The organism is Micromonospora echinospora (genome assembly GCF_900091495.1).
GTDB lineage: Bacteria > Actinomycetota > Actinomycetes > Mycobacteriales > Micromonosporaceae > Micromonospora > Micromonospora echinospora.
In genome coordinates this window covers 3,848,212-3,963,554 of the sequence record NZ_LT607413.1, presented here as the reverse complement: position 1 = coordinate 3,963,554, position 115,343 = coordinate 3,848,212, and the positions used below count along the sequence as shown (strand labels likewise).

Annotated in this window: 87 protein-coding genes, 2 tRNA genes and 1 pseudogene (2 of these 90 only partly in view); 24 read left to right on the top strand and 66 right to left on the bottom strand. The window is 70.9% G+C overall.

Features of this window, described 5'->3' with window-relative positions; all coding sequences use genetic code 11:
• The 9 genes from GA0070618_RS17975 to GA0070618_RS17935 form a co-directional block, all read right to left on the bottom strand.
• Positions 1-170, bottom strand: the 5' end (the start) of a protein-coding gene (locus tag GA0070618_RS17975) for an FAD-binding protein (RefSeq protein ID WP_172900305.1). The gene continues 1,099 nt to the left of window position 1, outside the view; the window shows 170 of its 1,269 coding nt (coding positions 1-170); its start codon is at positions 168-170; its stop codon lies beyond the left edge, outside the window.
• A gap of 53 nt (positions 171-223) precedes the next feature.
• A complete protein-coding gene (locus GA0070618_RS17970; RefSeq protein ID WP_088982668.1) occupies positions 224-1,153 on the bottom strand; it encodes an LLM class F420-dependent oxidoreductase in 930 nt (309 codons plus the stop codon).
• 137 nt (positions 1,154-1,290) lie between these two features.
• Positions 1,291-3,546: a heavy metal translocating P-type ATPase gene (locus tag GA0070618_RS17965; RefSeq protein WP_088982667.1), complete on the bottom strand. Its 2,256-nt coding sequence runs from the start codon at positions 3,544-3,546 to the stop codon at positions 1,291-1,293.
• Positions 3,543-3,731: a hypothetical protein gene (locus GA0070618_RS17960; RefSeq protein ID WP_088982666.1), complete on the bottom strand. Its 189-nt coding sequence runs from the start codon at positions 3,729-3,731 to the stop codon at positions 3,543-3,545. The genes GA0070618_RS17965 and GA0070618_RS17960 overlap by 4 nt, the downstream gene beginning before the upstream one ends.
• Before the next feature lie 265 nt (positions 3,732-3,996).
• On the bottom strand, positions 3,997-4,227 hold the full coding sequence (locus GA0070618_RS17955) for a ferredoxin (RefSeq protein ID WP_088985623.1): 231 nt from the start codon (positions 4,225-4,227) through the stop codon (positions 3,997-3,999).
• 11 nt (positions 4,228-4,238) lie between these two features.
• Positions 4,239-5,444 carry a cytochrome P450 gene (locus tag GA0070618_RS17950; protein ID WP_088982665.1) on the bottom strand — a complete coding sequence of 402 codons (1,206 nt, stop codon included), beginning with the start codon at positions 5,442-5,444 and terminating at the stop codon, positions 4,239-4,241.
• A 355-nt stretch (positions 5,445-5,799) separates the two neighbouring features.
• Complete coding sequence (locus GA0070618_RS17945; RefSeq protein ID WP_088982664.1) at positions 5,800-6,633, bottom strand: ABC transporter ATP-binding protein; 834 nt, start codon at positions 6,631-6,633, stop codon at positions 5,800-5,802.
• Entirely contained in the window at positions 6,633-7,724 is a 1,092-nt protein-coding gene (locus GA0070618_RS17940) for a FecCD family ABC transporter permease (RefSeq protein ID WP_197701551.1), read from the bottom strand. The genes GA0070618_RS17945 and GA0070618_RS17940 overlap by 1 nt, the downstream gene beginning before the upstream one ends.
• Positions 7,721-8,689, bottom strand: a complete 969-nt coding sequence (locus GA0070618_RS17935) for an ABC transporter substrate-binding protein (protein ID WP_157748952.1) — start codon at positions 8,687-8,689, stop codon at positions 7,721-7,723. The genes GA0070618_RS17940 and GA0070618_RS17935 overlap by 4 nt, the downstream gene beginning before the upstream one ends.
• Before the next feature lie 333 nt (positions 8,690-9,022).
• Between GA0070618_RS17935 and GA0070618_RS17930 the strand changes: the two genes are divergently transcribed.
• From GA0070618_RS17930 to GA0070618_RS17900, 8 genes are all read left to right on the top strand, one after another.
• A complete protein-coding gene (locus GA0070618_RS17930) occupies positions 9,023-10,474 on the top strand; it encodes an MFS transporter (RefSeq protein WP_157748951.1) in 1,452 nt (483 codons plus the stop codon).
• Between the two features lie 41 nt (positions 10,475-10,515).
• Entirely contained in the window at positions 10,516-11,166 is a 651-nt protein-coding gene (locus GA0070618_RS17925; protein WP_197701550.1) for a sulfotransferase family protein, read from the top strand.
• A gap of 794 nt (positions 11,167-11,960) precedes the next feature.
• Positions 11,961-12,086 carry a hypothetical protein gene (locus tag GA0070618_RS35200; RefSeq protein WP_269148427.1) on the top strand — a complete coding sequence of 42 codons (126 nt, stop codon included), beginning with the start codon at positions 11,961-11,963 and terminating at the stop codon, positions 12,084-12,086.
• 654 nt (positions 12,087-12,740) lie between these two features.
• Positions 12,741-13,967, top strand: a complete 1,227-nt coding sequence (locus tag GA0070618_RS17920; RefSeq protein WP_088982661.1) for a cytochrome P450 family protein — start codon at positions 12,741-12,743, stop codon at positions 13,965-13,967.
• 148 nt (positions 13,968-14,115) lie between these two features.
• On the top strand, positions 14,116-15,069 hold the full coding sequence (locus GA0070618_RS17915; protein WP_088982660.1) for an L-tyrosine/L-tryptophan isonitrile synthase family protein: 954 nt from the start codon (positions 14,116-14,118) through the stop codon (positions 15,067-15,069).
• Complete coding sequence (locus GA0070618_RS17910) at positions 15,066-16,112, top strand: HAD-IIA family hydrolase (RefSeq protein ID WP_197701549.1); 1,047 nt, start codon at positions 15,066-15,068, stop codon at positions 16,110-16,112. Before GA0070618_RS17915 ends, GA0070618_RS17910 begins: the two co-directional genes overlap by 4 nt.
• Before the next feature lie 74 nt (positions 16,113-16,186).
• Positions 16,187-16,756 (top strand): copper resistance CopC family protein, encoded by a 570-nt coding sequence (locus GA0070618_RS17905; RefSeq protein WP_088982659.1) that lies wholly within the window; start codon positions 16,187-16,189, stop codon positions 16,754-16,756.
• Entirely contained in the window at positions 16,753-18,990 is a 2,238-nt protein-coding gene (locus GA0070618_RS17900) for a cytochrome c oxidase assembly protein (protein ID WP_088982658.1), read from the top strand. Before GA0070618_RS17905 ends, GA0070618_RS17900 begins: the two co-directional genes overlap by 4 nt.
• A 73-nt stretch (positions 18,991-19,063) precedes the next feature.
• Here GA0070618_RS17900 and GA0070618_RS17895 read toward each other — a convergent pair whose 3' ends face one another.
• The 11 genes from GA0070618_RS17895 to GA0070618_RS17845 form a co-directional block, all read right to left on the bottom strand.
• A complete protein-coding gene (locus GA0070618_RS17895; RefSeq protein WP_088982657.1) occupies positions 19,064-19,957 on the bottom strand; it encodes a methyltransferase domain-containing protein in 894 nt (297 codons plus the stop codon).
• 31 nt (positions 19,958-19,988) lie between these two features.
• Positions 19,989-20,582 (bottom strand): NADPH-dependent FMN reductase, encoded by a 594-nt coding sequence (locus GA0070618_RS17890; RefSeq protein WP_088982656.1) that lies wholly within the window; start codon positions 20,580-20,582, stop codon positions 19,989-19,991.
• Positions 20,579-22,336: an AMP-binding protein gene (locus tag GA0070618_RS17885; RefSeq protein ID WP_088982655.1), complete on the bottom strand. Its 1,758-nt coding sequence runs from the start codon at positions 22,334-22,336 to the stop codon at positions 20,579-20,581. The genes GA0070618_RS17890 and GA0070618_RS17885 overlap by 4 nt, the downstream gene beginning before the upstream one ends.
• A 27-nt stretch (positions 22,337-22,363) precedes the next feature.
• Positions 22,364-23,842 (bottom strand): aminotransferase class III-fold pyridoxal phosphate-dependent enzyme, encoded by a 1,479-nt coding sequence (locus GA0070618_RS17880; RefSeq protein ID WP_088982654.1) that lies wholly within the window; start codon positions 23,840-23,842, stop codon positions 22,364-22,366.
• Between the two features lie 37 nt (positions 23,843-23,879).
• Positions 23,880-25,349, bottom strand: coding sequence for an aminotransferase class III-fold pyridoxal phosphate-dependent enzyme (locus GA0070618_RS17875; RefSeq protein WP_088982653.1), 1,470 nt, complete (start codon positions 25,347-25,349; stop codon positions 23,880-23,882).
• A gap of 82 nt (positions 25,350-25,431) precedes the next feature.
• Positions 25,432-26,508, bottom strand: a complete 1,077-nt coding sequence (locus GA0070618_RS17870; protein ID WP_088982652.1) for a type III polyketide synthase — start codon at positions 26,506-26,508, stop codon at positions 25,432-25,434.
• Positions 26,505-26,981 carry an SRPBCC family protein gene (locus GA0070618_RS17865; RefSeq protein WP_088982651.1) on the bottom strand — a complete coding sequence of 159 codons (477 nt, stop codon included), beginning with the start codon at positions 26,979-26,981 and terminating at the stop codon, positions 26,505-26,507. The genes GA0070618_RS17870 and GA0070618_RS17865 overlap by 4 nt, the downstream gene beginning before the upstream one ends.
• 3 nt (positions 26,982-26,984) lie before the next feature.
• Positions 26,985-27,776 (bottom strand): bifunctional 2-polyprenyl-6-hydroxyphenol methylase/3-demethylubiquinol 3-O-methyltransferase UbiG, encoded by a 792-nt coding sequence (gene ubiG / locus GA0070618_RS17860; RefSeq protein WP_143740185.1) that lies wholly within the window; start codon positions 27,774-27,776, stop codon positions 26,985-26,987.
• A complete protein-coding gene (locus GA0070618_RS17855) occupies positions 27,776-28,474 on the bottom strand; it encodes a hypothetical protein (protein WP_088982649.1) in 699 nt (232 codons plus the stop codon). Before GA0070618_RS17855 ends, ubiG begins: the two co-directional genes overlap by 1 nt.
• A 5-nt stretch (positions 28,475-28,479) precedes the next feature.
• Positions 28,480-29,643: an acyl-CoA dehydrogenase family protein gene (locus GA0070618_RS17850; protein WP_088982648.1), complete on the bottom strand. Its 1,164-nt coding sequence runs from the start codon at positions 29,641-29,643 to the stop codon at positions 28,480-28,482.
• Positions 29,640-29,921, bottom strand: coding sequence for an acyl carrier protein (locus GA0070618_RS17845; RefSeq protein WP_088982647.1), 282 nt, complete (start codon positions 29,919-29,921; stop codon positions 29,640-29,642). The genes GA0070618_RS17850 and GA0070618_RS17845 overlap by 4 nt, the downstream gene beginning before the upstream one ends.
• A gap of 418 nt (positions 29,922-30,339) precedes the next feature.
• On the opposite strand from GA0070618_RS17845, the gene GA0070618_RS17840 reads away from it, so the two are divergent.
• Both GA0070618_RS17840 and GA0070618_RS17835 read left to right on the top strand, forming a co-directional pair.
• Positions 30,340-32,550, top strand: coding sequence for an MMPL family transporter (locus tag GA0070618_RS17840; protein ID WP_088982646.1), 2,211 nt, complete (start codon positions 30,340-30,342; stop codon positions 32,548-32,550).
• Between the two features lie 501 nt (positions 32,551-33,051).
• Complete coding sequence (locus tag GA0070618_RS17835) at positions 33,052-33,891, top strand: hypothetical protein (RefSeq protein ID WP_088982645.1); 840 nt, start codon at positions 33,052-33,054, stop codon at positions 33,889-33,891.
• On the opposite strand, the gene GA0070618_RS17830 is transcribed toward GA0070618_RS17835, so the two are convergent.
• The 4 genes from GA0070618_RS17830 to GA0070618_RS34055 form a co-directional block, all read right to left on the bottom strand.
• Positions 33,873-34,337 (bottom strand): DUF488 domain-containing protein, encoded by a 465-nt coding sequence (locus tag GA0070618_RS17830; RefSeq protein ID WP_231931354.1) that lies wholly within the window; start codon positions 34,335-34,337, stop codon positions 33,873-33,875. The two genes, GA0070618_RS17835 and GA0070618_RS17830, sit on opposite strands and share 19 nt — an antisense overlap.
• Before the next feature lie 206 nt (positions 34,338-34,543).
• Positions 34,544-34,879: a hypothetical protein gene (locus tag GA0070618_RS34720; RefSeq protein WP_231931353.1), complete on the bottom strand. Its 336-nt coding sequence runs from the start codon at positions 34,877-34,879 to the stop codon at positions 34,544-34,546.
• On the bottom strand, positions 34,855-35,760 hold the full coding sequence (locus GA0070618_RS17825) for a helix-turn-helix domain-containing protein (protein WP_231931352.1): 906 nt from the start codon (positions 35,758-35,760) through the stop codon (positions 34,855-34,857). Before GA0070618_RS17825 ends, GA0070618_RS34720 begins: the two co-directional genes overlap by 25 nt.
• Entirely contained in the window at positions 35,757-35,924 is a 168-nt protein-coding gene (locus GA0070618_RS34055) for a hypothetical protein (RefSeq protein WP_170107772.1), read from the bottom strand. The genes GA0070618_RS17825 and GA0070618_RS34055 overlap by 4 nt, the downstream gene beginning before the upstream one ends.
• Before the next feature lie 86 nt (positions 35,925-36,010).
• Between GA0070618_RS34055 and GA0070618_RS17820 the strand changes: the two genes are divergently transcribed.
• Positions 36,011-36,754 carry a helix-turn-helix domain-containing protein gene (locus tag GA0070618_RS17820; protein ID WP_231931351.1) on the top strand — a complete coding sequence of 248 codons (744 nt, stop codon included), beginning with the start codon at positions 36,011-36,013 and terminating at the stop codon, positions 36,752-36,754.
• A gap of 92 nt (positions 36,755-36,846) precedes the next feature.
• Here GA0070618_RS17820 and GA0070618_RS17815 read toward each other — a convergent pair whose 3' ends face one another.
• Complete coding sequence (locus GA0070618_RS17815) at positions 36,847-39,393, bottom strand: ABC transporter permease (protein ID WP_231931350.1); 2,547 nt, start codon at positions 39,391-39,393, stop codon at positions 36,847-36,849.
• A complete protein-coding gene (locus tag GA0070618_RS17810) occupies positions 39,390-40,139 on the bottom strand; it encodes an ABC transporter ATP-binding protein (RefSeq protein ID WP_088982644.1) in 750 nt (249 codons plus the stop codon). The genes GA0070618_RS17815 and GA0070618_RS17810 overlap by 4 nt, the downstream gene beginning before the upstream one ends.
• A gap of 143 nt (positions 40,140-40,282) precedes the next feature.
• Here GA0070618_RS17810 and GA0070618_RS17805 point away from each other — a divergent pair, with 143 nt between their 5' ends.
• Both GA0070618_RS17805 and GA0070618_RS17800 read left to right on the top strand, forming a co-directional pair.
• Positions 40,283-41,509 (top strand): sensor histidine kinase, encoded by a 1,227-nt coding sequence (locus GA0070618_RS17805; RefSeq protein ID WP_088982643.1) that lies wholly within the window; start codon positions 40,283-40,285, stop codon positions 41,507-41,509.
• Entirely contained in the window at positions 41,506-42,147 is a 642-nt protein-coding gene (locus tag GA0070618_RS17800; protein ID WP_088982642.1) for a response regulator, read from the top strand. The genes GA0070618_RS17805 and GA0070618_RS17800 overlap by 4 nt, the downstream gene beginning before the upstream one ends.
• Before the next feature lie 655 nt (positions 42,148-42,802).
• Here GA0070618_RS17800 and GA0070618_RS17795 read toward each other — a convergent pair.
• The 7 genes from GA0070618_RS17795 to GA0070618_RS17765 form a co-directional block, all read right to left on the bottom strand.
• Positions 42,803-43,309 carry a hypothetical protein gene (locus GA0070618_RS17795; RefSeq protein WP_157748950.1) on the bottom strand — a complete coding sequence of 169 codons (507 nt, stop codon included), beginning with the start codon at positions 43,307-43,309 and terminating at the stop codon, positions 42,803-42,805.
• 189 nt (positions 43,310-43,498) lie between these two features.
• The gene (locus GA0070618_RS33505; protein ID WP_143740183.1) at positions 43,499-43,711 is read right to left on the bottom strand and encodes a hypothetical protein; all 213 of its coding nucleotides are present in this window, start codon (positions 43,709-43,711) and stop codon (positions 43,499-43,501) included.
• Between the two features lie 886 nt (positions 43,712-44,597).
• On the bottom strand, positions 44,598-55,304 hold the full coding sequence (locus GA0070618_RS17785; RefSeq protein ID WP_088982639.1) for a LamG-like jellyroll fold domain-containing protein: 10,707 nt from the start codon (positions 55,302-55,304) through the stop codon (positions 44,598-44,600).
• Positions 55,305-55,519: 215 nt separating this feature from the next.
• A complete protein-coding gene (locus GA0070618_RS17780) occupies positions 55,520-55,834 on the bottom strand; it encodes a hypothetical protein (RefSeq protein WP_088982638.1) in 315 nt (104 codons plus the stop codon).
• Positions 55,835-56,603: 769 nt separating this feature from the next.
• Positions 56,604-57,335 (bottom strand): DUF7873 family protein, encoded by a 732-nt coding sequence (locus GA0070618_RS17775; RefSeq protein ID WP_088982637.1) that lies wholly within the window; start codon positions 57,333-57,335, stop codon positions 56,604-56,606.
• A 131-nt stretch (positions 57,336-57,466) separates the two neighbouring features.
• Positions 57,467-58,357: a hypothetical protein gene (locus tag GA0070618_RS17770; RefSeq protein WP_143740182.1), complete on the bottom strand. Its 891-nt coding sequence runs from the start codon at positions 58,355-58,357 to the stop codon at positions 57,467-57,469.
• A 203-nt stretch (positions 58,358-58,560) separates the two neighbouring features.
• Positions 58,561-59,190 carry a hypothetical protein gene (locus GA0070618_RS17765; protein WP_088982635.1) on the bottom strand — a complete coding sequence of 210 codons (630 nt, stop codon included), beginning with the start codon at positions 59,188-59,190 and terminating at the stop codon, positions 58,561-58,563.
• A 354-nt stretch (positions 59,191-59,544) separates the two neighbouring features.
• Here GA0070618_RS17765 and GA0070618_RS17760 point away from each other — a divergent pair, with 354 nt between their 5' ends.
• Positions 59,545-61,005 carry a multicopper oxidase family protein gene (locus GA0070618_RS17760; RefSeq protein WP_088982634.1) on the top strand — a complete coding sequence of 487 codons (1,461 nt, stop codon included), beginning with the start codon at positions 59,545-59,547 and terminating at the stop codon, positions 61,003-61,005.
• Positions 61,006-61,071: 66 nt separating this feature from the next.
• Here the strand turns inward: GA0070618_RS17760 and GA0070618_RS17755 are convergent, their stop codons facing one another.
• The 5 genes from GA0070618_RS17755 to GA0070618_RS17735 are packed head-to-tail and all read right to left on the bottom strand — an operon-like array spanning position 61,072 to position 66,728.
• Positions 61,072-62,250, bottom strand: a complete 1,179-nt coding sequence (locus tag GA0070618_RS17755) for an acyl-CoA dehydrogenase family protein (protein ID WP_088982633.1) — start codon at positions 62,248-62,250, stop codon at positions 61,072-61,074.
• Positions 62,247-63,203: an NAD(P)-dependent oxidoreductase gene (locus tag GA0070618_RS17750; protein WP_088982632.1), complete on the bottom strand. Its 957-nt coding sequence runs from the start codon at positions 63,201-63,203 to the stop codon at positions 62,247-62,249. The genes GA0070618_RS17755 and GA0070618_RS17750 overlap by 4 nt, the downstream gene beginning before the upstream one ends.
• Before the next feature lie 8 nt (positions 63,204-63,211).
• On the bottom strand, positions 63,212-64,648 hold the full coding sequence (locus tag GA0070618_RS17745; RefSeq protein ID WP_088985616.1) for an aldehyde dehydrogenase family protein: 1,437 nt from the start codon (positions 64,646-64,648) through the stop codon (positions 63,212-63,214).
• Between the two features lie 2 nt (positions 64,649-64,650).
• On the bottom strand, positions 64,651-65,685 hold the full coding sequence (locus GA0070618_RS17740) for an ABC transporter ATP-binding protein (protein ID WP_088982631.1): 1,035 nt from the start codon (positions 65,683-65,685) through the stop codon (positions 64,651-64,653).
• The gene (locus GA0070618_RS17735) at positions 65,685-66,728 is read right to left on the bottom strand and encodes an ABC transporter ATP-binding protein (RefSeq protein ID WP_088982630.1); all 1,044 of its coding nucleotides are present in this window, start codon (positions 66,726-66,728) and stop codon (positions 65,685-65,687) included. The genes GA0070618_RS17740 and GA0070618_RS17735 overlap by 1 nt, the downstream gene beginning before the upstream one ends.
• Positions 66,729-66,850: 122 nt before the next feature.
• Between GA0070618_RS17735 and GA0070618_RS17730 the strand changes: the two genes are divergently transcribed.
• From GA0070618_RS17730 to GA0070618_RS17715, 4 genes are read left to right on the top strand one after another with little or no spacing between them, the layout of a single operon-like run.
• Positions 66,851-67,381, top strand: a complete 531-nt coding sequence (locus GA0070618_RS17730; protein WP_170107770.1) for an Lrp/AsnC family transcriptional regulator — start codon at positions 66,851-66,853, stop codon at positions 67,379-67,381.
• Positions 67,382-67,401: 20 nt separating this feature from the next.
• On the top strand, positions 67,402-68,349 hold the full coding sequence (gene nikB / locus GA0070618_RS17725) for a nickel ABC transporter permease (protein WP_088982628.1): 948 nt from the start codon (positions 67,402-67,404) through the stop codon (positions 68,347-68,349).
• Positions 68,339-69,241 (top strand): ABC transporter permease, encoded by a 903-nt coding sequence (locus GA0070618_RS17720; protein WP_231931349.1) that lies wholly within the window; start codon positions 68,339-68,341, stop codon positions 69,239-69,241. Before nikB ends, GA0070618_RS17720 begins: the two co-directional genes overlap by 11 nt.
• Positions 69,242-69,266: 25 nt before the next feature.
• Positions 69,267-71,450: a thiamine pyrophosphate-dependent enzyme gene (locus GA0070618_RS17715; protein WP_414467608.1), complete on the top strand. Its 2,184-nt coding sequence runs from the start codon at positions 69,267-69,269 to the stop codon at positions 71,448-71,450.
• 325 nt (positions 71,451-71,775) lie between these two features.
• On the opposite strand, the gene GA0070618_RS17710 is transcribed toward GA0070618_RS17715, so the two are convergent.
• The 5 genes from GA0070618_RS17710 to GA0070618_RS17690 all read right to left on the bottom strand — a co-directional run bounded on the left by GA0070618_RS17710 (position 71,776) and on the right by GA0070618_RS17690 (position 76,598).
• Entirely contained in the window at positions 71,776-72,756 is a 981-nt protein-coding gene (locus GA0070618_RS17710) for a D-2-hydroxyacid dehydrogenase (RefSeq protein WP_088982626.1), read from the bottom strand.
• A complete protein-coding gene (locus tag GA0070618_RS17705) occupies positions 72,753-72,953 on the bottom strand; it encodes a tautomerase family protein (RefSeq protein WP_088982625.1) in 201 nt (66 codons plus the stop codon). The genes GA0070618_RS17710 and GA0070618_RS17705 overlap by 4 nt, the downstream gene beginning before the upstream one ends.
• 5 nt (positions 72,954-72,958) lie before the next feature.
• A complete protein-coding gene (locus tag GA0070618_RS17700) occupies positions 72,959-73,831 on the bottom strand; it encodes a tetratricopeptide repeat protein (RefSeq protein ID WP_088982624.1) in 873 nt (290 codons plus the stop codon).
• A gap of 68 nt (positions 73,832-73,899) precedes the next feature.
• On the bottom strand, positions 73,900-75,513 hold the full coding sequence (locus GA0070618_RS17695) for an ABC transporter substrate-binding protein (RefSeq protein ID WP_088982623.1): 1,614 nt from the start codon (positions 75,511-75,513) through the stop codon (positions 73,900-73,902).
• Between the two features lie 29 nt (positions 75,514-75,542).
• Positions 75,543-76,598: a dipeptidase gene (locus tag GA0070618_RS17690; protein ID WP_088982622.1), complete on the bottom strand. Its 1,056-nt coding sequence runs from the start codon at positions 76,596-76,598 to the stop codon at positions 75,543-75,545.
• A gap of 333 nt (positions 76,599-76,931) precedes the next feature.
• Here GA0070618_RS17690 and GA0070618_RS17685 point away from each other — a divergent pair, with 333 nt between their 5' ends.
• Together GA0070618_RS17685 and GA0070618_RS33500 are read left to right on the top strand one after the other, a co-directional pair.
• Positions 76,932-79,949: a CHAT domain-containing protein gene (locus GA0070618_RS17685; protein WP_088982621.1), complete on the top strand. Its 3,018-nt coding sequence runs from the start codon at positions 76,932-76,934 to the stop codon at positions 79,947-79,949.
• A gap of 113 nt (positions 79,950-80,062) precedes the next feature.
• A complete protein-coding gene (locus GA0070618_RS33500) occupies positions 80,063-80,413 on the top strand; it encodes a hypothetical protein (RefSeq protein WP_231931782.1) in 351 nt (116 codons plus the stop codon).
• Here the strand turns inward: GA0070618_RS33500 and GA0070618_RS34715 are convergent.
• Complete coding sequence (locus tag GA0070618_RS34715; protein ID WP_231931781.1) at positions 80,404-81,468, bottom strand: ArsR/SmtB family transcription factor; 1,065 nt, start codon at positions 81,466-81,468, stop codon at positions 80,404-80,406. The genes GA0070618_RS33500 and GA0070618_RS34715 overlap by 10 nt on opposite strands.
• A gap of 79 nt (positions 81,469-81,547) precedes the next feature.
• Between GA0070618_RS34715 and GA0070618_RS17670 the strand changes: the two genes are divergently transcribed.
• The gene (locus GA0070618_RS17670) at positions 81,548-82,798 is read left to right on the top strand and encodes an MFS transporter (RefSeq protein ID WP_157748949.1); all 1,251 of its coding nucleotides are present in this window, start codon (positions 81,548-81,550) and stop codon (positions 82,796-82,798) included.
• 18 nt (positions 82,799-82,816) lie between these two features.
• On the opposite strand, the gene GA0070618_RS17665 is transcribed toward GA0070618_RS17670, so the two are convergent.
• The 4 genes and pseudogenes from GA0070618_RS17665 to GA0070618_RS17650 all read right to left on the bottom strand — a co-directional run bounded on the left by GA0070618_RS17665 (position 82,817) and on the right by GA0070618_RS17650 (position 86,806).
• Entirely contained in the window at positions 82,817-84,895 is a 2,079-nt protein-coding gene (locus GA0070618_RS17665) for a helicase-associated domain-containing protein (protein ID WP_088982618.1), read from the bottom strand.
• 146 nt (positions 84,896-85,041) lie between these two features.
• Positions 85,042-85,115: transfer RNA gene (locus GA0070618_RS17660), tRNA-Ile, on the bottom strand.
• Between the two features lie 158 nt (positions 85,116-85,273).
• A pseudogene (locus GA0070618_RS17655) lies at positions 85,274-86,504 on the bottom strand (NAD(P)/FAD-dependent oxidoreductase).
• 229 nt (positions 86,505-86,733) lie between these two features.
• Positions 86,734-86,806: transfer RNA gene (locus tag GA0070618_RS17650), tRNA-Asn, on the bottom strand.
• Between the two features lie 262 nt (positions 86,807-87,068).
• Between GA0070618_RS17650 and GA0070618_RS17645 the strand changes: the two genes are divergently transcribed.
• A complete protein-coding gene (locus tag GA0070618_RS17645; RefSeq protein WP_088982617.1) occupies positions 87,069-87,479 on the top strand; it encodes a hypothetical protein in 411 nt (136 codons plus the stop codon).
• 107 nt (positions 87,480-87,586) lie between these two features.
• Here GA0070618_RS17645 and GA0070618_RS17640 read toward each other — a convergent pair whose 3' ends face one another.
• The 15 genes from GA0070618_RS17640 to GA0070618_RS17565 all read right to left on the bottom strand — a co-directional run bounded on the left by GA0070618_RS17640 (position 87,587) and on the right by GA0070618_RS17565 (position 109,861).
• Positions 87,587-88,597 carry a sugar phosphate isomerase/epimerase family protein gene (locus tag GA0070618_RS17640; protein ID WP_088982616.1) on the bottom strand — a complete coding sequence of 337 codons (1,011 nt, stop codon included), beginning with the start codon at positions 88,595-88,597 and terminating at the stop codon, positions 87,587-87,589.
• A gap of 421 nt (positions 88,598-89,018) precedes the next feature.
• On the bottom strand, positions 89,019-91,127 hold the full coding sequence (locus GA0070618_RS17635; protein ID WP_088982615.1) for a ThuA domain-containing protein: 2,109 nt from the start codon (positions 91,125-91,127) through the stop codon (positions 89,019-89,021).
• A 29-nt stretch (positions 91,128-91,156) separates the two neighbouring features.
• Positions 91,157-93,991, bottom strand: a complete 2,835-nt coding sequence (locus GA0070618_RS17630) for a PQQ-dependent sugar dehydrogenase (RefSeq protein WP_088982614.1) — start codon at positions 93,989-93,991, stop codon at positions 91,157-91,159.
• Positions 93,992-95,167: 1,176 nt separating this feature from the next.
• Positions 95,168-96,394 (bottom strand): Gfo/Idh/MocA family protein, encoded by a 1,227-nt coding sequence (locus GA0070618_RS17620; RefSeq protein WP_088982612.1) that lies wholly within the window; start codon positions 96,392-96,394, stop codon positions 95,168-95,170.
• Positions 96,395-96,414: 20 nt separating this feature from the next.
• Positions 96,415-97,467 (bottom strand): substrate-binding domain-containing protein, encoded by a 1,053-nt coding sequence (locus tag GA0070618_RS17615; RefSeq protein WP_088982611.1) that lies wholly within the window; start codon positions 97,465-97,467, stop codon positions 96,415-96,417.
• Between the two features lie 124 nt (positions 97,468-97,591).
• The gene (locus GA0070618_RS17610; protein ID WP_088982610.1) at positions 97,592-98,701 is read right to left on the bottom strand and encodes an ABC transporter permease; all 1,110 of its coding nucleotides are present in this window, start codon (positions 98,699-98,701) and stop codon (positions 97,592-97,594) included.
• 40 nt (positions 98,702-98,741) lie between these two features.
• On the bottom strand, positions 98,742-100,250 hold the full coding sequence (locus GA0070618_RS17605) for a sugar ABC transporter ATP-binding protein (RefSeq protein WP_172900396.1): 1,509 nt from the start codon (positions 100,248-100,250) through the stop codon (positions 98,742-98,744).
• A gap of 131 nt (positions 100,251-100,381) precedes the next feature.
• Entirely contained in the window at positions 100,382-101,560 is a 1,179-nt protein-coding gene (locus GA0070618_RS17600) for an ROK family transcriptional regulator (RefSeq protein WP_088985614.1), read from the bottom strand.
• Between the two features lie 269 nt (positions 101,561-101,829).
• Positions 101,830-102,987 (bottom strand): YihY/virulence factor BrkB family protein, encoded by a 1,158-nt coding sequence (locus GA0070618_RS17595; protein ID WP_088982608.1) that lies wholly within the window; start codon positions 102,985-102,987, stop codon positions 101,830-101,832.
• Between the two features lie 78 nt (positions 102,988-103,065).
• Positions 103,066-103,875, bottom strand: coding sequence for an ABC transporter permease (locus GA0070618_RS17590; RefSeq protein ID WP_088982607.1), 810 nt, complete (start codon positions 103,873-103,875; stop codon positions 103,066-103,068).
• 9 nt (positions 103,876-103,884) lie between these two features.
• Positions 103,885-104,694: an ABC transporter permease gene (locus GA0070618_RS17585; RefSeq protein WP_088982606.1), complete on the bottom strand. Its 810-nt coding sequence runs from the start codon at positions 104,692-104,694 to the stop codon at positions 103,885-103,887.
• 15 nt (positions 104,695-104,709) lie between these two features.
• Positions 104,710-105,639: an ABC transporter ATP-binding protein gene (locus GA0070618_RS17580; RefSeq protein ID WP_088982605.1), complete on the bottom strand. Its 930-nt coding sequence runs from the start codon at positions 105,637-105,639 to the stop codon at positions 104,710-104,712.
• A gap of 89 nt (positions 105,640-105,728) precedes the next feature.
• The gene (locus tag GA0070618_RS17575) at positions 105,729-106,262 is read right to left on the bottom strand and encodes a hypothetical protein (protein ID WP_088982604.1); all 534 of its coding nucleotides are present in this window, start codon (positions 106,260-106,262) and stop codon (positions 105,729-105,731) included.
• The gene (gene dnaG / locus GA0070618_RS17570) at positions 106,262-108,124 is read right to left on the bottom strand and encodes a DNA primase (protein WP_088982603.1); all 1,863 of its coding nucleotides are present in this window, start codon (positions 108,122-108,124) and stop codon (positions 106,262-106,264) included. The genes GA0070618_RS17575 and dnaG overlap by 1 nt, the downstream gene beginning before the upstream one ends.
• Positions 108,125-108,229: 105 nt before the next feature.
• The gene (locus GA0070618_RS17565; RefSeq protein ID WP_088985613.1) at positions 108,230-109,861 is read right to left on the bottom strand and encodes a BCCT family transporter; all 1,632 of its coding nucleotides are present in this window, start codon (positions 109,859-109,861) and stop codon (positions 108,230-108,232) included.
• A 126-nt stretch (positions 109,862-109,987) separates the two neighbouring features.
• Between GA0070618_RS17565 and GA0070618_RS17560 the strand changes: the two genes are divergently transcribed.
• On the top strand, positions 109,988-110,668 hold the full coding sequence (locus tag GA0070618_RS17560; RefSeq protein WP_088982602.1) for a hypothetical protein: 681 nt from the start codon (positions 109,988-109,990) through the stop codon (positions 110,666-110,668).
• Between the two features lie 47 nt (positions 110,669-110,715).
• Positions 110,716-112,593, top strand: coding sequence for a glycerophosphodiester phosphodiesterase (locus GA0070618_RS17555; protein ID WP_088982601.1), 1,878 nt, complete (start codon positions 110,716-110,718; stop codon positions 112,591-112,593).
• Positions 112,594-112,649: 56 nt separating this feature from the next.
• Here the strand turns inward: GA0070618_RS17555 and GA0070618_RS17550 are convergent, their stop codons facing one another.
• The 3 genes from GA0070618_RS17550 to GA0070618_RS17540 all read right to left on the bottom strand — a co-directional run.
• Positions 112,650-113,513: a peptidoglycan DD-metalloendopeptidase family protein gene (locus GA0070618_RS17550; protein WP_197701767.1), complete on the bottom strand. Its 864-nt coding sequence runs from the start codon at positions 113,511-113,513 to the stop codon at positions 112,650-112,652.
• A 112-nt stretch (positions 113,514-113,625) separates the two neighbouring features.
• On the bottom strand, positions 113,626-114,462 hold the full coding sequence (locus tag GA0070618_RS17545) for a siderophore-interacting protein (protein WP_088982599.1): 837 nt from the start codon (positions 114,460-114,462) through the stop codon (positions 113,626-113,628).
• A gap of 85 nt (positions 114,463-114,547) precedes the next feature.
• Positions 114,548-115,343: the 3' portion of a deoxyguanosinetriphosphate triphosphohydrolase gene (locus GA0070618_RS17540; protein ID WP_088982598.1), read on the bottom strand. 455 nt of this gene lie beyond the right edge of the window; only the last 796 of its 1,251 coding nucleotides appear in the window; its start codon lies off the right edge, out of view; it ends in the stop codon at positions 114,548-114,550.

The window sequence follows — 115,343 nt, the reverse complement described above, 5'->3', positions numbered from 1 at the left end:
AACGAGTGCCGGCTGCCCACCGCCCGGATCCGCCGGCTCGCCGCCACCAGTTCCCGCAGTTCGTCGACCGTGGTCGGACGGTGCCGGCGGGCCGCCGACCAGGTGACGTTGCCGGCCCAGTTCCGCGTGGGCACCCCGGTGTCCGGTGTGGTCCGCCCGTCGCCTGCCATGACCTCTCCCCTCGGTCGTCGGCGGTGCACCCGCGAGTCGGTGCCGATAGGGCTCAGACCTGCGGCATGACCTCGGCGGCGACCAGTTCCAGGTGGTCGAGGTCGGCCAGGTCGAGCGTCTGGAGGTAGATGCGCTGGCTGCCGACGCCCGCGTACCGGCCGATCTTGTCGACGACCTCCGCGGGCGAGCCGGCGAGCCCGTTCTCCCGCAGCTCGTCCGGGTCACGGCCGATCGCCTCGGCCCGTCGCCGGACCTCCGCGTCGTTCCGGCCGCAGCACAGCACCAGCGCGTTGGACCAGCGCAGCTCCGCCGGGTCCCGGCCGATCGCGGCGCAGGCGTCGCGGACCCGGCCGAACTGCGCGGCCGTGTCGTCGACCGGGACGAAGGGCAGGTTGAACTCGTCGGCGAAGCGGGCGGCGAGCCGGGGCGTCCGCTTCGCGCCCATCCCGCCGAGCAGGACCGGCGGTCGGGGCGACTGCACCGGCTTCGGCAGGGCCGGCGAGTCGGTGAGGGTGTAGTACTTCCCGGAGAAGTCGAAGGTCTGCCCCGCCGGGGTCTGCCAGAGGCCGGTGATGACGGCGAGTTGCTCCTCCAGCCGGTCGAACCGCTCGGCGAGCGGCGGGAACGGGATGCCGTACGCCTGGTGCTCCGCCTCGAACCAGCCGGTGCCGACACCGAACTCGATCCGGCCGCCGCTCATCGCGTCCACCTGGGCCACGGTGATGGCGAGCGGGCCGGGCAGCCGGAAGGTGGCGGCGGTCATCAGCGTGCCGAGGCGGATCCGGCTGGTCTCCCGGGCCAGGCCGGCGAGGGTCGTCCAAGCGTCGGTGGGCCCCGGTTCCCCGCTCGCCTCCCCCATCATCAGGTAGTGGTCGGAGCGGAAGAACGCGTCGTAGCCGGCGTCCTCGGCACAACGCGCCACGGCGAGCAACTGGTCGTAGCTGGCCCCCTGCTGGGGCTCGGTGAAGACGCGCAGTTCCATGAGCCGAGCATAGGGAACTTTCGTCCTGCCGGTCACCGGGGCGGTCGCCGACCGGTCCCGGCACGGCCGTCGGTCCGACGGACGCACCGGAGAGGGTCCCGGTGGGCGGGCGCCGGGACCGCGCCCGCCCACCGGCGTCACGACGGCGTCCGTGCCGGTTGGAACGTCCGCAGCCGCAGGCTGTTGGAGACGACGAAGACCGAGGAGAGCGCCATGGCGGCACCGGCGATCATCGGGTTGAGCATGCCCACCATGGCCAGCGGCAGGGCACAGATGTTGTAGGCGAACGCCCAGAAGAGGTTGCCCTTGATGACCCGGAGGGTGCCCCGGGAGAGGTGCAGGGCGTCCACCACCGCGAGCAGGTCCTCCCGGACCAGGGTCAGGTCCGACGCCTCGATGGCCACGTCGGTGCCGCTGCCCATCGCGATCCCCAGGTCGGCCTGGGCCAGCGCCGCCGCGTCGTTGACCCCGTCACCGACCATGGCGACCGTCCGTCCTTCGGCCTGCAACTCCTTGATGATCTGGACCTTCTCGGCGGGCAGCACGTCGGCGATGACGTCGTCGATGCCGACCTCCGCGGCCACCGCCCGCGCCACCTTCTCGTTGTCCCCGGTGAGCAGCACCGGCACCAGACGCAGGGCCTTCAGCTCGGCGACCGCCCGGGCGCTGGTCTCCCGTACGGTGTCGGCCACCACGAAGACGCCCCGGACGACACCGGCCCAGCCGACCAGCACCGCGGTGCGACCGGCCGCCTCGGCCGCCTGTCGGGCCTCGTCGAGCGCGGTCGGGATCTCCAGTCCGGCCTCGGTGAGCAGCCGGGACCGCCCGACGAGGGTCGGCCGGTCGGCGACGGCGCCCCGGACGCCGAGCCCGGGGAGGTCTTCGAAGTCGGTGACCGGCAGCAGTTGCCCGGGGTCGCCGGCCCCGGCCACGATCGCCCGGGCCACCGGGTGGTCCGAGGCGGACTCCAGCGACGCGGCGACCCGCAGCACCTCGTCCCGGTCGGTGTCGTCGACGACCACCTCCAGCAGGCTCATCCGGCCGGTGGTGACGGTGCCGGTCTTGTCCAGCACGACGGTGTCCACCTGGCGGCTGTTCTCCAGGATCTGCGGACCCTTGATGAGCACCCCCAGTTGGGCCCCCCGGTTCGTCCCGACCAGTAGGGCGGTGGGCGTGGCCAGGCCGAGCGCGCACGGGCAGGCGATGATCAGGACGGCCACCGCGAAGGCGAAGGACGGCGATCCCATCCCGGTGCCCAGCCAGAAGCCCAACGTCCCGACGGCGAGCCCGATCACCACCGGTACGAACACCCCGGCCACCTGGTCGGCCAGTCGTTGCACCGGGGCCTTGCCCGACTGTGCCTCCTCGACGAGCTTGGCCATCTGCGCGAGTTGCGTCTCGGCGCCGACCCGGGTGGCGCGGACCACGAGCCGCCCGCTGCGGTTGACCGTCGCCCCGGCGACCTCGTCGCCCGGCACGACCTCCACCGGCACGGACTCCCCGGTGAGCATCGACACGTCGACGGTGCCGTTGCCCTCCTCGACCACCCCGTCGGTGGCGATCTTCTCTCCGGGACGGACCACGAACCGGTGCCCGACCACCACCCGGTCGATCGGCAGCCGGACCTCCGCCCCGTTCTGCAGGACGGTCGCCTCCTTCGCGCCCATCTGGAGCAGCGCGCGCAGCGCGTCCCCGGCCCGGCGCTTGGCGCGGGCCTCGAAGTAGCGGCCGCTGAGGATGAACATGGTGACCCCGGCGGCGACCTCCAGGTAGATGCTGGCCGCCCCGTCGGTCTGCGACACGCTGAGCGAGAACTGGTGCCGCATGCCCGGGGTGCCGGCGACGCCCAGGAAGAGCGCCCAGACCGACCAGCCGAACGCGGCCAGCGTCCCCAGCGAGACGAGGGTGTCCATGGTGGCCGCGCCGTGGCGCAGGTTGACGAAGGCGGCGCGGTGCATCGGCCAGCCGCCGTACACCACGACCGGGGCGGCCAGGGTCAGCGACAGCCACTGCCAGTAGGTGAACTGCCAGGCGGGCACCATGGCCAACGCGATCACCGGTACGGAGAGCGCGATCGACACCAGCAGCCGCTTGCGCAGGTCGTCCAGCGGATCCGCCGGCGCGACGCCGCGTTCCACCTCGTCGGGCGGGGGCGGCACCTCGGCGGTGTAGCCGGCCTTCACCACGGTGGCGATGAGGTCCGCCGGGGTGACGTCGTCGGGGAACGCCACGCTGGCCTTCTCGGTCGCGTAGTTCACCGTGGCGTGGACGCCGGGCATCCGGTTGAGCTTCTTCTCGATGCGGCTCGCGCACGCCGCGCAGGTCATCCCGCCGATGACCAGGTCGATCCGGTTGGCCGCAGGGGACACGTCGGGGGGCGTGGCGACGCTCATCGCGCCACCTCCACCGGCGCGGAGGACACCCGGTCGACCTGCCCCACCGACATCATCATGTCGTGGCCCTCACCGCTCTCCGCCGGCGAGCTGATCGGGCCGATGAGCCGACCGATGATCAGCATCACCGTGAAGACCACGAGCAGGACGAGCAGGTAGGTGCCGAGTCGCCAGATCGCGTTCATGACAGATCCTCTCCGGAGCCGCCGGGTCCGACCGAGGGCCGGCGTCCGGGCCACGACCGGCCGCCCCCGTCACCGACGTCGTCCACGTCCGTGTGCGGGCTCCACCCGCCGCCGGGCGACGCGGTGGCGGCCCCTCTCCGGTCCGGACAGATATTCATGTTCCACACTCCAGCCCAGCGGGCTCCGGTGACCGGGACGTATCGCCCCTGCCACAATCCAGCCGATCCCGACGACACGGCTCCCCCGACCAATTCCCGTTATGTTCCTAATCGATTATCCGCAGCTCGGCGCCGGTCTCGGCATCACGTACGCCGATCGCGCTGACCGGACAGAGATCCGCCGCCGCGACGACCATCGGATCCCCCTCCGGGACCACCTCTTCCACCGGCTGCGACCACCCGTCCACCAACCGGAAGTGGTCGGGCGCGGTGGCCAGACACATTCCGGACCCGATACACGAGGAATCGACCTCCACCTTCCACTGCCGCTCGGTCACCGCCGGCCCCTCTACCACTCGACCGGCAGTGCCGACGGACAACGCGCGATCAGTCCGGGCTTCCACGGCACCTCGTCGGCGGGGACCGCCAACCGGAGTCCCGGAAAACGCCCGATGAGTCCCTCCAGGACGAGTTGGATCTCCAGTCTCGCGATCGACGCGCCGAGGCAGTGGTGCGCACCGTGCCCGAATCCCAGGTGGGGATTGTGCGACCGGGCCAGATCGATCTCCTCCGGATTCTCGAAGATCCGCTCGTCGCGGTCCGCCGACGCCCGCTGGAAGACCACGGTCTCGCCGGCCCGAATGGTGACCCCGGCGATCTCGACGTCCTCGGTCGCCCGCCGGGGGAAACTGCCCACCGAGCGGAGCGGAATGATCCGCAGCATCTCCTCGATGGCGCTGGGCACCAGGCGCGGGTCGTCCCGCAGTTGGGCCCAGAGTTCGGGCTGGGCCAGCAGCAGGTAGAGCACGTTCGCGATCATGCTGAGCGACGTCTCGTGGCCCGCCATGAGGATGCCGATGCCGGTGCGCAGCATCTCCGTCTCGCTGAGCCGGTCCTTCCGCTCGAACGCCTCGAGCAACGTGGTGACGAGATCCTCCCTTGGCTCCCGTCGGCGCTGCTCGGCGAGTTCGCCGAGGTACGCCTCCAGCTCGTTGCGCGACCGCTCGATTTCCTCCGGCGGCGCTCCGCTGGTGGCGACGAAGACGTCCGAGAACTGTCGGAACCGGTCCCGGTCCTCGTACGCGATCCCGAAGAGTTCGCAGATCATCGTCACCGGCACCGGAACGGCGAGGTATTCGACCGCGTCGACCGGAGCGCCGTGCTTCGCCATCGCGTCGAGTTGCTCGTGCACCACCTCCTTGATACGCGGTGCCAGGGCGTCGATCCGACGCTTGGTGAACGCGCCGGCGACGACCCGCCTGATCCGGGTGTGCTCGGGCGGGTCCATCGAGAGCAGGTTTCCCTTGCGCAGGGGCAACGGGGTCACCCGGGCGGTGTCCGGCTCGGTCGCCTGCAGCGAGCTGAAACGACGGTCGGCGAGGAACTGCTTCAACTCGGTGTAGCCCGTGATCAACCACGCCTCGCCGCCGTAGGGCATGCGGACCCGGGTGATCGGTTCGGTTCGGCGCAGCTCCGTGTATCGGGGGTGGAGATCGAGCTTGTTAACCGGCCCGAAAGGGTAGGCGGGCACTTCCGTGGTGTTGTCGGCCGTCATCGTACCCCTCTAGCAGCAATCAGCGGGATCGACCCGTGCCGACCCCGGCGGGAACGAGGACGAACGTGGATTGCCGATGGCCGGTCATCGTCGACCGGGTCGTGCGACGGAGCCTCCGGCCGTACGTCCCCAGGTACGGCAGCAACATACCAGTAACATCGATGATCATCCCAGGTTAACAACCGCGACAGAGAGATTGTCGACATTGTCATTCCAATCACGATGGACTATTTGGCGTATTGCCGGTAGCGGCGACTTTGACCCATTCTGCCGATATTTCAGATGCCCTTGTCGACGATTCTCGGCATGCTCGATCCGCCCGCCACAAGGCGGGCGTCGACTGTGGATTACGGCGTTACATCTGACTCACCCGCGACGCGTCCGACGGCTTGCAACTCCAGTGACAGGACCGGGTCGGGCAGACGCACAGCGGGCGGGTGTTCAGCAACGCCCGGCCGGTGTCGGCGTCCGTGTCGATGCGACCGTCGACCCCGAAGACCGTCCGGAGGACCTCGGGGGTGATCGTGCTCTCCGCCGCGCCGGTCGCCACCACCCGCCCCTCCTGGAGGACGACGACCGAGTCCGCGTAGGTCGCGGCGAGGTCGAGGCTGTGCAGCGCCGCCACCGTGGTCACCCCGAGACCGCGGACCAGCTCCATCAACTCCAGCTGGTGGCGGATGTCGAGATGGTTGGTCGGCTCGTCGAGCACCAGCAGTCGCGGCTCCTGCGCCAGGGCACGGGCGAGGAGGACCCGCTGCCGTTCGCCCCCGGACAGCTGCCCGACCCGGCGGTGCGCCAGGTCCACCAGGCCGGTCTGTTCGAGAGCCTCCTCCACCACCCGACGGTCGACGCTGCGGAAGCGGTCGAACGTGCCCAGGTGCGGCGAGCGCCCCAGGCAGACCGTCTCGAAGACGGTGAACTCGAACCCGGAGTGCTGCTCCTGGGCCAGCACGCCGGTGTTCCGCGCCGCCTCCGCCGCGGTCATCTTCCAGACGTCACGGCCGCCGACCAGCACCGTCCCGGCGTCGGGCCGGTACGCGCGGTAGACCGTGCGCAACAGGGAACTCTTGCCACTGCCGTTGGGCCCCACGAGCGCGGTGCACTCACCCGCACGGGTCGACAGGCTCACCTCGTCGAGGATCCTCCGGCCGCCCCGCGTCACCGACACCCCGTCGACGGACAGGTCCATCACATCTCCTCCCCCGCCAGGCCCCGGGCCCGCATCACCAGCAGGAAGAACGGCACGCCCAGGAAGGCGGTGAGGATGCCGATCGGCAGTTCCGTCGGCGAGATCAGCATCCGGGCGGCGACGTCCGACCAGATGAGGAAGAGCGCCCCCAGCGTGACGGTCACCGGCAGCATCCGTCGGTGGTCGGCCCCGACGATCATGCGGGCCAGGTGCGGCACGATCAGACCGACGAACCCGATCCCGCCGGAGACGGCGACCACCGTGCCGGTCAGGAGCGTCACCAGGACCAACAGTTGACGTCGCAGGACGCTGGCGGAGACCCCGAGCGCCGCGCACGCCTCCTCGCCGAGCACGAGGACGTTCAGCCGGCGGCTCACCAGCATGAGCAGCGCCGTGCCGACCAGCACCACCACGGCGGGAACCGCCAGCGACTCCCACCGCGCTCCGGAGAGGCCGCCGAGCAACCAGAAGATGATCTGCTGCTGGACGGCGGCGCTCTCCGAACGGGTCAGCAGGAAGGAGGTCACCCCACCGAGCAGGTGCGCGCAGGCCACCCCCACGAGCACCAGTCGCAGGGGCAGCAGGCGGCCGTGCTGTCGGGCCAGGACCAGCACCACCGCCATGGCGCCCGCCGCGCCGAGGAAGGCCGCCGTGGGCAGCGTCAGGGCGCCCAGCACGGCCAGGCCGGTGGTCAGCACGACCACCGCACCGACCGACGCGCCCGAGGAGAGTCCGAGGAGGTACGGGTCGGCGATCGGGTTGCGGACCACGCTCTGCACCACGGCGCCGGAGAGCGCGAGTCCCGCGCCGACCACCGCACCGAGCAGCACCCGGGGGAACCGGATCCGCCAGACGATCAGATCCGAGGTCAACGTGCTGTCGCCACCACCGGTCAGGTGGTGCAGGAGGATCCGGCCCACCTCGTCGGGGGGCACCCGGACCGGCCCGATCCCGGTCGCCGCGACCAGCGACACCAGCAGCATCACGAGCAGTCCGCCGAGCACCACGGCGTACGGCACGCGGTCCGGGCGCCGGGGGATCCGCCGCTTGTCCTCGGTGCCGGGGACGGCGCGGGCCTCCGCGACCGTCACGGCTGCCCCGCCCACAACCCGGCCGCGAGCTGTTCCAGACCGTCGAGGTTCAGTGGTGTGGGAAAGGAGACCAGGAACTGCGAGGTGCCGACGACGCGCCCCTGCTTGACCGCGCTCGTGTTGGCCAGCAGCGGGTTCGCCTTGACCTGCCGCAGCAGTTCGTCGCCCTTCACCTTGGCGAACGGGTAGTCACTGATCACCCAGATGACCTGCGGGTCCCGTTTGAGCACCTCCTCCGGTGAGACGTCCGCGTGCATGGACGTCACGTCGGTGAAGGCGTTCTGGCCGCCCGCCGCCTCGATGAGGGCATGGGCGATGGTCACCGTGCCCGAGGTCTTCAGCGGCTGACCGGCGACCGGGTTGTCCTGGAGGATCAGCACCCGCGGCTTGTCCGAGCCCCGCTTCGCGGCGACCGCCTGCTCCCTGGCGCGCAACTCCCCGATCACCTGCTCGGCCCGCTCCTCCACCTGGAACACCCGCCCGAGGCGGGTGAGGAAGTCGTACGTCGAGGTGAGACTCGCCGGTCCGCCGTTCTTCTCGTCCCCCAGGCAGGCGGAGATGCCCTTGGCCTTCATCGTCTCCAGGTCGGCGTCGCTGGGGCTGCCGGGTGCCTGGCCGAAGGTGGAGAAACCGGTCAGCACGAGGTCCGGGGTGGCGGCGGCCACCACCTCGGTGGTCGCCACGGTCCGCCCGAGCACGCGCAGCTTCTCCAGCTCGCCCCGGAAGGGCTGCTGGTCGGCGCCGAACGGGGCGGGATAGCCCGTTCCCACGATCCGGTCGGTCAGTCCCAGCCTCGCCATGGCCTGGGCGGCGTAACCGTCCACGGTGACCACCCGGCGCGGCGACGCGGGAACCGCCACGTCCTTGCCCTGGCAGTCCTTGATGGTCACCGTGCCGGTCCCGCTGGTGTCGGTGGCCGAGCCGGCGTCACCGCAACCGGCCAGCACCACGACGCCGCTCATCATGACGGCGAGCCAGGGGGCGGTCCGCGGGGACCGGCGCCGCCGGTCGGCACCGGATGGCCGGGACCGACGCGCCCCTCCCACGCGATGGAGAGGACGGGCTGTCCGCGCCGCCCCGTCGGCCCGCCTCCCTGCCAACATCTCAGTCATGTTCCGTTAGTCGCGCTCCGTACCCGGGAAGTTCCCGACGGTCGCGCGATCAGGATCGGACATACCGGTCGCGTCCCAGATCGCAGGGATATCCAAGAATCTCGTCGTCCGCGTGAACCAAATCTGGTAGCGGAGCGACTACCTTCTGACACGGACCCCCGACGAACGCGTGGATGGAGCTGGAACGTGACGCAGAGCCGGGAGATCACGCCGCCGCCGAACGGACCGGCCGAACCGCGCCAGCGCAACAGCTGGGCGGTCGTGCTCACCGCGGGCCTGATCTCCTTCCTCGTGATGTTGGAGATCAACGTCGTGCACGTGGCGCTCCCCGTCATCCAGCGGGAACTCGGGACGACGCAGGGGGTGACGCAGTGGGTGGCGGTCGGCTACCTGCTGCCGGCGGTGATCCTGGTGCTGCCCTGTGGACGCTGGCTCGACCAGATCGACCGCCGGACGGCGTACGCCTTCGCGGTCGGCGGCTTCGGGCTCACCAGCCTCGCCGCCGGCCTGGCCCCGGGGATCGAGACCCTGATCACCGCCCGGGTCATCCAGGGTGTCTTCGCCTCGTTGATCTTCGCCATGGCGCCCGCCCTGGCCGCCCTCGCGGTCCGCGCCGACGCGCAGGGTCGGGCGATGAGCGTCATCGCCACCATGGGACCGCTCGGCGCGATCACCGGCCCGTCGCTCGGCGGGTTCCTGCTCGACACGATCGGCTGGCGGGCGGCCTTCCTGGTGGTCGTGCCCGTGTGCGCCGTGGTACTGCCGATCGGTCTCCGGACGATCCCGGCCACCGGCAAGGCGTTCCGGCTGCCGGACCGGGAGTGGCTGGTCGCCGCCGGGCTGATCGCCGTCTCGGTCGGCGCGCTCCTGGGCGGCATCTCGCTGGCGCCGGACCGGGGCCCGGCCTGGGTGCTGCTGTCGCTGCTCGCCGTGCCGGCGCTGCTGCTCTGGCACCGGCTGGGCACCAACCGGCCGGTGCTGGACCTGCTGCGTACGCGGGAGATCTCGGTGGCCGCGCTCGCGATCGTGACCGGTTCCCTGGGGTACGCGATGCTGGCGTTCATCGTGCCGTACTTCCTCCTCCAGGTGCTCGACACCAGCGCGGCCGTCGCCGGTCTGACGGTGTTGGCCTATCCGCTGGCCATGGCGGTGTTCGCGCCGCTCGGCGGCACCCTGGCGGACCGTTGGGCGCCGGGGCCGGTGGCGCTCGTCGGGGCCCTCCTGGTGGCGACCTCGGTGCTGCTGGTCCAACCGCTCGCCAGCGACTGGGGCCCGGTGGACCTGGCCTGGCGACTGGCGGTGGGCGGGGCCGGCACCGCCCTGTTCGGCGGGCCGGTCCAGGCCATGGCGATGCGGGCCGCTCCGCGTCCGCTCGCGGCCACCGCCGCCGGCACCCTCCAGTCCGGGCGGATGCTCGGCTTCACCCTCGGCCCGGCCGTCGCCACGGCCGTGTGGGCCGCCTCCGGCCACTCCGTTCCCGGCATGAGGAACGCCCTGACGACGTCACTCACCATCGCCACGCTCACCGCCGTCGTCCTCGCCGCGGGTCTGCTGCTGACGGCCCGCCGGGCCCGGCCCGCCGTGGCGCCCGCCGTCGCCGAACCGATCGAGGTGATGCCCGAGAAGGCTCTCGACTGACACCACCGGCATCTGTTTCCACCGTGGAAGGACGCATCTCAATGGACGTGATCGGGGTCGGCTTCGGCCGGACTGGCACCCTCTCCCTACGGGCAGCTCTCGTGCAGCTCGGCTTCGACCCGTGCTACCACTTCGCCACGCTCTTCGAGAAGCCGGACCAGGCCAAGTACTGGCTGGCCGCCGCAGAGAACGACCTCACCGCGCTCCGTACGGCGCTCGAGGGGTATCGCGCGACCGTGGACTGGCCCGCCACCTCCTTCTGGCGCGAGCTGGTGCAGGAGTACCCGCAGGCCAAGGTCATCCTGACCACCCGCGACTCCGCCGTCTGGTACGAGTCGATGGAGAGGACCATCCTGAGCATGCTGCGGCACGGGAAGCAGACGGGCGCGCTGGTGGCCAACTTCCCGCACCTGCCCGCCGAACAGGTCGTCCAGACCGCGACCATGGTCGGCCACCGGGTCACCGTGCCCCTCAGCTTCGACGGCCGGGTCGACGACCGTGACCACGTCATCGCCTGCTACGAGCGGCACAACGAGGCGGTCCGCCGGGAGGTGCCCGCCGACCGTCTTCTCGAGTACCAGCCGGGCCAGGGATGGGAGCCGCTCTGCCGGTTCCTCGGCGTGGCGGTGCCGGACAATCCGTATCCGCACCTGAACGAACGTCCCGCTGCGCTGCGCGGCCCCGAGAGCTGACCGGGTCGGACCGGATGGACGCGACCCGGCGCGGGTTCCGCCGCCGGGTCGCTGCCGTCCGGCACCCCGGGCGGGCCGACGGAAGATCCCCGCCGTCTCCGCCCCGTCGGCCGGTCCTGGCCGGTCGATGCCCGCCGGTGCGCGTCGACCGCTCCGGCGGCGACCCGGGGCACCGCGATCGCCGGGCGTCCTCCCCCGGCCGTCGCCGCCGGCTCCGGGATCGCACCCGGTACGGATCTCGGCCGACGGCCCTCTCCGACGTCACGGATGGCCCGGGCCCGCGACCGTCGCGGGGCTCCGATCGCCCCTCCGGTCCGGATGCCCGGAGCGCGCCGCCACCCACCGGACCCGCCCGCGTGACCACACCGGCAGCAGAGTGACCGCGAAGGTCGCGGTCCACTGGCACGGCGAGCCCGCACCGCAGGCAGACTGACCCGCTCGACCCGCCACGGGCCACGCTCGATCCGTACGTCCGAGACTGGCCTCCGGGCAGAACGCACCCGGCCGGCTCGCCCGGCCCGGTTGCCCACCGGTCCGCCGACGGCGGGCCGGAGGCCGGCCGCCCCGCCCGCACGCCACGTCGAAGCCTCCGACAGCAGTTCTCCCGCTGCTGTCCCGCGGCCGGCGTCCAGCCGATAAATGACGAGATCAACCGACACTGCCCCCATTTTCCACATATAGATATTTTTCATTCTATAACGGGCAGTCGTTGATGACCTCTGAATGGTTCCCACCCACATCTTCAACCATGGGAACATCGGACACTACCGGCGTCGCCTCACGACACTCCGCCGATGATCGCGAATGACCCGGATCGAAACAGCGGCTCCGCGCGGCAAAAAATGCGAGCAAAGCACAGCAAAGACGGCGTGCGGCGTGCAACGTTACCGGGCGAACATTCGATTTGGGTGATGATGTGAAATTTCCACCACCCCATTCAAGGTCATTAGGTGAGTGATTAACTGGTGATAGAGCGTTACATTCCCTTGGGGGATGACTTCGCCTGACAGACAGACCACCGGTTCGGCGCGAGCCACCCCATCGATAGACTCACGCCGATACCAGAGGAGAGCGGATGCACAAAATCAAGCGGCGGGTGTCGTGCAGCCACGACCTCCGGTCGAGGCCTCACCCGCCGCACGGGGGCAGCACTCCGAACAGGCGGGACGCCGCCGGGATGACGACAGGGAAGGGGCTTTTCTCGGCCACGACCGCCGTCGCGGAACCGGCGGGATCGACACGGCGACACCCCTTCCGGCGCGACCACCGGCAGGCCCGGGGCGACATCAACGCCGCAGGCAAGGGTGCGTGATCACTGAGGATGGCGGGGGTCGAAACGCCGTCCCGTCAGTCGACTGATCCCCCGTACGACCAATCTGCGAAGTGGGCGTTTTCTCGTTCCTGAGCTGAGGAGACGGTCGCGCGGTACCGCATGGCCTCGTCGTGCCGACATCGCAGGAAAAGCAATTCCCCGATCTGGACCGATCGCGGTCGGTGCCGCCCGCGACATCGGTTGTGTGGGACGGCCCGATCGGCCATCACCCGCGCACCCAAGTCCTTCCCTGGAGACACCGATGACCTCAGAAAAGCCCTATCCGCTGTACGGGCCGGAGTTCAAACGCTGCCCGTACACCACTTACCAGCAGCTACGCGACAAAGGCGAGGTCCACCCCGTCGAGTTCCCCAGCGGGGTGACCGGCTGGCTCGTCACCGGCTACGACGCAGCCGTGCGTACCCTGACCGACCCACGGCTCGGGAAGAACCACGACCTGGGCAACGACGCCTGGCGCGCGCTCGCCGCCATCATGCCGGAGCCGCAACACTCGCAACTCCAGGTCCACCTGCTGCACCAGGACCCGCCCAAGCACACGTTCATGCGGCGGTTCGTGACCGACGCGCTCAACCCGCGACGTCTCGAGGCGCTCCGGCCACAGTTCCAGGCCATGGCCGACGAACTCCTCGACGAGCTCGCGCCGGTCGGGCACGGTGACCTGGTCGAGAGCTTCAGCGCCCGGTTCCCCTTCCTGGTGCTCAGCACCGTGATCGGGCTGCCGCCGCACCTCGCCCGCCAGTTCCGCCGGGAGTGGTGCCGGGTGGTCCAGCCGGTCGGCCCCCGGTCGCCGCACCGCGCCCACTACATCGGCCTCCTGCACGGCCTCCAGGCGTACATCGCCGAGGTGGTGGCGGACCGGCGGGCCGATCCCGGCGACGACCTGCTCGCCAAGCTGGTCGAGGCGAACGACGACGGCCGGTTGAGCGACGAGGAACTCGCCTCGATGATCTTCCAACTGCTGGTGGCCGGCCAGGAGCCGATGACCAACCAGATCAACACCGCGATGGTGGCCCTGCTGACCCACCCGGAGGCCCTGGCGCAACTGGCCGCCGATCCGGCACTGCTGCCCCGCGCCGCCGAGGAGCTGATGCGATACGACAGTGCCTTCGAGCTGACCACCTGGCGGTTCTTCGCGGAGGACAGCGACCTCTTCGGCACCCGGATCCCCGCCGGTGACTCGGTCATCGTGTCCCTCGCCGCCGCCAACCGGGATCCGGCCCGCTTCGAGCGGGCGGACGAGCTCGACCTCACCCGCTCACCGAACCCGCACATCGGCTTCGGGCACGGCATCCACTTCTGCCCCGGAGCCGGCCTGGCCCGCACCGAGCTCCAGATCGCGCTGGAGACGATCCTCCGCCGCCTGCCGCACCTGAAGCTCGCCGCGGAGCCCGACGAGCTGGGGTGGATCCCGGCCGTCCTCGGCCGGGGCGTCGAACGCCTGCCGGTCACCTTCACGGCGACTCCCTGACCCGTCCACGACCATCCCACGCGGCCGACGCCGTCGGCCGTGCGCGAGCGCGCGCTTTTCCGAGCCACCGGGCGCCCACGCCTGGTCACCGATGACCGCCGGCTCGGGCCCTCCCCTTCCGTAGCGTGATGTCAGCTGGGAGAAGACCATGCCAAGCTCCACCCGCTCCGCGCCGCAGGACCACACCAGCGCCGAGCTGATCTCGAACGTCATCCTGCGGTTCCTTCTGCCGCACCGCCGGTCCGAGGCCGGCGAGCACGAGCACACCGACTGCTTCGCCGAGCAGCTCGCCGCGATCCGGCACTTCGTCGACCGGCAGGAGCCCATCCTGTTCACCCTGCCGGCCTTCCCCTGCAAGTCCCCCAACCGGCGTAAGGTCCTCGGTCACCTGCCGGACATGGGCGAGCTGCTCTCCCTGCAGTTCCTCAACCAGCTCTGCGACCAGGTCGCCAAGGTGCACACCCCCGGCGCGCGGATGCTGCTCTGCTCCGACGGACACGTCTTCGGTGACCTGATCCGCGTGCCCGACGACCACATCACCGAGTACGGCGACGAGATCCAGGCGATGGTCGACCGGTACGGGCTGTCCCACATCGAGGCCTTCAGCCTCCAGGACGTCTACGCCGGCCACGACTACGACGGCAAGCGCAAGCTGCTGACCGAGCAGTACGCCCAGTCCCTGGAGAGCCTGCGGGACGAGGTCCGCTCCGACGACAAGACGCTGAGCCTCTACCGGGGGATCACCCGTTTCCTGGTCGAGGACGTCAGCGAGTGGCACGACAGCAAGGCGGCGCTCCAGCGGGACTGCCGGGCGCGGGCGTACGGCGTGATCCAGCGCAGCCGCGCCTGGGGTGACCTGATCGCCGACCACTACCCCGTGTCGGTCCGGCTCTCGATCCACCCGCAGCCCTGCGGGGCGGCGAAGTTCGGCATCCGGCTCCTGGAGATCCGGGACATGTGGCTGACCCCCTGGCACTCGGTGGCGGTGCTGCGTACGGACGGCCGGTTCGCGCTGATGCCGCGGGCCGAGGCCGAGAAGATCGGCAAACTGGTGTACCAGGACGGACGGCCGAGCCACTTCGTGGTTGACTCTCCTGAGTGACCACTGTGGAGCCGAGTCCGTCAGGCGATGACCGCCCGCTGGTCGAGCGCTACCGGACGATGCTGTTCGACCTGGACGGTGTGGTCTACCGCGGTGCCGTCGCGGTGGACCACGCCCCGTCGGCCCTCGCCGACCTGGCCCGGCGCGGACGGGAGCGGGTCTTCGTCACCAACAACCCCTCCCGGACGCCCTCCGAGGTGGCCGCCCTCCTGGACCGCCTCGGCGTTCCGGTGCCGGTCGGGTCGGTGGTCACCTCGGCGCAGGTGGCGGCGGCGATGGCGGCGGCCACCGTACCGGCCGGGTCCCGGGTGCTCGCGGTGGGTGGGGCGGCGGTGCTCACCGCCCTGCGCGAGGAGGCGTTGACCCCGGTCCGCTCGGCCGCCGACGATCCGGTGGCGGTGGTTCAGGGATCGGCCCCGGAGGTCGACTGGCGGCAACTGGCCGAGGCGTCCTACGCCGTCGCGCGGGGGCTGCCCTGGATCGCCACGAACATGGATCTCGCGGTGCCCCGGGAGGGCGGCATGGCGCCGGGCAACGGCGCGCTCGTGCACGCCGTGACGCTGGCCACCGGACGGGTGCCGCTGGTGGCCGGCAAGCCGGAACCGGCGATCTTCGAGTACGCCTCCCGGCACGGACCGGGCCCACACGTGATGGTCGGCGACGGGTTGACGACCGACGTCGAGGGCGCCCGCCGCAGCGGTCTGGACAGCGTGCTCGTGCTGACCGGGGTCACCGGCGTCGACCACCTGCTCGACGCGCCGCCCCCGCACCGGCCGACCCACGTCGTCACCGACCTGCGCGGTCTCTTCCGGGCACCACCGCCGGTGCGGGGCGCGGACGACCGGTACGACTGCGGGCCCTGGCACACCCGCCGGGAGGGCGACGAGATCGTCCTGGCGGGTGGCCCCGGAGATCCGGCCGACGGCGTCCGGGTGCTGTGCCACGCGGTGTGGACCGCCCGGGACCAGGGACGCTCCGCCGTCGTCGCGGCCGGCTCCCGGGACCTGGTGCGGCCACGCCACCGGGAGAGCCTGCGAACGTGATCCCGACTCTGGATGGAACCGGACGGGCACGAGGAACGACTCCTGATCGTATGGCCTGAGTAGAGGAGTTCCGAATGCCCCGATGGTCCGGCCCGGCCGGCCTGGTGATCCGACAGGTGGGAGCGGCGGCCGCCGCCGTGGCCGTCGTGCTGGCGGTCACCGCGACCCCGGTCAGCGCGCACGCCCGCCTGGCGAGCACCTCCCCTGCCGAGAACGCCACCCTCTCGACTCCCGTGGAGACGGTGGAGTTCACCTTCGACGACCGCGTCCGGGAACAGTTCGTCACGATCGTGGTGGCCGGGCCCGAGGGGCGGTCCTACCTGCGGGGCGAGGTCGAGGTCGACCAGTTCCGGCTGCGCCAGCCGGTCTATCCGACCGGCTCCGGTTCGTACCGGGTCGCCTGGCGGGTGGTCGGCTCCGACGGGCACCCGGTGCAGGGCGAGTTCCGCTTCCAGGTGGCCCTGCCGTCCGGCCAGGAGCCGGCGGTCCTGCCCCCGGCCGAGGCGGAGGACGGCCCCACCTCACGCTCCGGCACGCCCTGGGTGCTGGTGGCCGGCGGTGGGCTCGTGCTGCTCGCGGCCGGCGTGGCACTGGCCTCCCGGACGCGTGGTCCCCGCCGGCCGGCGAGGAAACTCCCGAGGTGACCCGGATCGAGCAGCGCCCGGCCGACGCGCCGGTCACCGTCCGGCGCGACCCCGGTCCCGCCCGGCTCGTCGCCGCCACGGCGGCCGTCGGGTCCGTGGTCCTCGCCCTCGCGCTCTGGTACGGCGGCGGCACGGACCGCGAGCAGATCCTCGGCCTGCCCGACGGCGGCGCGTTCACCGCCTGGGCGCTGCCGGTCGCCCGGACCCTGAGCTACGTCGGGGCGGTCCTGACCGTCGGCTGGACGGTCACCGCGGCGTTCCTCCTGCCCGGGCTGGACCGGCTGGTCGGGCCGGTCGGGTACCGCCTGCTCCGCCGGGCGTCCTGGACGGCGGCGCTCTGGCTGGTGGCGACCCTGGTCGCGCTGCCGCTGACCGCCTCCAGCCTGCTCGGCCACCCGGTCGACCAGGTCACCACGGTCACCGTGTTCAGCCTCGCCATGTCGGTGTCGCAGGGGCAGGGCCTGGTCATCGCGGCGGCCATGATCGCCGTGGTCTTCGCGGCGACCCGCTGGGTGATCACCCGTACCGGTGCCGCCGTCACCGCCCTGCTGGCCGTGGCGGCGACCCTCCCGGTGGTCCTGACCGGCCACTCGGCCGGGTCCGGCAACCACGCGATCGCGGTCAGCAGCGTCGGGATCCACACGGCGGCGGCGGCCCTGTGGGTCGGTGGCCTGGCCGCGCTGCTCACCCTCCCCGGTCACCGTGACCTGTCCTGGGCGGCACAGCGCTACAGCACCATGGCGCTCTGGTGCTTCGTGCTGATGGGGCTGAGCGGGATCGCCAACACCGCGATCCGGCTGTACCAGCCCGACGAGCTGTGGAGCACCCGGTACGGCGTGCTGGTGCTGGTCAAGAGCGTCGTGCTGGTGGCGCTGGGCGTCTTCGGGGCCGCGCACCGGTCGCGTACCCTGCCCCGGCTCGCGGCCGGTGGGGCGGGGGCGTTCCGCCGGCTCGCCGCGGTCGAGATCCTGGTGCTCGCCGGGATCGTGGCCGTCGGGGTGGCCATGTCCCGGGCCCCGTCGCCGGTCACCATCGACCCGGCGGAGCCGGACGTCTACACCGAGCTCCTCGGCTTCCCGCTGCCCGCCGCGCCGACCGTGGCCCGGCTGCTCGGTCAACCGGTCCCGGACGCGTACTTCCTGCTCATCGCCGTGATCGGCGGGGGCCTGTACCTCGCCGGCGTACGCCGACTGCGACGGGCCGGCCGGGTCTGGCCGGCGGCCCGTACGATCTGCTTCCTCGCCGGCATGCTGGTGCTGGTGGCGGTGACCTGCCTGGGCTTCGCCCGGTACGCGGCGGTGACCCACGCCCACCACATCGGCCAGCACCTGGCGCTGCTGGTGGCCGTCCCGCTGCTGGTCTGCGGCGGGGCGCCCGGCGCCCTGGCCGGGGCGACGCTGCGCTCCGGGCCGGCGTCCGACCTGCCCGGGGCCCTCCAGTGGTGGGAGACGCTGCGTGCCAGTGGCCCCGCGCGGGCCCTGGGGCACCCGGTCAGCGCGGTGGTCGCCTTCGTGGCCTGCCTCTACCTGCCCTACTTCGCCCCGGTGTTGAGCTGGCTGATGCAGCGGCACGTCGGGCACCTGGGAATGCTCACCGCGTTCCTGGCCGCCGGAGGGGCGGTCGCCACGGTGCTGCGCCACCGCTCCCGTCGGGTCGGCGCGGGCGTCCTGGCGGCCGTCACGGCGGCGCTGCTGCTCTTCGCTCTCCTGGTGTGGCGCAGCGACCGGTTGCGGTCGGCCGAGTGGTTCAACCTGGTCCGCACCGACTGGGCACCGGTTCCGGCGGTCGACCACCGGTACGCGGCGTGGACCGCGCTGGTGGCGGCGGTGGTGCTGACCACGGCCGGGCTCGCCCTGCTCGGACGCTCCGCCGCCACGACGACCGGCGCGGGCCGGGCCACGACGACCGACGCTCGGCCCACGACGACCGGCGCGGGCCGGGCCACGACGACCGACGCTCGGCCCACGACGACCGGCGCGGGCCGGGCCACGACGACCGACGCTCGGCCCACGACGACCGGCGCGGGCCGGGCCACGACGACCGACGCTCGGCCCACGACGACCGGCGCGGGCCGGGCCACGACGACCGACGCTCGGCCCACGACGACCGGCGCGGGCCGGGCCACGACGACCGGTGGCGATCCGCCTGCGGTGACGGGCTCCGACGACGCCCCCACGGTGGCGGTCGGCGACGACCGCGCCGGGACGGGCCGCCGGGACGATCCCCGGGGTTGAGCGAACGGCTTCCCGTCGGGCGGCGCGGACACGTCCCCGACGGGAAGCCGGTGCGGTGGCGGGGCGGTGCCGGTCAGCCGGGCTTGACGGCGGTGTAGACGCCGTAGTGCATGACGTCCTTGTCGTACGCCTGCTTCATCAGCGGGACGGAGTTGAGGAAGCGGAAGATGTCCGCGCCCTTGGCCCGCACCAGCTTCCACACGTACGAGGGGTCACGCATCAGCGGCTTGACGATGTCGGCCGACAGCGCCCAGGTGGCCCGGACGTGCTCGGTCCAGTCGGCGGTGCGCACGTCGGCATAGCCCAGCTCGCCGCAGAGCTTCGCGTAGTGCTCCAGCGGCAGCACGTGCGAGATGGCGAAGTCCCGGTAGAGCCGGCGCAGCAGCTTGACCTCCTTCGGGTCGAGCCGGTCGTCACGGCTGGTCCAGGTGGCCACCACGAGCCGGCCGCCCGGCTTGAGGATGCGCAGGTTCTCCGCGAGGTAGGCCCGCTTGTCCGGCATCAGCTCGCAGCTCTCCATCGACCAGACCACGTCGAAGGTGTCGTCCGGGTAGTCGGTGTGCATGGCGTCCAGCACCCGGAACGACGTCCGGTCGCCGACGCCGGCCGCCGACGCCTTCTCGGTGGCCCGCCTGACCTGCTCGTGGCTGAGCGTGATGCCCTCGACGGTGCAGCCCAGGTCGGCGGCGAGCATCACCGCGGACGCGCCGATGCCGCAGCCCGAGTCGAGCACCCGCGCGCCCTGCGGGATGCCGCCGAACCGCATCAGCTCCTGCGTGGTCCGCCGCTGCGCGACGTCCCGCGAGGCGTTCGGCGCGTCGAGGTCCCAGTAGCCGTGGTGGATGTGCTCGCCCCACAGGTCCTCGTACAGGTCGACGAGCTTGTCGTAGTGGTCGCGCACGGCCCGGTGCAGGTCCTCGACCGAGCCCTCCTGGCTCATGCCGGTGTCGGTGGTCTGGGTGCTCACGTGGCGCTCTCCTTGTCACGAAAGGGGTGGGTCAGGCGCTGGGAACCAGGCGGGCGGCGGAGCCCCGGCCGGCGAAGTCGGTGACCTGGCCGACCAGGATCGTCAGCCGGCGCATCAGTCGGGCGTCGGCGCGGATCGCCGCGTCCACGTCCTCGACGGCGGCCAGCTCGATCGAGTTGACCGCGACCGCCATCGGGGTGACCCAGCCGCGCAGCGACGTCACGGTGGTGCGCAGCGCGGCGACCGTGGTCGCCGCGCCGTGCTCGCTCCAGCCCACCGCCACCGAGCCGACCACCTTGCCGTCGAGGTAGGCGGGCCGGTCGGCGGCCAGGTCCTCCAGGTGGTCCAGGGCGTTCTTGAGCAGTCCGGACATGCCGCCGTGGTAGGTGGGCGACACGACGATCAGCCCGTCGGCCCGACGCACCGCGGCCAGCAGCCCGGCGGCGGCCGGCCGGCGGTGGGTGGCTCCGGGCTGGTAGAGCGGCAAATCCAGGTCCGTCGCGGTGAGCACCGTGCAGCGGGCGCCACGGTCGACGGCGAGGTCCGCGCAGGCGCGCAGCACCCGCTCGCTCACCGACCCCGGCCTCAGCGAGCCGCCGAGCAGGGCCAGCTCCACGGCGGTCACGGAAGCGGCCCGGCGGCCACCATCGCGGCCACCTGGGGGCGTTGGAGCTTCCCGCTGGAGGTCTTGGGCAGGGTACGGGGAGCGACCACGACCACCTTTCCGGGGCGTACCCCGGTCAGGTCGCTGACCGCGCGCTCAACGGCGCGGGCGGTCTCGGCGGCCCGCTCCGGATCCCGGTGGGTCCGGCTCTCCACCACCAGCACCATCCGTTCGGTACCGCTGCGTGGGTCCGGTACGCCGACCGCCGCCGCGCCGCCCGCACGCACCCCGTCGACGGTCTCGGCGGCCCGCTCGAAGGTCTGCGGCTGGTAGTTCCGCCCGGCCAGGATGATCAGGTCCTTGCTCCGACCGGTGACGTAGAGCTCCCCGTCGAGCAGGAAGCCGAGGTCGCCGGTGTCCAGCCAGCCGTCGCGCAGTTCGAGCAGCGGGTCGGCGGGGCCGTTGAGGTAACCGGTCATCATCGACTCGCTGGCCACCAGCACCCGGCCGACGTGCCGGTCGGGCAGGTCCACGTGGCTCGCGTCGGCCACCCGGACCTTGGTGCCCGGCACCGGGATGCCGGAGGAGACGTAGTGGTGGGTGTCCTCCGCCGACTCCGGTGCCAGCGCCCGGCCCTGGGCGGCCATCGCGCTCCGGGAGACCGGCTCGCTCCGGGGCGGGGTGCCGACCGGCGAGAAGGTCGCGGCGAGCCCGAGTTCGGCCATGCCGTAGCAGGGCCGCAGGTGCTCCGGGCGGAAGCCGAGCGGCGCGGTCACCGCCAGGAAGTCGCGTAGCGTGCCGGCGTCGACCACCTCCGCGCCGTTGAACGCCGCCCGCCAGCAGCTCAGGTCCACCCCGGTCAGGTCGACCTTCCGGGCCACCGCCGCGACCAGCCGGTACGCGAAGTTCGGCGCGGGCGAGATGGTGGCCCGGTACTGGTGGATCAGCCGCAGCCAGCGGTCCGGCCGGGTGCCGAAGGCCAGCGGGCGGATCAGCACCGACGGCAGGGAGAGCAGGAACGGCGTCATGGTCGCCCCCACCATGCCCATGTCGTGGTGCAGCGGCAGCCAGCTCGCCATCACGTCGTCGGCGTAGAACGGGCCGCCGAGGCCGATCGCCGAGGCCGCCGCGAGCACCGCGCGGTGACTGAGCACGATGCCCTTCGCCGCCGAGGTGGTGCCGGAGGTGAACTGGATGAAGGCCGGCTCCTCCGGACCGGCCGCCAGCACCGGGTCGGCGACCGTCCCGTCGCCGAATGGCGGGCTGATCACCGCGACGTCCAGATCGGCGAGGGCCTCGACGGTGGCCTCGCGCAGCTCCTCGTCGCAGACCAGCACCTCCGGCTGCGCGACCGCCACGATGTGCCGGACCCGGTCCAGCCAGAGCTGCTTGCGGCCGGCGCTCAGCGGTGGTTCGAGCACCGACGGGACGGCACCGAGCAGCTCCGCCCCGAACAGCCCGGCCAGCAGCGGGGCCGAGGTGTCCAGGCAGAGGCAGACCCGGCCGCCCCGGCGCAGCCCGGCCGCGGCCAGGGCCGCTCCGGCGGCGTGCGCCCGGTCGAGCATCCCGGCCACCGTGATCCGCTGGTCGGCCTCGGGCTCGTCCGGCAGGTAGTAGGCGACCGCGTCGGGTTGCCGGCGCGCCCGTTCCACGAGCGCGCCGGCCACCGTGCCGGCCGGGGTGAGCCGGGCGAGCCCGACGGCGGGGTCCGGGGTGAAGCCCCGCCGGTCGGGGTGGATCGCGAGGTCGGGGCCTGTGCCGCTGTCGATGCTCATGATGGGCTCCGATGGGGTGGCGAACGATCAGGGAATGACGAACGGGAAGTCGTTGCGACCCATCTCCCGGGCCGCGTCGATCACCGCGTCGCAGACGGCGTCCACGTCGGCGTCGGAGTGCGCGTCGCCGGTGTAGAACATCGGCATGCTCAGCGTGTAGACGCCGCGCTTGCGCAGCATCAGGGTGAGCACGGCCGGGCCGAGCGGGTTGGCCGCCGCGCCGAACTCCCGGTAGGTGTCGTAGGAGTCCCGGGCGGTGAAGCCGAACGTGCCGGCGAAGGCCCCGAAGCCGAGCAGCCGCAGCGGGATGCCGGTCTCGGCGCGGAAGTCCGCCAGCCGGGACTGCACCCGGGCCACCTTGGCCTCGGTCCGCTCGTAGAAGGCCGGGCCGGCGTCGCGGAGCATGCTCAGCGAGGCGTACGACGCGGCGATCGACAGGTGGTTGCCGGAGTGGGTGTTCACCACGAACGTCTTGCTGCCGATGTCGGTCAGCGGCATGCCCGAGGTGTGCGCCGCCTCCAACAGCTCCGCCTTGCCGCCGATGGCCGCCAGCGGCAGGCCGAGACCGGAGACGACCTTGCCGTAGCAGTGCAGGTCGGCGGGGATGTCGAAGTGGCCGGCCGCGCCCGCGGTGCCGAACCGGAAGCCGGTGAGCACCTCGTCCAGGATGAACGGGACGCCGAGGTCCTTGCAGCGGTGCGCGACCTCGCGCAGTTCCGGGACGGTCTGGTCGGTGAACGGCCAGGACTGACAGGCGGCGTCGGCGATGACGCAGGCCAGGTCGTCGGCGTACTTCTCGATGAGCTTGCTCGCGGCGGCGGCGTCGTGCGGCAGGATCAGCATCTCCAGCTGCGGCACGCCGGTGAAGGCGGTCAGCGGCGCGATGCCGTCCGGGCCGATCTCCGGGAACGGGTTGACCTTCGGGTGGCCGTGGGCGAAGAACGAGGTGTTGTGGGCGGCCACGTCACCGGTGCCGTGCCAGCAGCCCTCGAACTTGGCGACCAGCCGCCTGCCGGTGTACGCGCGGGCCAGCCGGGTGGCGATGGCGATGGCGTCGGTGCCGGAGTTCAGCAGGGCGAACTTCTCGCAGTGCGGGATCAGTTCCTTGAGCAGCTCGCCGAGCTTCAGCTCCAGCGGGTTGAGGTAGCCGTTGCCGGTGCTGCGCAGCGCCTGCTCCCGCACGAACTCGACCACCTGCGGCGGGTTGTGGCCGAACAGCGACTGCCCGCCGAAGCCCAGGTGCGAGTCGATGTAGGTGTTGCCGTCGACGTCGGTGAGCCGGCTGCCGGACGCCTCGGCGACGGCGAGCGGGAACATCGGGGCGTGGAAGGGCAGGAACACGTGGTTGGTGACCACGTGCTCCCGTACCTCCTCGGCCAACGCCATGGAGTTCTGCTGCCGCTGGGTCAGCTCGGCGAAGAGGTCGCCCACCCAGGGCTGGGACATGACGTCGGCCAGGATCTCGGCCGGAGTACGGGTGTCAGGGGTGGTGTCGGCGATCGTCATTGGCTTTGGCCCATCCGTGTTTCGAGGGGTTGAGTGGTCAGGCCGGGAGCACGAACGGGAAGCCGTGCTTGTCCAGTTCCCGGGCGGAGTCGAGGACGGCGGCGAGCAGTTCCTCCACGTCGGCGTCGCTGTGCGCGTCGCCGGTGAAGAACATCGGCAGGCTGAGGGTGTAGATGCCCCGGCGGCGGAGCATCAGGGTCAGCAGGAACAGGCCGATCGGGTTCACCGCCGCGGCGAACTCGCGGTAGTCGTCGTACGACTCGCCGGCCACGAAGCCGAACGAGCCGATGAAGTCGCCGAAGCCGAGCAGCCGCAGCGGGATGCCGGTCTCGGTGCGGAACTCGGCGAGCCGGTTCTGCACCGTGGCGACCTTGGCGCGGGTCCGCTCGTAGTAGGCCGCTCCGGCGTCGCGGAGCATGCTCAGCGAGGCGAACGAGGCGGCCAGCGAGAGGTGGTTGCCGGCGTGCGTGGTCTGCACGCAGGTCTTGCGGCCCAGGTCGGTCAGGGGCAGACCGGTGGTCTGCATGTGGTCGATGATGTCCGCGCGACCGGCCACGACGGACAGCGGCAGGCCGAGTCCGGTGACCACCTTGCCGTAGCAGTACAGGTCGGCGGGGATGTCGAAGTGGCCGGCGGCCCCGGAGAGACCGTAGCGGAAGCCGGTGAGCACCTCGTCCAGGACGAACGGCACCCGCAGGGTCCGGCAGCGCTCCGCGACCGCCTTGATCAGCGGGACGGTGTGCTCGGCGTACGGGAACGACGAGGAGACCGCCTCGCCGAGCACGCAGGCCAGCTCGTCGCGGTGCTTCTCGATCAGCGCCAGCGCGGCGGCGGTGTCGTTGGGCAGGATGAGCAGCTCGGTGCGGTCCGCCGGGGCGACCCCGGTGAGCGCGGGCATCGGGGCGATGCCGTCGGCGGTCACCTCGGGGAAGGGCTGCGTCGGGTGGCCGTGGTACCAGAAGGCGGTGTTGTGCGCGGCCAGGTCGTGCACGCCGTGCAGGGCGCCCTCGAACTTGGCGACCAGCCGCCGGCCGGTGTGCGCCCGGCAGAGCCGGATCGCCGCGTTGGTGGCGTCGGTGCCGGAGTTGAGGAAGGCGAACTTCTGGCAGTGCGGCAGCATGTCTTCGAGCAGGTCGACCAATTGCAGTTCGGTGAGGTTGAGGTAGCCGTTGCCGGTGGAGCGGCCCAGGTGCTCCCGGACGTGCTCGACCACGCTGGGCGGGTTGTGCCCGAACAGTGCCTGCGCGCCGAAGCCCAGGTGCGAGTCGAGGTACGTGTTGCCGTCGATGTCGGTGATCCGGCTCCCGGACGCCTCGGCGACGACCAGCGGGAACTGCGGCGCGTGGAACGGCCAGAAGACGTGGTTGGACGCGGCGCGCTCCCGGACCTGGCCGGAGACCTCGATCGACTGGCGCTGACGCTCCCCGATCTCGGTGAACATGTCGATCACCCAGGACTGGGTGAGCAGGTCGGCGACCAGGTTCTCGGTCGGGTTGGGGGTGGCCATGGGCCGACTCCGTTTCTCGGGTTTCTCGGGGTGGGCAGGCGGGATCGGAAGCGGACCGGGGCCTCGGAAGCAGACCGGGGCCTCAGAAGCGGACCAGGGCGGATTCCATGGTCAGGCCGGGTCCGAAGGCCATCAGGACGCCGTACTCACCCGGCTTCGGGCGGGAGGTGCGCAGGATGTGGTCGAGGATCAGCAGGACCGTCGGCGAGGAGCAGTTGCCCCAGGAGTTGAGGATCTCCAGCGACGGGCGCAGCGCCGCGACCGGCAGTTCCAGCCGCTCGCCGACGAAGTCGATGATCTTCGGACCGCCGGGGTGGATGCCCCAGTGCGCGACGTCGCCGACCGACAGGCCATGCGGCGCCAGGAGCCGGCCGACGAAGGGCCGGATCGTCTCGGCGAGGTAGACCGGCACGTACGGCGAGAGCGTCATCCGGAAGGCGTCGTCCATGACCTTCCAGGTCATCGCCGCCGAGGTCTCCGGGTGGGTCTCGGTGTGCGTGCCGAGGACCACCGGCCCGGTGACGGCGTCGACGTCGCCCTCGACCGCCTCCAGCAGCAGGGTGGCGGCGGCGTCGCCGAAGAGGCCGGTGACCACGACCTGCTCCTTGGTCGCCTCGGGTCGCAGGTGCACCGAGCAGACCTCGGCGCAGGTGACCAGGGCGAGCTGGTCGGGGCGGCCGGCGAGGGAGTCCAGGGCGACCTTCAGGCCGTTGAAGGCCGCGTAGCAGCCCATGTGGCCGACGAAGGTCCGGCGCAGGTTCTTGCGCAGGCCGAACTCCTTGGCCAGCAGCATCTCCGGGGTGGGGCCGGCGTAGCCGGTGCAGCTGACGAAGGTGTAGCTGCCCACCCGGTCGGAGTCGACGTCGTCGAGCACCCCGCCGACGGTCTGGCGACCCATCGCCAGGACGCCCTGTTCCCAGGCCTCGATCCGAGCCTGCATCCCGGGCCAGCCGTCGCCGTAGTGGGCCTTCGGGGGCCAGAGCAGCCGGCGCTGGTCGACCTGGGTGCTCATGAAGAGCTTCTCGGCGTCCGGCACGTCGGCGTAGAGGTCCCGGTAGAAGGAGTCGAACATCTCCCGCTGGGAGATGGCCGGGCCGGCCTGCGCGGTGCGCAGGCCGACGATCCGCGCCGGCCGGGTCGGCTCGGTCGCGGTGATCATCCGGACACGCTCCCGGACTCGACCGCCTCGCGGATCGCCTTGACGAAGCCGCCGGTGACCTCGTCGCTCTCCTTCTGGGCGAACGGTTCGATCAGCACGACCACCACTCGGGCGACGTCGACGGACGCCTCGGACCGGGTGTCGATCTCCAGCACCTGCTCGTCCGGGGTCGGACCGTCGGTGATCCGGAACGTGCCCCAGGAACGGAAGTTGGACTCGCCCACCGGCTCCCAGGTGATCGCGTCCGGGTCGGAGGTGTCGAACCGGGCGGTGTACTCGGGGGTGAACCGGACGACCCCGTTGGAAACCTCGGCGAGCCGGTAGTGGTAGAGGTCGTCGCCGACCTGGGACAGCTCCTCCACGCCCGGCATGAGCCTGCCGGTGCCGACGATGTCGAGCATCACCTTGCGCAGCTCGTCGCGGCTGGTGCGGATGACCGTGTCGCGCTTGGTCTTGGTCCTGATCCAAACCATGTGTCAGCTCTCCTGGGACTTGACGGCCTGGCCGATGTAGCTCACGGCGGTGGACGGGGTGAGGTGGAAGGGACCGACCGCCCGGCCGCGCAGCGTGGCGGGGACGAGCTTGTGCGGCGGGGCCACGGGTTCGAGGCCCTGGGTCTCGGTGAGGCTCAGGCCGTGCTGGGCGAAGACCGCGCGCAGTTCGTCCGGGCGGATGAACATCTTCCAGTTGTGCGTACCCGGGTAGATGATCTTGAGGACCTTCTCGGAGAGCACGATCGCCTTCAGGTAGCTGGCCACCGTACGGTTGATCGTGTCGAAGACGACGATCCCGCCGGGACGCAGCACCCGGGCGATCTCGGCCACCGCGCCGGGCAGGTCGTGCAGGTGTTCCAGCACGTCCGAGACGACCACCAGGTCGACCGCGCCGTCGGGCTTCGGCAGCTCGTACGCCGAGCCGACCTGATAGTCGACGGTCACGCCGCTGGCCGAGGCGTGCCGCCGGGCAGTCTCGATCGAGCCGGCGGAGAGGTCCACGCCGGTGACCTGGTAGCCCAGCGCGGCCATCCGCTCGGAGACCAGTCCGCCCCCGCAGCCGACGTCGAGCACCCGCACCCGCGAGCGGTCCGCACCGAACGCCCGCCGGGCGGTCGCGTCGAAGTAGGCCACCCGGGCCGGGTTCATGTCGTGCAGGGCGCGCAGCGGGCCGCTCGCGTCCCACCAGGAGTCGCCGACCTCGTGGTAGTACTCGTTGTCGATCGCGACCGCGTCCGGGTCGAGCGCGGCCAGGTGCCGGTCGTTGCCCGCCATCACACCCACCTCGGGGTCTCGTCCGGGTCGATGCCGAAGGCGGCCTTGCCGACCAGCTCCCGGGCGAGCGCTCCGGGGACCGGGGGCGGGGTGGCCTTCAGGTCGTGCCAGATCTGGCCGATCCGCGCGGCGGCGTCGGCGTCGACCAGGTCGTACGCGGCGGAGACCACCGCCTCGGCCTCACCGGCCACGAACAGCCCGGCGGTGCACGCCTCGGCGAGCGCGGCGGCGTCGTCCCCGACCGCCCGGCCGGCCTGCCGGTCCAGCAGCGCCGTCATGGTGTCCAGCGACCCGCGCATCCGGGCCACCGCGAACTGCGGGCCGGGCTGCCGGGCGACGTCGCCGAGCTGCCGCACCCGCTCGACCGCGACCGCGTACGCCCGCTCGGCCAGGCCGAACTGGACGGCCGCGTGGTGCAGCACCGCCTCGGCCCGCCCGGCGGCCAGCGCCGCGCCGAGGGCGAAGGCGGTCGCCCCACAGCCCCCCGCGACGGTACGCAGCACCTGCCGCCGGTGCGCGCCGTCACCGTCGGCGGCGGCGATGACCCCGGCCGCGTCGAGCGCGGCCAGGTTCTCGGCGACCAGGTCACCGGCGTCCACCCGGCCGGCCCGGCGCTTCTCGAAGTCCGCCGCCAGGTCGGCGGCCACCCCCACACCCGCGCTCGACATCGTGGTCTCCCCGTTGGTCGTCGTGGTCATCCGGCTCACCCGACCCAGCGCGGCTCGGCGAAGATCGGCACGTCCAGGGCCAACTTGCCGGCCCACTCCAGGACGACGTCGGTGGCCGGCGGCACCAGCAGGCCGGCGACGACGTCCCGGTACATCCGCTGGAGCGGGTCGCTGGAGGCCAGGCCGGATCCGCCCTGCACCTGCATGCCGAGGGTGACCACCTCGTGCGCGAGCCGGGTGACGGTGGTCTTCATGACACTCATGTCGATGTAGTGCCGCAGCGGGTCCACGTCGTCGTGCTCGGCGTGGATCGCGGCCTCCAGGTGCGCCCGCGCGGCAGCGACCTTGGCGGCCATCTCGGCGACCTTGAACTGGATGCCGGGCAGGTGCGCGTTGGGCTTGCCGATCACGCTGATCACCCGCTGCTGCTGGGTCCGCACCACGTGGTCGAGGGCGGCGCGGGCGATGCCGACGAAGCAGGAGGCGAAGCTGCACCAGGCCCAGTGCACGCCCGACATGAACAGCAGCGGCAGGTTGCCGAGCTCCCCCACCATCCACTTCGCGTCGATGAAGAGGTCCTCCAGGGCCAGCGAGTGGCTACCGGTGGCGCGCATGCCCGCCGCGTCCCACTCGGCGGTGACCCGGACGCCCTTCTCCGGCTTGGGGATCAGGAAGGCCATCGGCTGCGGCAGGCCCCGGTCGTCCATCATCGCGGCGGAGAGGAAGAGGTGCGTCGCGCCCGGAAAGCCGGTGAAGAAGCCCTTGCGTCCGTTCAGGACGTAGCCGCCCTCGACCTCCTCGGCCCGGGTGGTCGGGTGCCACCAGTTGCCGCCCACGCCCGGCTCGCTGAAGCCACCGGAGATCACCGCGCCGTCGCGCACCGCCTCGCAGGCCCACTCGGCGCTCGGACCGCCGAGGCGGGCGATCATGGCGAGGCCGTGCACGTGCATGTTGACCGCGAAGGCCGTCGACGCGCAGCCACCGGCGAGCACCTGCTGCGCCTCGCAGAGCTCGGCCAGGCTGGCCCCCTCGCCGCCGAACTCCGGGGGCACGGTCATCGCGGTGTAGCCGGTGCGGACCAGCTCGGCCATGTTCTCGTGCGGGAAGCTGAGGTCCCGGTCGTGCCGCGCCGCGTTCTCGGCGAACCTCGGCGCCAGCTCGTGGGCCAGCGCCACGTAGTCGGTGCGGGTCGTGGTCACCGCTGCTCCTCCCCGGCGGCACCGGAGCGCGCCAGCAGCTCCGCCATCGATCCGACGCTGTCCACCTCGGAGGACATCGCGTCCTCCAGCCAGCGCAGCAGGTCGAACTCGGGGTACGCGTCGCGGATGCGGGCGGCCAGCTCGACCAGGTCCAGCGAGTCGAAGCCGAGGTCCCGGGTGATCGACGACTCCGGTCGGATCTCCTCGGGACGCAGGGTCGGCTTCACGGCGACCAGGTCGTCGACGAGCGTCCGCACGTGTTCATCGAGACCGATCATCGTCCCTCCCCGCCAAAAGTGATAAGGTCGCAGTGAAGCTGCTGTATCCCACAAAGTCTTCCGAGCACGTGGGTATCTCCGATCCGTAACAAAGAGGACGCCTTCGGAGGTGGACGCGGCGGCGGTCGGAGCGCCCTGAGGCGACACACTCCCGGGGTTGGCGACCTCGGCCGTGCTGGCTCCGCAACGGGGTTGAATGCTTGGACGGGCCACTCGCGGATCACTCAAGGCTCACTCGAGGATTCCTCAACGATCACTCAGGGTGCATGGTGATCCGAGTGCCGCTACACGTAGCGTCACTACCTGTAGATCACTCCAGTGAGGCTCGAGTGCGCCGCGAGTGAGTCACGAGACCCTGCCGGACGGCGATCGGGTGGATCGGTCGCCCTGTCGAGAGCGACCAGGGAGCACAACGTCCGTGAACGCCGTCGTCCGGTTCTCCATAGCCCGTCCGAAAACCGTCATCGCGATCTGGGTCGTGCTCGCCGCGATCTGCGTACCCCTGATGATCGCGCTCACCGGGGCGTTGAAGGCCGGGGGTTTCGACAATCCCCGGGGCGAGGCCGCCGCCGGGCAGAAGGTCATCGAACGCACCTTCGACGAGGCCCCGGAGAGCCTCCAGGTCGTGCTGACCAAACCGGACGGTGACGTCACCACCGAGCTGGCCGAGGCGACCCGGGTGGCCGAGGAGACCCCGCACGTGGCCTCGGTGCAGGACTACCGGCAGGACCCGGAGTGGCTCTCGCCGGACAAGCACACCACCTTCCTCCAGCTCGGGTTCCGCGTCGACAAGTCCACGATCCAGCACGAGATCGACGGCCTGCGCGAACGGATGACCGGGGCGATGCGGGACCGGGGTGTCCAGGTGCACGTCACCGGCGCCCAGGCCCTCGACTACGACCTCAGCGTGCAGTCCGAGAAGGACGCCATCACCGCCGAGATGATCGCGTTTCCGCTGCTGATCGTCGTCCTGCTGGTGGTGTTCCGCTCGGTCGGCGCGATGCTGCTGCCGATCGTGCTGGCCGGTCTCGCGCTCGTGGTCGCCTCCGCGATCGGCTACCTGATCACCTTCATGACCGACCTCTCCACCCTCTACACCAACGCGGTGTCCCTGATCGGCATCGCCGTCGCGGTAGACTACTCGCTCTTCATCATCAAGCGGTACCGGGACGAACTGGTCGCGGGCGACACGTACGTCCCGGCGCTGCGCACCGCGATGCGGACCGCCGGACACGCGGTGCTCTTCAGCGGCCTGGCCGTGGTGGTGGCCCTGCTCGCCCTCTTCATCCCCCGGATCATGGTGTTCAGCAGCATGGCCATCGCCGGCGTGGTGGTCACCCTGGTCGCCCTGGCCATGTCGATGAGCCTGCTCCCGGCCGCGCTCACGGTGATGGGCCGTCGGATCAACTGGCTGTCGCTCAAGCCGCGCGCCCGGCGGACCGCGCAGGGCGGACCCGGTCTGCTCACCCGGCTCCAGCGCCGGCCCGCCCTGACCCTCGCCGTCCTGGTGGCGATCTTCGGGGTGATGGCCTGGCCGATGACCGACATCCGGCTCCAGTCGCCGGTGGCCAGCGCGACCATCCTGCCCGAGGACGCCGACTCCCGGCAGGGCATCGAACGGCTCCAGGCCGCGCTGGAGTTCCGCAACCTCTTCCCGGTGCAGGTCGTCGTCAGCGCGCCCGAGGGCACGTCGCCGGCCACGCTCCTCGACGCCGTCCGCGCGGTCAACGAGACGGTCCGGGAACAGCAGAGGATCGACACGGTCACCGACGTGACCAGCATCGGGCTTCCCGCCGAGGCGGTCACCGCCGCGGTGAGCGGCCAGTCGGCGGCGCTGCCGCCCGAGGCGAAGGCCGGCTTCGACCAGCTCTGGGGGGTCGACGGCGACCGGCTGGTCAGCCGGGTCGTGGTGATCCCCGGCTCCGACCCGGACAGCGACGCCGCCCACGACCTGATCCACGACCTGCGCGACGAACTGCCGGGCGCCGTCCCGGACGGGGTACGCGTCCAGGTGACCGGAGCGACCGCCACCGGCGTCGACTTCGACGAGATCCTGATCGACACGCTGCCGGCCATCCTCATCGCGGTCGCGCTGATCACCATCGCCCTGCTGGCCCGCGCGTTCCGCTCGTGGCTGCTGCCGCTGCTGGCGCTGGCGCTCAACGCGCTGGTGGTCGCGGCCAGCCTCGGCCTGCTCACCGCGATCAGCCAGAACTGGCTCGGCCAGCGGATCGACAGCACCACCCCGGCGCTGGTCTTCGCCATCATGTTCGGGCTCAGCATGGACTACATGGTCATCATGATCTCGCGGATGCGGGAGCACTTCGTCCAACACGGCGACCACCAGGGGGCGGTCACCGACGGGCTGCGCGACACCGCCGGCCTGGTCAACGGCGCCGCCCTGATCATGGTGGCGGTGTTCGCCTCGTTCCTGGTGGCGAAGGTCAGCGTGGTCCAGCAGCTCGGCCTGGGCCTGGGCATCGCGGTCGCCCTCGACGCCGTGGTCATCCGACTGCTGGTGATGCCCGCCGCGCTGAACCTGCTCGGCCCGCGCGTCTGGGGCCGCGCGGCGCAGCGCGCCACCGACGGCCAGCACGCCACCGACCGGGAGCCGGTGCCCGCCGCCTGACCGTCCCACGCCGGGCACGAGTCCCGACCGGCCTCGGTCCCTCCGGTGGCCCTGGTGCCAGCGCCAGGGCTACCGGTGCGTGCGCTCTCAGCGGCGCGGTGGAAAACGCCAACGCGGACATGCTTGACGACCGGATACACCCGCGCGGGTTCGGCACATCCTCCGGGCCAACGGGGTCGAGGCCGAGTAGATGTCAGCCGGACGCACCTCACATCGCCGCCGTCGAGCGCACCACCGAGGGCCGTCCGTCCTGCAGGTGACACGGGCGTAGTGCACCCGCCTTCCTATTAGCCCATCCGTCGACCGTCGGTGACCAGATGACGGCGGCAGCCCTTAGGCGGGCCGCGCAGCACCGTAGGACACGAACTGTCCGATTTAGACGGCGGAGCAAACGGACAGGCCGTGCGCGTGAGCCCCTTTCCCATCTCCACGCTCCCATGAGAGCCTGAACCTTCCGTCACCACAAGGTGACCAGGTGTCACCTCTCCTGATGGAGGTCCAGTGGCGCAGATGTCGCTCTTCGGAGCGGGCAACGCCGGCCCCGAGCCGAAGCCAAACCACGATCTTCTGGTTCGGTTGCAACTCCTGGTCACCGTCAAGGCCGCACCGAATCCGTCCGAGCGGTACGGAGAGACCGTCTGCGTGGCAGGTCTTCGCACCGATGTCCTGAAACCCACGTGGGTCCGCCTGTATCCCATCAACTTCCGGCACCTGGCCAGCAACGAAACGTTCCGGAAGTACGACATCGTCTCCATCGACGCCAAGCCCGCCCGGCAGGATCAACGACGGGAGAGCTGGAAGCCGATCATGAGCAGCATCCAGAGCGAGCGCCACCTCGGCAGTTGGAGATCACGCCAGCCTCTGCTCGACCCGTGTGTCGAAGATTCGATGTGTCGACTCAATCGGCAGGCCCAGGCGCAGCCGGACGCCCAGTCGCTCGCTCTCGTCCGGCCGAAAGAGATCCGCGCGTTCAAGGTCAAGCCGCATCCCGGCTGGACAGCCGACGAGCAACGAAAGATCGAGGCGTACACCAGTCAACCGGATCTATTCAGCAGTCGGAGCACGCCGCCGCTACAGTCGCCAAGGTTCAAGGCGGCCTACCAGTACCGTTGTCACGAACGTGGGTGTGGTGGACACCAACAGCAGGTGATCGACTGGGAACTGGTGGCACTGCAACGCACGCTGGCCGGATACTCCGACTCGGACCTCGCCACCGCTCTCGAACGTAAGTTCCTGGACGAGATGTGCGGACCCGACCGCGCCGTGGCCTTCTACGTTGGCAACCAGGCCAAGCGGGTCCACTCGTTCAGCATCCTCGGCGTCTACTGGCCGAGGCGATAGCACATCCGCTCGGTGAGGGCGTGCAGCACGAGCTGGCGATGGCATCTCACCTCGTCGGCTTCGAAGCAGAGCAACGCCACCAGTTCGGTTCGCGCGGCCTGCCCCAGCGCGTCGAGCGCCGCCAGCGAGTCCGGTTGCTGGAGCCGAGCGACGTAGACCGCGCGGGCAGCGGCCAACTGCTCCTCCGACCCACTGAATCCCGGCCGGTTCTCCTTGGGGTTACCCAGTTCCCGGCGGTGCTCGTACCGGATCCCGCCGGCAGCCAGGGCTCGACTCAGAGCACTCTTACTGAAGCCGGGCTTCCGGGAGATGGGTGTCATCCGTACGTCCACCACGCGAGCCACACGCCGGCTGACCAGATCAGCCACAAAATCGTCGATGGACTTACCTTCGTAACCGACACCGACGATGCCGAACCGACTACCGATGGTCATGGTCGCGCTCACCGGATCACCCTTTCACGGTTCGGCACCGGGCGACAGCCAGACACCAAATTCGATGACAACCACCTGGCCGATCGGCGACTGCCCCGTACGCGTCGCAGCGCATCACCGACGGCCAGCGCAACACCGACCCGGAGCCGATGCCCGCCGCCTGACCGCTCCCGTCGCCATTGCGGTAGTTCGGTTAACGGGACCAGCGCAGGTGTGGGTCAGCACTGTCGGGCCAGGCCGATGGTGGTGGCGAGGCGGGTGACGTCGGCCGGGGTCGGGCCGGCGCGCAGCACGGCGGTCAGCGCGGCGCGGGCGGCGGGACGGTGGCGCACCTCGGCGGGGGCGATCCGGTCGGCGGTGAGCAGGGCACGGCCGGCGGCTTGGAGGTCGCCGAGGTCGAGGTGGGCACGGGTGACGTCGATCAGGTGGGCGGCCCGGTGCTCAGCGGGTAGCCGCGGCCAGGCGTCGCCGCCGGTGGCACGCTGGTGCAGGGTGACGGCCTGATAGTTGTCACCGAGGCGGGCGGCGATCAGCGCGCGGGCGAGGTCGACCACGACCGGCCCGAACCCGTCCTCGTCAGGTGGTGCTCGACGTAGGTGGCGGCGAGATGGGCCGCGCGCCCGGTGAGGTCGTCCACGGCGGCGGCATCGCCGCAGGTCGCGGCAGCGAGGGCGGCCTCGGTGAGCAGGATGCCGGCGAGGGCGGCGTCGTCGGGTCCGGGTTCGCGGTGCGGGGCCAGGTCGAGCGGGCGTACGGCGGTGGTGGCGGCGGCCATCGCCAGCCGTCCCCGACCGAGCGCGCGTAGCGCCTGCGCCAGCGGGACGGCCGCGAGCGCGGTACGCCGGGGGTCACCGGCGGCGGTGGTCATCGCCCGGTCGGCGGCCAACCAGGCGAGGTGTGGCTCACCGAGCTTGACCAGCACCTGGGCGGCGACCCGGTACACCCGCACCAGCAGGAGGGCGGCCGGTGCGTCGCCGGCTGGGCGGTTCGCGTGACGGGTGGCGGCGAGCAGGTCGGGCAGCATCCGGAGCAACTGAAGGTGGTGGGCGTGCCGGTACGCCGTGCATGCGTATCCGATCTGGCGGTCGAGGTCCGCGACCGACGACGGACCGTCGCGGCCGGACGGGGTGTCGTAGTTGGCCAGGGCCGTGCGCACCTGCTCGACGGCGGCGGTGGCGTCGGTGGCCGGGGTCCGCTGGGCCTGCCGGCCGACCAGGACGGCGGGAGCGACGCCGAGGGCGGCGGCCACCGTCTCGATCATGGGCAGCCGGTCGAGCGTACGCACGCCGCGTTCCACCTTGTCCACCCAGCTCTTCGACCGGCCGATCCGGTCGGCGAAGACCTGCTGACTCATGCCCCGGCGGACCCGTAGCTGCGCCACCCGCCGGCCGATCGGCAGCTCCCGGTGGCTGTCCTGCCGGTTCCGCGTGGTCACCGCCGGACCGCCCGACGCAGAACCTCGGTGGAGTGTCCGCAGCGCGGACACCATCGTGCCTTGATCCGGAACGCGAACAGCCCGAGCAGGAACCCCAGCACCAGGCCACCGAACACGATCACCGAGATCCCGAGCACCGGCACTTGCGGGAGAGAGCACGACATGCACGGAACGCTTCCAGCGTGTCACGGACGATTGAACCGTCCCGATGGGACCATCAGGGGACGTCTACGAAAGGTCCCTGGTGGTCATGGCGCGGAACCACGTACTCAAGCAGGCGTTGGCAGCGACCGGCCTCACCGTCGCCGACCTCGCGGAGAGATGCGAGGTGGATGCGAAGACCGTGGAACGGTGGGTGAGCCGGGGGCGGGTGCCCCATCCCCGGTCCAGGGTGCGGGCGGCCGAGGTGTTGGGCGAGGATGTAGGAGTGTTGTGGCCCGAGGTAGTACGACGCGTCGTCAAGACCGGGACCGACCGCGAGCTGGTCGGGATCTACCCCCGCCGCGCCGACCTTCCGCGACCGGTCTTCCGTGAGGCGATCGAGCGGGCCAACTCCCGGCTGTGGTTCGGCGGGTACACCAGCTACTTCGTCTGGCTGGAGGTGCCCGGCGCGGTCACCACCCTCGCCGCCAAGGCCAGCGCCGGTGCTGATCTGCGATTCCTGCTCGGCGATCCGGACAGCCCGGTCACCGCTGAGCGTGATCGGGTCGAGGCGACCCCGCTCACCCTGGCCACACGTATCGCCATGACGCGCGCGGAGATCGCGAAGGCCGACGCCGCGATCCCGGTTCGCCGGTCCGACCGACACGTCGCGATGTCCGTGTGGGTCTTCGACGACGAAGCCATCGTCGCCACCCACATCGGTGCGGGGCTCGGGCAGGACTCGGTGACGCTGCACCTGCGGCGGGCACAGGACGGCGGAGCCTTCGACCGGTACGTCGAGCACTTCGAGTCCCTGTGGGCCGACGGGAAACCCGCCGACCCGCAGGACTGAGCCGCCCTCTGCCGCCAGCCGCTTTCGCCGAAACTGCGGCATCACGGCGAGGCGACACCGCAGTTTCGGCGCAAGCGCGGGAATGGACCCGGTCAGTCGCCGGCACCGAGGGCGGCGACCGGGCTGACCCGGGCGGCGCGGCGGGCGGGCAGCAGACCGGCGAGCGCCGTCGCCGCCGCCAACGTCAGCACCACGAGCGCGAGCCGTCCGGCCGGAAACTCGACCGGCATGCTCTCCCCGAGCGCGGCCATCGTCAGCCAGGAGTACGGCAGCGCCAGCACCAGGCCGATCACCGCGCCGAGCAGCCCGTACAGGCCGGCCTCCACGGTGAGCATCGCCCGGAGCCGGTTCCGGGACATGCCGACGGCCCGCAGCAGTCCGGACTCCCGGATCCGTTCCACCACGGACAGCGCGGTGGTGGTGCCGACCCCGACCACGGAGACGATCACGGTCAGCCCGAGCAGGGCCAGCATCACCCGGAAGATCTCCCGCAGGTCACCGTCGGCGTCGTCGCGGGCGTCGGCGAGCACCTGGACCGCCACCCCGCCTCCGCCGAGGGTCCGCAGCGTCTTCAGCGCCGCCGTCCGGGCGTCCTCGCCGTCGCTGACCAGGTCGGCCAGCAGAGCGGTGGGCCGCGCCGGCACTCCGAGCCGGTCCAGGTCGGCCGGGTCGAGCAGGATGCCCGCGTCGACCGGGGTGTTGTCCAGGGTGGCCGCCAGGCGCAGCTCGACCGCACGGCCCCCCAGGGTCAGCGTGAGCGTCTCCCCCGGCCGCACCCCGGCCGCCTCGGCGTAGTGGGAGAGCAGCACCACCCGACCCGGGCCCAGGTCGTCCAGGGAACCGGCGGCAGCCCCGAAATCCTCCCAGGTGGAGAGCCTGCGAAGGTCGAGGTCGACGGCGAGCATCTCCCCCACCTGCCCGCCGGCCACGGTCACCCCGGGCACGCCCCGGTACGGCACCACGGTGGTCAGGTCCTGCTCCGCGCGTACCCGCTCGACGAACCCGTCCGGGAGGAACCCGCCGCCGTCGGAGTTCGCCGCGACGTACAGGTCACCCGGGGCCATCCCGGCCAGTTCCCGCTTGGACAGCGCGGTGAGCGAGGCGCTGCCCACCAGTGCCCCGGCGATCAGGGTGACGCCGAGGGCGACGACCACGCTCACCGCGGCGGCCCGGCGCGGCGCTCCCCCGACGCCCCCGACGGCCAGCCGGCCGACCGGGCCGAGCCGGCGCAGCGGCCACCCGACCGTCGCCAGCAGCGGCCGGACCAGCACCGGACCGAGCGCTACCAGGGCCGCGTACGCCAGGGTGCCGGAGGCGACGATCAGGAGCAGCAGCCGCATCGGGTCGTGGCCCTGCGTCTCCGGCCCGGGCAGCCGGCGCAGCACCGTGAGGAACACCAGCGCCGCGCCGACGACGGCGAGGATCCCCACCGCCGCACGCAGCCGGTTGACTCCGCGCTGCGCGGCGGTGGTGCTGGCCGTGCGCAGCGCCTCCAGCGGGGCGACCCGGGCCGCGGTGACCGCCGGGGCGACGACCGCGAGCACGGCGACCAGCACGGTGCCGAGCACCACGGCGACCGCCGCGCCGACCGGGCGGCCCGGCGAGGCCACCTCCCGGCCGAGGCCCCGCAGCACCAGCGGGACCGCGTAGCCGAGGCCGGCGGCGGTCAGCACGCCGGTCGTGCCGGCGACCAACCCGGTGAGCGCCCCCTCGGCGACCAGCGCGCGGAACAGGTGGGACCGGTCGGCGCCGACCGCCCGGAGCAGGGCGAGCTGCCGCATCCGCTGGGCGAAGACGATCCGGAACGTGGACGTGGCGACCAGGGTGGCGGCCACGACGGCGGTCGCCACGAACATCGCGATCACGGCGAAGAGGTCGTGCACCCGCTCGCTGACCGCCTCGGCCTCGGCGAGCCGCGCCTCCTCGCCCGAGCTGAGCACCGGCGTGCTGCCCTCGTGCCCGGTGCCGGCGACGGCCCGGTCCAGGGCGGCGCGGACAACCGCCGGGTCGGCGTCGGGGGCGAACCGCACCTCCACCTGCGTCAGGCCGTCGTGTCCGGCCAGGCGGGAGAGTTCGCCATCCGAGGTGTACGCCAGCTCGCCGCTGTCCTCCGGCACCGCCAGCACCCCGCTGACGGTGAGCGGGACCGGCTGCTCCGAGACCCCGGTGGAGACCCGTACCGTCGCGCCGACCGGCAGGTCGAGCCGGTCGACGGTCCGTTCGCTCACCGCGATCTCGCCCGGTTCGTCCGGGTACTCCCCCCGCAGCACGCGGACCGTGGCGAGCGGACCGGTGCCGGGGTCGGCCGACAGCGAGAGCCCGGTGCCCCGCTGGCCGTCGATCTCGACGTACACGTCGGTCCGGCCGACCGCCTCGGCGACGCCGGGCACCTGCCGGGCGGCGGCGAGCGCGCGGGTCGTGGCCCCCTCCTCGTCGCCGGGGCCGATGACCACGTCGGCCGCCGCCGGGGTGCCGCTGAGCCGGCCGAGCACCGTACGCTCGGCGATCTCCTCGGCCAGGACGGTGCCGAACGCCACGAACGCCGCTATGACCATGGCCAGCCCCATCAGGAGCAGCCGGGCCGGGCGGCGGGCGGCGTCACCGAGCTGGGTGCGCAGCACGGTGTTGCCCCGGCTCACCGGGCACCGGCCAGGTCACGCAGGGCCGCACTGATCGTGGCACCGTCGGGGCGGTCGAGGTCACCGGCGATCCGTCCGTCGGCGAGCAGCACCACCCGGTCGGCGTACCCGGCGGCCACCGGGTCGTGGGTGACCATGACCACGGTCTGCCCGAGGGTCCGCACGCAGGTGCTCAGGAAGCCGAGCACCTCCGCCCCGGAGCGGGAGTCCAGGTTGCCGGTGGGTTCGTCGGCGAAGACCACCTCCGGGCGGGAGACCAGGGCACGGGCCAGCGCCACCCGCTGCTGCTGGCCGCCGGAGAGTTCACTCGGTCGGTGTGCCAGCCGGTCGCCGAGCCCCAGCACCCCCACCAGATGGTCGAGGAGCTCCCGGTCGACGTCGCGGCCGGCCAGGTCGAGCGGCAGGGTGACGTTCTGCTCGGCGGTGAGCTGCGGCAGCAGGTTGAACGACTGGAAGACGAAGCCGATCCGCTCCCGGCGGACCCGCGTCAGCACCTTGTCGCTCTGCCGGGTCAGGTCGGTGCCGCCGAGCAGCACCTGGCCGGAGGTGGCCGTGTCCAGCCCGGCCAGGCAGTGCATCAGGGTGGACTTGCCGGACCCGGACGGTCCCATGATCGCGGTGAACCGCCCCCGGCCGAACCCCACCGACACGCCGTCGAGGGCGCGTACCGCCGTGTCGCCCCGGCCGTACACCTTGACCACGTCGACGGCCGCGACGGCGGCCGTCCGGGTGGGGTGTGTCGTCATGCTCTCCTCCTGTGCTGGACGTGTCCGGTCAGCGTCGCGGGTCGGGCCCGGCCGGCACATCCGCCCGCAGGAAGGCCCCGACGGTACGGGGTCCGACTTTCGGCAGATCCCGCCCCCCTGACTCGCGGCTACCGTGGGTCACGATGATGGAGCGACTGGACGCCTGGGGACGCCCGGCCGCGCAGGTGGCGGCCCTGGTGGCGATGGCCCTGCTCGGCGTCTTCGACGTGCTCAGCGGCGGCTTCTTCGTGCTCTCCGGCGACGCCGGCCCGCTGGCCGTCCTCTGGCACGTGGCGCTGGCGGTGGCCACCGCGGCGGTGTGGCTGCCCGCGCACCGGCAGCGTTCCCGGCTGCTGCCGGTCGCCGCCGCCGTGGTGGTGGCCGCGTCGCTGGCCACCACGTTCGGACGTCTCCTCCTGAACGGTGGACCCGACCTGCCGGGTGGCTGGGAGGCGCGCAGCGCGCCGGGTTTCTGGGGACTGGCCGAGTCGGTCGGACTGCTCGGCGTGGTGTTCGTGGTGGCCCGCCGGGCCGCCCCGGTGCCGGCGCTGGTGCTGGTCACGCTGACCGGGTTGGCCGTGTCGCTGCTGCCGCTACGGATCGCCACGACCGGCGCGTACCCGGTCGTCGCGATGGGCTACGCGCTGCTCGCGGCGGGCAGCGCCACCGCCGGCATGTACTTCCGGATGGCGGCCACCGCCCGGGAACGCCAGCTCGACACGGTACGCGCGGAGCAGCGCGCCGAGTTCGCCCGGGACCTGCACGACTTCATCGCCCACCACGTCACCGGCATCGTGGTGCAGGCGCAGGGGGCCCGGTACGTCGCCGAGCGGGACCCGCAGCAGGCGGTGGCCGCCCTGGAGCAGATCGAACGGGCCGGCGCGGAGACCATGACGGCGATGCGCCGGATGGTGGGGGTGCTGCGCGGGCAGAACGCGTCACCGGACGCGCCGCTGGCCCCGCTGGCCGGTCTGGCCGAGTTGCCGGAGCTGGTGGGGAACTTCTCCGGCACCGGCGACGTCCGGGCGCAGCTGCACACCGAGGGGCACCTCGATGACCTGCCGGTCGAGGTGACATCCTCGGCGTACCGGGTGGTGATGGAGGCGCTGACCAACGTCCGGCAGCACGCCGCCGGGGCGCGGCGGGTGGAGGTGCACGTGACCCGTACCCCGGACTGGCTGCTGGTGCGGGTCGGCGACGACGGACGCGGGCAGCGCCCCGGGCGGACCCGGGAGCGACCCGGGTTCGGTCTGGTCGGGCTCACCGAGCGGGTCGGCGCGCTCGGCGGCCGGCTGGCCGCCGGTCCGGGCGTGGACGGAGGATGGGTGGTGGACATGGCGCTGCCGGTGGACGGGGGCCGTAGCCGGTGATCCGGGTGTTGGTCGCCGACGACCAGGCCATGGTCCGGACCGGCTTCGGCATGATCATCGACGCGCAGCCGGACATGACGCTGGTCGGCGAGGCGGCCGACGGCGTCGAGGCGGTCGAGCTGGCCCGCCGGCTCCGACCGGACGTCGCCCTGCTGGACATCCGGATGCCCCGGATGGACGGGCTGGAGGCGCTCCGCCTGCTCGCCGGCCCCGGGGTCGCCGACCCCGTCCGGGTGGTCGTGGTGACCACCTTCGACCTCGACGAGTACGTCCACCAGGCGCTGCGCAACGGCGCGTGCGGATTCCTGTTGAAGGACTCCGGCCCGGCGTTGCTGGTCGAGGCGCTGCGCGCGGCCGTCTCCGGGGACGCCCTGATCAGCCCGTCGATCACGGTACGGCTGCTGGCGCACCTGAACCCGCCGGCCGCGCCGCGCCCCGGCGAGACCAGCCTCTCCCCCCGGGAACTGGAGGTGGTGAGGCTGGTGGCGCGGGGCGCGACGAACGCCGAAATCGCCGCCCGGCTCTTCATCACCGTCGGCACGGTCAAGACCCACCTGGGCAGCGTGCAGACGAAGCTGGGCACCCGCAACCGGGTGGAGATCGCCGCCTGGGCCTGGGAACGCCACCTGGTCGGCTGACCAGGTCAGGCCCGGTGGAGGCGGCGGCGGTCCGGTCGCCGGATGCACCCCACCTGGCTAGCCTGGGCAGATGTGGATGGCGCCGCAGGTGGCGATGGTGGTGGCTCTCGCTGGGCGCGGTCCCGCCCGTGCCCGCTGCGGCCCGGGCGGCGCCGGAGGGCAGGGCCTCGGCAAAGTCGTGGCGGTGTCTGACTTGTGGGGCTTGAGGTAGAAGCGCCGTTGGTGTGGCAGCAAGGCGGGCATGACCGGCTCGGAAGATCGTGACTGGCAGACGGCAGAGCCTTCAGCGGGTGTACCTCGACGTGCTGACGGGACCAGACTTACCCGGGCGGCGCGGCTGGCGGGCAGCGGACAGCTAAGCCCCGACCACGCATCCCGTAGACACCCATAGCCATCAGCAGCAGGTCAACCAACTCCGAGGCGTACGGTGGCTGCTGGATGATCCGATTTCGCGGCGCCTTCATGGGCCACGCCATGAAATCACTACCGCCGGCCGCTCCCACAGCGTCGGCCAATGATCGATATCCCCGCACCGCGATCGCCCGGCCCACAACTCGGGGGCGGCGAGATGTGCCTTACGAGCGAACGCATCGCCTTGCGCAATGGACTGACGTGTCCAGCGTCATGCACTCAGTCCGCCCGACTGACCTGAGCCTCAGCGCCGTGCCTTCTTACGGCGCTTCAGGATCTCGGCGTAGTAACCATGCCTCGCCTCGTCAAGGTCAATCAGCTCCAATATGTCGATCACCTCCTCGCCATGCTTCCCAAATCCCTCCTGCAGGATCACCCAAATCCCTTCGCGCGCCTTGTGCCGACACTCATCCCCTAGTCGGGTACGACCGAGGGCCATTTCAGTATGGTGCGAATCCCCGCCCACCAGACGCCACAACGTCTCCAGCAACTCCGACCGGGAAGACGTCGACAAATCTCCCGCCAGCGCAGCAAGAATGACCCCAACGGCCGGTACCGCTACTTCAAACAGATTCCCCTCTACCTCTAGGTGTCCATCAAGGACCGCACCGTAGGCGTCCTCAGGCTCCACGGCATCGACGATCGCTCTGAAAATTTCTGGGACGTGCTCCGCCGTCCCCCGGCAGCCACAACGGAACTGACTCCAGTCGTACCTGCTCAACTCTGCGAGAACGAGCTTGTTAGAAGACACTGTCAACACTCCTATCGGCACCGAAGGGTCTTCGACTTGCCCCAGTCGGTCCCTACGCGCCTGACGGGTCAAGCGGCCCCTCGAACTCCTCCTGGATAGCGCGAAGCTGATCGGAACTCAGGTGACGCACATCCCAGATCAGCTCTGCCACCTGACGCTTTGCGGTATCTTCGGGCAGGCCGGTCTGCCTCAACTCGATATCGAGCAGCGCGGCCAGACCCTCGACACGGTAGGAGAGAACAGCCGCGAACCGGACAGCAATTCCGGACTCAGTTCCTTACGGCCGTAGCCCACGGCATGAATGGTCGCCGCCGACAAAGGCCCGATTCCGGCGAGGCGATACAGCATCTTAGCCGAGTTCAGGCTGTTCAAATTTCGGTTGCGAAGCATGCGCACGATCACCGCGCCCGGACCATACGGGAACAGGTCAGGCTCTCGCACAATCGGTGCAATCGGGTCGGGCCGCGGCATCGATCTGGCCACCCCGAGCAGTCGCTCGCGCCTATCGATGGGCAGGCGAAGAGCAGTCCCTCACGACGTGGTCCAAGACCGAGTCGGCCGGAGCCACGCACGGTGCTAGGCCACTCGGCACATCGAGGCCAGCCAGGATGAAGAGGTCTGCCGTATGCACACCGAGCGCGGGAGCGAGTCGTCGCAGGACTGACTGACCGGACACTTCCCCCTTGAAGGCCGCTTCGAGCTGGGACTGATCGACTTCAGCAGCACGCATCAAGCTGTCGACGTTCTGCCTGCGGTACTTCGACAGTCGCGCCATCATCGCGACGAAGTTCACCAGACCTGCCGTCCGGCATTCCGGTCCGAGCCGGTCATGCCCGTCTTGCTGCCACCGCCAACGGCGCTTATACTCCAAACCCCACAATTCAGACACCATCACGACTTTGCCGGGGCCCTGGGCGGGCGGCAGACCGCTGAGCCCCGACTGCGCACCCCATCGACACCCACAGCCATCGACCAGCAATCGAGAATACGGCAGGCTACGTCCTAATTTGGACTCAACCCGAAAGTATACAGCCGCTGGCCGACACGGACACCACTTCCAAGATCCCCAACCATTTCCACCCTTGCGGAAAGTGGAGGATTCAGCGACACGGCACGTCTTACGGGAAACCAAATCGCCGAGATACGGATTGGGACATCCGCCAGGCACTCAATCACCGAACCCACCCCGACACGATCATCCTGTCTAACGACGCCCACGACACAACGAACAATACAGACGGTCCGACCCTGAAGTGCTTCCAGAACCTCCTGGACATCTAGGGCCCCACTAGCGTCCATACGCCCTGGCCTCCTCAACGAACTGTGCGATCTGATTACGACTTAACTTGGGCGTGAATTCGAGGAGGGGATTCAGGTCGTCTATATGAATTGTCCTCGGCACATTAATACCCATACGTTCCAGAATGCCTCTAGCCGTTGATGCGGGAATCTCCATGCTCGCACGCCGCGCGAATTCGGCAGGCAGCATATCGAACTGAACTTCCGCTTCCCGCGGAATATATCCAGGGTACCGTTCAAAGCCGGCGACGTCCTCGGGCAGGGCAATCTGCACCACGGAATGGCTGCCATACTGCTCGGAGTGAGTCGCGAAGATCGTCGCCACGCCAGGGTCGGAAGACGTTGGCGTGACCCCAGCGCTCTGAACACCTGGACTTCCTTCATAGCCTCTGGTGGTCCCGCGGAATACCGGGTCACAGTTGTGGACGAGGACCGGCTGCTTGCCGGCGAGGACATAGTACGTGTGGATGTCGGCGACGGTGAGGTCGTGCATCCGCTCGTCGCCAGCGAAGTTACGAACCGCGACAACGGTGACCTGCCGCCCAGGAGGACCGCCGCCCCCGACACCAGCGCCGCTGCCGTCACCCTCCAGACGCTTGTCGTCGTGCACCAGCAGCCGGTGACCCGGCTTCAACTGCCCGGCGTCCACCCACCGCCGATCGGTGGCGTCCCAGAACGGGTGGTGCTGCGTCGTCTTCAGCACCGTCGACTTACCGGTCCCACTGTCCCGCACCGTGACATCGGTCAGGTCCCGGTCCTGGTTGACGTGCAGGAACGTGACCGGCTTCGCCGCACGCTCCCCCGTCACCGGATCAGTCGCCGCAACCTCGTCACCCAGCTGCAGATCCTCGATCGGCTTAGCGCTGCCGTCAGCCATCAACACCCGCGTCGACGGATCGAAACTGTGCCGCTGCCCCGCAACCGAGCCACAACCTGCACCCGACTCGGCATCCGAACGGCGGCCCTCGGGCGCCGGACCCGAACCCGACGAACCACCACCCGAACGAGCAGCAGCCCCACCCCCGGCAGCCCTCACCGGAGCACCACCACCAGCGGTCTTGCCCGCCCCCGACAGACGGCTCGCCAGGCTCGGCAACCGGCTCGCAGCCGCACCGGCGTACTTCAACCCGCCGCCACCGAGTCGACCGAGCCCACCCGAGAGCGCGCCGTCAAGGCCGCCCTCGATCATCGTCCCGGCCAGGTTGCTCCAGGAGAACTTCTCCTCGCCCTGGGCGACATCGACCATGTACCCGGTGCCGGCCGACATGGCACCGGCCACCGCACCGGCGACGATCAGACAACCCACCCCGGTGGCGCAGAGCGCGCCGACCGCCACCGTGGCCACCAGAGCCGCCGCTGCCGTGGCGACGAACTTCCACGGGTCCTTTTTTATTGCCTCGACTGTCGACTTGGCGCTGTCGACGGCTTTTTTCACCGCTTTCTTCGCGGTCTGTTTCACGCACTTGCCCACCCCACTCGACAGGCACTTCTTCGCCGAGTGGGCTGCGTCCTTGACCGTGTTGATCTTCTTCTTCGCCCATTTGACGGTGGTCTTCTTCACCGTGTTCCAGGCCTTCGCGGTCTTGTTGGCGAACTTCTTCGCCCCCGCCTTGACATCGCTCCAGGCCCGGCCGGACGAGACGTACTTGAACGTCGACGACACCGTGTTCTTCGCCGCCCGGAACGTCGAAACCGGATTGCTCACCGCCTTGACGGTGCTCTTGACGGCGCTCTTGAACTTCGACCAGCCCCAGTGACCGGTGGGGTCGACCGTCGTCAACGGGTTGCCGTCTCCGTACTGGAAGCGGTTCGCTGCGATCGAGTCCGGCACGGGGTTGACGTCGGCGCTGTCCCGGGTGTCGAACTGGCCGGTGTCGGTGTTGTACCACCGGGTCAGCATGTTGACCCGATCACTGAGCCCGTCGGTCCACTCCGACTGGTAGCCGAGGTTGCCGACCATGCCCGAGGTGTTCAGCACCGTACCCAGCGGGTCGTAGGTGGTCGACCCGGTCAAGGCGCTGCCGGTCGCGGAGAAGAGCCCGACCAGGTCGGTGTGCTGGTCCGTCCAGGCGTACGCCGAGCCGGCGCCGCTGCCCGTACCCACGCCGAGCAGCTCGCCCGACGGACCGCGCGTGTAGGTCGCGGTGCCGTCGCTGGCCAGGTCGTTGCCGATCCCGGTGTACGTGAAGCCTGGCTTGATCGCCCGGCCCAGCGCGTCGTACGAGTAGGTGCTGGTGGTTCCGCCGATGTTCTGCTGCGACAGCACCTGCCCGAACGCGTCGGTCTGTGTGGTGTAGGCCACCGACCCAGACAGGGTCTGCTTCAACGTGCCACGCGGGGTGTACTGGTACGACGTGCCGTTGTTCTGCGTCAGCAGTTGGTTACGGGCGTCGTAGGTGAAGGTCTTCGAGCCGTTCTGCGTACGGTTCCCGGAGTCGTCGTACGCGTACGTGGTGCTGGTCGAGCCGTGGGTCCACGACGTCAGCCGGTCGGCCAGGTCGTAGACGTAGGTGTTCGACGTCGACCCGGCGAAGCCGGTGGTGACCTTCGAGGTCTCGTTGCCGTTGGCGTCGTACCCGTAGGTGATGGAGCCGAGGGTGACCGTGCCCGCCGCGTTCTTCAACGTGTCGGTCTTGAGCCGGTGCAGCGAGTCGTAGGTCAACTTCCGGAAGTTGTTGTTCGTGCCATGCGTGATCGTGTCCGGCTGCGACAGCTTGTTGTAGAGGACGCTGACGTTGATACCGGTGGTCGGATTTCCCACCGTCTTCAACCGGCCGACGGTGTCGTACGTGTAGCTGGTGGTGCCGGCGGTGTCGGTTCGGGAGGCCAGCTGGCCGTCCCTGTTGTAGGTGAACGAGGAGTTGTCGCTCGGACCGGTGATCGCCAGCGGCAGCCCGCGGTCGTCGTACGAGATGATGTTCGTGCCGGACGGCACGGAGAGGCTGGTCAGCCGACCCGCGTCGTCGTAGTCGAAGATCCGGTCGACGGTGGCCACCTCGGCGCCGGAACCGGACATCTGCTCGACCCGGCCCAGGTCGTCGTAGGTGGTGCTGACGCTGACTCCGCCCGGGGAGTCCTGGCGCACCGGGCGACCGGCGGCGTCGTAGGCCACGGTGAAGGTGCGGTCAGTCAGGTTGGGGTACGCCGTCGTGGCCGGTTCGATCCGCGACTCCGGCAGCCCCCAGGAGTTGTAGGTGGTCCAGAACGGGTTGTTCCGCCCGTCGGTGAACCGGGTACGGTTGCCGGCCAGGTCGTAGCCGAAGGAGGTGGCGATCGCGCTGGTGGGGGTCACGGGCTGGGTCTCGTTGGTGAGGTTGCCCAGTGCGTCGTAGGTGAAGTTGGTCGTGGTCTGCCGGGCGTCCTTGACCCAGATGGGATTGCTGTTCCGGTCGTAGCCGATCTCTTCGGTGGTCTGCACGACGTTGGCCGCGTCGAGCTTCTGGACCTTGGTGGTGCGGCCGGCTCCGTCGTAGGTGATCGTCTGTTTGGTCAGGTCGGGCAGGGTGGTCTTGACCGCTCGGCCCAGGCCGTCGTATTCGGTGCTGGTGGTGTTGTTGGCCCCGTCGGTGACGGTGATCGGTTCGCCGACCCAGTTGTAGGCGGTCGACGTCACCACGCCCTCCGGCGTGGTGACCTTCCGCAGCCAGGGACCGGCGGCGGGAGTGGTGCCGTAGGCCCCGGTGCCGTAGTCGTAGGTGGTGGTGTGGGTGGCCGGCGTGGGCTGCCGGACCACCTGGCTGGTGGTCAGCGTACGGCCGAGGTAGTCGTAGGTCGCGGTGGTCTTCGCACCGGTCGGGTCGACCCGTTCGAGCAGGTCGCCCACCTTGTCGTAGACGAAGTCCGTCGCCTTGCCGTACGCGTCGACGACCTTGATCCTGTTGCCGAGGGAGTCGTACTCGAAGGACGTTGTCTTGCCGAGCGGGTCGGTCGTCGACACGACCTGTCCGAGCTTGTCGTAGACCGTGCTGGTCTCCGCGCCGACGATCGGTGTGCCACCCGGCGGTGTGTAGTCAGGCATGATCGTCTTGATCGGGCGCCCGACCCCGTCGTACCGGGTGACGACCGTGTTGGTCAGCGGGTCCTGGGTCTCGGTGGGCTCTCCGAAGGTGTTGTAGCCGGTGCGGGAGACCGGTACCGCCGGCACCGGTGCCCCGCCGCCGAAGGTCTCGGTCGAAATCGACGGTGAGACGACCTTCGCCAGTTGGCCGGCCGCGTCGTACTCGAAGGTGGTCTTGTTGTTCATCGGGTCGGTCAGTTCCGTGACCAGGCCCCGTTGGTTGACCGTGTAACTGGTGGTCAGCTTCTCCGGGGTCACCGTCGTGGTGGCCGTCCGGCCGTTGCCGCCGCCGTAGAGGGCGGAGACGTCGAAGGCGGTCAGCGCCTCCTGGAAGACCTGCACGTTGTCGATCGACCCGTTGAGCATGTTGGACTGGTTAGGACCGATCAGGATTCCGCCGACCGACAGCGGGAGGGGTGCGTTCCACGGGGTCGGGTTCGTCGCGGTGCCGTTCTGGGCGCCGTTGACGTACAGCTTCATCTGCTTCGTGCCCGAGTCGAAGACGCCCACCAGGTGTGCCCAGGTGTTGAGCGTCGGTGCCGATGTCGACCGCGCCGCGTAGCCCGCGGCGGTGGCGGAGTCGCTGGCGGTGGTAAGGAACTCCCACCGGTTCGCCCCCTGGTGGTACCGCAGGAAGAAGCCGCCGGTGTTGTTCCCGCCCTGACCGACGACGGTCTGGTGCTGGTTGAGGTCGCTGAGCCGCACCCAGGCGGACACCGAGTACGACTGGGTCGTGACGAGTGCGGGCTGGGCTGTCTCGTACACCGCCGCCCGGTTGAACACCGCCGCGCCCCCGGAACGGCCGATCGGGCCGTTCCACGAGTACAGGTTTCGCTGCGACGGGGAGGAGTCGTACGCCTCGTAGCTGGCCGACGGTTCGTCCATCCGCCACCAGCCGATGGGCAGGCCGGCGCTGCGGACGCTGACGCTCTCCGAGGTCACCCGCCCCATCGCGTCGTAGGTGTTCTCCACGGTCTGCAACGGCGTCTGCAACTGGCCGACCAACTGCTGGGTACTCCGCACCCGGTCGTCAGCGTCGTAGGTGTACTTGGTGACCCGCTCCAGGTCGTACGGCTGCACCGTGGTGGAGACCAGCCGGCCGGCGGCGTCGTGCTCGTACACCGTCCAGTTCGCGCCGTTGTCCGCCCGCTGCATGGCCAGGTTGCCGATCGCGTCGTAGGAGTTCTCCTCCACGACGAAGCGTTTCACGCCGTCGGTCCGGGTGATCTTCTTGACGTTGTCGTTGGCGTCGTACTCGTACTCGGTCACCCAGTTCATCGCGTCGGTCTCCGACGCGAGGTTGCCGTTGGCGTAGTACGCCTTCGACGACACCTCGGTGCTGGTCCCGTCCTCACCGGTCACCGTCGTCGTCAGGTGCTGGCCGGCGGCGTCGTAGACATCAGCCACCTCGCGCAACACGTCGCCGCTCGGGCACGGGTCGCCCGCTGGTGGGTTGCTGGTGCAGTTCACCGTCTTGGTCGTGTGCCCGTACGCGTCGTACTCGTAGAGCGTCACGTCGCCGACCGCGTCCACCGTCTTGATCGGGCGGCCGTGCTCGTCGTAGTCGCTGGTCGAGTCCCGGGGGGCGTCCCCGCCGGTGAGGTCCTCGACCTTGCGGTAGGTGACGTTGCCGTCCGCGTCGTACGTGGTCGTCGTCCTGGCCGTGTGCACGGCTCCGGTGACCTGGTTGAGCACCGGCGGGTCGGTCTGCTCGACCACCTGCCCGTCGGCGTCGTAGACGTAGGTGGTCGTGAGATCGCCCAAGGGCGCCTCCGCCTTGACGGTCTTGGTCAGGGTCCTGCCCAGCCCGTCGTAGGTGAACTCGGTGACCAGCCCGGCGGGGTCGGTGATCCGGACGACGTCACCGGCGCTGTTGTACTCGGTTTTCTGTTCCGCCCCGCCAGCGGACCGGGTGGTCAGCGGCAGACCGGCCGGCACCGTGCCGCCACCGACGGCGGGCGTGGTCGCGGTGGAGTACGTCATGGTCGTCGACCGGCCCGCCGGATATCCGACCACGGGTGGCGAGGTGACACTCTGCCGGTTGCCCGCCGTGTCGTACGCCAATTTCGTCAGGTGGTTGTTGTCGGTCTCGCTCTGCGACCGGGCGTCCCGGACTTCGATGACCTGGTCGTTGCGGGGATCCGGAGTGAGGTTGACCGTGGTCGAGTCAGGCCAGTACTTGTAGTAGGTGCTGTCACACCATTCCTGGTCACGGCAGACGGTGGAGCGGACGACGTTGCCGCGTACGTCCCGCGCGGTGACGGTCTTCATGCCCAGTGGGTCGAACTCGATCGACTCGAAGCCGCCGATGTCGTAGCCGTACGTGGTGGTGCGTCCGAGCACGTCCGTCGTGGCGAGCAGGCGGTTGCCGTTGACCAGGTCGAACGTCTGCTTCGAGGTCTTGTCGGTCGGATCGGTGACGGTCACCGTCGTGACCGGGGTCAGGGTCGCGGTGGGGCCGGTCTGGAACGCGCTCTTCGAGGCCTTGAAGTGCATGTCGACCTCGAGCGGGGACAGATCCCGTTCGTAGTAGGCGAACTCGGCGATGTGCCCCTTGAAGTAGCTGACATCACCAGAGGAACTGGGCCAGGATCGGGTGGTGCCGGCGCCGACGTACGAGTGCAGGGCGTTGGTGCCGACCATCGGGCCGGCCGCCCCGACGATCTTGTTGTCGAGGTAGAGGATCTGGTGGGCCGACGAGGCCGAGAGCACGACGTGGTGCCAGTTCCCGTCGTTCACCTTCGTCTTCGAGGTGATCGGGTTGATCGAGCCGGTCCAGAACTCGCCCCGCAGGTAGCCGTCGGCACCGACGTAGAGCGCGGGGGTCCAGTTGGCGGTGGCGGGCGTGCTGTGCAGCTCGTTGCGCTGGTAGGAGTAGAGCACGCCACTGGTCGCGTGGTTGGCCGGGGTCTTGAACCACATCTCGACGGTGGTCGGCGTGTCCACCGGGTAGTCCACACCCGGGAAGACCGTGTTGTACGGGGTGTACGGCTTGATGTAGGAGCTGGTGCCGTTGAACCCGGCGCCGTAGGTGTCGGCGAACGGACTGGTGCCGTTCGGCTGCGTGGTGTCGAAGGTGACAGCGTTGTACCGGGCCCGATGAGGGCTGTACACCACGTTGACCGCGTCAGCGGGAGCCTCGACGTCGCCGAGACGCCAGTAGTCGGTCGGCTGTGAGCCGAGCACCGCTGACACGTAGACCGCGCTGGAGCCGGAGACGGTCGGGGTGCCGACCTCCCAGACGCCGCCGTTCTCGTCGGTGACCTGGCTGACCCGGCCCGTCACGGAGTGGTAGACGACCTGGGCCTGGACCCGGCCGCTGGCGCTGGTCTCCCGGTACAACTGAGCGGTGCCGGCCATACCGGAGCCGCGCATCGCCGCGACGTCGGCGGCGGTGATCGCCTTGTCGTGGTAGGCGACGTCGGCGATCGAACCGGTAAAGAAGGTGGCGGTGGCCGTGGTGTGCGGTTGGCTGGGCCAGGTCCCGCCGAGGAAACCCGCTCCCAGGTACACGTTGGTGGCGCCCAGGGTGTGCTGGCTGATCGTGCCGGTCAGGCTGGCGACCTGCGCACCGTCGAGGTAGAGCTGCTGACTGCCGCCGTTGCCGACGAGCGCGACGTGGTGCCACTGGTCGTCGGTGACCACGCCGGGCGAGGACATAGCGGTGGCCGGGTTGCCGGTCCAGAACTGGCCGCGCAGCTTGCCGTCGGAGCCGACGTAGAGCGCCGGGACGTAGCCGACCCCGGTGGTCGCACCCGGTGTGACCGCGTCCTTCTGGTAACTGAACAACACCCCGTTGGGTGTGCTGGTCTTGAACCACATGCTGATCGACTGGTACGAGCTTCCGTTCACCGCCTTGGCGGGCAGCGTGACCCGGGACGACGTGCCGTTGAAGCTGGCCGAGGTGGAGGTCGACTCCGCCAGCGCCGGTGCCCCGCCGAGGGTGACGTCGGTGTAGGCGCCGTTGTCGGTCCCGTCGTGGGAAAGCACGGCGCTGGCCGCCGTGGTGGCGCCTGGGGCCTCGTTCAGCCGCCAGAACGAGTACGGACCGGTGTTGAGCACGGTGTTGGCGTGTTGCGACACCCAGGTGTAGTCGTAGCTGGCGCACTGCGTACCGGCGTCCGGTTCGCAGACGGTCTCGAGCAGATCGTCGTCGTAGGTGTAGGTCCAGGTCTGGGCGGTAGCCGGGCTGCCGGTCACCACCGGGTTGGTGGTGACGGTGACCACGTGGGGATGGTCGGAGTTCGGCGGCGTCGACCAGGTGACGCCGAGGGTGCGGCCCGATGACACCGAGGTCAGCAGGTCGACCCGGCCGTTGGTGTCGTACCGGAAGGTGAGTGCCCGCCCGGAGGAGTCGGTGATCTTGGTAATCCGGTAGACCCCGTTCCCCGCCGACTGGGTGAACTCGTACGTCGTGGAGTCCTTGTCGGTCTGCGAGTAGCCCCCGGTAATCGCCTTAAAGACGGAGTACCGGCCGAGCGGCGCCACCCAGGTGCCGTCGTTGTTCCGGCCGAACGCGGCTTCCTGCCCATCCGGGTAACGGACGGCGGCGGTCTGCAGGTTTCCGGCAGCATCGCGCACCTCTCGCACCTGCATGTCCAGGACGGACGACCAGCCGCGTCCGAACGCGCTGTCGACGCGGGTGTCGAGGCTGTTGTAGTCGCGGCTGATGGTCAATGCCGGCCCGGCGGTCGCGATCTGCGCGTCGGTATCGGAGGTGGTGTAATTTCCGACGCTCGGGTCGTAACCCTTCCCGCCGTTCTGCGCCAGCGACGAGGTCACTGTGGGCTGGGGCACCTGGGTGTTGAACGCGTACGTCGGTGTGGTCGGCCCGGTGGACGAATGGTCGTTGACCTGCACCGAGTACAGATAGGTCTTCTTCCACGCGAGCACGCCCGCCGGGACCTTCCAGACACCGCTGTCGACCCAACCGGAGCTGGTGATCGGCGTGCCCTGGTCGGTGGAAATGGTGAAGTTGTAACGCAACCCCTTGTTCGGCCAACTGTCCGGATCGTGCCCCTGCGCGAGCAGTTCGGGCGTCAGGGTGTCGACGGCGACGTTGTTCGACGGGTACCGCAGGTCTACCTGCGGGGCCACGTTGTCGGTGTAGGTGATGTCGATGAACGGGGCGCAGCTCACGGTGCCGTAGACGCTGTTGCTGCAGTTGACCCCCGCATCGGTCGAGGTGAACCGCTTCCAGGCGGTGCTGTCGGTCTCCGAGGCGGTCAGCGCAAGGCCGTAGGTGCTCCCGCCGGTGACCCACTTGTTGATCTCGTTGACGTCCATCGGCACGGAGACCCAGGAGCCGACGTTCCGGACGGCCGCAGTGTTACCGCAGGCCGTCGCGCTGTTCGGCGACGCGTTTCCGATCGAAGCCGAATACGACGGGAAGGTGCCATAGGTGACCGACGATGCCCACCAGTTCTCCTCCACCCGGTGCACGTCGAACCGACGGGCGTGGCAGTCGGTCCCGACGCCCTGGTAGGTCAGGAACAGGTTGAGGTCCGCAGCGCTGAGCTTCTTGCCGGCGAAGGTGCTGCCGAACGTCGGGAACGGCAAAAGGCCCTTGGCCTTGCCGGTGCCGCCGTCGAAGGTTCCCACCGCGACACTCGTCTCGCTCGACCGGACGGGTTCGGTGGTGCCCGACTGGACGTAGGTGTCCCCGTTGGTCGTGTACTGGGTAGCGGTCGGGTCGAGCACCACGGGGAACTTCCGGGCCGGGTCACGCAGCCAGTCGCCGTCGATGGAGACCTTCAGCGCAGGCCCGTCGGCACCGGGGACGATGTCGTATCGGACGCCGTACGAGATCGCCCCCGCGCCAGTCCGGTCGACCGCAGCGTCCTCCATCCAGCCGACCGGCATACGCGCCGCGACCGCGCCCTTGCGGTCGAGGAAGACCACGACGCCGTCCTCGTCGACCTGGGCGGTCAGGCCGGTCAACTGGAGGGGGTAGAGGTACTCGGTCGCCACGTTGGGCGAGTGGAAGACGAGGCTCTCCTTGACCTGGCCGCCCTGGGCGCGCAGCGTCAGGTCGACGTCGGGAAAGACCCGGGAGTACGTGGCCGTGCTGCCCTCCAGCGAGGGGTTGCCGATCGACGCCCCGGCGAGGCCGTAACCGAGGACCTTGCCGGCCCCCAGGTTCATCCGGACGAGGGAATCCTCGGCGCTGGCGGCATCGCTGGCGAAGGTGACCTCGGCCGGGTTCGACTTGACCCGTAGCCGCTCGTCGGCCTGGTAGAGCGTGTTGTCGATCGGCTGCCAGCGGCCGAGCTCGTCCTTGAAGTTGATCGGCTCGTGGTAGACGCGGCGGGTGTAGGAGCCATCGGCATTCTGGAACATATCCGACTTGTCGGTGGCTGCCTCGGGCAGTCGCCTGCTGGTGGCGCGCTCGAAGCCCCGGACCGATCCGGTGGTCGCCTTACCTGCCGTCGGGCGGTACGACTTGTGCAGCTTGAGCTCGTTCCGAGCCGTCGCCGAGGTGCCCGGGTCCTTGAAGGTCGGCGACTCGACGTAGTGCCCCCGGTCGGGCGAGCGCCCCGTCTGCTGCTTCGGCGTCGGTGGCTCGGCCCAGGACGGTCGCAGGGAGAGCAGGTTCCAGAACCAGGTCAGCGGGAACCCGCTGCTCCCCTGATGCGTCAAGGGTTGCTGAGGTGCTCCGACCGAGAGCGTCAACGTCAGGATCAGCAGTACGGCGACTCGTCGAGCCGCTCGACCGCGCCAGGTGGCGCGGTCACCGACAGCCTTGCGCGCACGCTTACGCCGACCGCCCACGGCAGCCCTCCCCCGTTGTCGTCAAACGTGTCGAGACTGCTGGACGCGTGGACCAAATACAAGTATTTACATTTAGAGATACTTCAGTTACCGCCCGAGGTGGCCATCTCACCAACCGTGTTCTCCACGGCGGATGTGACGCGGTCGGCGGTCGTCTCCGGCACGACGGTCACCCCGTCGAGCGGCGCGGTCTCACCCACCACCACGTACCGCAGGCCCGGGAACCGGTCCTTCCCGTCGACCAGCGCGCCGCCGGGCGCTTCACCGACGGCGATCACCACCTGACACTGCCGCAGCGCCAGACTGTTGAAGTACGCCGCCGCGTTCGCTGCCGTCTGCGGCCCGTCGACCGCCAGGTACTGCACCTGGATCGAGTGGGCCAGCGAAGCCCGCTGCATACCGTCCCAGACGGCGCGGGCCTGCTCCCCCGCGATTCCCCTGTCGTCGGTGAGCAGACATGCGGTGAACGCTCGGTATTGTCGTTCCCGAGGCGCCGGTGGCGCCTCCGGCTCGGGCCACAGGAGCCACCCGAGGGCTCCGGCCAGCAACGCCACAGCCGCTGCAGACATCACAAGCACGCGACGCCGGGCCCACCACGACTCCACGAATCCGCACCTCGATCCACCCGCCGCAGCGCGCACGGCTTCCCCGTCAGGTCCGGGTGAGCGTAGTCGATGTGGCGGATCAAACACAGACCGTAACGCCATCGGGGTCCCGCTTGGCTGGGCGCGCCTCCACGGTGGGACGGCGAGCGGCACAGGGACGGCCGAAAAGGGGAACCCCCGGCCTACCCAAGCCGGGGGTTCCAGGTTTCCGCCCAGTTCGCACGTCGGACGCGTTTAAAGCCGTAGGTCAGTTTGAAAGTCGTCGCCTCTACCATTGGGCTACCGCGCCACGAAGAGAGGCGCGGGTAGGATTCGAACCTACACTCCACGAACCCTTTCCACGGCTGCTCCATCCGACGATCGGCGGTAATGCTGAGTCTGGAGCGAGAGTCTGAGTTTTATCGGACGGTTTGCCTCTGCCAATTGGGCTACCCCGGCTTGGGAGCCGGGGGCAGGAGTCGAACCTGCACTGATCACACGTCCCATTCAGTCTGACGTTTCAGTCTCAGCTTTTCGCGCTTGCGCGCGTCCCTCCGCGCTCCCACGGAGGGCGTCTTCGAGGCTACCCGAACAGGTAGCCGAACACCCGCTCGCCGGCCTTCTGGTCCTCCACCTCGGTCATGTTGGCCTGCTCGCGGGCGAACTTGACGGCCTGCTGGAGCTTCGCCACCCGCTCACGCAACTCCTTGACCCGGGTGGCGGGCAGGGCGCCGGAGAGCTTGACCGTGGTCCAGTAGCCGACCGGGACGTCCTCGGTGTACACCTCGACCTGGGCGGGGTGTTTCTCGGTGGCCTCGGCCTTGACGTGGTTACGCATCACCTTCCGGCTGCGCACCGTCTTCACCGGGTCCGAGGCGTACGCCCCGGCGGCCTCGTTGAACGTCCAGGTCTCGGCCGGGTCCAGCACGGGCAGCTTGTCGACGAAGGCGTACAGGTCGACCAGCTGCTTCTCTAGGAAGAGCAGGTAGGTGACGGGCACGTCGGCGAGGATCGTCCGGCCGTCCACCACCACGTCGGCCTTCGCCCGGGTGTTCGCCACGTCCTGGGTGAGCACCAGGTCGAAGAGCCGGGTCAGCGACGTCGACACCTCGCCGATGACGTCGGTGGCCGACACCTGCACCCGGGTCGACTCCGGCGGGAGCTGCTCGCCCTCCTCGTCCTTCGGCTGGTAGCTGCGGGAGATACCGGACAGCATCGGCGCCTTCTGGACGTTGCGCTGCGCCTCGGTGAACTCCCGGACAGTCTGGGCCTTCACGCCCTTGGTGACCGCGATGATCTGGTTGAGCTTCGCCATGCCGATCTTCCCTTCAGCCGGACGGGACACTACCAAGCACGGTCCACGATTGACGAACGGCTTTCGCCCACGGCGACTTCCCGCCGGCACCGCCGAAGACCCATCGGGCCTCCGCTTGACGGCCGCGCTCCTCAGCAGTAGGGAGAGCCCAATTCGAAACGCCTCGGGTCGCTGATTTCCTCCAAGCCCGAGAAGTCACCCTTCAGACTCCAGACGTTCTCGTAGGAGGCCATCCCAGAGGCGAGCAGCTCTCCGTCGGGGGCCCACCTGCTTCTGGACACGCAGTTCAATGGCGTCACCCTGAACGGATCACCCGCGTCGTCGACCACCAGTTCACCTCTGCGGTCACCGATGCGGTAGTCGATTCGGATCCTGAAGGAGACGGCAGTCTCAGTGGCGACGGCCTGGATGAAGAGTGCGTCCTCCTCCGCGCTCTTGAGGGTCAGCGTGTTGTCCTGGAAAAACAGCGCGCCAGGCTTGTGTCCGTCCGTCATCCCGCCGAGTCGTTGCACGGCCTCGTCGTCGTTGGCGTCCACCTTCTCGGGAACCCGTGCCTGGGGGCGGCGCTCGTCGAGGTTGAACATCATTCCGACGGTCGAGCCGGAAATCTGCGGGGGGATGTGGATGAAGGTCCCGGAGTAGGGCACTTCACGTTCAATGTCGACGGGCGAGATCCGGTCCACGAAGATGGGCTGGTTACGGCGCCCTTCCAGGGTAAGGCGAAGGTTCAGCACCACAGGCCGGGCCGGTTCTGCGGACCCCAGCACGTCAGTCAATTGCTTCTCGAGCCCTCCGTCCAGGGTGACGGCAGCGAGCATTCGGCGCCTGCTGTCGGACATCTCAAATCCCGCAGGCAGGATCAGGTCGAAGCCCTCGTCCATGAACTGGACCGTATGTCGGATCTCCGAATCGTCCCGTACGGCGTCACGGACCGTGTCCTTGATCTCGTCCCCGTCGTAGAGCTGCGGGCCGAGAGCCAGCAGCAGCGCGGTCACCACCGCGCCCGCCACCGCCGTCCACACCACAGACCACCCTCCCGGGGACCGGGAGCCCTCCCGTCCGTCGGTGGCTGGTGATGGTGGCTCGACGCCTCCCGAGGGCCGCTGGCCCGGTCCACCCGAGCCCCGCCCCCGATTTCCACCACGCCGCTTTCTAGCCATCTGTCCGCTTTCTCGCTCGGTTGCCCTGACCAGAACTCTCGGCGTCTGCGTGCTGACGGCCCGGATCAGTCGCCGCTCAGGTCGATCTGAATGCCCTCGTTCGCGCACGCCGTCTTCAGACCGGTCATGTGCGTGCTCATCGGGCCGAGGTAGGCGAGCGCGCCGGCCGCCTCGTCGCCCTTCATCCTCGACACCTCCCACACGATGTCGACCAGGGCCGTCCCGTGCTCCCGGATCTTCTCGTGGTCGGAGTCGGCGAACTGCTCCCGCAGTTCCCGGTACTCGGCCTCGCTGAGTTCGTCGTCCCCGTCCTCGAACGCCTTCTCCCCTTCGCCGCCGCTGGCCATGGCCTTGCAGGCGGTGATGCCGGAATCCTCCTTGACGGCCTGGTAGATGGCGGTTCCGGCGACCCCCGCCAGGAGCAGGGCCAGCACCGCGCCCGCCGCGACGAGCGGCACCCGGTACGCCGCGAGCGGACCGGGAGCAGGCCCGCCGGGCGGGACCGAGCCGTCGGTGGGGACGAAGCCGGGCGGCATCGCCGGGTCCGGGGCCTGCTGCGGTACGACACCGTGGTCGGGGCCGGACTGCTGCGGTACGACGCCGTGGTCGGCGCCGGGCTGCGGCGCGACGGTGTGGTCGGGGCCGGGCTGCTGCGGCGCACTGGTGTGGTCGGGGCCGGGCTGCTGGTCGGTCACGGGTTCTCCTCGATCGGGAACGTACTCGGTGGTGTCCTTCGCACCCGTTCCGCGCGGCCCGTACGGACGCGTCGACCGCGCGGGCCGTCGAGTGTGGATGGTAGCCCTGCGCGTCGGTGACGTCGCGGGCCGTACGAGGGCAGCCCACGGAAGCCCCGACCGTGACCCCGTCAGGCTGGGGCCCGACCCCGTCCGGCCCGCGAATTCTTGGGAGTTGTCCGGTCTCAGGGGGGTCGTTTTCAGGGGTGACCGCGCTCCGGCATCTCCGACATCATCGAGGCCTGGGACAACCGCCGACGTCTTCGGGTCTCCGGTTGACCGGGACCACCGCGCGGCTCCTAGGGAGGGACTGTCGTGTCCACTCGTCGTCAACTGCTGCGTCTCGGCGCGGCGTCAGGTTTCCTCGGCGTGACCGGTGGCCTGGTCAGCCTCGCCGGGCGGTCCGGCGCGGCCCCTGCGGCGGCACGTCCCGTCCGGGTGGGAAACCAGACCCTGACCCCGTTCACCGTCCCGTTGACCGTGCCGCAGACCCTGCGGCCGGTGCTGCGGACCGCCACCACCGACTACTACTCGGTCACCATGCACCGCCGGCGGCTGGAGATCCTGCCGGGCACCCGTACGGAGGTGTACACGTACAACGGGGACCTGCCCGGCCCGACGATCCGGGCCACCTCGGGCCGGCAGGTGGTGGTGCGCCAGCGCAACCGGCTGGACATGCCGACGGCGGTGCACCTGCACGGTGGCGCCACCGCGCCCGGTGACGACGGTTCCGGCACCGCCACGATCCCGCCCGGCGGGGAGCGGGTCTACACGTACCCCAACCGGCAACCGCACGCGACGTTGTGGATGCACGACCACACCCACCACCTGGAGGCCGAGCACCTCTACCGGGGCCTGGCCAGCCTCTACCTGCTCACCGACCGCACCGAGGCGGCACTGCCGCTGCCGCAGGGCCAGTTCGACGTCCCGCTGGTGTTGCGTGACGCGCACCTGGACGCCGACGCCCAGCTGGTCTGGACGATGGACGACGCGGACAACCGGACCACCATCCTGGTCAACGGCCGGCCCTGGCCGCGCTTCCAGGTGCAGGCCCGCCGCTATCGCTTCCGGCTGGTGAACTCCAGCAACCTGCGGTTCTTCCTGCTCCAGCTCGCCGACGCCGGGGACATCACGGTGATCGGGTCCGACGGCGGCCTGCTGGAGGCGCCGGTCACCGTGCCGTACGTGCTGCTCTCGCCCGGCGAGCGGTTGGAGGTGGTGGTCGACTTCTCCCGTTACCAGCCGGGCACCTCGGTGGTATTGCACAACCTGCTGGGGCCGGGACCGTTCGAGCAGGTCGGGTCCGTGATGCGCTTCGACGTCGTGCCGGCGCGGGGACGGGACCGCAGCTCGGTGCCGCAGCGGCTGCGTACCCTGCCGCCGCTGCCGACGCCGACCGTACGGCGCACCGTCGAGCTGCGGATGGACGAGCCGGGCACCGGGCACCGGGCGTACGTCGACGGGAAGGTCTTCGACCCGAACCGGATCGACACCACGGTCGCCTGGGGCAGCACCGAGGAGTGGACGGTGACGAACGGCAACGTCTTCATGCCGCACAACTTCCACATGCACCTGGTGCAGTTCCGGGTGCTCGGCCGGGGTGACGGTCCGGCCGACCCCGCCGAGTCCGGTCTGAAGGACACCGTGGTCGTCTGGCCCGGCCAGCCGGTCCGCCTCCAGGCCACCTTCGACACCTGGCGCGGCGTCTACCCGTACCACTGCCACATGGTCGACCACAGCGCGATGGGCATGATGGCCAATCTCCGGATCGTCTGAGCCGGTCGCCACGGGGACGGGCCCACCGGCACGGAGCCGGTGAACCCGTCCCCGTAACGGCGTCCGTCAGCGGAAGGCGGAGTGACCGGTCAGCACCTGCCCGACGATGAGCTGGTGCACCTCGGAGGTCCCCTCGTAGGTGAGGACGGATTCGAGGTTCGCCGCGTGCCGCATGACCGGGTAGTCGAGGGTGATGCCGGCCGCGCCGAGGACGGCCCGGCACTCGCGGGCGATGGCGATGGCCTCCCGCACGCTGTTGAGCTTGCCGAGGCTGATCTGCCGGTGGTCGAGCGTGCCGGCGTCCTTCAGCGCGCCGATGTGCAGCGCCAGCAGCAAACCCTTGCCCAGCTCCAGGCCCATGTCGGCGAGCTTGAGCTGGGTGGCCTGGTACGCGGCGAGCGGCCGGTCGAAGATCTGCCGGCTGCGGGCGTACTCGATCGTGGTCCGGAGGCAGTCGTGGGCCGCGCCGAGCGCCCCGAAGACGATGCCGAAGCGGGCCTCGTTGAGGCAGGACAGCGGCCCGGAGAGCCCAGCGGCCTCGGGCAGCATCGCGTCGGCGGGCAGCCGGACGTCGTCGAGGACGAGTTCGGAGGTCACCGAGGCGCGCAGGGAGAGCTTGCGGGTGATCTCCGGGGCGGTGAAACCGGGGGTGCCGGCGGGGACGAGGAAGCCCCGGATCCCCTCGTCGGTGCGCGCCCAGACCACGGCGACATCGGCGATCGACCCGTTGGTGATCCACATCTTGGTGCCGTTGAGCACCCAGTCGCTCCCGTCGCGGCGGGCCCGGGTCCGCATACCCGACGGGTCGGAGCCGAAGTCCGGCTCGGTGAGACCGAAACAGCCGATCGCCTCGCCGGCCGCCATCCGGGGCAGCCACCGCTGCTTCTGCTCCTCGGAGCCGAACCGCCAGATCGCGTACATGGCGAGCGAGCCCTGCACCGAGACCAGGGAACGCAGGCCGGAGTCGCCCGCCTCCAGCTCGAAGCAGGCCAGCCCGTACGCGACGGCGGAGGTGCCGGCGCAGCCGTAGCCGTCGAGGTGCATGCCGAGCACACCGAGCTGCCCGAGTTCGCGCGCCAGGTCCCGGGCCGGCAGGTAACCCTCCTCGTACCAGGTGGCGACGTGCGGACGGATCCGCCGGTCGACGAAGCCGCGCACGGCGGCCTGGAGTTCCCGGGTGTCGTCGTCGACGAGCGCGTCGACACCGAAGTACTCGACTGCGGATGCGGGCACGGGCAGGGTCACGGTTCGGTTCCTTCCGGGGCGTGCAGATGGGCGATCACGCCGCGCGCCACGGCGACGGCCATCGCGTCCAACGCGTCGTGGGTCATCGCCGCCATGTGCGGGGTGGCGAGGACCCGGGGATGGTGCAACAGCGGGTCGTCGGGGTCCGGTGGCTCGGGAGCGTAGACGTCGACCGCGTAGCCCCGCAGCCGCCCGGCGTCGAGCGCGGCGAGCACGGCCGCGCGGTCCACCACCCCGGCCCGCGCCGTGTTCACCAGGAGGGCGTCCGGCCGCATCCAGGCCAGCGCGTCGGCGCCGATCAGCCCGGTGGTCTGCGGGGTCTGGGGCACGTGCAGGCTCACCACGTCGGCCTCGTGCAGCAGGTCGTCCAGCCCGACGAGGCGGACGCCCTCCGGTGGCGTGGTGACGGCGACGTCGTACCCGAGCACGGTCATGCCGAGCCCGCGCGCGCGGGCCGCGACGCCCCGGCCGATCGCGCCGAGCCCGACCAGCCCGAGGGTACGGCCGGCAAGCATGGTCCCGGTCAGCCCGGCGGCGACGACCGAGGAGGGCAGCGACCGGCCGGCCGGGAAGTCGCCCCCGGTCAGCGACGCCACGGCCCGCGGCAGCTGCCGGGCGAGGGTGAGCGCGGCCAGGACGACGAACTCGGCCACAGACTCGGCGTTGGCGCCCGGCGTGCTGACCACCGGGATGCCCAGGCGGTCGGCGGCGGCCAGGTCGATGCCGTCCAGCCCGGCGCCGTGCCGGCCGACGACCCGCAGCCGTCGCGCCGATTCGAGCATGGTGGCCGTCACCGGGGAGGAGCGCACCACGAGCGCGTCGGCGGTGGCGAGCGGTCCGGCGGCGAGCGCCGCCGGGTCGGTGACTCCGGCGACGTGCACGTCGCCCGCGGCGCGCAGCAGCTCCATGCCGGCCGCCGCGATCGGTTCGGTGAGCAGGATCCTGGGTGTCATCGTCGTCCTCACCAGCCGGTGTAGCAGGTCACCGGCACGGAGTAGAAGTCCCGGGCGTAACCGCCCTGCTCCCGGGGACCGTGGTTGGAGGCACCGGTGCCACCGAAGGGCAGGTGCAGCTCGGTGCCGGCGGTGGGCAGGTTGACCGTCACGATGCCGGCGCGGGCGTCCCGCTTGAACCGTTCGGCCGCCGCCAGGGACGTCGTCACGATCCCGGCGGAGAGTCCGTACGGGGTGTCGCCGGCCACGTCGATCGCCTCGTCGAGGTCGTCGACCCGGATCACGCAGGACACCGGGCCGAAGATCTCCTCCCGGGCGAGTCGCATGTCGTTGCGCGCGTCGGCGAAGAGGGTGGGTCGCATGAACTGTCCCTCGTCGGCGCGGTGGGCTCCGCCGGCCACCACGGTCGCCCCCTCGTCCCGGCCGATCCGGACGTAGTCCAGGTTCTGGGCGAGTTGGTCCGGGCTGACCACCGGCCCGAGGTCACTGCCCGGGTCGAGCGGGTCGCCGACCCGCAGGGCGTCGGCCGCCGTGGCCAGCGCCTCGACGAACCGGTCGTGGATGCCGGCCTGCACGATCAGCCGGCTCGACGCCGTGCACCGCTGGCCGCTGCTGAAGAAGCTGCCGTCCAGGGCGCAGCGCACCGCGACCTCCAGGTCGGCGTCGTCGAGGACGACGAGCGGGTTCTTGCCCCCCATCTCCAACTGGAACCGCTTGTTGCCGTGGGCGATGCACTGCCGGGCGACGTGGGCGCCGGTGCCGGTGCCGCCGGTGAAGGAGATGCCATCGATGTCACGCGAGGTCAACAGCTCCTCGCCGACCTCCCGGCCGGACCCCGTGACGAGGTTGAAGACGCCGGGCGGGGTGCCGGCCCCGGCCACGATCCGGGCGAGTTCCCCGGCCGAGGCGGGCACCAGCTCGGCGGGTTTGAGCACCACCGTGTTGCCGTACGCGAGCGCCGGCGCGACCTTCCAGGCCGGGATCGCGAGCGGATAGTTCCACGGCGTGATGACCCCGACCACGCCGAGCGGCCGGCGGCGCACCTCGGCGTGCACGTTCTCCCGGGTGGACGCGTACACCTCGCCCTGCGGTTGCAGGAGTTGGTGGGCGTAGTAGCGGAAGGTCTGCCCGGCCCGGGTCACCTCGCCCCGGGCCTCGGCGAGCAGCTTGCCCTCCTCCCGGGCGAGCAGGACGGCGAGATCGTCCACCCGGCTCAGGATGGCGCTCCCGATCCGGTCGAGGATCGCCATCCGGTCCCCGACGGGTCGACGGGCCCAGCCGGGTTGCGCGGCGCGGGCGGCGGCCACGGCCGCACGGGCGGTGTCCCGGTCGGCGCGGGCGTACTCGCTGACGACCTCGCCGGGCCGGGCGGGGTTGTGGTTGGGTCGGCGTTCGCCGTCGACCCACTCGCCACCGACGAGGTTGAGGTGCTGCGGCACGGGCATGGTCACCGACCGCCGGCGGCGGAGGCGACCGGCTGGTCGACGTTCTCCGGGAAGTGGCAGGCGACCTGGTGGCCGGCACCGGTGGCGGCGAGAGCCGGGGTCTGCGTCGCGCAGATCTCCTGCGCCTTCCAGCACCGGGTGCGGAAGCGGCAGCCGCTGGGCGGGTCGAGCGGGCTCGGCACGTCCCCGGTGAGGATGACCCGCTTGCGTTCGGTCTCCACCAGCGGGTCGGGGATCGGCACCGCCGAGAGCAGGGCCCGGGTGTACGGGTGCTGCGGCCGGCGGTACATGTCCTCGCACTCCCCCACCTCGACGACGGTGCCGAGGTACATCACGGCGATGCGGTCGCAGAGGTGCCGCACGACGGCCAGGTCGTGCGCGATGAACATCATGGTCAGCCCCAGCTCCTCCTGGAGCTGTTCGAGCAGGTTGACGATCTGCGCCTGCACCGAGACGTCCAGGGCGGACACCGGCTCGTCGGCGACGACGAACTCCGGGTTGCTGACCAGTGCCCGGGCGATGCCGACCCGTTGGCGCTGCCCGCCGGAGAACTCGTGCGGGTAGCGGTCGTGCCACTGTTCGCTGAGCCCGACCAGTTGCATGGTGTCCAGGGCCTTGGCCCGGCGGCCGGTGGCGGAGAGGTCCGAGTGCACCAGCAGCGGTTCCTCGATGAGTTCGCCGATCGTCATGCGCGGGTTCAGCGAGGCGAACGGGTCCTGGAAGATCATCTGCATGCGGCGGCGCATCGCCCGCATCCGGCCCCGACCCAGGGTGGTCAGCTCGGTGCCGTCGAAGGTCACTGTCCCCTGGCTGGGCTTGAGGAGCTGGAGGATGGCCCGTCCGGTGGTGGACTTGCCGCAGCCGGACTCCCCCACCACGCCGATGATCTCGCCGCGCCGGATGTCCAAGTCCACTCCGGACACGGCGCGCAGCCGCGCCGGGAGCAGCGAGCCGCGCTTCGGCACCTTGAAGTCGACCGCCAGGTCGCGTACGCGCAGCAGGGTCTGGTCCGGTCCGGTGGCCGGGGCTTCGGACATCAGCTCTCCTCCGTCGATTGGTTCGCGAACCGGTCCTTCGTGGACAGCCAGCCGCCCTCGGTCGCCGGTCGCATGCCCCAGCACCGGGTCAGCTGGCCCCGGTCCGGGGTTTCCCAGGTCACGGTGAGCTGGGGCGCGTCGTCCTGGCAGGTCTCCCGGGCGTGCACGCAGCGGGGGGCGAACCGGCAGCCGGCCGGCATCTCCGACAGCTCCGGCGGACGGCCCGCGATCGGACGCAGCTTGCCCCCGCGCACCAGGTCCAGCCGGGGCACCGACCCGAGCAGACCCCAGGTGTAGGGCATCTGCGGGCGGTGGAAGAGGTCGACCGTCTCGGCACGCTCGACGATCTGCCCGGCGTACATCACGTTGACCCGTTCCGCCATGCCCGCGACGACCCCGAGATCGTGGGTGATGAACAGGACGGCGGTCCGGGTTTCCAGGGCCAGGTCCCGCAGCAGCTCCAGGATCTGGGCCTGGATGGTGACGTCGAGGGCGGTGGTGATCTCGTCGGCGAGGATCAGCCGGGGGTTGCAGGAGAGCGCCATCGCGATCATGACGCGTTGCCGCATGCCGCCGGAGAGCTGGTGCGGATAGGACCCCAGCCGGCTCTCCGGGGCCGGGATGCGCACCATCTCCAGCAGCTCGATCGCCCGTGCCCGTGCCGCCCGGCGGTTCAACCCGAGGTGCAGGCGCAGGGACTCGGTGAGCTGCCGTCCCACGGTGAGCACCGGGTTCAGCGAGGTCATCGGATCCTGGAAGATCATCGAGATGCCCTTGCCGCGTACGGCCCGCAGCTCGCGGGGACGCAGGCGCAGCAGGTCCTGCCCCTCGAAGATCACCTGACCGCCGGTCACCTGTCCGGCCGGCGGCACGATCAGGCCCATGATGGACTGCGCCGTGGCGGACTTGCCGCAGCCGGACTCGCCCACCAAGGCGACCATCTCACCGGCGTCCACAGTGAAGGAAACACCGTCGACCGCCGTCACCGACCCCCGCGCCGCGCGGAATTCGGTACGCAGTTCCCGCACCTCCAACAAGGCCATCGAACCCCCTGATGTTTAGACTCCTGAACGCCGCCATTCGTCAACCGGGAGTGTTGCACAGACGATGTTCGTCGTCTAGGCTCCCGGCAGCGACGAATTACGTCACTATGAGTTGGAGCGAGATGGCATCGAAGAGCTCGATCGAGAAGGATCGCAGCATCATCCGGGAACTCGTCCAGGACCCGAGGCAGACAAACGTCGCACTGGCGGCGAAGGTCGGTCTCTCCGAGGGATCCGTGCGACGGCGGGTGGAGCGGCTCGTCACCGAGGGGCAGCTGCAGTTCGCGGCGATCCCCAGCGCCGCCTTCATGGGCCGGCCGGTGCACACACTCTTCGAGATCCAGAGCGCGCCCGGTGCCACAGAGCGACTCATCGACAAGCTCGCGGGCATGCCGGAGATCGCGTACGTCTACCACGTGACCGGCCAGTTCGACATCATCGCCGTCGGCTACTTCGCCTCCAGCAACGCCATGCGCCGGTTCTGGACCGAGCGGCTGGGCCACCTCGACGGGGTGATGGAGAGCCGGTCGGTGATGGTGCTGCGGGTCGCCAAACGCGCCCACGAGTGGGCGCGCGACATCGCCGTCACCGGCGACGAGGAGTCCGCCTGGGATGCGGACTCGGATCCTGGCGTGCCCGGTTCGGAAACCTGACCAGACCGGAGAAACAAGCCATGCTGCGCATCACGCTGATCCGCCTGTTATCGGTTATTCCGGTCCTACTCGGGATCTCGGTGATCTCGTTCCTGGTGATCCGCATGATCCCCGGCGACGTGATCAGCTCGATCATGGGCCAGGACTTCGGCGACCCCGCGATCGAGGCGGAGATGCGCCGCTACTTCGGGCTCGACATGCCCGTGTACGAGCAGTTCCTGAGGTGGCTGGGTGCCCTGGTCCAGGGCGACCTCGGCACCTCGATGCGCACCGGCCAGCCGGTGCTGGAAGAGATCATGCAGCGCTTCCCCTCCACGCTGCTGCTGGCGGTGTCGGCGCTGCTGGTCTCGATCCTCATCTCCATCCCGTTCGGCGTGCTCAGCGCCACCAAGCGCAACGGCCTGCTCGACGCGAGCACCCGGGTCGCCTCGCTGATCGGGCTCTCCCTGCCGAACTTCTGGCTGGGCATCCTGCTGGTGTACGTCTTCTCGGTCTCGCTGGGTTGGCTGCCGTCGCAGGGCGCGGGCGAGGGTGAGGGCTTCTGGGGAAGCCTGAAGTACCTCATCCTCCCCTCGGTCACCCTCGGTGCCAGCCTGGCGGCGATCAGCATGCGGATGACCCGGTCCAGCATGCTGGAGGTCCTCAACCAGGACTACGTCCGTACCGCCCGGGCCAAGGGGTTGGGCGAACGGGCGGTCATGGTCCGGCACGCGCTGCGCAACTCGCTGATCCCGGTGGTGACCGTGCTGGGCATCCAGGCGGGTGCGCTGCTCGGCGGCACCGTCATCGTGGAGCAGGTCTTCGCCTGGCCGGGACTGGGCACGATGGTCATCCGGGGCATCAGCCAGCGCGACTATCCGGTCGTCCAGGGCACCCTGCTCTTCCTGGCCTTCTTCTACGTCGTCGTCAATCTCCTCGTGGACCTCATCTACACCTACCTGGATCCGAGGTTGCGCAGTGGTCACTGAAGTCGTCCCCGGCCCCCGGCCGCAGACAGCCCCCATCAAGACCGGACGTCGCGGCGGTCAGCTGCTGCGGCTGGTCATGCGGGACAAGGTGGGCGCGATCGGGCTGGTCATCGTGGTGCTGATGACCACCGCCGCGGCCCTCGCCCCGCTGATCGCGCCCTACGATCCGACCGCCATGTCCAACCAGCGGCTCGCCCCGCCCGGCGGGGACTTCCTGCTCGGCGCCGACGAGGCCGGACGGGACCTGCTCAGCCGGGCCCTCTACGGGGCACGCACCTCGCTGACGGTCAGCCTGATCGTGGTCACCCTGGCCGGGGCCATCGGCGTCCTGCTGGGCCTGCTCGCCGGCTTCTACCGGGGCATCCTCGACGCGCTCATCACCCCGGCGACCGACATCATGTTCTCCTTCCCCACCCTGCTGCTGGCCCTCGCGGTGGTGGCCGCCCGGGGGCCCGGCACGGAGAACCTCATCCTCGCCCTGGTGATCGTCTTCATCCCCAGCTTCGCCCGGATCGTGCGCGGCACCGCGATGTCGATCCGCCGGGAGCCGTACGTGGAGTCGGGCCAGGCGGTCGGGTTGAGCAACACCCGGCTGATCCTGAAGTACATCCTGCCCAACTCGATCGCCCCGATCGCGGTGCAGTTCACCACCAGCCTCGCCTACGCGATCCTCATCGAGGCGTCCCTGGGCTACCTCGGCCTCGGCGTGCAGCCGCCCCAGCCGTCCTGGGGTTCGATGCTCTCCAGCGGCAAGTCCTTCATGGAGATGTCGATCTGGCCGTCGGTCGTGCCCGGCGTCTGCATCATGATCGCCGTCCTCGGTTTCAACCTGCTGGGCGACACCCTCCGCGACGTCCTGGACCCGCGACTGCGCGGCCGGTCCGGTCGCTGACCCGCAAGGAGCACGTGTGGAATCCATCGACGACCACCTGGTACGCCGCCTCACCGGGTGGTCGGCGGGCCAGCCCCTGCCCGAGGACCCCTCCCCGGACGTCGACGTCGACCCCGGGCTGCTGCTGGACCACCTCGACGCCCAGATCCAGAGCCGCCACCTGGACCTCGCGCTGCGGTGGTTGCAGTCCCGGCAGGAGGGCTTCTACACGATCGGCTCCAGCGGCCACGAGAGCAATGCCGCGGTCGCGCTGGCGTTGCGCCCGACCGACCCGGCGCTGCTGCACTACCGGTCCGGTGGCTTCTACGCGGCGCGGGCCGGTCAGGTGCCCGGATCCACCCCGGTCGCGGACGTCCTGCACTCGGCGGCCGCGTCCCGACACGACCCGATCTCCGGCGGACGGCACAAGGTCTTCGGTCACCGGGCGCTGAACATCATCCCGCAGACCTCGACGATCGCCTCCCACCTGCCCCGCGCGATGGGCCTGGCGTTCGCGCTCGACCGGGGCACCGCCCACACCGGATACCCGGCCGACGCCGTGGTGGTGTGCAGCTTCGGCGACGCGTCCGCCAACCACTCCACCGCCGCCGGCGCGCTGAACGCCGTGGGCTACAGCGCCCACCAGGGCCTCCCGATGCCGGTCCTCTTCGTCTGCGAGGACAACGGCATCGGCATCAGCACCCGCTCGCCGCGCGGCTGGGTCCGCCGGATGCTGTCTGCCCTGCCCGGCATCGACTACGTCCACGCCGACGGCACCGACCCCGCCCGCCTGCTGACCGTCGCGGCCGAGGTGGCGCACCAGGTACGCACCCGACGCCGTCCCGCCGTGCTGCACCTGGGCACCGTACGGTTCATGGGGCACGCCGGCTCGGACGCGGAGCTGGCCTACCGTACGCAGGCGGAGATCCTCGCCGACTACGCCCGGGACCCGATCCTGGCCACGGCGGCGCTGCTCGCCCGGCGCGGGATCCTGAGTCCCGCCGAGAGCCTCGCCCGCTACGAGGACGCCCGGAAGCTGGTGATGGACCGGGCCGAGGCGATGCTGGGCCGGGTCGAGCGGCTGTCCGACCCGGCGGCGGTGACCGCCCCACTGACCACGCGCCGGGTGCGGCAGGTCAGCGAGGCCGCGCGGCGCGTGGGCACCGGCCGGGAGCGGGTGTTCGGCGGCCGGCTCCCGGAGACCCGCGGCCCGCTCACCCTCGCCCAGTCGATCAACACCGCCCTGCACGACGCGTTGCTCACCTGGCCGCAGGCACAGGTCTTCGGCGAGGACGTGGCCCGCAAGGGCGGCGTCTACGGCGCCACCCGGGGGCTGCGGAAGGCGTTCGGCGCCAACCGGGTCTTCGACACGCTCCTCGACGAGCAGACCATCCTCGGGGTGGCGCTCGGCGGGGCGCTGGCCGGCACCCTGCCGATCCCGGAGATCCAGTACCTCGCCTACCTGCACAACGCCGAGGACCAACTGCGCGGCGAGGCCGCGTCGCTGCGCTTCTTCTCCGACGGGCAGTACGCCAACGGCATGGTCGTACGGATCGCCGGCCTGGCCTACCAGAAGGGGTTCGGCGGGCACTTCCACAACGACAACTCGGTGGCGGTGCTGCGCGACATCCCCGGCCTGGCCCTGGCCGTCGCCTCGCACCCGGCCACCGCCCCGGCCCTGCTCCGCCAGTGTCTCGCCCTGGCCGAACAGGAGGGCCGGGTCTGCGTGTTCCTCGAACCGATCGCCCTCTACCACCGGCGGGACCTGCACACCGACGGCGACGGCGGCTGGCTCGCCCCCTATCCGGAGCCGGCGCAATGGGCCGCGACCGAGAACCCGCTGGGCGAGGTCCGGACGGTCCGCGAGGGCGACGACCTGGCGCTCGTCACCTTCGGCAACGGTGTCCCGATGAGCCTGCGGGTGGCCGGCGAGCTGGCCCGGGAGGGTGTGGAGACCCGCGTCGTCGACCTGCAGTGGCTCGCGCCGCTGCCGACGGTGAGCATGCGCGCCGCGCTGCACGGCGTCTCGCGGGTCCTCGTCGTCGACGAGACCCGCACCAGCGGCGGCGTCTCCGAGGCCGTGGTGGCCGCCCTGGTCGACGGCGGCTTCACCGGCCGGATCGCCCGGGTGAACAGCGTCGACAGCTACGTGCCGCTCGGTCCCGCCGCCGACGCGGTGCTGCTCCGCGAGGACGACGTACGGACGTCGGCCCGCGCCCTGCTCACCTGATCTCCCGCACCCGCTGCCCGCCGCTGCCCAACGCCCGCCGCTGTCCGGCGCTCGGCGCTGTCCGCCGCTCGGCGCTCAGGTGGTTGCAGGGGACCCTTCCTACCGCTTTTTGCGTAGCAGGGGTCCCCTGCAACCACCGCAACCCGGCAAGCAGCGAGGGCTCGTGATCCGCGTCGTCGCTCCGGTACGCCTGGAGGGGACACGACGGAGGCGGCCCGCCCGATGATCGGGTGGGCCGCCTGGTGTGGTGGCAGGGGTCCCCTGCTACCGCTTTTTGCGTAGCAGGGGACCCCTGCAACCACGGTTCGGACGCGTCGGCTCTCAGTCAGTAGCCCAGGTCCGGCTGTCGCTTCGTGCCGGCCAGTTCCTCGCCCGCCAGGTAGCGGTCGAGGTTGGCGCAGAAGTCGGCGTAGAGCCGTTGCAGGTTGCCGGAGCCCCGGAACGACGTGTGCGGGGTGATCGTCGTGTTCGGCAGGCCCCACAGCCGGTGGTCCGCCGGCAGCGGCTCCTCCTCGAACACGTCGAGCACGGCACCGGCGATCCGCCCGGCGTGCATGGCGTCGACCAGCGCGTCCTCCACGACCAGCGCGCCCCGCCCGACGTTGACCAGCACCGCCGTCTCCTTCATGGCCGCGAACCGCTCGGCGTCGAAGAAGTACCGGTTCTCCGTGGTCAGCGGCATGGCCAGCACCACGGAGTCGGCCTCGGGGAGCAGCGCGAGGTGGTCGGCGTACGCCACCACCCGGTCGAACCCCTCGGCGGGAGCGCCGGTGCGGTTGACCCCGATCACGGTGGCCCCCAGGGCCCGGGCCCGCCAGGCCACCTCACGCCCGATGCCGCCGGTGCCGAAGACCACCATGGTGCTGCCGATGACGTCCCGGGCGACGATCCGGACCCACTCCCGACGTTCCTGCGCCTCGCGGTGCGCGGGGAACGCCCGGAAGTGCATCAGCACCGCCCCGATGACGTACTCGGCGATCGGCACGTTGTAGGAGTTGGGCGACCGGGTGTAGACGAGCCCCTCGGCAAGACGGCGCTGCATGGTCTCGCCCGTCACCCAGTCGAAGCCGGCGGCGGTGATCTGGACCCAGCGCAGCCGGTCGCACTTGCCCAGCAGTTCGTCGAACGTGTCCTCGTTCATCGCGCTGCGCAGGATCACCTCGGCGTCGAGCCACTCCTGGCGGACCGGCTCGTCGTCCGGGACGGGCGTGAACCGGCAGTGCGGGTAACGCTCGCGCAGTTGGGGCAGCAGGTCGGCCAGGTTCGGGGTGAGCAGGACATGGGGACCCCGGCCGTCGACGGTCATGATGTCTCCTGCGCACGCTTCCGGTTGTTGTACGTCACGCCACCCTTGGCCCAGTTGTCGTACGAGACCTCGTAGAGGATGACGTGGGTGTTCTCGCGCGGCGAGCCGTACTTGACCAGCACGTCGGTCAGCTCGGCGATGATCGCTTCCTTGGTCTCCTGGTCGCGCTTGCCGATCTCGGCCCGGATGATTGCCATGGTCGTCAGTTCCCCTTCGGTGCGGTGGCCCCGACGAAGTCGGGGTTACGGGAGTACTCGGCCTTGACGGCCAGATAGGCGAACGCGTGCGTGACGCCGGTGCGCAGCACCCCGTCGAAGACCTCGCGGGCGGCGTCGACGTCGCCGTTGTAGTAGTGCCAGTTGCCCAGACCGTAACCCTGGGTGACGGTCTTCAGGCTGTTGCCGTCGCACATCGCCCAGAGCTGCTCGGGAGTGATGTCGCCGGTGTAGAGCCGCATCCGCCCCTCGTAGCCGACCAGGTGGTCCTCGTCGACCAGGGCGATCTTCCGGAACCGGTCGAGCACCTGCTCGGCCTCCTCCGGCCGGCCGAGCCGGCGCAGCGCCATGTACTGCCAGTCCTGCGACGCCACCAGCCCCTCCTGGTGCCGGGCGGACCGCTCGGCCTCCCGGAAGCTGGGCAGGCAGCCCTCCAGGTCGCCGGCGAGGTACTGGGCGACACCGAGGTGGTACCAGACCGAGGTGTGCAGGGTGGTGTGGTACCGCTCCAGGGCCTCCGCGTCGGCGGCGGCCTCGGTCTCGGTGAGGTGCTGCGGCCGGACCTGCTCGGGGCGGCCGAGGATCAGGCTGACGACGTCCTTCTCCACCTCGGGCTGGTACATCTCGTACTCTTCCTCGACACCGGCCAGCCCGTCGGCGGCGGCGCGCAGGTCCTCGATCGCACCGGCGTAGTCACCGATCGAGATCCGCCGGTGGCCCCGGAACCGCAGCAGCCGGGGGCTGTTCGGTTCCAGTTCGAGCGCCTCGGTGAGCAGGGCCACCGACTCCTCGTGCTTGTTCAGGTAGCCCTTGAGGCGGGCGGCGATGATGTAACGGTGGGTCAGCGGTACGGAGGTCACGGGGGCTGCCTTTCGTGCTCAGGTGGTGGTGGGGACGCCCGCGGGATTGGCGCCCCCACCACGGCTCCTCATCGGTCGAGCCAGATGTTCCGGTAGAAGCGGTACGTCGGTGTCGGGTCGCCCTGGTAGCCCATGACGTCCTTCTGCACGACGTCGAAGTCCGCGTTGAGGAAGGTCATGGCCACCGGACCACGCTCGGCGAGGATCTTCTCGGCCTGCTGGTAGAGCGCGGCGCGCTTGTCCTTGTCCAGCTCGGAGCGGGCCTGCACGATCAGGTTCTCGTACTCCGGGTCGGTCCAGTTGCCGTAGTTCAGCCCGCCGCCCTTGAGGAAGCTCGCGCTGAACCGCTCGTCGGGGTCGTAGGTGAGACCGAAGCCGGACTGGTACATGTCGAAGTCACCGGACTTCGTCCGCGAGTCGGCGATGGTGGACTCCACCGACTCGATGGTCACCTTGATGCCGATCTTGGCGAGCTGCTGCTGCTCCACCTCGGCCGAGCGCACCTGGAACGCCGACGTGGCGATCACCATGAGCTTGGCCTCGAAGCCGTTCGGGAACCCCGCCTCGGCCAGCAACGACTTGGCCTTCTCGATGTCCGGCTTGTTGTAGATCGGCTCGGTCACCGCGCCGAACCGGTCCGGCGGCAGGTAACCCGCGTTGAGCGGGGTCCCGAAACCGGAGTTGGCCACGTTGAGGATCTCCTGACGGTCCAGTGCCAGGTAGATGGCCTGCCGGACCTTCACGTTGTCGTACGGGGCCTTGGAGGTGTTGAGCCGCACGTGCAGGGAGAGCGAGCCGGAACCGCCGTACCACTTGAGCTTCTCGTCGCGCTTCAGCGCGTCGATGAACTCGGGCGCGGGACGCCAGAGGAAGTCGACGGTGCCGCTGCGGATCGCCGCGGCGCGGGCGTTGTCGTCCGGGTTGAAGGTGAAGTCCATCCCGTCGAGGTAGGGGACGCCCTGCTCCCAGTACTTGTCGTGCTTGTCGAGCTTGATCGCCTGGCCGGTGACCCGTGAGGCGATCTTGAACGGGCCGCTGCCGCCGTCGACGCTGCCGTTGAGCCCACCCGCCGACTCGGCCACCGTACGGTCCACGATCGACGAGGCGGCGGTGGAGAGCAGGGTCAGGATGGCCGCGTTCGGCTTGGCCAGCTTCATCTCGACGGTCCGCTCGTCACGCGCCTCGACCGAGGTGATGCCCTCGTAGCTGCGCGCCCGGGGGGCCCGGGTCTCCGGGTCCTTGATCCGCTCGATCGAGTACTTCACGTCGGCCGCGGTCACCTTGCGCCCGCTGTGGAAGAAGGCGTTGTCGCGGAGCTTGAACGTCAGGGACGTCCCGTCCGCGTTCTGCTCCCACGACTCGGCGATCGCCGGCTTGATCTCGCCCCGGTACGACTGCACCAGCGACTCGTAAATCTGCTCGTTGATGACGAAGGCCGAGGTCTCCGACATCCGGTGCGGGTCGAGTTCGTTGGCGTCCAGCCGGATCATGATCCGGAGCCGCCCACCGGACTTCGGGGTGCCGGCCTGCGTGTCGTCCTCCAGGCGGACGTTGCTGGTCAAGCCATCGTTGCCGTTCTCACCATTGGTGGTGGACGGAGGCTCACCGCCTCCGGAGCAACCGGCCGCGAGCGCCGCGACGACGCCCACCGCCAGCACTCTGGTCAAAAATCGGGTTCGCATGGTTCTCCTTGGCTGGTGTCACGATCGTGCTAAAGGTCAGCCGGCTTCCATGCCTCCCCAAAAACCCGAAGCCAGTTGCCACCGAGGATCTTGATCACGTCCTCCGGCGAGAAACCGCCGGCGAGAAGTGCTTCGGTGAAGTTGCCGAACTGCGAGGCGTCGTCCATGCCGATCGCCCGTCGCTCGTTCCACCCGAAGTCACCGAGAAGGTTCTGTTGTTCCTTGGAGTTGGATTTTGCGATGGCCTTCAACTGCGCGGCCCGCATCGGCTCGGTCCACGTCTCGTCGTAGTCGGTGGCGATGGCGACATGGTCGACGCCGGCCACCTCCACCACGCGGCTGACGTGCTCGACGAAGCGGGCCAGATCCGGACGCCGGGACGGGTCCTCCGGGTAGTACAGGAACCCCGACAGGGTGGTGATACCCATGACGCCGCCCTGCTCGGCCATCCGGCGCAGGTAGGCGTCGGACTTGGCCCGGATGTGCGGCGACATCGCGTCGCAGAACGAGTGGGTGACGACGACCGGCTTCTCGGAGGCGTCCATGGCGTCCAGGCCGGTGCGCTCGCCACAATGCGAGACGTCGACCAGGATGCCCAACTCGTCCATGGCCTGGACGAAGCGGCGACCCCGGTGGGTCAGACCGGAGTCGGTCTCCTCGCCGCAGCCGGCACCGAGCAGGTTCTGCCGCTGGTAGGTCAGCTGCAGGATGCGGATGCCGAGGTCGTAGAAGGTGCCCAGCAGGTCGAGGTCGACACCGATCATCTCGGTGTCCTGCGGGCCGAGGATGACGGCTTCCTTGCCCTCGGCCTTGGCCCGCTCGATGTCGGCGACCGTCAGCGCCAGCAGCACCCGGTCGGAGTGCTCGTCGATCCAGCGGCGGCACCGGTTCACCTCCCGCAGGGCGGTGACCGTGTCCGCGTACGGCCTGGTGACCGTGTGGTTGACGGCGGTGACGCCGCCTCGCCGGATGCGGTCGAGGTGGGCCTCGCTGAGTTCGATGACCGTGCTTCCGTCCACCACGGTGGCAGCGGCGTGCAGCTCGGTCGACGAGTGGACGGGACTTTCCGTGGCGGCAGCGTTCACGTCATCTCCAGGATCATCGGAAGATGCTGGGACTCTACGAGAACTGTTCGTTGCTGTCCATAGATCCTCGGAAACTCGTCGCCTGACGGCTCAACTCTGACGAATTTCGTCGCTAACGCCGGTCTATACCCGCTCTCGGCGACCAGCCGGGCACGAATGCCGCAGAACGATCGATACAAGCCGCAAATCGCAGAGAACCCGCGATGAGGACGGAGCACCCGAAGAGGGATGACCAGCTTCAGCCCCGGACCCGCGTGGCGACGTCCCGACGGACGTCAATCCGACGCTCCGCGTCCGTAGCGCATCGGCCGGAGACTTGCGAAGGTAGATACCGTGGCTGACCTGGCCGACGCACTACGCGCGAACTTCGCCTCCTGCGGCGTGTTCTTCCGGGACACCACCCTGCCGGAGGCCGTGCTGGCCAGGTACCGTCCGGGTCTGCTCCTGCGTGAGCCAACGTTCTGCGACGTCTCGCACCGGGTGGGCGGATTCGTCGCCCCGCACCGGTACCTTGTCTTCTCCGCCAACGCCCGCGTGCTGCCCGACGCCGAGGGCTGGGGCCTGTGCCTGTGGCCGCGCGGTCGGATCTTCAAGGTCCTCGACCAGGTCAGCGACGGACGGTACGCCCAGGTCACGCTCCTGGAGATCCCGGAGCACCTGATCGAGGTCTTCCTCACCGCCGAGCCCAACACCATCGAGCGGGCGTACGCCGGGCACGGTCGCGACCTCTTCGAGGAGCTGCGGAACGCGCCGCCCGTTCCGGAACTCGACACCGACCGGTGGCGTGATCGGCTCACCTACCCGGTGGGCGTCGACGACGAGGGCCGCTACTTCCCGCTCTACCGGCCCGGGGGATACCGCTCGGACGGGAACGGTCCACCCCTCGTCCACGTCGTCCGGCACCTGACGCACACCCTGCTCGACGCGGGCGCGTACGCCGACGCGGAGGCTCAGGTACGCGCGGCGGTCGAGGCCGCGCGGCCGTTCGCGGACCGCTCTCCCGAGACGCTCGCCGCGCTCCTGGTCACCCAGTCCGACCTGCACATCCGGATGGCGGACCACCGGGCGGCCGAAACCGACCTGCACGAGGCGTTCCACCTGTACCGACGCCTCGACGAGGACCGGCTGCCCGTCGCCGACGTGCTGAGCAGCCTGGGCCACCTCTACCAGTCCACCGGCGACGACGCCGCAGCCGAGCGGCACCACCTGCACTCGCTCGGGATCCGGCGACGGGTCGCGGGCGAGCGTGACGTCACCGTCATCCCGACGCTCGTCTCGCTCGGCGCGCTCTGCGAGGGGCAGAACCGTTTTCCGGAGGCACGACAGTGGCTCGCCGAGGCGCGGGACATCGCCCGCGAAATCGGTCACCCCGAGAGTCCCGTACTGCTCAACAACCTCGCCCGGCTGCACCAGGCGACCGGGCAGTTCGAGGCCGCGGAGCGCGACCTGTGCAGCGCCCTGGCCAACCTGGCACCCGAGAGCCGGGGGACACAACAGCTCACCCTGCTGGCGAACCTGGCAGAGGTGCGCGCCGCACGGGGGCAGGCAACCGAGGCCCTGCGCCTGCTGACCGAGGTGATCGCGCGGCATCGGGAGACCGTGGAGCAGTTCGGCTCGTTCGCCTCCGAGGAACAGCGGCTCGCCATGCTGCGGGTCGCCCGGAACAGGTTGGCACAGTACGTCTCGCTGGTCCTGGCGTCCTTCTCCGACCAGCCCGAACACGTCCGACGGCTGGCTGACCTGATCCTGGACTGGAAGGGTCTCGGGATCGACGCGTTGGCCCGGGACCGGGATGCCCTCGCGAGCGGCGGTCACCCGCAGTTACGCCCGATGCTCGACGAACTCGGCCGGCTGCGGGCCTGGATCGCGCGGCGTCGGCTGGACGGCCCGGACCCGCGTGACCCGCACGGGTCCGCGGAGGAACTCCGGCGGGCCACCTGGCAGCTCCGGGAGTTGGAGAAGGCGCTCGCCCGCGCGCTGTCCGTGGCCCGCACCGACCGACCGTCCGCAGTCGACGCCACGGCCGTCGCGCGGGCCACCCCGAGCGGCGCGGTGACCGTCGAGTTCCTCCGGTACGCGCCGTTCGACTTCCACGCCGTACGCAGCCAGGGCGACCGTCCGTGGCAGCCACACCGGTACCTGGCGGTGGTACTCACGCCGGCACGTCCCGACCGGCCGGTCCTGGTCGACCTCGGTGCCGCACGCACCATCGACGAGCTTGTCGCGGGCGTACGCACCCAGTTGACCGGATACCGCGAACACCCGGCCGACGGGCGTGCCGACGCGGCCGAACGGCTCCACGACGCGGTGTTCGAGCCGTTGCGCGCCGCCATCGGAGACAGTCGGCGCCTCCTCCTGGCACCCGACGGCGAGCTGCTGCGTCTGCCCTTCGAGGTGCTGCCCGACCGGAACGGTGGGCGGCTGATCGACGGGTACACCATCTCGTACCTCACCGCCACGCGCGACCTGCTCCGGCTGCACGCCGCCGCACGCCCCACCACCGGGCCGCCCCTGGTCGTGGCCGCCCCTGACTTCGACCTCGGCGGGGTGCCGTCGGTACGACGGCCGCTGCTACCGCTGGAGGGCGCGCGGCAGGAGGGCGAAGTCGTCGGTCGACTGCTCGGCGTCCCGCCCAGTCTCGCCGGCGAGGCGACGAAGACCCTGGTCGAACGCACCTCCTCGCCCCTCGTCCTCCACTTCGCCACCCACGGTTTCGTGCTCCGGCACCAGCCTCCGCTGCCGCCGGAGGAGTTCACTCCGGGCATGACGATCCGCCCTGCGGACCCGGACCGGGAGATGCTGGTGCTCAACGGCATCCTGGCCACGCCGACCGCCTTCGTCCCCGCCGAGGACAACTTCGCCCGGCTCACCGGCAAGGGGCTGGCGAATCCGCTGCTGCGCACCGGGCTCGCCCTGGCCGGTGCCAACACCTGGTTGGAGGGAGACGAGGCACCTCCCGCCGCCGGCAACGGCATCCTGACCGCGCTGGAGGTGACCGAACTGACGCTGGCCGGCACCGAACTCGTCGTCCTCTCCGCGTGTGACACCGGACTGGGTGACGTGGAGCCGGGCGAGGGAGTCCTCGGGTTGCGCCGCTCGTTCCTCATCGCGGGGGCCCGTACCCTCGTGATGAGTCTGTGGAAGGTGCCGGACGAACCGACCCGGCACCTCATGGAACACTTCTACCGTCTGCTGCGGGACGGCCGGTCACGCGTCGAGGCACTCCGCGAGGCACAGCTGCTGACCAGGGAGTCCTGGCCCGCTCCTCGCCACTGGGGCGCGTTCGTCTGTCAGGGCGACGATGGGCCGCTGCCAGGACTGCCACCGGCCGTCCTGGATTCCGAGGGCTGATCCCGCCGTAGCCAGTTCGTGAGGGTCCGTCTCGGCCGGCGAAACCACCCCTGCGACTTCACTGGCGACACGGCTGGTACGTCCCCTGCCACCGAATGATCCACAGTGGTTGCTTGACCGAAGGAGCACCGCTGGTGATCAGTCTTCCGCCAATCTGGCTGCTCGACGTGGGCGGCGTCATCAACGCCAACCGTCCCGGCTGGGGCGGACCGCCCCACAAACGCGGCGTCTGGTCGGCGGTCGACCAGTACGAGTACACGATCCGCTGGGCACCCATTCTCGTCGACCGTATCCGCGACCTCCACGAGAACAGCATCGTCGAGGTCGGGTGGTGCACGACCTGGTGCGCCGAAGCCGATCGTCCGGGCGCTCAATGCTCGTGCCTACCGGTTGAGGGTATGCCTGGCCCATCATTACTCGGCCTGTTTTTCCTCAGGGCCGGATCGCGGGTACTTCAGTCGTAAATGGCGCGCCCGCCGGGTCGGGTGCTTAAACCGTTGTCGCCGGACCGATATGGCTCGGTGGATGGCAGCGGATCGGATCGCAGGAGGGCGGCGGCCAGCGGGGTCTGTCGGTAGAGGACTTCACGGCCGTGCCGCTTGGGAGTGACGAGGCCGGCATCGCGGAGAACAGCAAGGTGTTGCGAGACGGTTGCCGGGGCGAGGTCCACCCGCTGAGCGATGCCACTTGTGGTGCTGGGGATGACGGTCTCGGCAAGCACGGATGCGCGTCCGGCGCCGAGGAGTCGGATGATCACGGGTGGTGGTGTGGCGGGTTCCCAGAGCCGCGCCGCACCGAGCATCGGGTACACGAGCGCCGGGGGTGTGGTGGAAACGTCATCCGTAGGCCCGATCCCGAGATTCGGCCAACCAAAGGCTGTCGGGACGAGAACGAGGCCACGACCGCGCAGATCCACGGTCCCGCGCTGGAAGCCGGTGAGGTGCAGTTCGTCGTTCTTCCATACTGCTCGCTGGTGCAGGCCGGCGAACAGCCCTTCCAGGCCCCCGTCGGCTAGTTGCCGGGATCGGCTGGTGATGTCGGCGTCGAGCAGTCCACGCATTCGGTCCCAGAGCGGTGCGACCAGTGCCTGCCAGGCCAGTCGCTGTTGCGCGACCAGTGTGTCCCGGGCGGTGACGGGGTCGCCGATTAGAGCACGGTAGACATCGACAGGCACCGTGCGGGAGGCGAGGCGGCGTGCATGGGCGGCTAGCTGCGCGGTGACGATGCGGGGATCGGTGGCCTGGACCTGAGCGAGATCGTCTTCGATGGTGGTGAGCGGGCTGGTCGGGCTCGGCCACAAAAAGTCGGGCCCGTGTCCGTGGCTCGGCGCGGCGACGCTCAGCAGCCGCAGGTCGAGCCCCGCGAGGTCGCGCCGGACATCGCGGAGCCACGTCGGGTACCAGCCGTGGCGGCCCGGATTCTTCAGCACCAGAAGCGCCGTCATCGTTTCCTGTAGCGGTGAGACCGCGAAGCGACACCGGGCCGCGTCACCACGTCCGAACCTCAACACCAGCGCCATGACGCGGATAACGATAGCCACGATTCGGTCTGTGCCGAATCACAGCGGTCCGTGGTCCGCTGGCCGCACTCTGCTGGTCATGGCCGAACCGCCGCCGGCAGCTGCCGGCCCTGCTCCCCGAACCCGCCTGCTGCGGGGTAATCCCGCCTTCCGGTCGTTGTGCGCGTCGCGGGCGGTGTCGTTCGTGGGTGACGGGATCGCCACGACGGCCCTGGTACTCCTCGTCGCGCCACGAGACGGTCCCGCAGGGGTGGGTCTGCTGCTTCTCGCGAACGCGCTGCCACGGCTCGGCGGACCGTTGGCAGGAGCTCTGGCCGACCGTGTCCAGACACGGCGGTTGCTGGTGAGCTGCGAGCTGGCTTCGGCGCTGGTGATCGGACTGATCGCGGTCACTCTGCCGCCGATGCCGGTGCTGATCGCGCTCGTCGCGGCTGTCGGGATCCTGGCCACCATCCGCAACCCGGCAGGTCGCAGCCTGGTTCCGATCCTGGTCAACCCCGTCGACCTCGCGCCGGCCAACGCCCTGTTCGGGCTCACCCGAACCCTTACCCTCACCGTCGGCCCGGGATTGGGCGGGCTGTTGATAGCCGCTCCCGGGGGTGTCCACACCGCCCTGGCTGTCGACACGGCCACCTTCGTCGTATCAGCCCTCCTGCTTACCGGACTTCCGGCGATCGCGCCGGCCCGCGACCCCGCGGCGGTCACCGGCCTGTGGGCCGAAACGATCGAGGGGTTGCGCTACGTCAGGGCACACCGACAGATCCGCGTACTGGTCATCAGCCTCTTCCTGCTCGTCGCCTTCGCCGCAGTGGACAATGTGGCACTGGTCTTCCTCACCAGCGACGTGCTCCTCGCCGGCCCGGCCGGCTATGGACTGGCAGCCAGCGCATTCGGCGTCGGGATGCTCCTGGCCTCACTAGCCTGCACCCGACTCGCCCGGGGGAGCTCACCGATTGTTCTCCTGATCGGTGCCGTCGCGGCCACCGCAGCGGCCAGCATCGTCAACAGCCTGGCCCCGGTTCTTGCCGTCGTCATCGCAGCGCAGCTGATCGGCGGCGCGGGCAATGCCGTGGAGAACATCGGCTACGACACCCTCGTCCAGGGTCTCGTGCCCCGCCCGTTCCTCGGCCGGGTGTTCGGCACCATGGGTACCGCCGCCCAACTGGGAGCTGCCTCCGCCTACGCCGGAGGCAGCTTCCTGGTCAGCCTGATCGGCGCCCGCGCCACCTTCGTCCTGGCCGGCGTCGGGACGCTCGCGGCCCTGCTCCTCCTCGTGCACGCCCTCGGCCGTCAACCGCGTGGCGAATCGTCCACATCTACCAGTTTGTAGGGTCCGGTGGCAGGGGAGTCAGCGGTTACCGACCAGAGTCCGTGCGACGTCGACCGGGTCACTCAAGCGCGGCAGCGGGAACATGTCACCGCTATCCGGACCGGTGAGTGACGGATCGGCGCGGCGTCCTTGCGGGATCTCGAGGGCTAGGCTGCCGTCGAGGTGGAGGCTGGCCGGGGCGTGGCCGGCGGCACGCAGTGCGGCCAGGGTTTCGGCCGGTGTTTTCGCACTGGCGAGCACGGTCGGGGCAAGCTGGACCAACTGCAGGGCTTGCAGCGAGCGGGTGTTGAGCAGCTCGGTGAGCAGGGTCTCGTCGTCGCTGCACAGGCAGCAGCCGGCTGGGCGCACCTGCACGCGGCCGTACCGGCGGGCTACGTCCTTGATCAGGTACGTGAGTGTCTGTGGCACGAGGCCGCCGTCGGCCACCTCGGTAATCCGGGCCAGCAGATCTGCCGGGGTCTTTCCGGCGTCGAGCGCGCCACGAATGCTGGACGGCGAGAAACGCCATGTCCAGGCGCCGCTGCGGGACTCTGGCGTGGCCGCGCCGTCCAGCAGAGCCAACAGGTTGGCCGACGGGGTGCCGGTCACCACCGCGGTGAGGTCGTTCTGCAACAGGACCGTGCCGCAGGAGCGGGGCAGCATGGCCTGAGCTTGCCGATGGGTCGCGCCGGCGTCACCGGTCAGCAGGCTACGGCAGAGGCTGGTCGCTGTTCCGTGAGCAAGTAGACCGAGCCGGTGGGCTTCTCGCCAGATGCCGGTGACGTAGCGTTGCAGATCCTCGTCTGCCTGGTCGGTCAGGACAGGGCTCTGCCAGGCCAGCCGGTCGGCGAACATGCTGGCATCGGTGGCGTGGCCTTCGGGTAGAACGTCGGCGAGAGTGCGCAAGGTCAGGGCGCGCAGGCCCGTCAAAATCATCTCCTCGTCCTTGTCCCAGTAGAGGGCACGGGAGGAGACCGCGGTGGAGTGGGCCGGGGCGAGCGGGCACGCGGGCATCGCCAACCAGGTCTCGACGATGTCCAGCAGTTGGTCGGCGGGTTCGGCTGCGGCGAACGCGTCATAGGCCCCCGAGAGGGCCAGACCGGTGTCCGAGGCCTCGGTGAGGCCGCCCGCGGCGAGCAGTTCGATGGTCAGGCGGGTGCGATCCTCGTCCTGACCGGACGACTTAGCCATCCGACGGAGCTCGCGTACACCGAGACCGCCCGTCTTGAGCAGGGGCACCGAGCCGCCGCTTATGGTGGCGGCGATCGCGGCGATTGCGGCGAGGGTCTCCGAGGCAGCGGCCGCAGCCTCCCGTTCTACACCCTCTGGCTCGACCCGCATGATCGACACGGCCGGCGGCTGCGGATCGAACGCAGCCATGTAGCCCTCTCGTAGCGCGAGAGCCACCTCGCGGGGCATCTCCTCGACGCCCCAGGCCGAGCCGACGACGAGACCACGTTCAGCGGCCCACGGCAGCGCCACCCCGGCCGAGCCGAACATCATCCCTCGCTCATCGAAGGGACGCGCCTGCCGCGAGGCGAGCGCGGTGAGCCGGGCGCGGACGTCGGCGGGGGCCTGCGCCACGAGTCGACGCACGTTCTCCGGCCGCGCCAGCCAGCCGACCAGCGCAACGATCAACTTGTCCTTGTCCCAGCCCGTCACGGAAACGCCGTACACCTTCGCCAGCTTGCGCAGATTGTTCATGTTCCAGGTGGCGAGCAGCTCGGCGGCGCCGGGTCCTAGGTTCAGCGGGTGCGGCCACAACGGGCTCAGATGTGCTGCCGCGAAGCCGTCGGCGTACGGCCAGATCAGAGCAAGCTCGGTGAGCCGACGCAGCGCCGCGACCAGGTCCGCATCGCCCTCCGGCACGCCCAACAGCGTCGCCAGCCGGGTAAAGGTGCACCCGTCGCCCAGCGCCGCAGCGACCTCGCACACCTGAAGCTCTGGCAGGGTAAGCAACGCACACGCGGCCGCCATCGACGACGGGTGAAGCAGCCGGACGGCGAGCTCGTCGGCGGTGGTCGGCGCAGGCTCGATGGTCGCGTCGCGGCGATCCGCGACCAGACTGGTGAGCTGTTCTTGGGTCAGGGTGCGGAGGTAAGCCGCGACGGAGTGCACCGTGCCAAACTACGACGCCCGCACTGACAGAAGACGACCGGTACGCCTGCCGGCAACCGTGCCACACGATGTGGATCAACAGCGCCATCAGGCTTGTGGCGCGTGTGGCTGCCCCCCTTGCCCCTCCGTTTAGGTATCCGTTTCGGTGGGGCGGGCGGGGCTCGAACCCGCGACCGAGGGATTATGAGTCCCCTGCTCTAACCTGCTGAGCTACCGCCCCCTGCCGGCGCCGGGATATTAACCCGGCCGCGCGAACACCGGCCACCATGCGCAGCGACGGCACCGATCTTCCGGCACGATGGGCAACGCGAGGATAACAGCCTGCATCGACCACGGCTGACCCCTCCGGCACACCTTCCTGCGCGGGGCGGAACAGGGTCAGGGACGGAGGTCGTGGAGGAGGGTGCCGGCGGCACGCCAGCCGCTGGCGAGGGCGCCCTGGATGGAGGGGCTGTCCCGGTGGTCGCCGGCGACGTAGAGACCGTCGCCCAGGGCGACCGGCTTGCGCAGGTGCCCCTGCGGCGGAGGCGCGGCGGGCAGGGCATGCGGGACCCGGACGGTGGTCAGGTGCTCCCAGTCGTCGGTGGGGCGACCGTAGAGGCGGGTCAACTCCCGGCGTACGACGGGCTCGGGCGGGGCGGTGGGGCCGACCACGGAGGTGGCGACGAGGTGCCGTCCCGGTGGGGCGTAGCCGGGAACGGCCCGGCTGACCACCACCGTGTTGGCGATGGTCTCGCGGCGGTCCCCGTCCAGTACCAGGATCGGCTCGGCCACCGGCGGCTCGGCGGTGCTGTGGTAGTAGGTCGTGTAGCTGTGCATCCGTACCGGGGAGAGGGCCGGCAGGAGCGCGGTGGCCGCCGGTGGGTCGACGGCGACCACGACGGCGCGGCAGCGGATCTCGCCCGCCTCGGTGCCCACCCGACCGGGGGACACCGCCGTCACCCGTGTGCGCAGGTCGATCAGGTTGGTCGGCAGTGGCGCGGCGACGGCCCGGGGCAGTGCGGCCATCCCCTCGGCGGGCAGTCCGATCCGTCCCCGGGCGAAGGAGCGCAGCACCATGGCCAGCACCCGGCTGCTGGTCTCCAACTCCCGGTCGATCAGGACACCCGAGAGGAACGGACGCAGCAGTTCCTCGATGATCGCGTCGGAGAGGCCGGCCCGGCGCAGTGCGCTCTCGCTGGTCGTCTCGGTCGCGTCGAGCAGACGGCGCGGGGGCAGGGTGGCACAGCCGGCGGCGAGCAGGGCGGAGCCGGTCGGTGAGGGAGCCGACGCCGGCCAGGGCGGTGCCGGGCACGCCGGCCGGTTCGCGCAGCGGGTGGACCAGTCGGAGCAGGTCGTCACCCCGGCGCACCAGGACGCCGGACGTGAAGTACCCGAGTTTCAGGGTCTCCACGTCGAGCAGGGTGCCGAGCCGGGGGTAGGCGGTGTTGAGCACCTGGAACCCCCGGTCGAGCAGATATCCGTCGACCTGGTCGGTGGCGACCCGACCGCCGAGCCGGTCGCCGGCCTCGACCAGTCGCCACGGAACTCCGGCGCGGTGCAGGCGACGGGCGGCGGCGAGCCCGGCCAGGCCCCCGCCGACGATGACGACGTCCGGTTCGGCCGACATCGACCGCCCTCCCCTCGGTGCCGACGGTGCGGGACCGGTCCGTGAAGCGACGCAGAGATCGACGCAATCCGCAGTCTGTGCCGGCCCCGTTCATCCTGCCGGGCGTCGGGCGTACACGGAGGGGAAACGGCCGTCCCGACGCGACGGGCGACGCGGGCGGGCAGCGGAGACTCGGCCCGGGAAAATAGTGACGCCCGCCTGGCGGTGCCGGCGGGCGTGGTGGAGTGAGCTCCCCCGATTGGACTCGAACCAATAACCTGCCGGTTAACAGCCGGCTGCTCTGCCAATTGAGCTACAGGGGATCGCGTTTCCGGAACCGGATCTCTCCGGCACCGTGCGACGGGGACAAGCGTACAGGATTCCCCGGGGTGTTGGTCCAGGGGGTTACCGCCCACCTTCGAACCGTGAGAAGCCGGGACAAATCGCCATCCGGACACAGGGAGGCATGAGTAGAGAGGAGGATGGGTAGTTAGCTGCGGACAGAGGACGCAGGCGCGATACGACCGCTCCCGACCGGGTTCCTGGTACGGGATTGGTAGCGCGTCAGGTACGAAGGGAGCCGCCATGCGCGGAAAGATCATGTTCCTTGGCGGGCTGGCTGCGGGATTCGTCCTGGGCGCCCGCGCCGGTCGGGAGAAGTACGAGGAGCTGGTCGTCCGGGGCCGGAAGGTGCTGGACCACCCGACCGTGCAGGAGGCGGCCGGGGTCGCACAGGCCCAGGCGAACCGGCTCTACAGCGAGGGCAAGGACAAGCTCAGCCACTCCAAGCTGGGCGAGAAGCTCGGCAGCAGCAGTGGGGACGGCAGGCAGGGGCTGACCGCCGCCGACGACGCCTTCGCCGGCACGCCGGCCACGGTCGGGGCGAAGACCGGCAGCGCCAACTCCACCAGCACCGGATCGTCGGGCACCGGATCGGCCAGCAGCGCCAGCCGGAGCAAGCCGTCCGGTGGCGGGGCCAACGGCAGCACGTTCTGAGCGACGACGCCTTCGACGGGCCGGCCGCCTTATGCGGCCGGCCCGTCGGGCGTCGTACGGTCCGGTCAGTCGTACGGTCCGGTCAGTCGGACGTTCCGCGGGTCCGGTCAGTCACGGTTGGTGCTGAAGGCGGCGTCGAAGGCCGCCGCCGGGGCGTCGAAGGCCAGCCGGCGGACGAACTGGAGCGCCTCGGGCGCGCCGACGAGGCGGTCCATCCCGGCGTCCTCCCACTCGATCGAGAGCGGGCCGTCGTACCCGATGGCGTTCAACGCCCGGAAGCAGTCCTCCCAGGGCACGTCGCCGTGCCCGGTGGAGACGAAGTCCCAGCCGCGGCGTAGGTCGGCCCAGGGCAGGTGGGAGGAGAGCCGGCCCCGGCGCCCGTCGCCGGTACGCACCTTCGCGTCCTTGCAGTCGACGTGGTAGATCCGGTCGGCGAAGTCGAGGATGAAGTTCACCGGGTCCAGGTCCTGCCAGACGAAGTGGGACGGATCCCAGTTCAGGCCGAAGGCGGGGCGGTGCCCGATCGCCTCCAGGGTCCGCCGGGTGGTCCAGTAGTCGTAGGCGATCTCGCTGGGGTGGACCTCGTGCGCGAACCGCACGCCCACCTCGTCGAAGACGTCGAGGATCGGGTTCCACCGGTCGGCGAAGTCCTGGTACCCGCGCTCGATCATGGACGGCGGCACCGGCGGGAACATCGCCAGGGTGTGCCAGATCGATGATCCGGTGAAGCCGACGACGGTGTGGACGCCGAGCTTCGCCGCCGCGCGGGCGGTGTCCTTGATCTCCTCGGCGGCCCGCTGGCGGACCCCCTCGGGCTCGCCGTCACCCCAGATCCGGGCCGGCAGGATGTCCTGGTGCCGCTCGTCGATCGGATGGTCGCAGACCGCCTGGCCGACGAGGTGGTTGGAGATGGCGAAGACCTGGAGGTTGTGCTTCGCCAGCGTCTCGCGCTTGCGGTCGACGTACGAGTCGTCGGCCAGTGCCCGGTCGACCTCGAAGTGGTCACCCCAGCAGGCGATCTCCAGTCCGTCGTAGCCCCACTCGGCGGCGAGCCGGCAGACCTCGTCGAACGGAAGATCGGCCCACTGGCCGGTGAAGAGTGTGATGGGTCGCGCCATTGTCCTTCTCCCCTGTGGTGATCAGGGATTCCGCGGGCGGGACCGGGGCGAGGGTGACCGGCCCCGGGACGAGGGGCCGCGCCGGAGGGAGGGACCGGTGGGCGCCGCCCCGCCGGATCACCGACGGAGGTGCACCTGGCGCCCAGCGGGTTGCGCCTCCCGCCGGGCCACCGGCCGCCTGTCACGGCTGCCGTCACCCACTCTAGGACCGCCGCCGCCGGTTCGGAAGGCCCGGCGACCGAGACCGACAGCCGTGCTCCCGGGCGAGGACGCCGCTCCACTCCGACGGGCGGGCTGTCGAGCTGTGCGCACGGGCGGGGCGGGGGATTTTTGGTTGCAGGGGTCCCCTGCTCCTCACCAGGAGGTAACAGGGGACCCCTGCTCACACCTCAGCGGCGCACACCCGGGCGGGAGGCGCGAGCTACGGCAGGGTCCACTTCTGGTTCGCGCCCGCGTGACACGTCCACAGGTGCACCGCCTGACCATCGGCAGCGCTGTTCCCCGAGACGTCCAGACACTTACCCGACTGCGGATTACGCACCGTCCCGTCCGCCTGCGCCGACCACACCTGCGCACCCGAACCGTTACACGTCCACAACTGGATCTTCGTACCGTCCGCCGAACCACCACCCGAGACGTCCAGACACTTCCCCAACGCCCGCACCGGACCACTCGGCGTCACCGACCACGTCTGCGCCGCGCTGCCGTTGCACGAGTGGATCTGCACCTGCGTCCCGTCGGCCGTGCTCCCGTTCCGCACGTCGAGGCACTTGCCGCCCAACCCGACGACCGGGCCGGTGCCGGTGCCGCCGGGGGACCGGACGAGGGTGACGTCGTCGACGTCGAAGAGACCGGAGCCGCTGCCGGTGAAGGTCAGGTACAGGTTCTGCGTACCGGACGGCACCCCGGCGAGAGTGGCGCCGACATCGGCGAAGGTGTCCCAACCTCCGGTGTTGGGGACCGCCACCTGGCCGAGCACGGGGCCGGTGGCGGAGCCGGCCCGTACCTGGATGGTGCCGCCCGGTCCGCCGGAGACGACCCGGGCCCGCACCGCGTTCACCCCGGTCAGGTCGAGGCCGTGGTACCCGGCCCAGTCGCCCGGGTCGACGTACCCGAGGGTCTGCCCACCGTTGGCCCCGGTCTTGGGGTACGCGGAGACCCCGCTGGCGGTGCTGAACGCCTCGGCCTGCACGGTGGTGTTCCCGCCCGGTGGGCCGCCGCCCAGTTCCTTGATCCGGATGTTGCGGAACGAGACGTCGTCGCCCGTACCGTGGTTCTGGAGCCCGATGTGGCCGGCGAGGGAACGGGCCGGGTCGGTGTTGGTGAAGTCGTTGATCTTCCGCCCGTTGAGGAATACCTGGAGCCGTTCCCCCTCGACGAGCAGTTCGTAGGTGTTCCACTCCCCCGGCGGGTTCAACGCGGCGTCCCGGGCGGCGAGGTCGGCGGACTTGAACGTGTAGACCGCGCCGGTGGTGCGGTCGGCCGCGTCGGTGGCGTCGATCTGGATCTCGTAGCCGTTGTTCACCGCCGACCAGGGGTCGTTCGACGGCGGGAAGCCGACGAAGACGCCGGAGTTGTCGTCGCCGGCCATCCGCCAGTCGAGTTTGAGCGAGTAGTTGGTGAACTGCTTCGCGCTGTACCAGTACAGGCCCATCCCGCCGACCGAGGTGAGGGTGGCGTCGGTGTTGGTGAAGCTGCCCGGTCCGGCCTGCGACCAGCCGGTGGTGGAGCCGTCGTAGAGGGTGGTGTAGCCGGTCTCGGCGCGGCAGTCGGCCCGGGTCCGTCCGGCCGCGTACCGGATGCCGCCGAGTAGGTGCGCCCGGAAGGCCGGATCGGCGTACGACGCCTGGGTGTGCCCGCCGCCGGTGTAGAACGACCGTCCGGCGCTCACCGGCCGGCACCAGGCGATCGGGTGGTCGGCCCCCATCTGCCCGCCCGTGTACGACGACTCGTCGAGGGTGGCGAGCACCCGGACGGACGGGCGGGGGTTGGCCCGGTAGTCGTACCACTCGTCGGTGCGGGTCCAGGTGCGCGGCAGGTGGGCGGTGGCCGCGTGCGCCCGGTCCGTCACGTGCACGTGGGCCTGCTGGATGGCCGGGTGCGAGGCGAAGTAGGCGCCCACCAGGTTGCCGTAGAACGGCCAGCCGTACTCGGTGTCGGCCGCCGAGTGGACGCCGACGAACCCGCCGCCGCCGTTGACGTACGCCTCGAAGGCGCTCTGCTGGCCGGCGTCGAGCACGTCGCCGGTGGTGTTCAGGAAGATCACCGCCTCGTACTGGGCGAGGTTGGCGGTGGTGAAGCGGGTGGCGTCCTCGGTGGCGGTGACGGTGAAGTTGTGGGCCGCGCCGAGCTCCCGCACGGCCTGGGTGCCCACCGCGATCGAGTCGTGTCGGAAGCCGGCGGTCTTGGAGAAGACGAGCACGTCGTACGGGGCGTCGGCGGCGCTGGCCGGGGTGGCGGGGGTGGTGCAGGCGAGGACGGCGAGGACGGCGGTGGCCGCGCCGACGGCGGATCGGAGGCGTCTGCGCATGTCGGGCTCCCGGTGGAGGGTTCGGTTCCTCACGGCAGGGTCCACTTCTGGTTCGCGCCCGCGTGACACGTCCACAGGTGCACCGCCTGACCATCGGCAGCGGTGTTCCCGGAGACGTCCAGACACTTACCCGACTGCGGATTACGCACCGTCCCGTCCGCCTGCGCCGACCACACCTGCGCACCCGAACCGTTACACGTCCACAACTGGATCTTCGTACCGTCCGCCGAACCACCACCCGAGACGTCCAGACACTTCCCCAACGCCCGCACCGGACCATTCGGCGTCACCGACCAGGTCTGCGCCGCCGTACCGTTGCAGGAGTAGATCTGGATCTGCGTCCCGTCCGCCGTGCCCGCGTTCCGCACGTCGAGACATTTGCCACCCATGCCGACCACCGGGCCGCTGGTGGCGGTGCCGGTGACGAAGCCGAACGCGTCGACGTCGAACAGCGCGCCGGTGCCACCGGCGAAGGTCAGGTAGAGCCGGCCGGTGGTGGCCGGCGCGCCGGAGATGGTGCCGGTGACAGTGGTGAAGGTCTCCCAGCCGCCGGTGACCGGCACGGTGGCCGAGCCGAGGACGGTGCCGGTGGGCGAGCCGACCCGCACCTGGATGGTGCCGCCGATGCCGCCGGAGGAGACCCGCGCGTGGAACGAGGTGACGGTGTCGAGTCGGTACGGCTCGAACGCGATCCAGTCCCCGTTGTCGATGCTGCCGATCGTCCGGCCGCCCTCGGCCGTGGCCTTGTCGTGCGGAGACACCCCGGAGGAGTCCTTGTGGTGCTCCGCCTGGCGCTTGCGCGGCTGGAGGATGTGCTGCTCGTGGGTGGTCAGTCCGCCGGAGTCGGTGTATTCGGCGTCGAAGACCGCGAAGATGTTGGCCGCCTCGTCGTGCTCACCGTCGACCGGGATGGTGATCGAGCCGGAGCAGCCGTTCTGCGAGGTGATCGCGTGGCCGTGCTGGTCGTGGCCGAGCACGTAGGTCATCTTGACCTTGGTGCAGTCGATCGTCCCGTCCTCCGGGTCGGTGACGGTGATGTTGAACGGCACGGTGTCGCCGTAGGAGAAGAGCCGGCCCATCAGGGGGGAGTTGATCCGCACCGTGGGAGCCGTGTTGCCGACCCTGATCGACACGCTGGCGGTGCCGGTCGCGCCCTGCGGGTCCCGGACGGTCAGCGTGGCGGTGTACGAACCGTCGGTGGTGTACGTCTTGCTCGGGTTCGCCGACGTCGACGTGGTGCCGTCGCCGAAGTTCCAGGTGTGGGTCAGCGCGCCGCCGTCCGGGTCCGACGACCCGGCCGAGGAGAAGTTCACGGTCAACGGGGCCACCCCGGAGGTCCGGTCGGCGGTGGCCACGGCGGTCGGCGCGCGGTTGCCGCCGCCGATGTGGTCGTAGCGGTAGAGCGCCGAGTTGGCGTCGCCGTTGAAGTAGCCGGTGCCGTAGTCGAGCACGTAGAGCGCGCCGTCCGGACCGAAGGCCATGTCCATGACCTGCTTGCCGTTCCACGGGAAGGTGTCGATGACGCCCGGGGACCCGTCGGTGTTCAGGTGGATCGGCTTGACCCAGCCCCGGCCCAGCTCACCGGCGAAGAACTGCCCGTGGAAGGACTGCGGAAACTTGGTGGTGGAGGGGTTGGTGGCGTCGTACCGGTAGACCGGGCCGGCCATCGGCGACTCGGAGCCGCCGCCGAACTCGGGTGGGGTGCCGGCGTCGCCGGCGTACCGGATCCAGGCGGGCTTCGCCCCGGGCAGCGTCGACAGACCGGTGTTGCGGAACGAGTTGTTGGTCGGCCCGCCGGTGCAGTTGTACTTCGCCCCGGCGGTGCCGGTGGCGAAGTCCCACTCCGCGTACGTCTCGGTGGCGGTGTTCGTGCCGGTGCAGTACGGCCAGCCGTAGTTGCCCGGACCGGTGATCCGGTTGAACTCGACCTGACCGCTCGGTCCCCGGGCGCTGGTGGTGCCGGCGTCCGGGCCGTAGTCGCCGACGTAGACGATGCCGGTGGCCCGGTCGACGCTCATCCGGAACGGGTTGCGGAAGCCCATCGCGTAGATCTCCGGACGCGTCTTCGGGTCGGAGTCGACGAACATGTTCCCCGCCGGGATCGAGTACGTCCCATTGGTGTTCACCTTGATCCGCAGGATCTTGCCGCGCAGGTCGTTGGTGTTGGCCGAGGTGCGCTGGGCGTCGTACGCGGGGTTGCGGTTGGTGCGTTCGTCGATCGGGGCGTAGCCGGCGGAGTCGAACGGGTTGGTGTCGTCCCCGGTCGACAGGTACAGGTTGCCGGCCGCGTCGAAGTCGATGTCCCCACCGACGTGGCAGCACATCCCCCGGTCGGCCGGTACGTCGAGCACGGTGACCTGGCTGGACATGTTGAGCGTCCAGTCGGCGTTGAGGGTGAAGCGGGAGAGCCGGTTGACGCCCTGCCAGGCGGAGAAGTCGGTGCCGGTGGCCGGGGCGTCCCCGCCGGGGGTGGCCAGCGGCGGCGCGTAGTAGAGGTAGACGTGCCGGTTGCTGGCGAAGTTCGGGTCCGCCCCGACGCCCTGGAGGCCCTCCTCGTCGTGGAGGTAGACCGGGATGGTGCCGAGCACGGTGGTGGTGCCGGCCGAGTCGGTGCGGCGCAGGGTGCCGTTGCGGGCGGTGTGCAGCACGGAGCGGTCGGGCAGCACCGCGATGCTCATGGGTTCGCCGACCTCGGCGACCCCTTTGGCCAGGGTGACCTGCTGAAAGTCGGTGGCGTTGACGGGGTGGGCCGACGCGGGGGCCGCCGGGCCGCCGAGGGCGACCAGCCCGGCCGCGGCCACCAGTAGCAGCGCGGAGCCGGCCGACGGCGTTCGCCGGCCGGGGGTTCCGTCGTGTGTGGACATGCCTGGGTCCGTCCCTTCCTGACGTTCGACTGCCAGGGCGGGCGCGCGCCGTCGCGCCGGATGCCGTAGCGGGGGATGTGCGCGGCCCGTGCCGGGTGCCGTCCGGTCGAGCCGTGTCGTCCGGGGGCGTGGCGCAGGTGCGCGCCGACGCTCGGGGACGGTCGATGGATCACCGCGCCGCCGGTTCACCTCGACGGAACATGTTCGTGATGGCGACGACATTAAGGGGTTTCGATGTCCATGTCCATAGCTTCTGGCGGTTCTCGCCGAACTTCTGCTCAGTTCACGAAAAGTGGCCCCAGAGCCCTGGCTCGGGCACGCGCCGGGCCAGCTCAGCGGGACCGACAGCGGTAGGGGTGCTCACGCTTCGCGTCCTCTGGAGCTGCCCGCACAGACGGGGCAACGGGCTGGCCGGGACAGCGGGATGGGCGGTCGCACCAGGCGACCGCCGTCGAGGGCCCGGGCGCACGAACGGGGCAGCTCGACAGCGTCGCGCCGGTCGTACCTCGACCGGTCTTCCCGCCCTGACGCGCGTGCGGCACGCCGCCCCGGCCGCCGGTTCGCGGACCGCTCTGCGCGGGGCGCGGGGCGCGGGGCGCGGGGCGCGGGGCGCGGGGCGCGGGGCGCGGGGCGCGGGGCGCGGGGCGCGGGGCGCGGCACAGTCTCGCGCGTGCTGTCTCGCGCCTTGCGGTGGACCGCCTCCTGGTGCAGGAGGGTGCCCCGCCCGTCCACCGGGCCGGGAGAGCACCCGTCGGCCGGCGGCGACGTCGGCGGCGAGGACGCCGGTAGGCGGGCCCGGTTCGGTGTGACGGACGGGGCCGGGCGGGCGGGGTCGGTCGGCGTCTCGACCCTGCCCACCCGTGTCGACCGCCCGGAACGGGGTGTCGTCCCGGACGGACACTGGGAACGGGAGGGTCCGGTCCTCCGGCGCGACCGGGGAATCCCGGTCCGGCCGCGCCGGACGACCGTCGTGCTGTCGTGCCCCACCGGGCCGGACATGGTCCGCCGGGGCACGCCCTCTCCGGATCGGACCTCGTCTCCGGCCGCGGGGCGCAACCGCGGCCGGCCCTCGCCGGTCGGTCCGGAAAAGTCGCTCGGATGGGACGCCGGTGGCGGTCCCACGATGGGCGGGAGGGGCAACCGGTGACGGGATACCGCGACCGACGCCCCGGAGGGTCAGGCGGCCACCGTCACCAGGGCCGGTTCCACCTCGGTCCAGGACGAGCCGAGTTCCGCCGAGCGGGTCACCGCGTCCAGCACGAGCTGGACCTGCAACGCGTCGGCGAACGAGGGGGCCGGGTCGGTGCCGGTGGCGACCGCCTCGACGAAGTCGCGCATCTGGTGGGTGAAGGAGTGCTCGTAGCCGATGATGTGTCCCGGCGGCCACCAGGCCGACATGTACGGGTGGTCGCCCTCGGTGACCAGGATCCGGCTGAAGCCCTGTTCCGCCGGGGGCAGCGCGGCGTCGTAGAACTCCAACTCGTTGAGGCGCTCCAGGTCGAACACCACGGTGCCGAGCGAGCCGTTGATCTCGACCCGCAGGGCGTTCTTCCGGCCGGTGGCGAAACGGCTCGCCTCGTACGTCGCCAGCGCCCCGCCGTCGAGCCGGGCGACGAAGACCGCCGCGTCGTCCACGGTGACCGTCCCGGTGGCCGGGCCGGAGCCGTCGACCCCCGCGGAGCCGTCCACGCTGCCGGTCAAGCCCTGCGCGTCGGCCGGCAGCGGTCGCTCCTTGACGAAGGTCTCGGTGACCGCGCTGACCCCGGTGATCCGCTGCCCGGTGACGAACTGCGTCAGGTCGATGATGTGCGCCCCGATGTCGCCCAGCGCGCCGGATCCCGCCCGGTCCTTGAGCAGTCGCCAGACCAGCGGGAACTGCGGGTCCACGATCCAGTCCTGGAGGTACGTCGCCCGGACGTGCCGGATGACGCCCAGCCGGCCGGCGGCGACCAGGTCACGCATCATGGTGACCGCGGGCACCCGGCGGTAGTTGAAACCGCACATCGACCGAACACCGGCCGTCCGGGCCGTGGCCGCCGCGGCAGCCATCGCCCGGGCCTCCTCGACCGTGTTGGCCAGCGGCTTCTCGCACAGGACGTGCTTGCCGGCGGCCAGCGCGGCCAGGGCGATCTCGGCGTGGCTGTCCCCCGGGGTGCAGACGTCGACCACGTCGATGTCGTCCCGGGTGACCAGGTCACGCCAGTCAGTGGTGTGCCCCTCCCAGCCGAGCCGGTCGGCCGCGTCGGCCACCTTCCCGGCGTCCCGGCCGCAGATCAGTGTCATCCGGGCCCGTGCCGGCAGGTCGTACACCCGGTTCACGGTGCGCCACGCCTGCGAGTGCGCGGCGCCCATGAACGCGTAGCCGACCAGGCCGACCCGCAGTTCCCGTGGTGATGTGGACAAGGTGGGTCTCCCCCCGTGTGTCAGAACCCGAGCTTGAGGTAGCTGCCCGCGTTCTCCTTGGTGATCGTCTCCGAGGCGAGCACGATCTCCTTCGGTACCTGGAGCTCCACCAGGTCGGACATGCCCTTGCCCTGACCGATCAGCCGGGCCAGGGAGATGGCCGAGGAGGCCATCGACGGGCTGTAGGTGACGGTCGCCTTCAGCACGGTGTTGTCGGCCTGGATGTCCTCCATGGCCTTCTTGGAACCCGCGCCGCCGACCATGAAGAACTCCTTGCGGCCGGACTGGTTGACCGCGGCGAGCACCCCGATGCCCTGGTCGTCGTCGTGGTTCCAGAGCGCGTCCATCTTCGGCAGCGCCTGGAGCAGGCCGGTGGCCGCCTGCTGGCCGGAGTCGGCGGTGAACTCCGCCGGCCGCCGGTTGGCCACCTTGAAGCCGAACGAGGCGAGGGTGTCGGCGAACCCCTTCGACCGTTCCTGGGTCAGCTCCAACGAGTCGATGCCGGGGATCTCCCCGATGATCGGGTTGGTGACGCCCTTGGCCCGCAACTGCTCCACGATGTACGTCGCGGCGGCCACGCCCATGCCGTAGTTGTCGCCCTTGATCTGGGTCCGGTACGCCCGGGCGTCCGGGAAGGCCCGGTCCAGGTTGACCACCGGGATGCCGGCCTTCATCGCCTCCAGGCCGAAGGCGTTGAGTTCCTTGCCGTCGTGCGGCAGCAGCACGATCACGTCGGGCTTCTGCGACAGCAGGGTGGAGAGCGCGGCCCGCTGGGCCGCCGCGTCCGCGCCGGCCTCGACCGTCTTGAACTCCACGTCGGAGTACGCCGCCGCCTGCGCCTTGGCGTTGCTGGTGATCGCGGCGATCCAGCCGTGGTCGGCGGCCGGGGCGGAGAAGCCGATGGTGACGCGCTTGCCGGGCTCGGCGTTGCCGCCCGTCTCGGCGGCCTTGGTCTGCGCGGCGGTCGGTGCGGTCTCGTTGCTGGTGCAGCCGGCGAGCAGCGCGCCGGCGCCGAGCGCGGCCGTACCGAACAGCAGCCGGCGGCGCGGCAGTTCGGGGCGGTGCTGGGTCATCGTGACCTCCTGGGTGCGGGGGTGGTGGAGGAGTCCGGAGGAAGGGTGCGTTCGTCCCGGCCACCGTCGGGTACGGGGTGGCCGCCGGTCGGGCGTGGTGCGGTGTCCGGGTGCCGCCGCCGGGTCAGGCGGTGGTCATCCGGTTGCGCTTGAGGAACTGGGAGAGACTGCGGAACTGGACCTGCTGGACCAGGACCGCGGCGACGATGATGCCGCCCTTGACCATGTTCTGGGCCTCGGTGGAGAGCCCGTTGATGGCGAACAGGTTGGTGATGGTGGAGAAGATGATCACGCCAAGCAGGGAGCCGACGATGGTGCCCCGGCCGCCGCTGAGCAGCGTCCCGCCGATGATCGCGGCGGCGATCGCGTCGAGTTCGTAGAGGTTGGCCATGGCCGCCTGGGCCGACGTTGCCTGGGAAGTGAGCATGATGGCGGCGATGCCGCAGCAGAGCCCGGAGAGCCCGTAGAGCAGCAGGGTGTGCCGCCGGACGTCGATGCCGGCCAGCCGGGCCGCCTCCGGGTTGCCGCCGACGGCGACGGTGCGCCGGCCGAAGGTGGTGCGGTTGAGCAGCACCCACCCGGCGATCACCACCGCGGCGAGGATGTAGACCAGCAGCGGGATGCCGAGCAGGTTGGTGATGGCGATGCCGTTGATGGTGGCGTTGTCGGAGACCTGGGTCTGCTTGTCGGAGATCTCCGCCGCGAGGCCCCGGGCCGCGACCATCATGGCCAGGGTGGCGATGAAGGGCACCAGCTTCCCGTACGCGACGAGCAGGCCGTTGACCAGGCCGACCGCCAGGCCGACGGTGAGCGCACTGAAGATCATGCCGCCCGCGCCGAAGCTCTGGGTGGCGACGGTGGTGCACCAGACCCCGGCCAGCGCGACGATCGCCCCGACCGAGAGGTCGATGCCCCCTCCGATGATCACGAAGGTCATGCCCACGGTCACCACGCCGACCACCGAGGCCAGCTTGAGGATGATGAGGATGTTGTTCCAGACCCAGGAGGAGTCGCCGTAGAGGTCGGGGCGGGTGGCGATCCCGATGGCCACCAGCACCACCAGCACGGCGATCAGGCCCAGGTTGCGCCGCGCGCCCTCGCCGTCCTCGCCCCGCCAGAGGGAGAGGACGCCCCGGCCGGCGGCGGCGTCGGTGCCCGCCTTGTGCACCGGGGGCGCCTGTGCCGGCAGGTCGGTGGGACGGTCCGGGGTGGTCGTGCCTGTCGCGTCGCTCATGCCGTCGCCTCGCTTGTGCGTGTGGGCCGCCGCGCGGAGTTCATGCCGGCGCGCCTTCCAGGAGAGACCCCGCCATCACGAGGTCGAGCACGGTGTTCTCGTCAAGTTCGCCGGCCGGCGCCTCGCGCACGACCCGCCCTTCCCGCATCACCAGCACCCGGTCGGCCAGACCGAGCACCTCGGGGACCTCGCTGGAGACCAGCAGCACCCCGACGCCCCGGGCCGCCAACTGCCGGATCACCTGGTACAGCTCGGCCCGCGCGCCCACGTCCACGCCCCGGGTCGGCTCGTCGAGCAGCAGCAGCCGGGTGTCGCCGAGCAGCCAGCGCCCGACCACCACCTTCTGCTGGTTGCCGCCGGAGAGGGTGCGCACCGGCCGGCGCACGTCCTTCGGCCGCAGGTCGAGGACGTCGGCGATCCGGTCCGCCTCGGCCCGTTCCCGGTCGGCGTCGGTGAAGCCGAACCGGGCGTACCGACCGAAGGTGGCCAGGGTGACGTTCCGGAAGATCGGTTCGCCGAGCAGGAGTGCCTGGCTCTTGCGCTCCTCCGGGGCCATCCCCATCCCGGCGCGGACCGCCGCGCCGACGCTGCCCGGTCGCACCGGCCGGCCGGCCATCCGGACCGTGCCGGCGTCCGGACGGCGGGCGCCGAAGATGGTCTCCATCAGCTCCGACCGGCCGGAGCCGACCAGCCCGGCGATGCCGACGATCTCTCCGGCCCGGACGGTCAGCGAGACGTCGGCGAACTCGCCGGCGCGGGCCAGCCCGTCCACCCGGAGCAGTTCCGCGCCGGGGGCGGTGTCCGGGCGTTCGGGGAAGACGTACTCGATGGTCCGGCCGGTCATCCGGTTGACCAGGTCCCTGGTGGGGGTCTCCCGGGCGGGCAGGTTGGCCGCGGTCGTCCGGCCGTCCTTGAGGACGGTGACCCGGTCACCGATCTCGCGGATCTCCTCCATCCGGTGGGAGATGTAGATGACCGCGATGCCCTGCGCGGTCAGCTCCCGGATGATCCGGAAGAGGTTGCCGACCTCGTCGTGGGCGAGCACCGCGCTCGGTTCGTCCATGACGATCAGTCGGGCCTGGTGGGAGAGGGCCCGCGCCATGCTGACGATCTGCTTGCCCGCCGCCGGCAGCGCGCGGACCATCCGGCCCGGCGGGATCTCCGGGTGGCCGAGCCGGCCCAGGATCTCCCGGGTACGCCGGGCCGTCAGGCCACGACGGACGAAGCCGAGCCGGCGCGGCTCGTGGCCCAGGAACGCGTTCTCCGCGACGGAGAGGTCCTCGACCAGGTCGAGTTCCTGGTAGATGGTGGCGATGCCGGCGCGCATGGCGGCCTGCGGGTTGGCGAAGGTGGTCGGCTCGCCGCGCCACCACACCTGCCCCGAGTCCGGCCGGTGCACCCCGGCGAGCACCTTGATCAGGGTGGACTTGCCGGCGCCGTTCTGCCCGAGCAGACAGTGCACCTCGCCCGCCCGGACCTCCAGCTGCACCCCGTCCAGGGCGCGGACACCGGGGAAGGTCTTGACCACGTCGGTCAGCCGCAGCACCACGTCACCGGGAACGGTGTCGGCGGGCGCGTCGACCAGCGGCCGGGGTTCCGACCCGGACCCGGTGCTCACACGCCGGGGTTGCGATCCGGACCCGCTGCTCACACGCCGGGATTCCGACCCGGCACCGGTGCTCACGACGCCTCCAGGAAGGCCACGTCGCTGGCGAGCACCGCCGCGCCGGCGACCCCGGCGCGGGGGCCCAGTTCGGAGAGGACCACCGGCAGGTTGCCGGTGGCCAGCGGCAGCGACCGGCGGTAGACGACGCTGCGGATCTCGGCGAGCAGGACGTGGCCGAGCTGCGCCAGTCCCCCACCGATGACGATCATCGACGGGTTGGCGAAGCTGACCAGCCCGGCCAGCACGCCGCCGACCCGCCGTCCGCCCTCGCGGATGAGCTGGATGCAGGTGACGTCGCCCTCGACGGCACCGGCGGCGACGTCGAGCGCGGTGACCCGGCCCCGGGTGGCGAGCCGCTCCGCCAGCGCCGGGGAGGCGCCGCTGCGCGCGGCGGCGGTGGCGTCCTTGGCCAGTGCCGCGCCGCTGAACAGGGCCTCCAGGCAGCCGGCGTTGCCGCAGGAGCACACCGGACCGTGCGACTCGACCTGGATGTGGCCGATGTCGCCGGCACAGCCGTCGCTGCCCCGGTAGACCTCGCCGCCGAGGAAGATCCCGCACCCTATTCCCGTGCCGATCTTGACGAAGAGGAAGTCGTCCACCGAGTGGGCCACCCCGCCGTGCCGCTCGCCGATCGCCATGATGTTGACGTCGTTGTCGACCACCGCCGGGCAGCCGTGCTCGCGGGTGAGCAGTTCCCGGACCGGGAACCGGTCCCAGCCCGGCATGATCGGTGGGGAGACCGGCACCCCGTCCCGGAAGCTCACCGGGCCGGGCAACCCGACGCCGATCGCGTCGAGCCGCTCGTACGCCCCGTCGGCCTTCGCCTTGTGCAGCAGCTCGTTGACCCGGTGCAGGGTCGCCTTCGGCCCGGAGCGGATGTCGGCCTGTTCGGCGTAGGCGGCGACCGTTTCGAGCCGGCCGTTGACCACCTCGACGTCGATCGAGCTGGCACCCATGTCCACCGCGGCGAACCGCAGGCGGGGGTCCAGCTCGACCAGGGTGGACCGGCGACCGCCCCGGGACTTGGCCAGACCGGCCTCGGCGACGTAACCGAGGGCGACCAGCCGCTCCAGCTCGGCGATCAGACGCGGGCGGGGGATCTGGAGGCGGTCGGCGAGCTCCGCCCGGGAGAGCGCGCCCTCGTCGCGGAGCAACCAGAGCAGTCGCAGGTGCAGGGGATGGGCCTTCCGCACCGGACTCACCTCGCTTCAAGCCGTTCACGTCGACGTGACGTCGTCGTGTCGTGCCCGTCACAGTAGGAGGCTTCCGCCGAGCCTGTCCATAGCTTCAGACGATCTGGATTCAACTTTTGTTTTTCGCAGCAAAAGATTTGGTCGACTCGTCGAAACTTGTCGGTAACGTGCGACCCGTCCCGACCTGTCCCGCCGGTGCCTTGTTCCGGGGGCCGACACGACACCGCCCCCGCCATGGCGTGGCGGGGGCGGTGCGGCGGTACGGGGTGTCAGTGGGTCTCCGGGTGGCGCTCCCGTTCCCGCTTGCGGGCGTTCTTGCGGAGCTTCCGGTCGTCGCGCAGCTCGACGTACGGCTCCTTCTCCGGGGAGTGCCCGGCCGCGATCGCCCGGCTGCGTTCGAGCTCGGCGTCGAACTCGGCCCCGAGCAGGATGGCGATGTTGCTCAGCCAGAGCCAGACCAGGAAGATGATCACGCCGGCCAGCGCCCCGTACGTCTTGTTGTACGAGCCGAAGTTGCTCACGTAGAGCGCGAAGAGGCCCGAGACGGCCAGCCAGATCAGCACCGCCAGCACACCGCCCGGGCTGACCCAGCGGAACCCGCCGTGCCGGGCGTTCGGCGAGGCCCAGTAGAGGATCGCGAACATCAGGCTGACCAGCACCAACAGGACCGGCCACTTGGCGATGTTCCACACCGTGACCGCCGTCGAGCCGAGCCCGATCGCGTCCCCCGCCGCCTCGGCCAGCCGTCCGGTGAAGACCACGATCACCGCGCAGGCCAGCAGCATCACCCCGATCACGGCGGTCACCCCGACCCGGATCGGCAGAGTCTTCCAGATCGGCCGCCCCTCCGGCACGTCGTAGATCGAGTTGGAGGCGCGCATGAACGCCGCGACGTACCCGGAGGCCGACCAGAAGGCGGCGAGCAGACCGATCACCGCCGCCACGCTGGCCAGGCCACCGGAGGCGTTGGCCTGGTCGATGGCCCCCTCGATGATCCGGCGGATGTTCTCCTCCGGCACCGCCTCGGTGACCGTGTCCCGGACCTCGTTCGTGGCGCTCTCCCCGAGCAGACCGAGCAGCGAGACCAGCACCAGCAGGCCGGGGAAGATCGAGAGCACGCCGTAGTAGGTAAGCGCCGCCGCCCAGTCGGTCAGGCCGTCCTCGGAGAACTCCCGACCCGTACGGCGCAGCGTCGCCAGCCACCCCGTACCGGAGAGCTCGGTGGGGCTGTCCGGTCCGTCGTCCGGCCCGACCGGGCGGTTCCGGGTCGACGCGTCCCGCGCCGTCGGCTCCGCGTCCGCGCGGGGCTCGCCCCTCGTCGGTGCCACGTCCGCGCGGGCCTCGCCCGGATCGTCCGGCCCGCGCCGAGCGGTGGTGGTGGAACGGTCGCGGTGCCCGCCCCGGCCGGGGGACTCGTCGGAGGCCATCGCCCCTCCCTCAGGTCGGCTGTCTCCCCCTGCTCATGCCCCGACCCGGCCCCGGGTAACCACCGGCTGTCCGGGGCCCTACCGGTAGAGCAGCCGGGACGTCCGGCGGGACGCCACCACCAGGCACAGCGCCGTCAACCCGACCAGGTAGAGCACGTCGACCAGCCATCCCCCGCCCCCGGCGCCGAGCGCGACGTCCCGGAGCAGGTGCACCGAGCGGTAGAGCGGGGTCACCTCCACCACCCAGCGCAGCAGGTCCGGGTAGGCCTGCGCCGGGACGAAGGTGCCGGAGAAGAGGAAGAGGGTGAACTGCGCCGACCCGAGCAGGTCGAAGTCCTGCCAGCTCCGCATGAAGGTGGCGATGGTCATGCCCAGCGCACCGAACGCGAAGCCGACCAGCAGGGCCGCCGGCAGCGCCGTCGCCGCCCGGGGCACGGTGGTCAGGTCCATCGCCACCATCACCACGAGGAACGCCGCCGAGTAGAGCGAGCCGCGCAGCATCGCCCAGGCCAGCTCGCCGAGGGCGATCTCGAACGGCTGCACCGGAGTGGCGATCACCCCGTCGTACAGCTTCTGGTACTTCATCTTGCCGAAGAAGTTGAAGGTGGTCTCGGCCAGCGCGCCGGTCATCGCCGACGAGGCGAGCAGCGCCGGGGCGACGAACGTCGCGTAGGACACCACCCGGCCGTCGGGGAGCGTGAAGTCGCCGACCAGCGCCCCCACCCCGACGCCGATGGAGAAGAGGTAGAACACCGGCTCCAGGAAGCCGGAGACGAGCACCAGCCAGTACGCCGTACCGAGGGTGTCGATGTTCCGCCAGGCGACCGCGGAGGACCGGCGGGCGGCGGCACGGGCGTCGAGCAGCCGGGGCAGCACCAGAGCGACCACGGGTCCTCCCTAGACGACGAGGGTGCGGTGGAACACGCGCCGGGCCAGCGCCCAGCCGGTCAGGGCCCAGGCCGCGAGGTAGAGCAGGTGTCCGGTGGCGGACCACTGCGGGGCCACCCCGAGCGCGGCGGCCCGGCACAGGTCGACGCCGTGCCAGAGCGGGGTCACGTACGCCACCCAGCGCAGCCCCACCGGCAGCGACTCGACCGGGAAGAACACCCCGGCGAAGAGGGTCGCCGGGATCACCGCGAACCGGAACAGCAGCGCCAGGTAGCTGTCGCCGGGCACGCTGCCGGCGAACGCGAAGACCGGCGCGGCCACCGCCAGGCCGAGCAGCACCACCACCGGCAGGGCGAGCAGCGCCCACCCGGAACGCACCGCCCCGAACGCCGCCGCGACCAGCAGGAACGCGGCGGCGGAGGTGAGCACCCGGAGCAGGACGAAGACCAGGTGCCCGCCGAGGATGTCGCCGGCCCGCAGCGGGGCTGCGCTCTGCGCGTAGTAGAGCTTGGTCCACTGGAAGTTGCCGTAGACCGGCCAAGTCGACTCGCTGACCGCGACCTGGAAGGCGGTGGAGGCGACCAGCCCGGGCAGGATCCATTCGAGGTAGGGCACCCCGCCGACGCCCTGGTCGACGTACGCGCCGACGCCCACGCCGAAGCCGAGCACGGTGAGCACCGGCAGCAGGAACGACGAGAAGACGCTCGACCGCCAGGTGCGGCGGTAGCCGACCAGGTGGTACGACAGGACCGCCAGCGCCGGCACCCGGGGCAGCGCCGGCCGGGCCGCCTCCCGGCGGGTCTGCTGGGTCACGCTCATCCGTGCTTCCCGCCCTCAGTCGACCAGGGTGCGGCCGGTCAGGTGGAGGAAGACGTCCTCCAGGCTGCTGCGGCGGACCAGCACGCTCGCCGGGGTTAACCCGCGCGCGTGGACCTCGGCGACCGCGTCGTCCCCGTGGGCGACGTAGAGCAGGACCCGGTCGGGCAGCACCTCGACCCGCTCGCCGATATCGTCGAGCTTGCCGGCGAACGCCTCCTGCGACTCGGCGGCGAAGCGCAGCTCCACCACCTCCCGGGTGGAGTACCGCTCGATCAACGCCCGAGGCGCTCCCTCGGCGGCGATCCGGCCGCCGTCCATCACCACCAGGCGGTCGCAGAGCTGTTCCGCCTCGTCCATGTAGTGCGTGGTCAGCACCAGGGTGACGCCCTGCTGCTTGAGTCGGAACAGCCGTTCCCAGACCAGGTGCCGGGCCTGCGGGTCCAGCCCGGTGGTCGGTTCGTCCAGCAGGACGATCTCCGGCTCGTTGACCAGCGCGCGGGCGATGGTGAGCCGGCGCTTCATGCCACCGGAGAGCGGCTCGACCCGGCTGTCGGCGCGTTCGGCGAGCTGCACGAAGTCGAGCAGCTCGGCCGCGCGGTCCCGGGCCACCCGGCGGGGGATGCCGAAGTAGCGCGCGTAGGTGGTGAGATTTTCCCGGACGGTCAGCTCCGGGTCGAGGTTGTCCAGCTGCGGGCAGACGCCGAGGCGGGCCCGGATCGCCGGCCCGTCGCGGACCGGGTCCATGCCGAGGATGCGCAACTCCCCGTCGCTGGGCGGGGAGATGCAGCCGACCATCCGCATGGTCGAGGACTTGCCCGCGCCGTTTGGCCCGAGGAACCCGAAGGCTTCCCCGGCGTGGACGTCGACGTCGATCCCGTCCACGGCGGTGAAGTCACCGAACCGTTTCACCAGTCCCCGGGCCCGGATCAACACCTCTGCCGTCACGCCCCGACCCTAGCCGGCGCCCCTGACAGGCCCCACCGGTTTTCCCGGCGGGCCGACGGCACCGACGGCCCGCCCGGCCGGGGCCGCCCCTACAGCTCGCCGGGGCTGGTGGCGGCGCGGGCGGCGGCCACCAGCCGGTCGGTCTCGGCGGCCACCTCCGGGTCGTCGACCGGGGTGCCGGGGTCGTAGCGGACCGTCCAGGTCAGGCCGTCCACGCCGGGCACCCGGCGGGCGGCGATCCGGCCCGCGCCGCCGGGCACCGGGTGGTGTTCGGTGTACGCCACCGACTTGGTCACCCGGGCGCGCACCTGGTGCGGCAGCTCCCCGGGATCGAGGAGGAGGTAGGTGTCGGTGGGCGCGTCGGCGACCACCAGGTAGCCGTCCCGCTCGGCGAGGCGTTCCGCCGGGGTGACCCGCAGCTCCCGCCCGGACCAGACCGCCTTGAGGATGTCGTGCCAGCCCAGCCGCCCGTCCCGGCCGGGCAGCCAGAGCCCGAGGTTGGTGGCGACCGAGGCGGCCTCGTCACCGTCGCCCACCCGGGCCCAGGCGAGCACCCGCTCGTCGGCGGCCAACTCCGGCCGGTGCCGGGCGGGGAGCTTCGGTCGACGGTTGAACAGCCCCATCACAGTCCTCCCGCGGCCTGTTCGCGCAGCGCCCGGGCGTGCTGCTCCAGCGAGAGCAACTCGCCGAAGAGCGCGAAGTACTCGTCCTTGTTCGCCACCGGGTTCACCCGCTGGATCTTCGACTTGAGGTCCCTGATCCGGCCGGTGACCGATCCCCACTGCAGCTGGGCGAGGGTGATCGAAACGTACCTCGGGTCGGGTTCGCCGTCGATCCGCAGCGGCTCCACGGCCAGCTCCGCGACGAGGGCCTGCGCGGCCAGGTCGGCGCAGGCGTCCTGGACCCGGCCGACCCAGACCGCGCCGCCGGTCGCCGACGACACCCCGCCGGCCTCCGTGACGGCGGCGCGGACCACCTGGTGGACCGGGTGGCGGTACTCGTCCGCGCCGACCGCGTCGAACATCGGGCCGGCGAGCACCGGCTCCTGGAGGGCCAGTTTCAGCGCCTCCCGCTCGACCATCGACTGCGGGCTGTCCACCGCCGGTTCGCGGCTCGGGGCGGAGCGGGGCCTCTCCCGGCCGGCCGGCGCGCCCCCGGCGGCAAGCACCGCCCGCTGCACCGGTTCGATCTCCATGCCGAGGTCACCGGCGAGCTTGCGGACGTACTCGGGGCGCTTCTCGGCGTCCTTGAGCTTGGCGACCAACGGGGCGGCGCGGCGCATCGCCTCGACCCGGCCGTCGACGGTGTCCAGGTCGTACCGGCTGATCACGTGCCGCAGCGCGAAGTCGACAAGCGGCTCGCGCCGGGCGACCAGGTCCCGGACGGCCAGGTCGCCCTTTGCCAGCCGCAGCTCGCACGGGTCCATGTTGTCCGGGCTGACCGCGATGAAGGTCCGCCCGACGAAACGCTGGTCGTCCTCGAAGGCCCGCAGCGCGGCCTTCTGCCCGGCGGCGTCCCCGTCGAAAGTGAAGATGATCTCGCCGGCCACGTCGTCGCTGTCCAGCAGGAGGCGGCGCAGCACCCCGATGTGGTCCGCGCCGAAGGCGGTGCCGCAGGTCGCCACGGCGGTCGTCTCGCCGGCCAGGTGGCAGGCCATCACGTCGGTGTAGCCCTCGACCACGACCACCCGACCCTGCTTGGCGATCTCCCGCTTGGCCTGGTCGATGCCGTAGAGCACGTGCGACTTCTTGTAGATCGGCGTCTCGGGGGTGTTCAGGTACTTCGGGCCGTCGTCGTCGTCGAAGAGCTTCCGCGCGCCGAAGCCGATCACGTCGCCGCTGAGGTCCCGGATCGGCCAGAGCAGCCGGCGGCGGAACCGGTCGATCAGCGAACCGGAGCGGGCCGGCCGGGACAGCCCGGCGGTGACCAGCTCGTCGTGGCTGAAGCCCTGCTGACGCAGGTGCTTGGTGAGCAGGTCCCAGGCGTCCGGGGCGAAGCCGCAGCCGTACCGCTGGGCGGCGGCCCGGTCGAAGCCGCGCTCGGCGAGGAACTCCCGCGCCGGCCGGGCTCCGGCGGTGCCGAGCTGCGCGGTGTAGAACTCGACGGCGGCGGCGTGCGCGGCGACGAGGCGCTGCCGCTGGCCCTGCTGCTGCCGGACGCGGGGGGCGGGCTTGCCGTCCTCGACGTAGCGCAGCTGGATGCCGGCCCGGCCGGCGAGCCGTTCGACCGACTCGACGAAGCTGAGATGGTCGGCGTCCATCAGGAACTTGATCGCGTCGCCGCCCGCCCCGCAGCCGAAGCAGTAGAAGACGTTCCGGGCCGGCGAGACGTTGAACGACGGGCTCTTCTCGTCGTGGAACGGGCAGAGCCCCTTGAGGTTGCCGCCGCCGGCCGACTTCAGCGTCACCGTCTCCGAGATGACGTCCGCGATCGAGGTGCGTTCGCGTACCAGCGCGATGTCCTCGTCCCGGATCCGCCCAGCCATCCGCCACCTCCTCCGGCGTACATCCTGCCCTGCCGCACCGGGAATCGGCCCGGCGGGGGCACGGCGTGTGACGCCACCCGGACGGGGCCGGGCCGGCCGTGACGGTCAGGATCGGCGTCGCCAGAGGTGCCGGGTGACCGGCGGCGCGTCCTCCTCGTCGTACGAGCGGGCCGCCCGCACCGCCGCGGCCAGGCCGTACGGACGGCGGGTGCGGGTGGGTTGGACCAGGGGGTCCCGGGCGATGTCCCGCAGCAGCGCCACGGCGAGCCCGAGCATCACCAGCACGAACGGCAGCGCCACCATGATCGTCGCCTGTTGCAGCGCGTCGAGCCCGCCGGCGAGCAGCAGTGCCGCCGCGACCGCGCCGATCAGCGCACCCCAGAGCACCACCAGCGGCCGGTGCGGACGCAGCGACCCCCGGGTGCTGAGCGAACCGAGCACCAGCGCGGCGGAGTCCGCGCCGGTGACGAAGTAGATCGCGATCAGTACCACCGCCAGGACGCTGCTGAGAGTGGCCAGCGGCAGCCCGGCGAGCAGGCCGAACAGCGCCTCCTCACTGCCGGCCGCCACGTCGGCGACCAGGTCCCGGGCCCCGGTGGCCTGGGCGCGCAACGCGCTGCCGCCGAGCACCGCGAACCAGATCGCGCTGGCCCCGCTCGGCACGAGCAGCACCCCGACGACGAACTGCCGGACCGTCCGTCCCCGGGAGATGCGGGCGATGAAGATGCCGACGAACGGCGCCCAGGAGATCCACCACGCCCAGTAGAAGATCGTCCAGTCGCCGAGCCAGGACGGGTCGGAGAACGCCCCGGTCCGGGTGGACATGGTGAGCAGGTTGGCCAGGTAGTCGCCGACGGCGGCGGGCAGCACCTCCAGGGTGTAGACGGTCGGACCGAGCACGAAGACGAAGGCCAGCAGCGCCACCGCGAGCACCACGTTGGTGGTGGAGAGCCACTTGATGCCCCGGTGCAGCCCGGAGAAGGCCGACACGACGAAGGCCAGGGTGAGGGCGCCGATCACCACCAGTTCCACGGCGGTGCTCTCCGGCACCCCGGTGACGATGTCCAGTCCGGCGGCGACCTGGAGCGCGCCGAGGCCGAGGCTGGTCGCCGAGCCGAAGACGGTGGCGAAGACGGCCAGCAGGTCGATCGTCCGCCCCACCGGACCGTCGACGTGCCGGCCGAGCAGCGGGGTGAAGGCCGCCGAGATCCGGTTGCTCCGCCCCCGGCGGAAGGTGGAGTAGGCCAGGGCCAGCGCCACCACCGCGTAGATCGCCCAGGGGTGCAGCGTCCAGTGGAAGAGGGTGTACTGCATGGCCGCGGCGGCGGCCGGGCCGGTCTGCGGCGCGACGCCGCTGGCCGGGGGCGGAACGGCGTAGTGCTGGATCGGTTCGGCCACGGCGAAGAAGACCAGGCCGATGCCCATGCCGGCGCTGAACATCATGGCGGTCCACGCCAGGGTGCTGAACTCGGGCTCGTCGTCGTCCGCGCCGAGCCGGATCCGACCGAACCGGGAGGCGGCGAGCACCACGGCGAGGACCAGGAAGGCGTCGGCGGCGACCACGAAGAACCAGCCGAACGTGCCGATCACCCAGGACAGACCGGAGGTGCCGAAGGAGGCCAGCGAGGCCCGGCCGAACACCCCCCAGGCCACCACGGCGAGCACCCCGCCGACGCCCAGGACCAGCACCAGCGGGTCGACCGGCACCCTCGCGGGCTGCGTTCTCTCCTCGGCCATGGTCACCCTGCCCATCCTGTCGGGACCGCCGGTTATGCCCCCATACATAGCATCTGCGGCATCCCGAACGGCTTGGTCCCGGTTGTGGATCATGACTACTCTCGTGCCGGAAACGGACGGAGGACCATGACCGAGGAACCGGACACACCGCTGACCATCGCGCTGGCCGAGTACGAACACCTGCGGGAGGCCAGTCGTGCCATCGACGACCAGACGACGGCCCGGTTCACCTTCTTCCTGACCGTGGCGACCGCCGCCACCGCCGTCTCCGCCGGCATGGTCACCACCGGCACACCGGCCGGCGCGATCCGGCCGACCCTGCTGGCCGGGCTGGGCGCGCTGGTGCTGATGCTCGGCAGCGCGGTCTTCGCCCGACAGGTCGAGCTGAACGCCCGGGGCCGCCGGTACGCGGTCGCCGCGACGGTGCTGCGCACGTACCTGGCCCGGCGTGCGCCGGACCTGGCGCCGTACCTGATGATGCCGACGTTGGACGACCCGGGACCGTTCGCGCCGGAGCCGTTCCGCCGGCACTGGGCGCGTGACCTGGTCGGGCAGGCCGGCACCATCGGGCTGATCAACAGCGTGGTGGTGGCGGTGGCGGCCGGGGCCGGCCTGGCGGCGGTCGCGCCGGGCTGGCTCGCGGCGGCCGGCGCGGTCGCGGCCCTCGCCGGCACCGTCGCGGCACACCTGGTCGTGGTACGCCGCCGGGTGGCCCAGTCCGCCCGGCTGGTCGGCGAGGTGCTGGCGCGGCGCACCGCCCTGATCCCGGCCGACGACGCGGTACACGAGTCGTTCGCACGGGAGTAACCGCAGGTCACGGTCGCGTTAGCGGACCTCTCCTAGGGTCTGCCATCATGATCATTACTAGTGCCGGGCCGTCGGCCCGGCGGCGCGCGGTCGCCGGCCTGGCCACCCTGGTGGTCGCCGGCGGCCTGCTGACCACGCTGGGCGGGGCCACGCCCGCCGGTGCCGAGCCGGGTGACGTCGTGGTCGCCGAGAACTTCGACAGCGGTACGCTCCCCGCCGGCTGGCGGGCGATCGACGGGGACTGGAAGGTGGTCGACGGCCGGCTGGTCGGCACCGCCACCAGCGGCACCCGGAAGATCACCTTCGGCCGGCACCTCGAACACTTCCGGTTCTCCGCCACCGTCCGCTTCGAGAAGGTCAACGAGGCGACCCGATGGACGGCCCTCGGCCTGGACGTGCCGGCCAGCGGGGCCACCCCGTGGTGGATCGCCACCATGCGCAGCGGCAGCACGGCCGCGAACGGGCTGGAGTTCGCGCAGCTCACCCCGTCCGGAAGCTGGAACGTCACGAACACCACCGCCGCGCCGTACGCGGCCGGGACGGGACGGGACGTCAAGGTCGCCATCGAGGTGCACGGCAACCAGGCCCGCTGGTTCCTCGACGGGCGTCAGCTCATGCGCACCAGCAGCCTCCAGCGCTCCACCGACGGTGGGCAGGCCCTGGTGGTCAACGGCGCAACCGTCTCCTTCGACGACGTCACGGTCACCGAACTGGCCCCGAACGGGCTGCTCCGCCCCGAGGGCGCCCCGCTGACCGTGATCGCCCACCGGGGAGCCTCGGCGGCGGCCCCGGAGAACACCCTGGCCGCCCAGGAGGTGGCCCGCCGGGCCGGGTCGGACTGGGTGGAGAACGACGTGCAGCCCAGCCGGGACGGCGTGCCGTTCGTGCTGCACGACGGCACGGTCGACCGCACCACCGACGGCACCGGGGCGATCCGCAACCTCACCTCGGCGCAGCTCAAGGCGCTCGACGCCGGGTCCTGGTTCGCCCCGCACTTCACCGGCGCGCGGCTGCCCACCCTCGCCGAGCAGCTCGCCGACCTGCGCAACCGGGGCGGCAACCTGCTGTTGGAGATCAAGGGCGCGCACACCCGCGACGAGGTGGCCCGGATCGTCGAGGTGGTCCGCGCCGAGCGGATGACCACCCGGGTCTTCGTGCAGAGCTTCGACGAGGCGCACCTGCGGTACGTCCGGGAACTGGCGCCCGAGCTGCCCCTGGGGCTGCTCCGGAGCACCCTCGACGCCGACCCGGTGGCGCTGGCGAAGGAACTGGGGCTGGCCGCGTACAACCCGAGCGACGCCGCGCTGACCGCGCGCCCGTCGGTGGTCGCGGACCTGCGTGCCGCCGGGGTGGCGGTGATGGTCTGGACGGTCGACTCGGCCACCGCCTGGCAGCGCCTGGAGGGGTACGGCGTGGACGGCATCATCACCAACCGTCCCGCCGAGCTGGCCGGCTGGAACGCCGCGCAGCTCCAGGGCGGGGTGGGACGGCCGACCGTCACCGTCTCCTCGCCGGCCGACGGGGCCCGGCTGGACCGCGCCCAGCGCCCGGTGCTCGGCGTGGTGACCGGCAACGCGGACACCGTCACGGTGACCCTGGACGGCGAGCCGGCCACCCCGGGCCAGGTGCTCGACGCCTCCCGACTCGCCGCCGGCGCGCACACGGTCCGCGTCGAAGCCACCGGTCCGGGTGGCCGGACCACGGTGACCAGCACCTTCACCGTGGTCGCCGACCCGACCGGCCTGGCGCACCTGGTGCTCTCCCCGGAGGTCGCGCCCGGGGCCCGGAACGCGATGCTCACCTTCCTCGGCGGCGGCCGGTACGCCCAGCTCGCCGGGTACGCCGAGCAGCACGCCGGCAAGCAGGTCCCGAAGGACGTGGCGACCCTGATCGCGGCGGACGCCCGCGCCCTCGCGGCCGGCTGACCCGCGTCGGTGACCGGGCCGGCCCGACCGGCCCGGTCACCGGATCGCAGCCGCGGTCAGGAGGTCCGGTCGTAGCGGTCCTGGTTGAGGAAGCGGGCGAAGCCGCGCCACGAGTTGGGGCCCATCACGCCGTCGACCGGCCCGGTGTAGCCCCAGCGCGAGGCCAGCCGCTGGACGGCCGCCCAGGTGTTGACGCCGGGCACGCCGTCGATCGGGCCGGTGTAGCCGTAGCCGCGCATCGCCCGCTGGAGGGCGGCGTAGGTGTTCGACCCGGGCACCCCGTCGATCGGGCCGGTGTAGCCGTGCTCCATCCGCAGCCAGTTCTGTGCCCGCTGCCACATGATCGGGCCGGGGATCCCGTCGGACTCGGTGGAGGTCTTGGGCAGCGTGCCGCCGATCCCGGCGAGGTAGGTCAGCGGGTTGATCCGCACCCCGGACGGATTGATCATGTGCCAGTGCACGTGCGGTCCGGTGGAGGAGCCGGAGCCGGGCGCGCCCGCCGCGCCGCCGGAGAGCCCCACCGTCGCCCCGGCGCCGACCACCGCGCCGTTGCCGAGGCTGAACGCGGAGAGGTGCATGTACTGGGTGCGGTAGCCGTTGGGGTGGTGGATCGTGACGGTGTGCCCGCCGGTGCCGTTGTACGGGATGTTCTGGATCGTGCCGCCGCCACAGGCCGGCAGGCGGGTGCCCACGGACATGACGTAGTCGATGCCGCCGAGCGAACCCCGGTCGAGGTGCGCCTGCCAGCCGTCGGAGATCGGGTAGCCGGTGAACGGGTTGTAGAAACCGGAGGCGTACGCCGGGGCCCCCACCGCGAGCGCGCCACCGAGACCCACCGCCGCCCCGCCGAGCACCACCGCACCGGCCGCGACTCCCCGCAGCAGTGTCCGCCGGTCCATCCCGCTGCCCGTCTCGCACATGGCGCCCCTCCTCCGGTCCCGGCCACGGTGACCGTCACCTACCGCCCGGGTGCCGGACGGAGGGGCCAATATATCGATGCTCGTTGACGTTGATCAAGGGCGCGGACGCCGCTCACCCGATCGCGGCGGTCTCCTCCACCTCGACCTGACGGTTCCAGTCCGGCTTGCTGGCCCGCCAGCCCTCGTCGGTGAAGCCGCGCCGCCAGTAGCCGGAGATGGAGAGCATCTCCCGGGGCACCCCCCGCTCGACGCGGAGCAGCCGGCGCAGCTCCTTGACGAAGGTCGCCTCGCCATGCACGAAGGCGTGCACCGCGCCGGGCGGGAACTCCAGCGCCCGCACCGCCGCGACCAGCGCCTCACCGACCGGACGGTCGCCACGGTGCAGCCAGACCAGCTCGACCGCGCCCGGGCTGGGCAGCGGCTGCTCCTCCGCCGGGCCGTCGATCTCCACGAACACCCGGGCCGGCGCGTCGAGCGGCAGGCGCTCCAGCGACGCCGCGATGGCCGGCAGGGCGCTCTCGTCGCCGACCAGCAGGTGCCAGTCCGCCTCCGGGCTCGGCGCGTACGCACCGCCGGGACCGAGGAAGTGGACCGGGTCGCCGGGACGCAGTGCGGCGGCCCACGGCCCGGCCACCCCCTCGTCGCCGTGGTGCACGATGTCGATCGTCAACTCGGTGACCACCGGATCCCAGGCGCGCACGGTGTAGGCGCGCAGCCGGGGCCACTGCTCGCGGGGCAGGTCCCGGCGGATCGTGTCCAAGTCGAACGGCGTCGGATACACCACGCCCGGCCGGGGGAAGAGCAGCTTGACGTAATGGTCGGTGTGCTCGCCCACCGGCAGCCCGACCAGCCCGTCCCCGCCCAGCACCAGGCGGATCACGTGTGGGGTGGGACGCGCGGTGCGCACGACGTGCGCGGTGGTGGTGACCTTCTTCGGGCGATCCGTCATGCTGGTTAGGCTAACCTAAGTCGATGATCGAACCCAGTCGGCAACGACCGCAGCCCTGCAACCACCCAAGCAGGGTGCCGCCGGCTCAGGCCACCAGGCGGGTGTGCCAGGCCACCGCCGCCGGGTCGGTGAGCGAGGCAACCTGGTCCACCACCACCCGCAGCCGGGCGGGGTCGTCCGGAGCCGCCCGCCAGAGCGGGGCGAAGACCGGGTCCAGGGCCTCCGCGCCCCGGTCGGCGAGCACCCGGACCAGGTCGGCCAGCACCTCCCGCTGGCGGGCGTAACGGGCTTCGGCGCCCGGGCGGCGCATCACGTACCGCAGGGCGATGCCCTTGAGCAGCGCGCACTGGGCGCGGATCCGCCGGGGCACGACCAGGTCGGCGGCGTAGCGGCGGTGCGGACCGGGGCGGTGGCGGTCCCGGGTGGCACGGACCGCCTCCGCCACGAACCGGCCGGTGAGCGCGCTGGTCGTCGCCTTCAGCGCGACCTGGGCCCGATGGCTGCCGTCGTGGTCGACGACCGGCCCGAGCACCGGGTCGGCGAGCAGGTCGGCCAGGACCGCACCGAGGTCGGCGGCGCTCTCGGCGGAGTAGACGGCGGCGACGTCGGCGCAGAGCGCGAGTCGCTCGTCGGCGTCCCGCACCAGCGGCCGGAGCGTCAGGTAGCCGCCGTGGATGCCGTCCTCCACGTCGTGCACCGAGTACGCCACGTCGTCGGCCCAGTCCATCACCTGCGCCTCCAGGCAGCGCCGCCAGTCGGCGGGCGCGCCTGCGCGCAGCCAGTCGAAGACCGCCCGGTCGTCCGGGTACACCCCGAACTTGCGCTCCCCGGCGCGACGCGGCCAGGGGTACTTGGCGACCGCGTCGAGCGAGGCGCGGGTC

Coding starts and splice junctions, on each gene's coding strand:
- GA0070618_RS17705 (WP_088982625.1), bottom strand. CDS start 72,953: ATGGCAATCATCCGGGCCGAGATCGGCAAGCGCGACCAGGAGACCAAG.
- GA0070618_RS17750 (WP_088982632.1), bottom strand. CDS start 63,203: ATGACACCCAGGATCCTGCTCACCGAACCGATCGCGGCGGCCGGCATG.
- GA0070618_RS17920 (WP_088982661.1), top strand. CDS start 12,741: ATGACCTCAGAAAAGCCCTATCCGCTGTACGGGCCGGAGTTCAAACGC.
- GA0070618_RS17960 (WP_088982666.1), bottom strand. CDS start 3,731: ATGAACGCGATCTGGCGACTCGGCACCTACCTGCTCGTCCTGCTCGTG.
- GA0070618_RS34715 (WP_231931781.1), bottom strand. CDS start 81,468: ATGGCGCTGGTGTTGAGGTTCGGACGTGGTGACGCGGCCCGGTGTCGC.
- GA0070618_RS17870 (WP_088982652.1), bottom strand. CDS start 26,508: ATGATCACCGCGACCGAGCCGACCCGGCCGGCGCGGATCGTCGGCCTG.
- GA0070618_RS17935 (WP_157748952.1), bottom strand. CDS start 8,689: ATGATGAGCGGCGTCGTGGTGCTGGCCGGTTGCGGTGACGCCGGCTCG.
- GA0070618_RS17950 (WP_088982665.1), bottom strand. CDS start 5,444: ATGACGGCCGACAACACCACGGAAGTGCCCGCCTACCCTTTCGGGCCG.
- GA0070618_RS17810 (WP_088982644.1), bottom strand. CDS start 40,139: ATGACGACACACCCCACCCGGACGGCCGCCGTCGCGGCCGTCGACGTG.
- GA0070618_RS17575 (WP_088982604.1), bottom strand. CDS start 106,262: ATGGGGCTGTTCAACCGTCGACCGAAGCTCCCCGCCCGGCACCGGCCG.
- GA0070618_RS17730 (WP_170107770.1), top strand. CDS start 66,851: ATGGCATCGAAGAGCTCGATCGAGAAGGATCGCAGCATCATCCGGGAA.
- GA0070618_RS17630 (WP_088982614.1), bottom strand. CDS start 93,991: ATGTCCACACACGACGGAACCCCCGGCCGGCGAACGCCGTCGGCCGGC.
- GA0070618_RS17695 (WP_088982623.1), bottom strand. CDS start 75,513: ATGCGAACCCGATTTTTGACCAGAGTGCTGGCGGTGGGCGTCGTCGCG.
- GA0070618_RS17855 (WP_088982649.1), bottom strand. CDS start 28,474: ATGACCACGACGACCAACGGGGAGACCACGATGTCGAGCGCGGGTGTG.
- GA0070618_RS17905 (WP_088982659.1), top strand. CDS start 16,187: ATGCCCCGATGGTCCGGCCCGGCCGGCCTGGTGATCCGACAGGTGGGA.
- GA0070618_RS17640 (WP_088982616.1), bottom strand. CDS start 88,597: ATGGCGCGACCCATCACACTCTTCACCGGCCAGTGGGCCGATCTTCCG.
- GA0070618_RS17585 (WP_088982606.1), bottom strand. CDS start 104,694: ATGAGCGTGACCCAGCAGACCCGCCGGGAGGCGGCCCGGCCGGCGCTG.
- GA0070618_RS17925 (WP_197701550.1), top strand. CDS start 10,516: ATGGACGTGATCGGGGTCGGCTTCGGCCGGACTGGCACCCTCTCCCTA.
- GA0070618_RS35200 (WP_269148427.1), top strand. CDS start 11,961: ATGATCGCGAATGACCCGGATCGAAACAGCGGCTCCGCGCGGCAAAAA.
- GA0070618_RS17745 (WP_088985616.1), bottom strand. CDS start 64,648: ATGCCCGTGCCGCAGCACCTCAACCTCGTCGGTGGCGAGTGGGTCGAC.
- GA0070618_RS17710 (WP_088982626.1), bottom strand. CDS start 72,756: ATGACCGTCGACGGCCGGGGTCCCCATGTCCTGCTCACCCCGAACCTG.
- GA0070618_RS17845 (WP_088982647.1), bottom strand. CDS start 29,921: ATGATCGGTCTCGATGAACACGTGCGGACGCTCGTCGACGACCTGGTC.
- nikB (WP_088982628.1), top strand. CDS start 67,402: ATGCTGCGCATCACGCTGATCCGCCTGTTATCGGTTATTCCGGTCCTA.
- GA0070618_RS17595 (WP_088982608.1), bottom strand. CDS start 102,987: ATGGCCTCCGACGAGTCCCCCGGCCGGGGCGGGCACCGCGACCGTTCC.
- GA0070618_RS17780 (WP_088982638.1), bottom strand. CDS start 55,834: ATGCAGCGGGCTTCGCTGGCCCACTCGATCCAGGTGCAGTACCTGGCG.
- GA0070618_RS17735 (WP_088982630.1), bottom strand. CDS start 66,728: ATGGCCTTGTTGGAGGTGCGGGAACTGCGTACCGAATTCCGCGCGGCG.
- GA0070618_RS17820 (WP_231931351.1), top strand. CDS start 36,011: ATGGCGCGGAACCACGTACTCAAGCAGGCGTTGGCAGCGACCGGCCTC.
- GA0070618_RS17880 (WP_088982654.1), bottom strand. CDS start 23,842: ATGACGATCGCCGACACCACCCCTGACACCCGTACTCCGGCCGAGATC.
- GA0070618_RS17740 (WP_088982631.1), bottom strand. CDS start 65,685: ATGTCCGAAGCCCCGGCCACCGGACCGGACCAGACCCTGCTGCGCGTA.
- GA0070618_RS17645 (WP_088982617.1), top strand. CDS start 87,069: ATGCGCGGAAAGATCATGTTCCTTGGCGGGCTGGCTGCGGGATTCGTC.
- GA0070618_RS17550 (WP_197701767.1), bottom strand. CDS start 113,513: ATGTGCGAGACGGGCAGCGGGATGGACCGGCGGACACTGCTGCGGGGA.
- GA0070618_RS17560 (WP_088982602.1), top strand. CDS start 109,988: ATGACCGAGGAACCGGACACACCGCTGACCATCGCGCTGGCCGAGTAC.
- GA0070618_RS17545 (WP_088982599.1), bottom strand. CDS start 114,462: ATGACGGATCGCCCGAAGAAGGTCACCACCACCGCGCACGTCGTGCGC.
- GA0070618_RS17670 (WP_157748949.1), top strand. CDS start 81,548: ATGGCCGAACCGCCGCCGGCAGCTGCCGGCCCTGCTCCCCGAACCCGC.
- GA0070618_RS17615 (WP_088982611.1), bottom strand. CDS start 97,467: ATGACCCAGCACCGCCCCGAACTGCCGCGCCGCCGGCTGCTGTTCGGT.
- GA0070618_RS17565 (WP_088985613.1), bottom strand. CDS start 109,861: ATGGCCGAGGAGAGAACGCAGCCCGCGAGGGTGCCGGTCGACCCGCTG.
- GA0070618_RS17945 (WP_088982664.1), bottom strand. CDS start 6,633: ATGGACCTGTCCGTCGACGGGGTGTCGGTGACGCGGGGCGGCCGGAGG.
- GA0070618_RS17915 (WP_088982660.1), top strand. CDS start 14,116: ATGCCAAGCTCCACCCGCTCCGCGCCGCAGGACCACACCAGCGCCGAG.
- GA0070618_RS17875 (WP_088982653.1), bottom strand. CDS start 25,349: ATGGCCACCCCCAACCCGACCGAGAACCTGGTCGCCGACCTGCTCACC.
- GA0070618_RS17970 (WP_088982668.1), bottom strand. CDS start 1,153: ATGGAACTGCGCGTCTTCACCGAGCCCCAGCAGGGGGCCAGCTACGAC.
- GA0070618_RS17635 (WP_088982615.1), bottom strand. CDS start 91,127: ATGCGCAGACGCCTCCGATCCGCCGTCGGCGCGGCCACCGCCGTCCTC.
- GA0070618_RS17885 (WP_088982655.1), bottom strand. CDS start 22,336: ATGAGCATCGACAGCGGCACAGGCCCCGACCTCGCGATCCACCCCGAC.
- ubiG (WP_143740185.1), bottom strand. CDS start 27,776: ATGGCGGGCAACGACCGGCACCTGGCCGCGCTCGACCCGGACGCGGTC.
- GA0070618_RS34055 (WP_170107772.1), bottom strand. CDS start 35,924: ATGTCGTGCTCTCTCCCGCAAGTGCCGGTGCTCGGGATCTCGGTGATC.
- GA0070618_RS17775 (WP_088982637.1), bottom strand. CDS start 57,335: ATGGCGAAGCTCAACCAGATCATCGCGGTCACCAAGGGCGTGAAGGCC.
- GA0070618_RS17610 (WP_088982610.1), bottom strand. CDS start 98,701: ATGAGCGACGCGACAGGCACGACCACCCCGGACCGTCCCACCGACCTG.
- GA0070618_RS17555 (WP_088982601.1), top strand. CDS start 110,716: ATGATCATTACTAGTGCCGGGCCGTCGGCCCGGCGGCGCGCGGTCGCC.
- GA0070618_RS17865 (WP_088982651.1), bottom strand. CDS start 26,981: ATGGTTTGGATCAGGACCAAGACCAAGCGCGACACGGTCATCCGCACC.
- dnaG (WP_088982603.1), bottom strand. CDS start 108,124: ATGGCTGGGCGGATCCGGGACGAGGACATCGCGCTGGTACGCGAACGC.
- GA0070618_RS17965 (WP_088982667.1), bottom strand. CDS start 3,546: ATGAGCGTCGCCACGCCCCCCGACGTGTCCCCTGCGGCCAACCGGATC.
- GA0070618_RS17805 (WP_088982643.1), top strand. CDS start 40,283: ATGATGGAGCGACTGGACGCCTGGGGACGCCCGGCCGCGCAGGTGGCG.